The sequence below is a fragment of the Bartonella acomydis genome (assembly GCF_039543025.1).
Lineage (GTDB): Bacteria > Pseudomonadota > Alphaproteobacteria > Rhizobiales > Rhizobiaceae > Bartonella > Bartonella acomydis.
Map to the genome: position 1 here is coordinate 1 of NZ_BAABIY010000039.1, position 115,343 is coordinate 115,343.

93 protein-coding genes, 3 tRNA genes and 1 pseudogene are annotated in these 115,343 nt (G+C 36.7%); 35 read left to right on the forward strand and 62 right to left on the reverse strand.

All coding sequences use genetic code 11. The annotated features are described in order from the left end of the window. Positions 1–356: 356 nt before the first annotated feature. A tRNA-Gln gene (locus tag ABD909_RS05730) sits at positions 357–431 on the reverse strand. Positions 432–1,367: 936 nt separating this feature from the next. On the opposite strand from ABD909_RS05730, the gene ABD909_RS05735 reads away from it, so the two are divergent. Continuing rightward, positions 1,368–1,970 (forward strand): superoxide dismutase, encoded by a 603-nt coding sequence (locus tag ABD909_RS05735; protein WP_345096998.1) that lies wholly within the window; start codon positions 1,368–1,370, stop codon positions 1,968–1,970. Positions 1,971–2,048: 78 nt separating this feature from the next. Here ABD909_RS05735 and ABD909_RS05740 read toward each other — a convergent pair whose 3' ends face one another. Next, the gene (locus ABD909_RS05740) at positions 2,049–4,142 is read right to left on the reverse strand and encodes a S9 family peptidase (protein WP_345096999.1); all 2,094 of its coding nucleotides are present in this window, start codon (positions 4,140–4,142) and stop codon (positions 2,049–2,051) included. 838 nt (positions 4,143–4,980) lie between these two features. Between ABD909_RS05740 and ABD909_RS05745 the strand changes: the two genes are divergently transcribed. Next, on the forward strand, positions 4,981–5,418 hold the full coding sequence (locus ABD909_RS05745) for a Ros/MucR family transcriptional regulator (RefSeq protein WP_345097000.1): 438 nt from the start codon (positions 4,981–4,983) through the stop codon (positions 5,416–5,418). Between the two features lie 104 nt (positions 5,419–5,522). Here the strand turns inward: ABD909_RS05745 and ABD909_RS05750 are convergent, their stop codons facing one another. Then, positions 5,523–5,933, reverse strand: a complete 411-nt coding sequence (locus ABD909_RS05750; RefSeq protein WP_345097001.1) for a SufE family protein — start codon at positions 5,931–5,933, stop codon at positions 5,523–5,525. A gap of 107 nt (positions 5,934–6,040) precedes the next feature. Next, positions 6,041–6,412, reverse strand: coding sequence for a DUF5330 domain-containing protein (locus ABD909_RS05755; protein WP_345097002.1), 372 nt, complete (start codon positions 6,410–6,412; stop codon positions 6,041–6,043). A 1,194-nt stretch (positions 6,413–7,606) separates the two neighbouring features. Here ABD909_RS05755 and ABD909_RS05760 point away from each other — a divergent pair. Beyond that, positions 7,607–8,443 (forward strand): peptidoglycan-binding domain-containing protein, encoded by an 837-nt coding sequence (locus ABD909_RS05760; RefSeq protein WP_345097003.1) that lies wholly within the window; start codon positions 7,607–7,609, stop codon positions 8,441–8,443. A 773-nt stretch (positions 8,444–9,216) separates the two neighbouring features. Here ABD909_RS05760 and ppdK read toward each other — a convergent pair. The 3 genes from ppdK to ABD909_RS05775 form a co-directional block, all read right to left on the reverse strand. Next, positions 9,217–11,883 carry a pyruvate, phosphate dikinase gene (gene ppdK, locus ABD909_RS05765; RefSeq protein WP_345097004.1) on the reverse strand — a complete coding sequence of 889 codons (2,667 nt, stop codon included), beginning with the start codon at positions 11,881–11,883 and terminating at the stop codon, positions 9,217–9,219. A gap of 171 nt (positions 11,884–12,054) precedes the next feature. Further along, on the reverse strand, positions 12,055–12,711 hold the full coding sequence (locus tag ABD909_RS05770; protein WP_345097005.1) for a DsbA family protein: 657 nt from the start codon (positions 12,709–12,711) through the stop codon (positions 12,055–12,057). An 83-nt stretch (positions 12,712–12,794) separates the two neighbouring features. Then, the gene (locus ABD909_RS05775; RefSeq protein ID WP_345097006.1) at positions 12,795–13,295 is read right to left on the reverse strand and encodes a DUF721 domain-containing protein; all 501 of its coding nucleotides are present in this window, start codon (positions 13,293–13,295) and stop codon (positions 12,795–12,797) included. 210 nt (positions 13,296–13,505) lie between these two features. Between ABD909_RS05775 and mutY the strand changes: the two genes are divergently transcribed. Beyond that, positions 13,506–14,564 (forward strand): A/G-specific adenine glycosylase, encoded by a 1,059-nt coding sequence (mutY, locus tag ABD909_RS05780; RefSeq protein WP_345097007.1) that lies wholly within the window; start codon positions 13,506–13,508, stop codon positions 14,562–14,564. A 296-nt stretch (positions 14,565–14,860) separates the two neighbouring features. On the opposite strand, the gene ABD909_RS05785 is transcribed toward mutY, so the two are convergent. After that, complete coding sequence (locus tag ABD909_RS05785; protein ID WP_425547951.1) at positions 14,861–15,949, reverse strand: site-specific DNA-methyltransferase; 1,089 nt, start codon at positions 15,947–15,949, stop codon at positions 14,861–14,863. A gap of 382 nt (positions 15,950–16,331) precedes the next feature. On the opposite strand from ABD909_RS05785, the gene ABD909_RS05790 reads away from it, so the two are divergent. From ABD909_RS05790 to ABD909_RS05820, 7 genes are all read left to right on the forward strand, one after another. Next, positions 16,332–17,027 carry an HAD family hydrolase gene (locus ABD909_RS05790; protein ID WP_345097009.1) on the forward strand — a complete coding sequence of 232 codons (696 nt, stop codon included), beginning with the start codon at positions 16,332–16,334 and terminating at the stop codon, positions 17,025–17,027. 1,000 nt (positions 17,028–18,027) lie between these two features. Next, positions 18,028–18,381 (forward strand): hypothetical protein, encoded by a 354-nt coding sequence (locus ABD909_RS05795; protein ID WP_345097010.1) that lies wholly within the window; start codon positions 18,028–18,030, stop codon positions 18,379–18,381. A gap of 175 nt (positions 18,382–18,556) precedes the next feature. Next, complete coding sequence (locus ABD909_RS05800; RefSeq protein ID WP_345097011.1) at positions 18,557–18,916, forward strand: hypothetical protein; 360 nt, start codon at positions 18,557–18,559, stop codon at positions 18,914–18,916. Positions 18,917–19,103: 187 nt separating this feature from the next. Next, complete coding sequence (locus ABD909_RS05805; RefSeq protein ID WP_345097012.1) at positions 19,104–19,472, forward strand: hypothetical protein; 369 nt, start codon at positions 19,104–19,106, stop codon at positions 19,470–19,472. 622 nt (positions 19,473–20,094) lie between these two features. After that, on the forward strand, positions 20,095–21,498 hold the full coding sequence (thrC, locus tag ABD909_RS05810; protein WP_345097013.1) for a threonine synthase: 1,404 nt from the start codon (positions 20,095–20,097) through the stop codon (positions 21,496–21,498). A 78-nt stretch (positions 21,499–21,576) separates the two neighbouring features. Then, positions 21,577–22,839 (forward strand): M16 family metallopeptidase, encoded by a 1,263-nt coding sequence (locus tag ABD909_RS05815; protein WP_345097014.1) that lies wholly within the window; start codon positions 21,577–21,579, stop codon positions 22,837–22,839. 444 nt (positions 22,840–23,283) lie between these two features. Continuing rightward, positions 23,284–26,175: an EAL domain-containing protein gene (locus tag ABD909_RS05820; RefSeq protein ID WP_345097015.1), complete on the forward strand. Its 2,892-nt coding sequence runs from the start codon at positions 23,284–23,286 to the stop codon at positions 26,173–26,175. Positions 26,176–26,213: 38 nt separating this feature from the next. On the opposite strand, the gene ABD909_RS05825 is transcribed toward ABD909_RS05820, so the two are convergent. Continuing rightward, positions 26,214–26,798, reverse strand: a complete 585-nt coding sequence (locus tag ABD909_RS05825) for a YqgE/AlgH family protein (RefSeq protein WP_345097016.1) — start codon at positions 26,796–26,798, stop codon at positions 26,214–26,216. 71 nt (positions 26,799–26,869) lie between these two features. Here ABD909_RS05825 and ABD909_RS05830 point away from each other — a divergent pair, with 71 nt between their 5' ends. Then, entirely contained in the window at positions 26,870–27,721 is an 852-nt protein-coding gene (locus ABD909_RS05830) for a protein-disulfide reductase DsbD domain-containing protein (RefSeq protein ID WP_345097017.1), read from the forward strand. A gap of 385 nt (positions 27,722–28,106) precedes the next feature. Here the strand turns inward: ABD909_RS05830 and rnhA are convergent, their stop codons facing one another. The 4 genes from rnhA to cyoE form a co-directional block, all read right to left on the reverse strand. Continuing rightward, on the reverse strand, positions 28,107–28,574 hold the full coding sequence (gene rnhA, locus ABD909_RS05835) for a ribonuclease HI (protein ID WP_345097018.1): 468 nt from the start codon (positions 28,572–28,574) through the stop codon (positions 28,107–28,109). Between the two features lie 5 nt (positions 28,575–28,579). Continuing rightward, positions 28,580–29,539, reverse strand: coding sequence for a homoserine kinase (locus tag ABD909_RS05840; RefSeq protein ID WP_345097019.1), 960 nt, complete (start codon positions 29,537–29,539; stop codon positions 28,580–28,582). After that, positions 29,539–30,594: a 4-hydroxy-3-methylbut-2-enyl diphosphate reductase gene (ispH, locus tag ABD909_RS05845; RefSeq protein ID WP_345097020.1), complete on the reverse strand. Its 1,056-nt coding sequence runs from the start codon at positions 30,592–30,594 to the stop codon at positions 29,539–29,541. The genes ABD909_RS05840 and ispH overlap by 1 nt, the downstream gene beginning before the upstream one ends. A gap of 159 nt (positions 30,595–30,753) precedes the next feature. Then, a complete protein-coding gene (gene cyoE, locus ABD909_RS05850; protein ID WP_345097021.1) occupies positions 30,754–31,689 on the reverse strand; it encodes a heme o synthase in 936 nt (311 codons plus the stop codon). A gap of 408 nt (positions 31,690–32,097) precedes the next feature. Between cyoE and ABD909_RS05855 the strand changes: the two genes are divergently transcribed. Then, entirely contained in the window at positions 32,098–32,637 is a 540-nt protein-coding gene (locus ABD909_RS05855; RefSeq protein ID WP_345097022.1) for an invasion associated locus B family protein, read from the forward strand. A 107-nt stretch (positions 32,638–32,744) separates the two neighbouring features. Continuing rightward, the gene (gene tldD, locus ABD909_RS05860) at positions 32,745–34,163 is read left to right on the forward strand and encodes a metalloprotease TldD (RefSeq protein ID WP_345097023.1); all 1,419 of its coding nucleotides are present in this window, start codon (positions 32,745–32,747) and stop codon (positions 34,161–34,163) included. Positions 34,164–34,227: 64 nt separating this feature from the next. Here tldD and ABD909_RS05865 read toward each other — a convergent pair whose 3' ends face one another. The 8 genes from ABD909_RS05865 to ABD909_RS05900 form a co-directional block, all read right to left on the reverse strand. Further along, positions 34,228–35,481, reverse strand: a complete 1,254-nt coding sequence (locus ABD909_RS05865; RefSeq protein ID WP_345097024.1) for a class I SAM-dependent RNA methyltransferase — start codon at positions 35,479–35,481, stop codon at positions 34,228–34,230. After that, positions 35,478–36,224: a TlyA family RNA methyltransferase gene (locus ABD909_RS05870; RefSeq protein WP_345097025.1), complete on the reverse strand. Its 747-nt coding sequence runs from the start codon at positions 36,222–36,224 to the stop codon at positions 35,478–35,480. The genes ABD909_RS05865 and ABD909_RS05870 overlap by 4 nt, the downstream gene beginning before the upstream one ends. Before the next feature lie 7 nt (positions 36,225–36,231). After that, positions 36,232–38,148 carry a 1-deoxy-D-xylulose-5-phosphate synthase gene (dxs, locus tag ABD909_RS05875; protein WP_345097026.1) on the reverse strand — a complete coding sequence of 639 codons (1,917 nt, stop codon included), beginning with the start codon at positions 38,146–38,148 and terminating at the stop codon, positions 36,232–36,234. Between the two features lie 235 nt (positions 38,149–38,383). Further along, entirely contained in the window at positions 38,384–38,644 is a 261-nt protein-coding gene (locus ABD909_RS05880) for an exodeoxyribonuclease VII small subunit (RefSeq protein ID WP_345097027.1), read from the reverse strand. Positions 38,645–38,651: 7 nt separating this feature from the next. Beyond that, complete coding sequence (ribB, locus tag ABD909_RS05885) at positions 38,652–39,758, reverse strand: 3,4-dihydroxy-2-butanone-4-phosphate synthase (RefSeq protein WP_345097028.1); 1,107 nt, start codon at positions 39,756–39,758, stop codon at positions 38,652–38,654. Between the two features lie 15 nt (positions 39,759–39,773). Beyond that, positions 39,774–40,862: a chorismate synthase gene (gene aroC, locus ABD909_RS05890; protein ID WP_345097029.1), complete on the reverse strand. Its 1,089-nt coding sequence runs from the start codon at positions 40,860–40,862 to the stop codon at positions 39,774–39,776. A 130-nt stretch (positions 40,863–40,992) separates the two neighbouring features. After that, positions 40,993–41,811, reverse strand: coding sequence for an enoyl-ACP reductase FabI (gene fabI / locus ABD909_RS05895; protein WP_345097030.1), 819 nt, complete (start codon positions 41,809–41,811; stop codon positions 40,993–40,995). 112 nt (positions 41,812–41,923) lie between these two features. Continuing rightward, positions 41,924–42,826 carry a DnaJ C-terminal domain-containing protein gene (locus ABD909_RS05900; protein WP_345097031.1) on the reverse strand — a complete coding sequence of 301 codons (903 nt, stop codon included), beginning with the start codon at positions 42,824–42,826 and terminating at the stop codon, positions 41,924–41,926. 319 nt (positions 42,827–43,145) lie between these two features. On the opposite strand from ABD909_RS05900, the gene pdxH reads away from it, so the two are divergent. Next, on the forward strand, positions 43,146–43,769 hold the full coding sequence (pdxH, locus tag ABD909_RS05905) for a pyridoxamine 5'-phosphate oxidase (RefSeq protein ID WP_345097032.1): 624 nt from the start codon (positions 43,146–43,148) through the stop codon (positions 43,767–43,769). A gap of 395 nt (positions 43,770–44,164) precedes the next feature. On the opposite strand, the gene ubiA is transcribed toward pdxH, so the two are convergent. Beyond that, positions 44,165–45,169 carry a 4-hydroxybenzoate octaprenyltransferase gene (ubiA, locus tag ABD909_RS05910; RefSeq protein ID WP_345097033.1) on the reverse strand — a complete coding sequence of 335 codons (1,005 nt, stop codon included), beginning with the start codon at positions 45,167–45,169 and terminating at the stop codon, positions 44,165–44,167. 88 nt (positions 45,170–45,257) lie between these two features. Here ubiA and purD point away from each other — a divergent pair, with 88 nt between their 5' ends. Continuing rightward, a complete protein-coding gene (purD, locus tag ABD909_RS05915; RefSeq protein ID WP_345097034.1) occupies positions 45,258–46,532 on the forward strand; it encodes a phosphoribosylamine--glycine ligase in 1,275 nt (424 codons plus the stop codon). 367 nt (positions 46,533–46,899) lie between these two features. Here the strand turns inward: purD and ABD909_RS05920 are convergent, their stop codons facing one another. The 7 genes from ABD909_RS05920 to ABD909_RS05950 all read right to left on the reverse strand — a co-directional run bounded on the left by ABD909_RS05920 (position 46,900) and on the right by ABD909_RS05950 (position 53,769). Continuing rightward, the gene (locus ABD909_RS05920; protein ID WP_345097035.1) at positions 46,900–47,427 is read right to left on the reverse strand and encodes a DUF6101 family protein; all 528 of its coding nucleotides are present in this window, start codon (positions 47,425–47,427) and stop codon (positions 46,900–46,902) included. 148 nt (positions 47,428–47,575) lie between these two features. After that, positions 47,576–48,985, reverse strand: a complete 1,410-nt coding sequence (locus tag ABD909_RS05925) for an FAD-binding oxidoreductase (protein WP_345097036.1) — start codon at positions 48,983–48,985, stop codon at positions 47,576–47,578. 2 nt (positions 48,986–48,987) lie between these two features. After that, positions 48,988–49,950: an L-threonylcarbamoyladenylate synthase gene (locus ABD909_RS05930; protein WP_345097037.1), complete on the reverse strand. Its 963-nt coding sequence runs from the start codon at positions 49,948–49,950 to the stop codon at positions 48,988–48,990. Then, positions 49,947–50,588: a ribonuclease HII gene (locus ABD909_RS05935; RefSeq protein ID WP_345097038.1), complete on the reverse strand. Its 642-nt coding sequence runs from the start codon at positions 50,586–50,588 to the stop codon at positions 49,947–49,949. The genes ABD909_RS05930 and ABD909_RS05935 overlap by 4 nt, the downstream gene beginning before the upstream one ends. Positions 50,589–50,769: 181 nt before the next feature. Continuing rightward, positions 50,770–51,678 carry a 4-(cytidine 5'-diphospho)-2-C-methyl-D-erythritol kinase gene (locus tag ABD909_RS05940; protein WP_345097039.1) on the reverse strand — a complete coding sequence of 303 codons (909 nt, stop codon included), beginning with the start codon at positions 51,676–51,678 and terminating at the stop codon, positions 50,770–50,772. Positions 51,679–51,932: 254 nt separating this feature from the next. Beyond that, positions 51,933–52,781 (reverse strand): S49 family peptidase, encoded by an 849-nt coding sequence (locus ABD909_RS05945; RefSeq protein ID WP_345097040.1) that lies wholly within the window; start codon positions 52,779–52,781, stop codon positions 51,933–51,935. A gap of 196 nt (positions 52,782–52,977) precedes the next feature. Then, the gene (locus tag ABD909_RS05950) at positions 52,978–53,769 is read right to left on the reverse strand and encodes a tRNA1(Val) (adenine(37)-N6)-methyltransferase (protein WP_345097041.1); all 792 of its coding nucleotides are present in this window, start codon (positions 53,767–53,769) and stop codon (positions 52,978–52,980) included. 261 nt (positions 53,770–54,030) lie between these two features. On the opposite strand from ABD909_RS05950, the gene ABD909_RS05955 reads away from it, so the two are divergent. From ABD909_RS05955 to glyS, 4 genes are all read left to right on the forward strand, one after another. Further along, a complete protein-coding gene (locus ABD909_RS05955; protein WP_345097043.1) occupies positions 54,031–55,047 on the forward strand; it encodes a polyprenyl synthetase family protein in 1,017 nt (338 codons plus the stop codon). Between the two features lie 97 nt (positions 55,048–55,144). Further along, the gene (locus ABD909_RS05960) at positions 55,145–56,839 is read left to right on the forward strand and encodes a tetratricopeptide repeat protein (RefSeq protein ID WP_345097108.1); all 1,695 of its coding nucleotides are present in this window, start codon (positions 55,145–55,147) and stop codon (positions 56,837–56,839) included. A 103-nt stretch (positions 56,840–56,942) separates the two neighbouring features. Further along, a complete protein-coding gene (locus tag ABD909_RS05965) occupies positions 56,943–57,884 on the forward strand; it encodes a glycine--tRNA ligase subunit alpha (RefSeq protein WP_345097044.1) in 942 nt (313 codons plus the stop codon). Continuing rightward, positions 57,884–60,106, forward strand: a complete 2,223-nt coding sequence (gene glyS / locus ABD909_RS05970) for a glycine--tRNA ligase subunit beta (protein WP_345097045.1) — start codon at positions 57,884–57,886, stop codon at positions 60,104–60,106. The genes ABD909_RS05965 and glyS overlap by 1 nt, the downstream gene beginning before the upstream one ends. Before the next feature lie 722 nt (positions 60,107–60,828). On the opposite strand, the gene ABD909_RS05975 is transcribed toward glyS, so the two are convergent. From ABD909_RS05975 to ABD909_RS06010, 8 genes are all read right to left on the reverse strand, one after another. Further along, on the reverse strand, positions 60,829–61,323 hold the full coding sequence (locus tag ABD909_RS05975; protein WP_345097046.1) for a F0F1 ATP synthase subunit B: 495 nt from the start codon (positions 61,321–61,323) through the stop codon (positions 60,829–60,831). Between the two features lie 11 nt (positions 61,324–61,334). Next, entirely contained in the window at positions 61,335–61,901 is a 567-nt protein-coding gene (locus ABD909_RS05980) for a F0F1 ATP synthase subunit B (RefSeq protein WP_345097047.1), read from the reverse strand. A 134-nt stretch (positions 61,902–62,035) separates the two neighbouring features. Then, positions 62,036–62,266 (reverse strand): F0F1 ATP synthase subunit C, encoded by a 231-nt coding sequence (locus ABD909_RS05985; protein ID WP_006589457.1) that lies wholly within the window; start codon positions 62,264–62,266, stop codon positions 62,036–62,038. A gap of 54 nt (positions 62,267–62,320) precedes the next feature. Beyond that, positions 62,321–63,079: a F0F1 ATP synthase subunit A gene (locus ABD909_RS05990; RefSeq protein WP_345097048.1), complete on the reverse strand. Its 759-nt coding sequence runs from the start codon at positions 63,077–63,079 to the stop codon at positions 62,321–62,323. Positions 63,080–63,086: 7 nt separating this feature from the next. Then, positions 63,087–63,515 carry an AtpZ/AtpI family protein gene (locus tag ABD909_RS05995; protein WP_345097049.1) on the reverse strand — a complete coding sequence of 143 codons (429 nt, stop codon included), beginning with the start codon at positions 63,513–63,515 and terminating at the stop codon, positions 63,087–63,089. Between the two features lie 387 nt (positions 63,516–63,902). Next, positions 63,903–65,330, reverse strand: coding sequence for a ribosome biogenesis GTPase Der (gene der, locus ABD909_RS06000; RefSeq protein ID WP_345097050.1), 1,428 nt, complete (start codon positions 65,328–65,330; stop codon positions 63,903–63,905). 4 nt (positions 65,331–65,334) lie between these two features. Then, a complete protein-coding gene (locus tag ABD909_RS06005) occupies positions 65,335–66,006 on the reverse strand; it encodes a DUF2659 family protein (RefSeq protein WP_345097051.1) in 672 nt (223 codons plus the stop codon). Positions 66,007–66,497: 491 nt separating this feature from the next. Continuing rightward, positions 66,498–68,270: an SLC13 family permease gene (locus tag ABD909_RS06010; protein ID WP_345097109.1), complete on the reverse strand. Its 1,773-nt coding sequence runs from the start codon at positions 68,268–68,270 to the stop codon at positions 66,498–66,500. 347 nt (positions 68,271–68,617) lie between these two features. Here ABD909_RS06010 and ABD909_RS06015 point away from each other — a divergent pair, with 347 nt between their 5' ends. Beyond that, a complete protein-coding gene (locus ABD909_RS06015; RefSeq protein ID WP_345097052.1) occupies positions 68,618–70,309 on the forward strand; it encodes a hypothetical protein in 1,692 nt (563 codons plus the stop codon). Positions 70,310–70,460: 151 nt separating this feature from the next. Continuing rightward, on the forward strand, positions 70,461–71,810 hold the full coding sequence (gene nhaA / locus ABD909_RS06020; RefSeq protein WP_345097053.1) for a Na+/H+ antiporter NhaA: 1,350 nt from the start codon (positions 70,461–70,463) through the stop codon (positions 71,808–71,810). An 891-nt stretch (positions 71,811–72,701) separates the two neighbouring features. Here the strand turns inward: nhaA and ABD909_RS06025 are convergent. After that, on the reverse strand, positions 72,702–72,854 hold the full coding sequence (locus ABD909_RS06025) for a hypothetical protein (protein WP_345097054.1): 153 nt from the start codon (positions 72,852–72,854) through the stop codon (positions 72,702–72,704). A 551-nt stretch (positions 72,855–73,405) separates the two neighbouring features. Next, on the reverse strand, positions 73,406–74,662 hold the full coding sequence (locus ABD909_RS06030) for an aspartate kinase (RefSeq protein WP_345097055.1): 1,257 nt from the start codon (positions 74,660–74,662) through the stop codon (positions 73,406–73,408). A gap of 196 nt (positions 74,663–74,858) precedes the next feature. Between ABD909_RS06030 and ubiG the strand changes: the two genes are divergently transcribed. Beyond that, on the forward strand, positions 74,859–75,605 hold the full coding sequence (ubiG, locus tag ABD909_RS06035; RefSeq protein WP_345097056.1) for a bifunctional 2-polyprenyl-6-hydroxyphenol methylase/3-demethylubiquinol 3-O-methyltransferase UbiG: 747 nt from the start codon (positions 74,859–74,861) through the stop codon (positions 75,603–75,605). A gap of 7 nt (positions 75,606–75,612) precedes the next feature. On the opposite strand, the gene grxC is transcribed toward ubiG, so the two are convergent. Then, positions 75,613–75,876, reverse strand: coding sequence for a glutaredoxin 3 (gene grxC / locus ABD909_RS06040; protein ID WP_345097057.1), 264 nt, complete (start codon positions 75,874–75,876; stop codon positions 75,613–75,615). Between the two features lie 48 nt (positions 75,877–75,924). Next, positions 75,925–76,710 carry a ComF family protein gene (locus ABD909_RS06045; RefSeq protein ID WP_345097059.1) on the reverse strand — a complete coding sequence of 262 codons (786 nt, stop codon included), beginning with the start codon at positions 76,708–76,710 and terminating at the stop codon, positions 75,925–75,927. Between the two features lie 185 nt (positions 76,711–76,895). Here ABD909_RS06045 and ABD909_RS06050 point away from each other — a divergent pair, with 185 nt between their 5' ends. Next, the gene (locus ABD909_RS06050) at positions 76,896–77,774 is read left to right on the forward strand and encodes a methyltransferase domain-containing protein (RefSeq protein ID WP_345097110.1); all 879 of its coding nucleotides are present in this window, start codon (positions 76,896–76,898) and stop codon (positions 77,772–77,774) included. 11 nt (positions 77,775–77,785) lie between these two features. Here the strand turns inward: ABD909_RS06050 and ABD909_RS06055 are convergent, their stop codons facing one another. The 3 genes from ABD909_RS06055 to ABD909_RS06065 all read right to left on the reverse strand — a co-directional run bounded on the left by ABD909_RS06055 (position 77,786) and on the right by ABD909_RS06065 (position 82,382). Further along, a complete protein-coding gene (locus tag ABD909_RS06055) occupies positions 77,786–79,138 on the reverse strand; it encodes an L-cystine transporter (RefSeq protein WP_345097060.1) in 1,353 nt (450 codons plus the stop codon). 1,058 nt (positions 79,139–80,196) lie between these two features. Continuing rightward, positions 80,197–81,570, reverse strand: coding sequence for a glutamate--cysteine ligase (locus ABD909_RS06060; RefSeq protein WP_345097061.1), 1,374 nt, complete (start codon positions 81,568–81,570; stop codon positions 80,197–80,199). Between the two features lie 68 nt (positions 81,571–81,638). Then, positions 81,639–82,382 (reverse strand): 16S rRNA (uracil(1498)-N(3))-methyltransferase, encoded by a 744-nt coding sequence (locus tag ABD909_RS06065; RefSeq protein ID WP_345097062.1) that lies wholly within the window; start codon positions 82,380–82,382, stop codon positions 81,639–81,641. 232 nt (positions 82,383–82,614) lie between these two features. Between ABD909_RS06065 and ABD909_RS06070 the strand changes: the two genes are divergently transcribed. Beyond that, positions 82,615–82,758 carry a hypothetical protein gene (locus tag ABD909_RS06070; RefSeq protein ID WP_345097063.1) on the forward strand — a complete coding sequence of 48 codons (144 nt, stop codon included), beginning with the start codon at positions 82,615–82,617 and terminating at the stop codon, positions 82,756–82,758. A 97-nt stretch (positions 82,759–82,855) separates the two neighbouring features. On the opposite strand, the gene ABD909_RS06075 is transcribed toward ABD909_RS06070, so the two are convergent. Further along, positions 82,856–84,736 (reverse strand): AsmA family protein, encoded by a 1,881-nt coding sequence (locus ABD909_RS06075; RefSeq protein ID WP_345097064.1) that lies wholly within the window; start codon positions 84,734–84,736, stop codon positions 82,856–82,858. A gap of 320 nt (positions 84,737–85,056) precedes the next feature. On the opposite strand from ABD909_RS06075, the gene folD reads away from it, so the two are divergent. Continuing rightward, the gene (gene folD, locus ABD909_RS06080; protein WP_345097065.1) at positions 85,057–85,956 is read left to right on the forward strand and encodes a bifunctional methylenetetrahydrofolate dehydrogenase/methenyltetrahydrofolate cyclohydrolase FolD; all 900 of its coding nucleotides are present in this window, start codon (positions 85,057–85,059) and stop codon (positions 85,954–85,956) included. Positions 85,957–86,012: 56 nt separating this feature from the next. Here folD and edd read toward each other — a convergent pair. The 9 genes and pseudogenes from edd to ABD909_RS06125 form a co-directional block, all read right to left on the reverse strand. Then, positions 86,013–87,836, reverse strand: a pseudogene (gene edd, locus ABD909_RS06085) (phosphogluconate dehydratase). Between the two features lie 46 nt (positions 87,837–87,882). After that, positions 87,883–88,641, reverse strand: coding sequence for a 6-phosphogluconolactonase (gene pgl, locus ABD909_RS06090; RefSeq protein WP_345097066.1), 759 nt, complete (start codon positions 88,639–88,641; stop codon positions 87,883–87,885). Positions 88,642–88,651: 10 nt separating this feature from the next. Then, entirely contained in the window at positions 88,652–90,127 is a 1,476-nt protein-coding gene (gene zwf, locus ABD909_RS06095; RefSeq protein WP_345097067.1) for a glucose-6-phosphate dehydrogenase, read from the reverse strand. 119 nt (positions 90,128–90,246) lie between these two features. Beyond that, entirely contained in the window at positions 90,247–91,530 is a 1,284-nt protein-coding gene (locus tag ABD909_RS06100; RefSeq protein WP_345097112.1) for an NAD(P)/FAD-dependent oxidoreductase, read from the reverse strand. 11 nt (positions 91,531–91,541) lie between these two features. Beyond that, positions 91,542–92,969 carry a glutamine synthetase family protein gene (locus tag ABD909_RS06105; protein ID WP_345097068.1) on the reverse strand — a complete coding sequence of 476 codons (1,428 nt, stop codon included), beginning with the start codon at positions 92,967–92,969 and terminating at the stop codon, positions 91,542–91,544. A 791-nt stretch (positions 92,970–93,760) separates the two neighbouring features. Next, positions 93,761–93,952, reverse strand: a complete 192-nt coding sequence (locus tag ABD909_RS06110) for a hypothetical protein (RefSeq protein WP_345097069.1) — start codon at positions 93,950–93,952, stop codon at positions 93,761–93,763. 444 nt (positions 93,953–94,396) lie between these two features. After that, positions 94,397–94,771 carry an MATE family efflux transporter gene (locus ABD909_RS06115; protein WP_345097070.1) on the reverse strand — a complete coding sequence of 125 codons (375 nt, stop codon included), beginning with the start codon at positions 94,769–94,771 and terminating at the stop codon, positions 94,397–94,399. 316 nt (positions 94,772–95,087) lie between these two features. Further along, positions 95,088–95,164 (reverse strand) — tRNA-His (locus ABD909_RS06120). A gap of 138 nt (positions 95,165–95,302) precedes the next feature. Continuing rightward, the gene (locus ABD909_RS06125) at positions 95,303–96,391 is read right to left on the reverse strand and encodes a quinone-dependent dihydroorotate dehydrogenase (RefSeq protein WP_345097071.1); all 1,089 of its coding nucleotides are present in this window, start codon (positions 96,389–96,391) and stop codon (positions 95,303–95,305) included. A 555-nt stretch (positions 96,392–96,946) separates the two neighbouring features. Between ABD909_RS06125 and mscL the strand changes: the two genes are divergently transcribed. Continuing rightward, positions 96,947–97,360 carry a large conductance mechanosensitive channel protein MscL gene (mscL, locus tag ABD909_RS06130; protein WP_345097072.1) on the forward strand — a complete coding sequence of 138 codons (414 nt, stop codon included), beginning with the start codon at positions 96,947–96,949 and terminating at the stop codon, positions 97,358–97,360. Positions 97,361–97,377: 17 nt separating this feature from the next. Here mscL and ABD909_RS06135 read toward each other — a convergent pair whose 3' ends face one another. After that, entirely contained in the window at positions 97,378–99,639 is a 2,262-nt protein-coding gene (locus ABD909_RS06135; RefSeq protein WP_345097073.1) for a PAS domain-containing sensor histidine kinase, read from the reverse strand. A gap of 222 nt (positions 99,640–99,861) precedes the next feature. After that, on the reverse strand, positions 99,862–102,363 hold the full coding sequence (locus ABD909_RS06140) for a DNA translocase FtsK (RefSeq protein WP_345097074.1): 2,502 nt from the start codon (positions 102,361–102,363) through the stop codon (positions 99,862–99,864). Positions 102,364–102,791: 428 nt separating this feature from the next. On the opposite strand from ABD909_RS06140, the gene ABD909_RS06145 reads away from it, so the two are divergent. From ABD909_RS06145 to rpoH, 3 genes are all read left to right on the forward strand, one after another. Next, positions 102,792–104,222: an aldehyde dehydrogenase family protein gene (locus tag ABD909_RS06145; protein WP_345097075.1), complete on the forward strand. Its 1,431-nt coding sequence runs from the start codon at positions 102,792–102,794 to the stop codon at positions 104,220–104,222. Between the two features lie 32 nt (positions 104,223–104,254). Next, positions 104,255–105,259 (forward strand): RluA family pseudouridine synthase, encoded by a 1,005-nt coding sequence (locus ABD909_RS06150; protein WP_345097076.1) that lies wholly within the window; start codon positions 104,255–104,257, stop codon positions 105,257–105,259. 148 nt (positions 105,260–105,407) lie between these two features. Then, the gene (gene rpoH / locus ABD909_RS06155; protein ID WP_345097077.1) at positions 105,408–106,301 is read left to right on the forward strand and encodes an RNA polymerase sigma factor RpoH; all 894 of its coding nucleotides are present in this window, start codon (positions 105,408–105,410) and stop codon (positions 106,299–106,301) included. 132 nt (positions 106,302–106,433) lie between these two features. Here rpoH and ABD909_RS06160 read toward each other — a convergent pair whose 3' ends face one another. The 3 genes from ABD909_RS06160 to ABD909_RS06170 form a co-directional block, all read right to left on the reverse strand. Next, on the reverse strand, positions 106,434–107,846 hold the full coding sequence (locus ABD909_RS06160) for a hypothetical protein (protein ID WP_345097078.1): 1,413 nt from the start codon (positions 107,844–107,846) through the stop codon (positions 106,434–106,436). Between the two features lie 243 nt (positions 107,847–108,089). Next, positions 108,090–109,379, reverse strand: coding sequence for an adenylosuccinate synthase (locus tag ABD909_RS06165; protein WP_345097079.1), 1,290 nt, complete (start codon positions 109,377–109,379; stop codon positions 108,090–108,092). 381 nt (positions 109,380–109,760) lie between these two features. Further along, positions 109,761–110,924 (reverse strand): phosphoserine transaminase, encoded by a 1,164-nt coding sequence (locus tag ABD909_RS06170; RefSeq protein WP_345097080.1) that lies wholly within the window; start codon positions 110,922–110,924, stop codon positions 109,761–109,763. 400 nt (positions 110,925–111,324) lie between these two features. On the opposite strand from ABD909_RS06170, the gene ABD909_RS06175 reads away from it, so the two are divergent. Next, positions 111,325–111,400, forward strand: a tRNA-Phe gene (locus ABD909_RS06175). A 131-nt stretch (positions 111,401–111,531) separates the two neighbouring features. Here the strand turns inward: ABD909_RS06175 and ABD909_RS06180 are convergent. Then, complete coding sequence (locus tag ABD909_RS06180) at positions 111,532–111,843, reverse strand: helix-turn-helix domain-containing transcriptional regulator (protein WP_345097081.1); 312 nt, start codon at positions 111,841–111,843, stop codon at positions 111,532–111,534. A gap of 12 nt (positions 111,844–111,855) precedes the next feature. Further along, positions 111,856–112,179: a type II toxin-antitoxin system RelE/ParE family toxin gene (locus ABD909_RS06185; protein ID WP_345097082.1), complete on the reverse strand. Its 324-nt coding sequence runs from the start codon at positions 112,177–112,179 to the stop codon at positions 111,856–111,858. 106 nt (positions 112,180–112,285) lie between these two features. Here ABD909_RS06185 and ABD909_RS06190 point away from each other — a divergent pair, with 106 nt between their 5' ends. From ABD909_RS06190 to ABD909_RS06205, 4 genes are read left to right on the forward strand one after another with little or no spacing between them, the layout of a single operon-like run. Beyond that, entirely contained in the window at positions 112,286–112,948 is a 663-nt protein-coding gene (locus tag ABD909_RS06190) for a lysozyme (RefSeq protein ID WP_345097083.1), read from the forward strand. Continuing rightward, positions 112,948–113,175, forward strand: coding sequence for a hypothetical protein (locus ABD909_RS06195; RefSeq protein ID WP_345097114.1), 228 nt, complete (start codon positions 112,948–112,950; stop codon positions 113,173–113,175). The genes ABD909_RS06190 and ABD909_RS06195 overlap by 1 nt, the downstream gene beginning before the upstream one ends. After that, entirely contained in the window at positions 113,108–113,311 is a 204-nt protein-coding gene (locus ABD909_RS06200; protein ID WP_345097084.1) for a hypothetical protein, read from the forward strand. The genes ABD909_RS06195 and ABD909_RS06200 overlap by 68 nt, the downstream gene beginning before the upstream one ends. Continuing rightward, complete coding sequence (locus tag ABD909_RS06205) at positions 113,304–113,516, forward strand: hypothetical protein (RefSeq protein ID WP_139413584.1); 213 nt, start codon at positions 113,304–113,306, stop codon at positions 113,514–113,516. The genes ABD909_RS06200 and ABD909_RS06205 overlap by 8 nt, the downstream gene beginning before the upstream one ends. Before the next feature lie 271 nt (positions 113,517–113,787). On the opposite strand, the gene ABD909_RS06210 is transcribed toward ABD909_RS06205, so the two are convergent. Further along, on the reverse strand, positions 113,788–114,939 hold the full coding sequence (locus ABD909_RS06210; protein ID WP_345097085.1) for a tyrosine-type recombinase/integrase: 1,152 nt from the start codon (positions 114,937–114,939) through the stop codon (positions 113,788–113,790). Positions 114,940–115,343 lie beyond the last annotated feature (404 nt).

A 115,343-nucleotide genomic window follows, 5' to 3' on the forward strand; every position in this document is an offset into this window, starting at 1 on the left:
GCGACATGCAGCAACATGTATTCCCCGACCAGCATCACTGTTATGCTGTCCGACGCAACACAGATGGCGGAATGAGAAAAATCACCCGCAAATCTTGCTATAGAACACAAGCCCCATCCGAATAGTTCCATAAAGCAAGTGCGCATAAGTCATTTTAAACCCTATGCTTATGAAAAAAACTTTTAAAAAGACTATTTGAACAATAGCAATTGTAAAAGAAAAACTCACCACATTGAGAACAACGCCCTACAGATGGATATTTCTCAATTTACCGACTGGTACTAACAGTAATAAATTATTAAGAGGTTTAATTCACTCTCAAGCAAAACTGTGTCTTGACTGATTTCATTAAAGTATGGCTGGGGTACCTGGATTCGAACCAGGGAATGCCGGTACCAAAAACCGGTGCCTTACCGCTTGGCTATACCCCAAAAGAAAAACACACTCACAATATTTTTGCACCTTATAGCGATTCCTGTGAATGTGCGCAATATCTGAAAATCAAAGCTTTTACTTTTTTAGCATAAAATTTTAAAATCATATCCCTTTTGCATTGATGCAAAATTCATCACAGAAACCTAATTATTGGCTTTTATTTTAATACAAGAAACAGCTATAATCCATCAGTTATTTTGTATTTTTATAATTTTCTTATTCATTTTATGGCAGAAAAAAATACAAATTTTGTACTTGACTGATGTATTTATGATTATCTTAGACTCTTTTCTTAATGTACTCAAACCCAAGCTCTTTGAAATAAAGCAGGAAAACAGAGAAGCTCTGTTTGTTAATCATTTTTTGTCGTTTTAATTATGTTTTAATCGTATTTTCGATTTTTTGTTGTGCAATCGTACAATAACGCATCTTTCTCCACTTAAACATTGAGTATAATACGTGACAAATAGTTAGTTGATCATAGACAAGCGCATTTGAGATTAATATCAATTATCAAATGCTATCGAACTTATAAAAGTTTCTAAATTCTATAGTAGCTGCCCCAAATAAATGCTAAGATTTCGTTCGCAAAATACTGTAATAAAGGCAATTCTATAAGCATATGAGTAGGATAGAAAATATTTTATGTGGTGTTTAGATATTTTCAAGAAAAACAATAAGCATGGCATACTATGATTTAAAATGATCATTGATTTTTGTTAGTCCAAAAATGGAAAATTTTTCAAAAGCAGTCTTTATAAATTAATGATATTTTTCTTGTTCAAGCGTGTATGCTAAGAAACACTTTTATGAAGAGATCGTCATCAAAATTTTAACTTAAGTAGCTATTCAACATTTGCTTTTAGATGCTGTAAATGGCAAATTAAATTTGTGGAGTGAGCTTAAGTAATTAGAATCAAGGAGATTTTTAAATGGCTTTTGAATTGGCCCCATTGCCGTATGATTATGATGCCCTTTCGCCTTATATGTCACGCGAAACGCTTGAATATCATCATGATAAACATCACCTCGCTTATCTTACCAATACCAATAATTTTATGAAAGATTTAGGCTTAGAAAATGAAAGTCTGGAAGATATCGTAAAAAAAAGTTTTGGAAAAAATATTGGATTGTTTAATAATGCAGCGCAATATTACAACCATAACCATTTTTGGCTTTGGATGAAAAAAGGTGGAGGTGGACAGAAACTTCCTGAAAAGTTAGCAAAAGCTATTGAAGCAGATCTAGGTGGATATGACAAATTCCGCGCTGATTTTATTGCAGCTGGCATTTCCCAATTTGCTTCTGGATGGGCATGGGTTGCTTTTAAAAATGGTAAGCTTGAAATTATGAAAACACCTAATGGTGAAAATCCTTTAGTTCATGGTGCCTGGCCTATTTTGGGTGTTGATGTATGGGAGCATTCTTATTATATTGACTACCGCAATGCGCGTCCGAAATATCTTGAGGCTTTTGTAGATCATCTCATTAATTGGGACTATGTTTTGAAACTTTATGAAGATTGTGAATTTTAAACTTTAATGTTCAATGCTTTATGAAAGGCTTCATAAACTCAAAATTATAAAGTCTTTCATAAAGATAAAAATGCTTGATTAACAATGGTTTTTTCCCGCTATTTTTAGAATATATGCGTAAATATATGCGATTTCTTCTAGCTTTGAAAAACGTCCCGCCGCTCCTGCATGGCCTGAATCCATATTAATACGTAATAAAATCGCATTATCGTCCGTTTTTAAATCTCTTAATTTTGCCACCCATTTCGCAGGTTCCCAGTAGGTTACACGAGGATCAGTTAATCCTGCAATTGCAAGTATAGGAGGATATTTTTGCGCTTTAACATTATCATAAGGTGAATAGGAAGCAATAAGCTTATAATCCTCTTCTGATTCAAGAGGATTTCCCCATTCTGGCCACTCAGGGGGAGTTAATGGCAGCGAAGCGTCTAACATAGTTGTTAAAACATCAACAAAAGGTACATTCGCTACAATTCCAGCAAAATCCTGTGGAGCTATATTAGCAATAGCCCCCATCAACATCCCCCCTGCCGAACCACCATGAGCAATAAGCCGGTCGTGAGAAGTGAAGTTATTATTTACAAGATAACGTCCACAAGCAATAAAATCTGTAAATGTATTATGTTTAAAAGAGTGTTTTCCTTTCTCATACCATTCAACTCCCTTTTCTTTTCCTCCACGAATATGGGCAATAGCATAAATAAAACCTCTATTCACCAAAGAAAGTACATTGCTATTAAAACTAGCTGGGATGGAAATACCATAAGCACCATAACCATAAAGCAAACAAGGTGCACTACCATTAAGAGCTGTTGTTTTATGATAAACGAGAGAAATAGGAACTTCTTCCCCATCATCTGCTATCGCTTTAATGCGTCGTGTTATATACTCATCTTGATTATGCCCAGAGGGAATGATTTGCGTTTTCAAAAGCATTCGTTTGCGATTTTTCATCTCATAGTCAAACACTTGATCAGGTGTTGTCATAGACGAGTAGGAAAAGCGAATGGTTTGACTGTTATATTCTGCCGCTCCTTGTAAACTTAACGCATAAGCCTCTTCAGTAAAAGCAATGGAGTGAATTTGTTTCGTAGTACGCTCCATAATTTTTATCCGAGGAAGCCCTTCAAAACGTTCAAGCCAGATAAGAAAATCTTGATAAGCATCATGAGATAATATCAGACATCCAAGTTGATGTGGTATAAGTTCAGACCAATTTTCTGATTGCGGAGATGTCGTTGGTGCTACCATAATCTTAAAATCTTTTGCTTTATCTAAATTGGTCAAAATATAAAAGACATCACCACCTTCTGTAAGGTAATATTCAATACCTTTTTGTCTTTTCCGTATACATTGAGGAACAGAAAGAGGTTCTTTAGCGGAAATCAACCAAATCTCTGAGGTTTCATGATCATGAATATTAATATAAATAACGTCGTTAAGCTTAGAACCACTTACATGTAAGAAAAATCCTGGATTATCTTCACAGAAAATAAGCTTATCTTCCGATTGGTTTGTGTTCAATTGGTGATAATAAAGCTCTGAAGGTCGGTGGTTTTCATCCATCTTCGTATAAAAAAAACCTTCAGATTTAGCATCCCAAACAATCTGTCCGGATGTATCAGTAACCACGTCTATATGGTCAGACAATGTTTCTAAATTACGAATTCTAGCCGTGTAAAATTCTGATCCTTTATCATCATAGGTCCAAACAACATGTGTATGGTCAGGAGATTCTTGAACTGAGCCAAAATTAAAATATTCTTTACCTTCAGCTAAAGCATCTCCATTAAGATAGACGCTTTTCTCTCCACCATTCCTTGGTGTACGAAAATAATGTGGTTGCTGACCTCCAGTAATATAAGAGAATCCGTAAGCAAAAGGCCCATTTTTTATAGGAACGGAACTATCATTCTCTTGAATACGGCTTTTCATTTCAGCGAAAAGTAAATCTTGTAATGATTTTGTATCAGCCATCTGAGCTGCCTGATAAGCATTTTCCTTTTCGAGGTGATGTCTAATATTTGCGTCAAGACAGCTAGTTTTTTTTAAAACATCTTGCCAATTAGATGCACGTAACCAATGATAAGAATCATCACGATAAATACCATGATGCATTTCTTGATAAACAATTTTTGAAGCTTTAGGAGGAAGTACAAAAGAGCAGGTCATACACAATCCTACATATAAAGATATTAAGAATTTCATTGATATGTTAGAATCACAACATATATGCAAGTATGTCTTTGCATAATTTCTACTTAACAACAAAGAGAGAAGAGCTGTAATAGTTTTTACAATTATACACTATATTTCTGTTATTATATCACAGAGACCATTTTTATAGAAGCGATACGCTAAAAAATAAGGCTATTTGATAGCAAAATTGAATTTTTTTTAAATAGTAAAACTGACTTTTTGATATATATAAGTTAAGTTCTGTTTTGGAATTGTATACAAATATTAGAAAAAGAAAAGACCTTTTTATGCTATGTGACTAGTAATTTATTATTTTGTGATATTTTTATTTTTTTATATAGTGAAATCATTGCAATATTTTATTTTCTTCATCATATTTTTGAATATTAAAAATCAATTAATCTTTTTTTTAGTCTTAAAAAAGAGATTTTATAAGAAATATTTAACTTTGAAAATAAAATATTAATTCTTTAGAAGATAAATTAATATTTTATTTCTAAATTTTCTATATAACAAATAAATTTGTTATATATATTTAAAAAATCTATGAGAGAATTTGTTTTATACGTGAATTTTATAGAATAAAACTATATTTTAATATCCAATAAGTTGGTTCTTCTTACCGGATATTATGACTAAAAAGAGGTATTTATTTGATTTTTTTGTGTTTTGGCAATTTTATAGAATAATTGAATTGACAAAAAAGATTTTTGTACAATATGAAACTCATGTGCATGAGATCTCTGTATCGTGAGTATATGTGCTGTATCTCGATTTTAAATTACTCGATTCTAAATTAAAGGAAACAAGAATGGAACATCGTCCAGTCTTAGAGACTGAAAGCAATTTAGTTATTACATTGGTTGCTGATATTGTTGCTGCCTACGTAAGTAATAATTCTATCCGACCGACTGAAGTACCAAGTTTGATTGCTGATGTCCATGCCGCTTTTCGTAAAGCGGGGAATGTAGAATTAACAGAAAGCGAAGTTGAAAAGCAAAGGCCTGCTGTTAACCCAAAACGTTCGATTTTTCCGGATTATCTCATTTGCCTTGAAGATGGAAAAAAGTTTAAGTCTTTAAAACGTCATCTCATGACACATTATGGAATGTTGCCAGAAGAATATCGTGAAAAGTGGCAGTTAGACAGTTCTTATCCTATGGTTGCGCCTAATTATGCAAAGGCACGTTCAGCTTTAGCAAAAGAAATGGGACTTGGGCGCAAAAGCAAACGGAAGAAAAATAAATAATTGTATTTTTAAAACAAGTGGGTATTTAAGGTTTGTAAAAATATCTTTTTGTAGATGTGTTTTTTGTGAAGTTTTTGCATATTTTTTGTTATGGAACGTTAATTCTATAGATAACTTTCTTTACGAATTCGTTCAATCATCGATTTAAGACCATTTGAGCGTTGTGGTGTAAGGTTGTCATTTAAACCAAGTGTTTTAAAGAGTTTCTCAGCATCAGCGTTGCGGATTTCAGAGGCTTTTTTTCCAGAATAAAAGGCAAGAAGAATATAGATAAGCCCACGCACAATGTGTGCATCAGAATCCCCTTGAAATGTTATTGTTGGATTTTCTGCATGATTACGTGAAGATAAAAGCCATACTTGGCTAACACAACCAGGCACTTTATGTGCTTCATTTCGAGCACTTTCAGGGAAAGGTGGCAATTCATGTCCAAGTTCAATCACGTAACGATAACGATCTTCCCAATTATCTAAAAGAGAAAAATTTTCTATAATCTCATCAATCGTTTCTGCCATAATATTAATCCTGCCCTATTTTGCTAATTATATTGAATGTAATTATTTTACAGATAAAACTTATTCTTCTTAGCTTAGCACCAATGATGAATGCTAAAAATCTTATTTCAAGGTAATGCTTTATGTTTCTGTGTGGATTGTTGTGTGCCTGTCTTGGGAATGACATTTGAGGGAGCTGCCATCTTCTTGTCATCCAATATACGCCCAAAATACTCATAAGCTGCTCGTGCACCATCATATGCACGCTCGCCAAGTGAGCTTAAAAATGACTTGCTAACTTTGCAGGCTTCTATATTACGGTCACAGAATTTTCCTAAATCATTTAAAGCTTGCCTAAAAGCCATAATCAGTTCACTCGTTGTTGCCTCATTATTTCTTTGAGAAGAGGTTTCATTATTACTTGGTTTTGCTACAAAAAATGAAATGATGACAAAAACAAAAAATAAAAGAAATAATAATTTGATTAAAAAACGTATCATAAGAAGCCAATGTACCGAAATTATAAATGAAGCAAAAACAACAATCTATACCTTTCTTCTTTATAAAAAATTTATAAAATTACCATTTTATAAAATTGAGCATTTGTTTAGCAAATTTATATCATTGATGATGGAGCTTGTGCAAAATGAGCGGCATTCTTTATTTATTTATTTAAAAGTGAACATCAAAATTGTACAGATAAAAAAAGAGCTTTTAAAATCTGCAAGCTTATACTTTCATTATATAATTATAGCTAAATGTATAGCAACAAAAAACAATGCGTTATAACTATGATATATGAGAATTATAATACAATATAATATTTTGATTTATAATAATAATTTATTATTCCGTATATTGAATGTAAGCCTCTAACACGGTCATATCCTCTTATTTTAAAACCTCCTGTATTAAAGCAATCTTTTTCTTTTCTGATGCGCAAAGATGACGAACATATGGATCATAACGCTTTAAGAAATAAAATGCCTCTTATGAATACTCTCAAATGTAAAGGATATCACAACACTGCAAGCTAACAAAGAATACGATGGTGCTCTCTTGTCACACATTACAATTTTCTGTTTTATAAAAAAGCACCATTATAAAACTATCAAAGTGAAAAAGGAACCTATAGATATTTTTAACGCTACACGTGTTAATATCTATAAAATTTATCGAATATACGTAAGGAGTATTTATGCTAAAATATGTATGGTATTAGAGGAAAATTATGTTCATGACACCATTCTATAAGGATATAACCTCTATACGCATGAGGTATTTGAAAGAGATATATACTGTTATCAGTTCCGTAATGTGATAGGCAAGTTATTTTAACTTAATCTCAAATACTGCCAGATATATTGCATAAAAAATGAGAAAATAACATGGCACTTTATTAATTTGATGACGATATGTGACGAAACAATTTATTAAGTGTAAAAAATGCTATCGCAAAATTTGAAATTCTTTTTACACCTATTAACAATGCTATAAAATATAAAATTAAAAAATTTGATGAGGAGTATTGTTTATTTATCAGCTTATAAATTTATATGACACACTCATTCATTTTTTTAATTTATAAGGAAAGAGTAGGGATAAATATGCATCTCCTTCTCGTTGGGCATGAAAATAATTCATATTCGCTTCTATGTAAGAAACAATCATAATTGGAATAAAAAATAAAAATAATGACAAAAAGAAGAAAGACGTGTAGAATAAAAAACGTGAAAAAGCGTAAATACTATAGCAGTATTGTTATAAGCTTTTTTCTTATGAACATTCGTTTTCTTTTTTGGGTAGCAAAAAAACTTTATTTTTATACACGTAAAAATACTCTTTTTTTCGTTGGATTCTTTCTCTTTGCCATTAGTTTTGTATTTGTTTCATTTAATGCTTTATTTTCGCAAATGACAATGCAACAGGGTAGCTTTACTAAAATGAAATTTACATTTGTTCCAGAAATAGAGAAAAATTCGACTTTATCTGAAAAAAAAGCAAAACTTCGCGCAGTTTATCATATGCCTTCTATGCCTTCTTCAAACCAACTTCATAAAAACTCATCATCGCATTCTCTGTCAGAAAATACACTGAAAATGCAAAATAAATTGGCAAAACTAGGACTTTATGATGGTCCTTTAGATGGAATAGAGGGTCCTAAAACACGTCGCGCCATAACACTCTGGAGACAACAAACTGCACAAGAGATGCAAAATAGTATTTCACCCAGTACTATAACAGATGAAATTGCAATATTAATTCAACAAAGTGAAATGGAAAACGCAAATGAAACAAAAGATATACCACACTCAACAAAACCTGTTTTAAATTCTCCTGCGGCAGATATTATACAAGTACAAAAAGCTTTACGCATTTTTGGTAATCAGGAAGTTATCGTCACAGGTGTAGAAGATAAAAAGACAAGAGAAGCTTTAAAACAATTTCAAAAAATGTTTGATCTTCCTATAACAGGTAAGATTGATCGTATGGTTTTGGTGAAAATGCGTGAAGTTGGTTTGTTGAATTGAAGACAAACATATGTTTTCTCAAGCAAACACTCACAACAGAGCGATAATGTACTCTTCTTCTCTTCCGTATAGTTTTTTTATAAATATATCAAAGGCACTCTTCTTTTTCCCATACATAAACTCATAACGCATCCTAGACTTTTTTACCTTTTAGAAAAGAAAATAAAGAATATGTACAATTTATTCTGTATATTTAGGTTAGTATATTGATTTAATAATTATTCTTTTTGCAATTTGCATAAGAACCCCTACATACAGAAACATTCTTTTATTTTAAAGCCTTCAGTTCAGCATTAAAAAACATTTAAGAAAAGCATAAAATACCTTATGAAACAGTCTAGTATAAAAGCAATAGCAACCTTAAAAGTTGGCAAATAGAGTAACAATTTAAATTTATACCTTCATAAGCGTAAATATGGCAGTACACAAAGAATTTTATGTACACTACCCATTAGATAATATAATGAGAAGAGTATTAAATCCAGTTGAAATATTACTATAAATTTATGATTTAGCTATGCAACGAGCAAGCTGTTCTTTGTAAAAGTGTGCCTTTTTTTTAACATTACTAAAAAAGCACACACTAGAAGCGTGTCTATAATGATTATTCACCTTTTATTGCTATAGACTTATCAAAAATATACTTTCCTTTCATGACATACCACTTATAGCGTATCTTAGAAATAGCTTTTCTCCTTCATACAAAAATAAAGAAGCTGTAATAATTTATTTCGGCGTATGACAGTCACTATACAATTAAAAATATTAATCCATTATATTCTTTTAGCTATTGTAGCCTGTGCTGCTGCTAAACGTGCAATTGGTACTCGAAAAGGAGAACACGAAACATAATCGAGAGCATTTTCTTCACACAAAGCAATAGAAGCAGGATCGCCACCATGTTCACCGCAAATTCCCAATTTTATTTTTGCACGCCGTGAACGACCACGCTGTGCCGAAAGTGCAATAAGTTCCCCTACTCCATCACGATCAATGGATACAAAAGGGTCTTGTTCTAAAAGCCCTTTTTGAAAATAGGTTTCCAAAAAAGGTGCGGCATCATCACGAGAAATACCAAAAGTGGTTTGTGTCAAATCATTTGTTCCAAATGAAAAAAATTCTGCAGTCTCTGCAATTTCATCTGCTCGAAGTGCTGCTCTTGGAAGTTCAATCATCGTCCCAACCATGTAGTGGATATTGCTTCCCTTTTCCTTCATCACCTCAACAGCCACATGATCAATACGAGCTTTTACAAAATCAAGTTCAGATTTAAGTGCAACAAGTGGTACCATAATTTCAAGCATAACAGGAGAGCCTGATTTTTGAGCAGCTTCTGCTGCTGCTTCAAAAATTGCTCGTGCTTGCATTTCTGCAATTTCTGGATAAGTAATAGCCAAACGGCATCCGCGTAATCCAAGCATAGGATTAAACTCGTGCAATTGTTGTGCACGTTCAGCAAGCACTTCAGGAGAAACTCTCATAGCTGTTGCAACTTCAAGAATTTCTGCATCGGTTTTTGGTAAAAATTCATGTAGTGGTGGATCTAGTAAGCGAATAGTAACAGGCAAACCATACATAATTTCAAACAATTCGACAAAATCTGATCGCTGCATTGGCAAAAGTTTATCCAATGCTTTACGACGACCACTTTCATCATTGCTTAAAATCATTTCACGCATAGCAACGATACGTTCACCAGAAAAAAACATATGTTCCGTACGGCAAAGTCCAATACCCTCAGCTCCAAAGGAACGCCCCATACGTGCATCAGAGGGCGTTTCAGCATTAGCGCGAACTCTTATCCGCCGCATTTCATCAGCCCATTCCATTAACTTTGCAAAATCTCCACAAAGCTCTGGTTGTAACATGGCAACCTTCCCTTTTAAAACTTCTCCGCTTCCACCATCAATCGTGATGATATCACCCTTTTTAAAACTTTGCCCTGAAACAAACATTGTATCTGTATTATAATCAATCCTTATACTACCAGCCCCAGAAATACACGGCTTTCCCATACCACGCGCCACAACAGCGGCATGGCTCGTCATACCACCACGCGTAGTTAAAATTCCTTCTGCAGCATGCATCCCATGAATATCTTCCGGGCTTGTTTCTACACGAACCAAAATAACTTTGCGGCCTTCTGCTGACACATTTTCTGCCTCTTCCGAAGTAAAAACAATTTCTCCCGTTGCCGCTCCTGGAGAAGCAGGTAAACCACGTGCAACAACAAAACGTTCTGCTTTAGGATCAAGGGTGGGATGAAGAAGTTGGTCAAGCGATTTTGCATCAATGCGCATCACCGCCTCTTCAGGGCTTATCAAACCCTCTTCAACCATTTCAGTCGCCATCTTTAGTGCCGCACGAGCCGTACGTTTTCCTGAACGCGTTTGCAACATCCATAATTTACCTTTTTCAATGGTAAATTCAAGGTCTTGCATATCCTTATAATGCTGTTCAAGCTTCTGTGCGATCTGACATAGCTTTAAAAAAGCTTCCGGCATAACTTTTTCCAAAGATGGCTTATTTGAACCAGCAATAATACGCGCATCTTCTGTGATATTTTGAGGAGTTCGAATGCCCGCTACAACATCTTCACCCTGTGCATCTAATAGAAATTCACCATAAAGCTCTTTTTTCCCTGTTGATGGATTGCGTGTAAAAGCAACACCTGTTGCTGAATCATCCCCCATATTGCCAAAAACCATCGCTTGCACATTAACTGCTGTTCCCCAACTTTCCGGAATATTATGTAAACGGCGGTAAGTCACGGCACGTGCTGTCATCCAACTGGAAAAAACTGCTCCAATTGCCCCCCACAATTGTTGTTCAGGATCTTGCGGAAAAGGCTTCCCTAATTTTTCTTCTACATATGTCTTATAAGAAACAATAATAGCTTTCCAATCATCTGCCGTCATTTCTGTATCAATACTATAACCATTGCGCGCTTTCGATTCGTCAAGAATCTCTTCAAAATACGAATGGTCCAATCCTAAAACAACATTAGAATACATTTGAATAAAACGACGGTAACTATCATAAGCAAAACGTTCATTACTGGTTTGTAAGGCAATTGCTTTTACAGTCGCATCATTCATACCAAGATTGAGCACTGTATCCATCATTCCTGGCATAGAAGCCCTAGCACCTGAGCGAACAGAAAGTAAAAGAGGCCTTTTTTCATTGCCAAATTCACGTCCTGTTTGTTCACCAATACGTTTTAGTGCTTGCTTGACAACTTCTTGTAATTCTTCTGGATATGATTTTTTATGTGTATAATAAAAATTACAAACTTCCGTTGTAAGAGTGAAACCAGGAGGTACAGGCAAACCAAGATTACTCATTTCCGCCAAATTCGCCCCTTTGCCACCGAGAAGATTGCGCTTGCTTGCACTTCCTTCCGCACGGCCATCCCCAAAACTATAAACCCATTTTGCCATCGCACAATTCCTCTTATATAAACATCAAAATATCATGTGATCCCACTTAACCACCAAAAACAATGATTCGATCAACAGTAATCCAAAAAATATTGCTTTAATAAATACCCCCCACCCTTTCAAAAGGGCAATGACTACAACTATCAAACCCCATTTTCATGTAGAAAAAACTTAATTTTTAAGAAAACCGTCAATTACCGAAGAGAAATTTTCTACTGACATGACACCTTCATACTTATTACCATTAATAAAGAAAGTAGGTGTTGCTGTAACACCAAGCTCTTTACCACGCTCAAAAGAAGCGTTCACTTCATCCAAAAGGGTCTGATTTTTTAGACAAGAAGTAAAACTCTCCTCTGTAAAACCTGCCATTAAGCCAATTTTCTTTAACGGTGTCAGAGCATCTCTTCCCCAAACCCACTCAGACTGTTTTTGAAATAAAACTTCTATCAAAGGAAAATAGCGATCTTCAGGTGCACAGCGTGCCAACATAAAACCTGCTGTTGCTCGAGGATCAAACGCATATTCTCGAAAAATAAACCTTACTTTTCCCGTTTTTATATATTTTTTACGAATTTGAGGAAGTACATCATTATAAAAACTCGCACAATGAATACAAGTTAGCGAAGCATACTCAACAATTGTTACTGGCGCATCCTCCTCTCCTTCAAACCGATCCTTCACTTTTCCTGACTGAAGAACCCCTACCATATCAACAGTTGAAACCAGTTTAGCATTACTAGCAAAAACAGAAGTTACACTGATTTGCGCAGTTGCCATTAAGAAAAAAATTACCCCGAAAGACAAAAAAGAACGATACTTTAGCATAAATAATACTTTTCTGTTGTTATTAAACGAATAAGAATCCCACTTTCTTTCATATAATAAAGGAGAATATATAAAATATCTTGTTATTTATTATTTTTTTCTGCGAAAATGCAACAGCCAAGTTTATAAAGTGATTGGCGTAGATTGTTATTTTTAACTTCCTTAAGCATTTTTTCTATGTGTTTTTTGTCTTTTTCACTGGGTTCTTGCCTCATCAGCAAATGATTTGTGGGAATAGAGACAGATCCTTGCTCAATCTTGATACGATCAATCGCCACATAACCAAAAAAAACATTAATTCTATGGAGTAATTCCTCTGTTTCATGCATTAATTTTAAGGCAGCAAATCCTTCACATGCCACAACAAGTGTTGCAGGTTGAAAAATTTCATCTTGTATAGCACTATATTTCCAAATAATTTTAAGCGGCATTGTATGTTCACTAATATCATAGCCTACAATTTGTGGCCAATGCTCTATAAGTGCTACATTAAGCCCTGTCCGTTTACGTAAAACTGGATCAAGCATTTTAGACACCGTCTCAGAAAGAGAATAAAAATGACGCTTTTTAAATTGTTTGTTCATTTTCCTCAATCATTCTTCAGCCATGTATTCAATTATAATAGTTTTTTTCATCTAAACGCCACTTCTCAAAATACCTCATCAAAGATCAATAAAGCTCAATTATTGTCTAGCCAAAATCTTTAATAATAAAGTGACAAAAATAAACCATGGATTGCAAAACAAATGCTTTTTTCTTTTGCATTTTATATCTCCCTGTGATGGAAAACAATCATGCATGAAATTTCTTCGCGCCTCCTCTCTTGGTACGATCAAAAACATCGACATTTACCATGGCGTATTACCCCTGAAGAACAAGCACGAGGTATCCGTCCTGATCCTTATCGCGTTTGGCTTTCTGAAATCATGCTTCAACAAACAACTGTTGAAGCTGTAAAACCTTATTTTCAAAAATTTATGAAACTGTGGCCTGATCTTTCTTCTTTAGCAACAGCCTCACAAGATGATATCATGAAAGCATGGGCTGGTCTTGGTTATTACTCACGTGCACGCAATCTTAGAAAATGTGCGAGGCAGCTTGTTGAAAACTATGCAGGACAATTTCCGCAATCTGTAAAAGCATTGCGCGCCCTATCTGGTATTGGAGATTACACTGCCGCAGCCATTGCTGCAATTGCTTTTAACCAGCCTATCGCTGTTGTTGATAGTAATGTCGAACGTGTAGTCACCCGCCTTTTTGCTATCGCTTCAATACTGCCAAAAGCAAAAGCTGAAATCAAAGAAAAAACACAAGAAATTACTGCTTTAAATCGTCCTGGCGATTTTGCTCAAGCAATGATGGATCTGGGAGCAGCCATTTGTACACCACGTAAACCATCTTGTTACATTTGTCCTCTTCAAACTTTGTGCCAAGCAGAAAAGATGCAAAAAACTGAATCTTTTCCAGTTAAAGCACCTAAAAAAGAACGTCCTACAAAAACTGGTGTTGCTTTTGTTGTACTGAATAAAAATCGACAAATATATCTGGAAAAACGACAAGGCAAAAAGCTTCTCGGTGGAATGACCCAAATTCCTAACAATATAGGAATAAATAACGAAAACGGGCTCCAAAATGCTCCTTTCTCTGCCAACTGGCAATTTAAAGGACAAATTATACATGTTTTTACCCACTTTTCTCTGAAACTCGACGTTTACTATACCACGACTGTTCACGGTATGAATCAGAAAAATGGCTGGTGGTGTGACATTCAGCACCTTGGCGAAGAAGCACTTCCTACTGTTATAAAAAAAGCCATTGCTATAGCAGTTCCCGATTCCTTTGAACTAAAATAATTCTTAACCACTTTGAAAATGAAGTTTTGGGTTCAATATGTCATGTCATTTTATAAGAAGCATCGATTTATAAATAATAATCCATGATTGTGTAACTTAAAGAAAAGCTGCACTGTAAACTTTTCTCATTTAAAATCCGCCCATGATATATCAGAAAAAATTCTCTGCTTGCAGATTACAAACAGAATTAAGCTATATACAAAAAGTGTTTTACAAAAAAAGCAAATACGCCTCTTTTATAAGTCATATCAATATAAATTAAGAGCTAAAAATATAAATGATACTGTCCGTTTAGTTCACACAATGCCTGTTTTTAACATCTGTGAACGTATGATCATTCTTAAATTATCTATAGGCTTCAACCTCCCATTTTCCTGATAATACCAAAAGGTCCAACCATTACAGCTTTGCGAATCTTGCGCTTTTCGCCCCATTGCATGAATAGAACCAGCCTCACCGCCATGCATGATCGTACCATCAGCCCTTACAATAGCAGATACTTGCTTTTTGCGATCATAAAGAACTTCTCCAGGGTAGAGTAAACCCGCTTCAAGCAAATTGTTAAATGCTACACGTGGTTCTGCTTTTTTTCTATCCAAAATCGCCAATTCTGGTTTATCTAAAGGTTTAACCGCTGCAATCCTTTCACATGCCGCATCAATATAATCTTGTTCGCGTTCAATTCCTACAAAATCACGTCCCAAAAGTTTAGCAACAGCGCCTGTCGTCCCCGAACCAAAGAATGGATCAAGAATGACATCTCCAGGCTTACTAGACGCCATAATAATACGGGCTAATAAAGCTTGTGGCTTTTGTGTTGGATGCAATTTACGCCCTGCTTCATCTTTTAAACGTTCAGTACCAGTACAAAGAGGAAAAAGCCAATCTGAACGCATTTGTAAATCTTCATTGGCAGCTTTTAAAGCATCATAATTAAACGTATATTTTTTATCCTTTTGATCTCGGACAGCCCAAATAAGTGTCTCATGAGCATTTTGAAAGCGACGCCCTCGAAAATTAGGCATGGGGTTATTTTTACGCCAAATAATATCATTAAGTACCCAAAAACCTAAATCTTGTAATGCCGTACCAACACGAAAAATATTATGGTAAGATCCTATAACCCAAAGCGTCCCATTGGGTTTTAATACACGACGACACGCAAGCAACCATGCACGCGTAAAAGCATCATAAGCAGCAAAACTCTCAAACTGATCCCATGCATCATCAACTGCATCAACAAGTGAATGATCTGGACGGTAGAGTGCCCCATCCAATTGCAAATTATAAGGAGGATCCGCAAAAATCACATCAACAGAATGTTTTGGAAGTTTTTCCAGTACTGCAACACAATCTCCTTTGAAAATTTTATTGCGCCATGGCATCTGTGAGGAAGTACGAATGAAATCTTTTTGAAGATGAATAACTGTCATGAAAAACCCAACAAAATGAACTAAATTTGCCCTATAATCAACCAAAATGGTTTATAGGCCCGCATTATTCGTTCATATTTACAAAATAGAGTAAACGTATCGTTAAACTTTTGCAAAATTGATATTTATTTTTACTCTTTCAAGAAAAGTAACGGAATTTCATACTGACAAATCGCTATTTTTCTTTCCTTCAATGTACTATTCTCATATTTTGCATTTTATCGAATGAATAAGAATCACTTTCAACGCACCTTTTTATGAAATAAGGTCCTCTCAATGGCATTTTTATAAAAGTTTTCAAGCTTTAAAATAATAATATGTAAAGGAATATCTCATGCCTCAAATAGATCTCATCATTTTTGATTGTGATGGCGTTCTGGTAGATTCTGAATATCTTGCAGCAAAAATTGGATCTCAATTACTGAAACAAACAGGATATGAAATAGCACCTGAAGAATTAAGTAAGCGTTATGCGGGACTTATCTTTCGTGATATTCTTAAACAAGTTGAACAGGAAACAGAAAAACCAATTTCTGCTCAGCTCATAGAGCAAATGTCAGATCTTTTTCGTTCACAAATAAAAACTGAATTACGTGCCATTGATGGCGTAAGAAAAGCAGTGGAAATCATTCAAACTCGCTATCCTTATTGTATCTGCTCTAACGCAAGAAGCATAAATATAAAAGAGATGCTCACTGCTGTTAATCTTTACGACCTTTTTAATGGTAAAATATTTTCTGCTCCTGAAGTTGGAACGAAAAAAACGAAACCAGCTCCTGATGTTTTTCTTTTTGCCGCACAACAATTACATGCAAAACCAGAAAACACTATCGTTATAGAAGATTCACTACATGGTGTACATGCTGCAATAGCAGCCGGTATGCGTGTCATCGGCTTTACTGGAGGATCACACAGTTATCTTGGTCACTCTAATGCACTTGCTGAAGCTGGTGCTGAAACAGTTATCGCCAAACATGTTGATTTAGGAGAAGTCTTAGAGGCAATGGCAGTCTGGCAAGATTTATCATAAAAGATCTCCTGAATGCACCTTAATTCATAAATTCTCTTAGTACATTTTTATCAATATGATTTTATTTTGATTAAAACGTATCTATATAAGGACTAGGATGGAACTACATAGATTTAGTATGATAAATAACCCATGTGTATCATTGTAATAACTCATAAAATCTTTATCTCTAACCAATTTACATTCTGCTTATTGTGAATAATAATTCTACATCTTTCTTCATCTCTAAACAATCTACAACATTGATACTATTGAGAATGAAGCATGCTTATTTAAACAATAATGAAAAATAAATAAGTAAAGCAATCAGATAAAATCTAAATATAGTCTTTAAATTAGATAACCTACAAAAACCAGTCATTATAAATAAAGCTTTCCTAACAAAACCAATGCTTTATTCAAGAATCTATCTGGATTTTAATAACCCATTTTAAAATTAGACCTTTACAGTTCTTAAATTCATTTCTTACAATATGTTAGATAATAAAAATACTCTAGCAATTTTTTCTAAATTATTTTTAAATAAACTTACATCATCATCTATAAAAGATGATAATTAAAATTATTAATCATATAATATTATTATAATCTTAATAGTAAAATATGCTCATGCAATTCAGGCTGTTCTTAATTTTTAGCCAAAAAAAATATTTAAAAATACAAATTATAAGAACAAATTTATTACTCCTTATAAACTTATATAGCTATTTTTTTAAATTAGTCTTTTTGTTAAATTATAATAATTTTAATATATATAATTTATTCAATAAAATTCATATCATACTTATAAAAAATAAAATAAAATTTATAATTTTGTATATAATTTAAACTAAAAATACACAATACATATTTTTTATTGTTGACTATAAATTCATAATGTAGTATATAACAATAGATAAAGAGATCTGTAAGAACGCTTTGTGTTTTATTGCGGTATGATAAACAAGCATCTTCAGGTATACTTATCTATTAAAATAAAAAAAATATTTGAGGTAAAATTATGATTAGAATATTTAGAAAATACACATGCAATACTTTTATAGCAGCTGCTTTTTTTCTTTCACAAATTGTAAATGTTCATGCAAATCACTTAACAGACATTTCTCAAAAGGAAGTTACTGATTACGTAATGGAATATGTGAAAGACACAACATCTAAAATAGCTGGTACAAGCGCTTCATATATTCCAGCTGTAAGTTATAGAACAATCAATGAAACTGCTCTTGAGGGAAAAGTTGAAAAAGTTCTTGAACCAATGACGATAGGAATTGGATTCTTAGCTGCAGGATATGTAGCAAGCTTTATCACCTCAATCATAGGGTGGATAAAAGATCTTGTAATAATCTTTAAGTAAAAACTTACTCCAAAAATCCAAAAAATAGCTTCACTATGTATTTATTATCCATAAGGAATGATCATAATGAAGCAAACTTAAATAAGTAATAAACTATTCTACCCTACACATTCTTCATAGATAACACTGACAAATTTATCTGTTGTTAAGGGTAGAAAGTATTTGAGGTAAAATTATGACAAAAATGTTTAAAAATTACATATTAAATATTTTCATAGTGATGGTGTTTTTTCTTTCACAAGTTGTGAATGCTAACGCAAATAACTTAAGAAACTCTCCTCAAAAAGAGGAAATTATTGATTGCATAGTAGACAGAAATAAAGCAGTCAATATAGTTTCTTTTCATATTCCAAACTTAAATCTGGGAACAGAAAATAACGCTCTTGCTAAAGGAAAAATCGAAAAAGTACTTGAACCCGTTACAATAGGAACTTTTGGAATTGGAATGGCAGTTGGATATGCATCATCTGCCGTAAGCATGCTCTTAGGATGGTTAATAAGTAAAATAGTAATTATTATCAAATCATCTCATTGAATTAAAGTTTCATAACAATAAACCGTTTTAGTAAAGAATAAAAATTTATATTTATTAAATATCCATTATAAAAAGCAAATTACTTTACAATAATAAATATATTTGCATTTAAAATATAATGTTAATTGTTATATTTAAATGGTATATTTGTTTTATTTTAATAATATAATTTATTTTAGGAAATATTATGATAAAAATATTAAAAAATAATTCATTAAATATTTTAATAGCAGCAGTTTTCTTTTTTTCACAAGTTATAAATGTTCATGCAAATTATTTGAAAAATCACTCTCAAAGAGAGAGTATTGCTGCTTCTGTCATGGAACAAGGAAAAAAGAAAGTTGCCAATATAACTTCTCTCTTTGCTGTACCAAATTTTACTTCTGAAGCAAAAAATGAATCTATTCTTGAAGGAAAAATTGAAAACGTATTTGAGCCTATTACGCTGGGATTTTTTTCTACAGTGGGAGCTTTAGGTTTTGGATTTATCACCGGAACCATTATGGCTATTTTCACTGGGATAATTGGATGGGCAATAGGTAAAGTTAAAAAATAGACTATTCAAAAGTTCTTTCTTTACTTATTTCTATTTTAAAATTAGTATCTTACAGTCTGTCTCTTTGAGAGGCAGGCTATTTTTTGTGCTTTCTATGATAAACTTTACTCATGATAAATAATACTTTAGAGTATTAATATATCCCTATTAATATAAAAACCGCTAACTTAGAAATAAAGATTACTCTATATATAGACTTACACACAAAACACCATGAAATCACCTTATGAATCTTTCAATATACATTCAAACTATATCATCTAAGCATTATATAGAATTCAATTGTTATTAAAGGATAAGAGTGCAATAATTGAGGTTTTGCGCGAAAGGCCTTTAGAAAATATCGTTCTGTATATTGATCTCATCATTTAGGAAATTGCATAAATGAATACAGCTTATAAAATTACCTAAACGAATAACAAAAAAACATTTCTTCAATGTGATTGAAATTTCTGTGAGAATTTAATGTTTATATTTCAAAAAGGAAAAGTTATGATTATTTCTTTTTATTACAGAGTTAAGAAGAGGCAAACAAATTTTCCTTCACTTAATATTTAAATATTATTAAAAACATGAAATAAATAACCATACCAACTTGCAAAATAAACGAAGGAAAAATTGTATGAAATATATTAGCACGAGAGGTGAGGCTCCTGCTTTAGGTTTTACAGAAACTATCATGACTGGGCTGGCTAATGATGGAGGATTGTATCTTCCAGAAAAATTTCCTCAATTATCATTTGATGCATTACGAGCACTTCGTGGTCAATCCTATATAACAATTGCTAAAACACTTCTTTGGCCCTTCGTGAATAATGAAATTGAATACACGGCTTTTGAAAATATGATTGCTGAATCTTACGCTACCTTTCATCATCCAGCGATCTGTCCGTTACTGCAAACTGGAACAAATGAATTTATTCTTGAGCTTTTTCACGGTCCTACTTTAGCATTTAAAGATATAGCAATGCAGCTTCTTTCTCGACTGATGAATTATGTTCTGACTAAAAAACAGAAACGCGCAACGATTATTGCTGCCACATCAGGTGATACAGGTGGTGCTGCAATACAAGCCTTTGCTGGAAGAGAATATTCTGACATCTTTATTTTATTTCCTAAAGGACGCATATCGCCGATTCAACAGAGACAAATGACAACCGATCAAAATAAAAATACTCATGCCATCGCCATTGAAGGAAATTTTGATGATTGCCAAGCACTTGTTAAAGCAATGTTCAATGATCATACTTTCCGTCAAAAAAAAGCACTTTCAGGAGTTAATTCGATAAATTGGGCGCGTATCATGGCGCAAATTGTTTATTATTTTTCATCTGCACTTTCTCTAGGAGCTCCTGATAGAGCTGTCTCATTTACTGTTCCTACTGGAAACTTCGGTGATATTTTTGCAGGTTATGTCGCTGCACAGATGGGATTACCTATCGCCAAACTCGTCATTGCAACAAATGATAATGACATTCTCGTACGCACATTGGAAAACGGCATTTATGAGACAAAACCTATAACCTACACAACATCACCTTCTATGGATATTCAAATCTCTTCTAATTTTGAACGCTTACTGTTTGAAAGTAGTAATCGTGATCCATTATGGATTCGCAACGCAATGGAAAGTCTAAAAAAATCAGGATATTTTAATCTTAATGAAAAACAGCTCAAAAATATATCTTCTCTCTTTTCTGCTGGGAAAAGTAACATAGCTGAGACAGCAAAAACAATTGACAGCGTTTATAAAGAAAACGGCTATCTCGTTGATCCACATACCGCTGTTGCACTTAAAGTCGCGCGGGAAAACAAGCAGCCACACATTCCCATGATTGTCCTTGCTACTGCTCATCCTGCTAAATTTCCTGAAGCCATTAAAAATGCCTGTGGACTTCATGCTTTATGGCCTTCTCGTCTCAACAATTTAATGGAACGTGAAGAACATTTTATAAGTCTTGATAATGATGAAAAAATAGTCAAAGATTATATTTTTTTAAAATCGCGTGCATCTTATTGTAGATAGTTGCATTAATTGAAATCAGCAATATTCCAATGCCCTTTTAAATAGGGGATTGGCCCTATTTAATGGAGTCGTGAACACATGGGTGTAGATATCAGTCGCCTTCGTAATGGTTTGACTATCGCCACACACACAATGCAACATATTGATAGTGTAGTACTTGGAATATGGATTAGAGTTGGCTCACGTAATGAAACTCTCACACAACATGGTATTGCACATCTTCTTGAACATATGGCTTTCAAAGGAACAGAAAATCGTACAGCTTTTCAAATTGCAACAGATATTGAAGATGTCGGTGGAGAAATCAACGCCACTACCAGTACTGAAACAACAGCCTATTTTGCTCGCGTACTCAAAGGCGATATTCCACTTGCTATTGATATTTTGGCCGATATTTTGATGTACTCAAAATTTGATGAAGAAGAATTAGAACGAGAAAAAAAAGTTATTCTTCAAGAAATTGGTGCTGCTCATGATGTTCCCGATGACATTGTCTTTGATCACTTTACTGAAACTGCCTTTCGTCATCAATCACTTGGTCGCTCTATTTTAGGAACACCTAAAACAATTCAATCCTTTACATCTGCTGATCTTCATAATTTTATGAATAAACAATACAGTGCAGACCGTATGATCATCGTAGCAGCAGGAGCTGTAGAGCATGAAAATTTCTTACGAGAAGTAGAAAGTCGTTTTAGTACTTTTCGCCCTCATTCAACAGCATCTCTCATTAATCTTGCAAATTATGTTGGAGGCGATTTTCGTGAACATCGCGATTTAATGGATACACAAATTGTTCTAGGTTTTGAAGGACGTGCTTATCATGCACGTGACTTTTATGCTGCCCAAATTCTTTCCATTATTCTTGGCGGTGGTATGTCATCACGTCTTTTCCAAGAAGCAAGAGAAAAACGTGGATTATGCTATTCTGTTTATGCTTTTCATTGGAGTTTTTCAGATATCGGACTTTTTGGCATTCATGCCGCCACTGGACAAAAAGGACAAAAAGAACTTCTCTCGGTTATTCTTGATGAACTCTCTCAGATAAGCAAAAATATTCATCCCAATGAACTTCAACGCGCACAAACGCAATATCGTGCTAACCTTACAATATCGCAGGAAAGTCCATGTAATCAAGCACATCTCATTGCTCGTCAAATGCTCCTTTATGGTCGACCTATTCCTATATCAGAAGTAATTGAACGTTTAGATCTCATTACTCCTGCAAGATTAACTGATTTAGCGCATCGTCTTTTTATCAATTCTACTCCAACATTAGCTGCCGTTGGTCCTGTTGGTCTCCTCATGAATTTTGACGATTTAACATCAATTCTTTCATAAAAAAATAAAGTAAGCTTAAACAAAATTTTCCCAACTGCCTTTGTAAAGATTAAATCTCTAAAACAAGCAGCAACATCATAACATGCAAAGAGTTTATGATAAAATTTACCCCAAAAGTTCTTATTACTAAATAAGTTTGGGAAATATTGATAAAATAGCACTACAAAACTACCCAACTCCTCCTTCATGTGATAGAGTTTCTGATAAGCAAGCTATATCTATGAAATCTGTAAACTCATAGTTTAATTTTGCCCTACAAAAAGGTAAATTTCCATTAGCTTTAAGCTTTATTGGAGTACTTTGGAAAGAATTCGTTTTTGTATAAAATAGTATAACTTTTCAAAAGAAAATAATAACTGCTTGTGGTCTAGCAGAAATTATAAAGGTAAGCGTTTTTCTCGAAAATTAAAATTAAATATCCTCAAATGCTGAGAGTGGGACATAGTGAAAAGTTTGCGTAAAATCATTGAAATTATTTTTATTGTAATCATCAGTTCTTTTGTCCAACTTACGTCCGCACAGGCAATTGAGCCCGTTAAAATTTCTTCTCAAGATGCAGCTCTTGATCTTTCAAAAGCAATCGAAATTTACCATACAAACAGCTCTATCTTTCAAACAAGTACAGCCCCAGGACCAGATGGTATTGTATGGCGCATTGAAGTGCAGGCAAAAAGTGAAAACTTTTCTGGAAATTGGGCTGTATTTTCTCTTGCAAACCCGACAGATGAACAAATTGACCGTCTTATCGTTGCTCCACATTATCGCATGGCCCATTCAGGCCTTCTTTGGCCAGATCTTGGAGCAGCGCGAATTCAATCCATCACTCCAAGCGAAGGTTTTTCTCTCGATCGTCAGCCTAATGCAAACTCTGATATCTTTCGTATTACATTGAATCCTGGTGCTGTTGTTACATTTGTTGTCGAACTTAACGCTGCAAATCTACCACAAATCTATTTATGGCAGCCTGAAGCCTATAAAGATTCCATTAATTCCTATACGCTTTATCATGGGATTCTTCTTGGTATATCAGGTCTTTTAGCACTCTTGTTAACTGTTCTTTTTGTTGTTCGTGGAACAGGTCTCTTTCCTGCAACTGCTGCTGTCGCTTGGGCAGTGCTCTTTTATATTGGCATCGATTTTAACTTTTTAAATAAATTCTTTGCTGTAACACTTACAACACAACCAATCTGGCGTGCTGGTACAGAAGTCGCACTTACTGCTACACTCTTTATTTTTCTTTTTACCTATCTATGCCTTAACCGCTGGCATTATCATTTTAGTTATGGAGCTATTTTATGGACCATTGCTTTTTGTGGTCTGGGAGCACTTGCTATTTATGATCCCACTAGAGCTGCTGGTATCGCCCGTCTGTCATTTGGCCTCACTGCTATACTTGGTATCATTTTAATCAGCTACTTTTCATTGCGAAGTTATGACCGCGCTATCATGCTTATCCCAACATGGTTGCTCATTAGTTTCTGGTGTGTTGGAGCTTATGCCTGCATAGCAGGCTATTTAAACAATGACATTATCCAGCCAGCATTAGCTGGGGGATTAGTACTTATTGTCCTTCTCATTAGTTTTACTGTCATGCAACAAACTTTTTCTCATGACGCTTTCCATGAAGGAATATTTTCTGATCTTGAACAACAAGTGCTTGCTGCAAAGGGAGCTGGAAATATTATTTGGGATTGGGATGTTGAACGTGATCGCATTGTTGTACATCCAAATATGGCAACCCTTTTTGGCACTGAATCCCATAAGCTTAATGGTTCTATAAGCAACTGGATTTCAGCATTGCACCATGATGATCGTGAACGTTTTCAAGCCGTATTGGATATCATTCTCAAAAATAAAAAAGGACGTATTGATCAAATTTTTCGACTATCTTCTGGTGGTGGCTATTATCATTGGTTTTCTCTTCGAGCACGTCCTGCTATGCAAAAAGATGGAAAAATTACACGTGTCATTGGAACTATTGTCAATATTACCAATCATAAAAAATCCGAAGAACGCTTATTGCACGATGCCATCCACGACAGCTTAACGGGCCTGCCCAACCAACAAATTTTTTTCGACAGACTACAAAACTATACCTCTTTGGCCAAAGCAAATATCAAAATTAGACCCACTGTATTTATGATTGACTTCGATAATTTCCGTCAAATTAATCGCAAATTAGGCATAGCTGTTGGTGACACGGTACTGCTCATCATAGCACGTCGTTTAAGCCGTCTTATTCATTTTCAAGATACATTATCGCGTCTTTCTGCGGACCGTTTTGCAATTATTTTACTCAGTGAAACAGAACCGCAGAAAATTGCTGCATTTGCCGATCATCTGCATAAAACAATCTCAGCACCTATTTCACTTACAGAACAACAAATAACACTTTCAACATCAATCGGATTGGTTACATGGAGCGAAAATAGATCGACTGCTAAAGATATTCTCAATGATAGTGAACTGGCAATGATCCGTGCAAAACAAATGGGTGGCAACCATATTGAACCGTTTCGCCCTAATTTTCGTACCTTAGGTATTGAACATAATACAATGGCAAAAGATATTCATTATGCTATCAAACGTAATGAAATAAAAATTCTCTATCATCCCATTCTTAATTTATCAGATGGACACATTATTGGTTTTGAAACAATTGTAGAATGGCATCATCCCAATTATGGAAATCTCAATGTCTCTGATTTTATCAAGATCATAGAAAATGAACAAATCGTTATGGATTTAGCACAATTTATCATTGATAATGCTGTTATTGATCTTACAAATGTACAAGAAAAATTTTCTCAAAAATCTTTCTTTATTTCCATCAATTTACCAAGCTCAGAAATGGTTCATCCTCGCTTCATCAGTCAATTGCGTTCTGCTTTACTTCGCTACCCACTTAAAAAAGGGAGTTTGACGATAGAAATATCGGAGTTTGTTTTAAGAAAAAATCCTGAACAATCAGCATATTTTCTTGAACAAATTAAAGCTCTTGGAATGAATCTTGCACTCGATAATTTTGGAACAGGTTATTCATCACTTGCTTATCTCGTGCGCTATCCATTCGATATAGTTAAATTAGATCGTTCACTTATCTCAATCAACTCACCTAAGAAAAAGCTTGTTCTCAAATCTATTATTAACATGGCAACAGATCTTAATTTACAAATCATTGCAGAAGGTGTTGAAAATGAAAAAGAAGCACTCTTTCTCCGCCAAGAAGGCTGTAAATATGTTCAAAGCACACTTGTTACGAAGCCAATTGCTATTGAAGAATTAATCACTCTCGTTCAAACGCATTTTCCTTATACAATTCAACATAAGGGATAGGATATTATACTCAATAAAAATCTAGAAAATAAGAAGGCCTACCCGTGCCCCATTTCAGAAGCAAGATAGGCTGGATTAATTCCCATACGAACCAAGCTTTCATCGTATTTGCGGCTTAAATCACTTTCAAAAAGAAAACTAGGAGATGTAGGACTAATGAGCCAACCATTTGTAGAGATTTCTTCCTCGAGCTGCCCAGCTTTCCAGCCAGCATAACCTAAAGCTATGAGAGCATGTTGAGGGCCTTTCTCACAACTGATTGCTTTTAATATATCAATCGTTGCAGTAAAGCAGATCTTATCTGCAATAGAAACTGTTTCTTCACAGGTATAATCATCAGAATGCAGAACAAAACCACGTGAAGGATCAACTGGACCACCATAACGTACGGGAAACTTTTTTATTGGTTCAGCAAGACATTTTTTTTGACCACTGTTTATGACTCCAAGATGAAGTAAAAGTTCTGGAAAATCAATATGGTGCAATTGATTAAGAATAATTCCCATAGCTCCAGCATCAGAATGCGCACAAACATAAATAACAGAACGAATAAAGCGTTTGTCATTCATCCCTGGCATTGCTATGAGTAATTGCCCACCTAAAAAGCTATTACACTGCTTCATCAATCTGTTATTCTCCATAATTTATATGATAAAATTCACTTTAGTTAGTACAACAGGGAAATAAAGCTCCTATGAGAAAAATTCAAATATTTACAAGTTTAAAAAATATCGTAATTTGCCTTTATAAAAAAAAAATCATTACTTTAATCTTAACATCCATAATTTTAGAATTACTTAATATTCCTGTCAGTGCCCAAATAAAACAAGAAGTACATCTTTTTGCAACTTCTTGGTATGAATCAGAGGGTGGCCGTGTCAGACTAGCTATTACCACCCCCTCTCCTTCTGGAATAAGAGAGGGTATTATTGAAATCGTTTTGAAATCAGGATGGAAAACATACTGGCGTAATCCAGGTAATTCAGGCATAGTACCATTTTTTAATTTCAATCAAAAAGTTGCTTATGAAATCTTCTATCCTACACCACAACTCTATGAAACAGAAAATGACTGGTCATTTGGCTATAAAGATAAAGTGGTGTTGCCCTTCACTCTTTCTGGCTTAAATAAAAATTTAAGTGGTACTTTAACTCTTGGATTATGTCATAAAATTTGTCTTCCGTTCACCATTAACTTTGATTTTTCTCCATCTGTTCAAAACAACAAACTTCTCCCTCTATCCTTGTTAAAAAAGGCTCAAGATGCCTTACCACGCACAACACATTATGGATTTAAAATAAGCGCTGAAAAAGAAACAAATACCCTTTTCATCAAAATACAAAATAACAACAAGAGCAGTCCTTCTTCTCTTTTTTTAGATGGAGGAAAAATGCAAATTGGACCAGCAAAAAAGATAAGTGAAAATACAGAATATACACTTTTTAGTGCTCCACTTTATTTCATACCAGATGAAGAAAAAAACACTATTTTTTATACAATTTCTTTTAAAGAGCTTGCTTTCAGTGGGAAATTTATACTTTTATGACAACATATTGAATTTACAATAATAATTTATCGTTTTTAATTTGAATTAACCCTAAATATGGTAAATTTTTTTTTCATTTTAACCCTTCTTATATTGAAGCCATCAAAATTATTTGCTTGCATGTCCCCAACAAGGTTGGCATTTAGACAAAAATGATTAAAGAAAAATGTCTTTTATGAACCATCTCAAGTGCCAAAGGTTACCGCAGAATTTTGAAATGGCAAATACTATGATGATGGTTTATGTGTTCATCAGCATAAAAGTAGTGGTAAACAATAGGTTTCACATTATACCATTCGCAGCAGCAGCATAAATGAGTAATATTTCTTATAAACACCAAACTTTTTTCTCTCACCATGATAAAAGAGCAAAACTTGTAAAAAAACTATTTTGAAAAGTATCCATTTTCACGATATTGTGCAATTGCTTGCCGAGCCAGTGCATCTGCACGCTCATTATCTGGATGTCCTGCGTGTCCTTTCATCCAATGCCATCTGACTATATGACGAGAACAAATCTCTTCAAGAGCTTGCCACAACTCCATATTTTTTACAGGATTTTTGGATACAGTACGCCAATTATTTTTTTTCCAACCTTCAAGCCACGTAGAGATACCGTTGCGGACATAAACTGAGTCCGTATAAAGATCGACAGAACAGGATTCCTTTAGCGCCTTCAATGCACAAATTGCTGCCATCAATTCCATTTGATTGTTTGTGGTGTGCGCTTGTCCACCATAAAGCTCACGTTCATGACCTTTCCAGCGTAAAATTGCCCCCCATCCGCCAACTCCAGGATTACCCGAACAGGCACCATCTGTATAAATTTCAACGATTTTTTGTTGATTTAACATACAATTCAAAAACCCAATTCACTCAACGAATCTATCTTACTGAAAAAACAAAGCTTGTGCCAATATTCCCATGGATCTTTCTTAATGACAAAACTCTCTGGTGGTGTATTAAACCAATCATAAAGACGCGTGAGAAAAAAACGTAAAGATGCACCACGTGCCAATAAAATCATTGCATTCAATTCTAAAAGAAGCAATGGTCTTATTTTTTGATAATTTTCCAAAAGTCTACGTGCTTTGATAAGGCTATAGGAATGGTCCGGTTCAAAACACCAAGCATTCAAGCAGATCGCTAAATCATAAGCCCAAAAATCATTACAAGCAAAATAAAAGTCTATAATACCAGAAAGATGATGATTCAAAAAAAACACATTATCATTAAATAAATCAGCATGAATAATGCCTGTTGGTAAATTTGACGGCCAATTTTTCTGTAAAAAAGCCAATTCCATATCAATTTTTTGCCCAAACTCTCTTAACAATGCATTTTTGCTCATTTGGCAATGTTGCCACAATAACCTCCAGTCCATAACAGAAAGAGTATTTTTACGACTGAGCGTAAAATCCTGTCCCGCTAAATGCAATTGCGCTAAACCCGTTCCCACTTCACCACAATGATATATATTAGGCTGGCGAATCCACATTCCTTCCAAAAAAGTAATAATAGCAGCAGGACGTCCTGCCAATTCACCGATTGTTATCCCATCATTTTGTGTGATTGGTTGAGGACAAGGAATTCCACGCTGGTTTAAATGCTGCATAAGGCTGCAAAAAAAAGGCAAATCATCTTTTGCAATACGTTTTTCATAAAGCGTTAGAACAAATCTCCCCTCTGTTGTATGGAGTATAAAATTAGAATTCTCTATCCCTTCCTCTATGCCCTGATAGGACACAAGTGAACCTATCGAATAACGTGTCAAAAATATCTTCAAATCATTTGATTGAATATCTGTATATACTGCCATTATTTTGCTTTCATTACAGGCATAATTGTACTCTGATCTTCATTTTTTAGTGTCTCAGCTCCACCATTCACAAAAAACATATCTTGAGGTGTTAGAGTGATATCACGTAATTCGCGACTCACCAAAAACCTTTCTGTTTCCACTATTGTTTCTGCCAATTCTATTGTAACATCATAACGCTTACGAAAAGCTGAAATAATTTCATCAATAATAATTTCAGGGGCAGAAGCACCCGCTGAAAGACTTATAATGGAAAGATCTCCCAGATGATCAAAATCTACTTCAGCAGCACATTGAACTAAAACTGCTCGCTGTGCACCAAATCTTTCAGCAACCTCTACCAAACGTTGCGAATTAGAAGAATTTTGTGCTCCCACAATCAAAAATAAATCACTTCCCTTTGCTGCTGCCTTAACAGCATCTTGTCGATTCGTGGTCGCATAACAAATTGATTCAGCAGCTGGAGCCTCTAATGTAGGAAAACGTTGATGTAATACATCAAGAATTTCTGCTGTATCTTCAACAGAAAGTGTTGTTTGTGTTACAAATCCTAATTTTTCTGGATTATTTGGCTGATAATGTAAAGCATCTTCCATCGTTTCAATTAATGTCATACTCCCTTTTTCAAGCTGTCCCATTGTTCCTATCACCTCAGGATGACCAGAATGACCAATCAAGATAACATGACGGCCGTGACGTTGATGCCGTATCACTTGTTTATGAACTTTAGAAACCAACGGACAGGTTGCATCAAGATAAAACAAATTATAATGACGTGCTTCTTCTAGTACAGATTTCGGCACACCATGGGCAGAAAATATCACGGGTTGACCACGGTGTTTTTCTGGAATCTCATCAAGTTCTTCAATAAAAACAGCGCCGCGTTGTTGTAATCCTTCAACCACATAGCGGTTGTGCACAATTTCATGACGAACATACACTGGAGCGCCATATTTTTTTAAAGCAAGAAGAACAATCTGAATAGCACGATCAACCCCTGCACAAAATCCACGTGGACCACAAAGACGCATTGTTAAAGGAGGAAGCATAGACATAAATCATCCTTAATATCTCTAACTTTAACCATATGTTCAAAAAAAATTATTTTTATGTACTACATAAACAGTGTCAAGAAACAATTGGCAATACCATACACGCCTCATTATATATTCCTATAGCATTTTCTTCAGGAACAGCTCTTTCATCTAACACTCTTAAATAGTGATAAAAGACCAAACAAGAGCTTCAATCAAGAGAACTCCAAAGAGAACAGCTAAATAAAATAACGAAAAGAAAAACAATTTTTTTGCCATCACAATAGTTTCATCTTGCGTATCAGCTTTCCATAAGTGGTAGGCAAAATAAACAAAAATAATGCTCAAAATTGTTGAAAAAATACTATAGAAAACGCCTGCAAAACCAGTAATGGAAAGCCCAGCAGCACATATCCCCATCAAAACAGTATAAAATAAGATCTGTTTTTTTGTTGTATGTTCACCTTGTACATTAGGCATCATAGGAATTCCCGCTGCTTCATAATCAAGAGATGAAAAGAGAGAAAGAGACCAAAAATGTGGTGGTGTCCACATAAAAATGATTAAAAATAATAAAAAGCTTTCAATACTCACTGATCCCGTCGTCGCCGCCCAGCCAATCATTGGTGGAAAAGCTCCAGATGCACCGCCAATAACAATATTCTGCGGTGTTACACGCTTGAGCCAAATTGTATAAATAACGACATAAAAGAAGATCGTGAATGCAAGAAAAAATGCTGCAAACCAATTAATGAAGAGCCCCATAATCAATACCGAAAGCATAGATAAAACCATACCAAAAATAAGAGCCCTCTTAGGACTAATTTTTCCCATCGGGATGGGACGATTTTTGGTGCGCTCCATCACTGCATCAATGTCAGCATCATACCACATATTAAGAGCTCCAGCTCCACCACCACCTACAGCAATACAAAAAATTGCTAAAAAACCATAAAATGGATGAATCGAAACAGGCGATACAACCAATCCAACTAGAGCCGTAAAAACAACAAGTGACATAACCCTTGGTTTTAATAACGTGATATAATCGCCAATACTGGATTTTGGTGGAATTGATTTACCACTTGCAACCGATAATTCTCCTGAAACAGACATGCCACTCAAAAACCTTTTTCATTTTTGTCATCCACGAACAAATACTGTCTGGCATATGGGAATGACCAATTAATATTTTAGCACTTCTGAGAACATATAGGATACCTCTCTTTTATACATTCCCTAAAAACAGATAGAAACATTTGCAACAAAAATATGTTTGTTCGGTATATTATTTTTTACATTACACAAAGTACCATAAAAAATACATTCTACCAAACATCACAGAGAAACCCTAAAAAAACTTATCGGATACGGGGTAGGTTTATTTTTTTTATTGCATACAGAGAAATTAATATGTTTGGGTAAAGAACGGTTTTGTGTTATAGTTTCGTGGTTTCTGTTTGAGCATTTATTTTTATGTAGTGCTATACATTAAGTATAGTAGTGGGGTAGTTAGGGTTTTCTGTGGTACTTTATAAATTGCTAAAAAAAAATTTCTTTGTTAGTGCTGTTATTTACACACTCTGTAATATTTTTCTCAATCATGCCACTGCACAAACATCTCATGTGCCAAATGTCTCTGCCCCACAAACCTATGGTGCATGGACAAAAGTTTGTTCTCTGCCACCAGGTACACCTAATATGCAATGTGAAATTGTACAAAACGTACATACACAAAATCGCCATGATATTACTCTGCGCGTTACATTTTATAAACTTCCTAAAAATCAAGGAGCTCTGATGCGTGTTTTTGTTCCGATCCGTGTTGAATTGCGTCCTGGTGTTGGACTTAAAATTGATGATAAAAATATGGGAAGATTAGAATATCGTCGCTGTCTTGGTGATAATTGTGTTGCTGAAGCTATCCTTAAAGAAGATATCCTACAGCGTTTCTTGAAAGGTAAGACGGCGACCTACTTTATTTTCACAACACCAGAGCAAGCAATTGGGGGACTTGTTGATCTCAATGGTCTCAAGGATGCTTATGCAACCCTACCAATATAATAGAATCTTTATAGATTCAATAACTGAGACTTTGTAGCGCACTTCACAGTTTCTTTAAACAAAGCCAAGAAAAATCTTTTCAGCCCCCATAAAATAGGATAATGACTATGAAATCGCTTATTGATCATTTTGATATTGCTTCATCTCAAGTACAATCACTTGTACAAGAAGCACTTCATCATGCTGATGATGGAGAACTTTATCTGGAATATAAAGAAAGCGAAGCTCTTTTATTTGATAATGGACAACTTAAAAATGGCTCATTTCATCAAGATATGGGATTTGGTCTGCGTGTGGTAGCTGGAGAAGCTACAGGATATGCGCATTCTAGCGAATTATCAGCAGTGGCACTCAAACGTGCCAGTGCAGCAGCAAAAGCTGTGACTTATCATAATCATGCTGGGCCTTATAGCGTAGCACCTCAAAAAACAAACAAAAGGCTCTATCAACCACATAATCCGCTTGATACCCCATCCTTTGAAGAAAAAAGTAAACTTTTACAAAAAATTGATGCCTATTTACGGGCTAAAAATGATAAATTGCATCAAGTTACTGTTGCTCTTTCTGGTTCATTACAGCATATTGAAATTTTACGGGCAGACGGGCATCTGGTTCGTGATGTGCGTCCTCTTGTACGTCTTTCTATATCTGTTGTTGCTGCTGAAGGTAATCGACGTGAAAATGGCTTTTATGGATGTGGTGGACGACAAGCATTTAGCCAATTCATTAATGAAGAAAACTGGAAACACGCTGCTGATAAAGCTTTGCGTATGGCTCTTATAAACTTAGAAGCAGAAGCAGCACCAGCGGGAATATTTGATGTTGTCTTAGCGAATGGATGGCCAGGTGTTATGCTTCATGAAGCCGTAGGTCATGGTTTAGAAGGTGATTTTAACCGTAAAAAAACTTCAGCTTTTTCTGAACTTTTGGGACAACAGGTTGCCGCAAAAGGTGTTACAGTTGTTGATGATGGGACAATTCCCCAGTGCCGTGGTTCACTGACCATTGATGATGAAGGAACCCCATCAGGATATAACGTGCTTATTGAAGATGGAAAACTTATTGGTTTTATGCAAGACAGGCTTAATGCTCGACTTATGGGAATGGAGCCTACAGGAAATGGACGACGTGAATCCTATGCACATGCTCCAATGCCAAGGATGACAAATACCATTATGCTAGGAGGTGACAAAACACCTGAAGAAATTCTATCCTCACTCAAAAACGGTATTTATGCTGTTTCATTTGGCGGAGGACAAGTTGATATTACTTCTGGAAAGTTTGTCTTTGAGTGCACTGAAGCATACCGAGTAGAGAATGGTAAAATTGGTGCACCTATAAAAGGTGCAACCCTTATTGGAAATGGTCCAGACGCTATGAAACGTATCACAATGATTGGCAATGATAGCAAACTTGATAATGGTATCGGTATGTGTGGAAAAGCTGGACAAAATGTCCCTGTAGGCGTTGGTCAACCTCATTTGCGAATGAATAATATGACAATTGGTGGAACAGCACTGTCATGAGATATTCCAAATTCATTTCGTTAAAGGATTCTTAACGGAATTTAAAAAAGCTTTTTCATTAAGGTTAAAGCTTCCAGCCTGATTTTGCTTTTCGCTTGCTTAAAAGGGCAACAACTTCAACATGTGGTGACCATAAAAATTGATCAATCGGTATAACTTTTTCTACTGTATAGCCACCGGCAATAAGCAGAGATAAATCACGAGCAAATGTCATAGGATTACATGAAATTGCCACTATACGAGGTATTCTTGCCTTAGCCAACTCACGTACTTGTTCTTCTGCACCAGCGCGTGGAGGATCAAAAACAACAGATTCAAAATATTCAAGTTCCCTCACAGAGAGTGGACGACGAAAAAGATCTCGTTTTTCACAAGTTACAGTTTTTAAACCAGTCGCAAAACGTGCTGCTAAGCTTAAGTTTTTTAACGCTTTCTCATCACTCTCTACCGCATGCACATTCATCTTTTTAGCCATACGCAAAGAAAATGTACCAACCCCTGAAAATAAATCAAGAGCATTTTTTGCTTTCTTTAAATGAGTCAAAATAAGATTGCCCATGATATTTTCTGCTTCAGATGTTGCTTGGAGAAATCCGCCTGCAGGAAATTCAACACAGACATCTCCAAAGTAAATGAATGGTTTTTCTCGCTCAACCAAAACTTCACCTTCAACAGATAAACGTGTCATTCCACATGCAAGAGCTGTATGAATCATTTTCTGACGAAGTGACTCATGGCGTATCACACAACCGCCTAAAGCAACATCTAAACCATTTGCAACATATGTTATCGTCATGTGAAAGCGTTTGGCATGATTGTTTAAATGAGCACAGAGCTCCCTGATAGCTCCGAGTTTAGATATAATTTGTGGACAGCTTACTGGACATTCCTCAAGAGAAACAATTTCATGAGAAAGATGACGATTAAAACCGACTCTCTGACCTTGTGGTGTCATGGAAGCCGTGAGAGTGATTCGCCGGCGACTATAAAGAGCACATTCTATTAAAGGTGAAACAGCAAGATCAAGTTTATATTCTTTCAGAGCATCAAGCACCAGTTGTCTCTTCCATTTGTGATAAGAATCGATATGCCAATGTTGAAGTGTACATCCGCCACATTCTCCAAAATGCTGGCAGAGAGTATCAATGCGTTCTGGTGATTTTTTCTTTAATGCTACAAGTGTGGCATATTTTTCATAAACGGTGATTTCAGCACATTCCCCTGGTAAAGTAAAAGGAACATAAACAAAGTCACGCAATGTTTTGGTAACACCATGACCGTTTACTCCAATATGGTCGATTATGACACTGTCATTCACTGTTGTTTTTCTCCGAATAACAAATATTCCAAATTGCCATAACCACCTAAAATAGGTGAAGGAAGCAAAGCTTTTGCTCTCCATTCTCTTTGTGTATTGAGCCAATAAAAAAGCTTTTCAGCAATTTCTCTAGCCATTGACGGATTTTTTAATACCCCTCTCTTACCGAGATATTTACGGCCAACCTCAAATTGAGGCTTCACTAATAAAACAGCTTGTGCGCCCTTCTTGGCTAAAGACAAAACAGAAGGTAACGCAAGTTTGAGAGAAATAAAACTGACATCTGAGACAATGAGATCTATTTCCCGTCCGTCTAAATGTTCTTGTTTTAAATCCCTAGCATTTAAGCCTTCTAATAAAGTTATCGCACCGTTGTTCAATAAACATTCATCTAATTGATGATGACCAACATCGACAGCAATAACATGTGCCGCTCCACGTTCTAAAAGAACTTGCGTAAAACCACCTGTCGATGCACCAATATCAAGAGCAGTCACTTTATCCGTTATAATTGGAAATGTATCAAGTGCACTGATCAATTTTAATGCCGCACGTGAAACATAATTCTGTGCCGGATCGCAAACGTTAATCTCTGCATTATCAGAAACAATTTGCCCAGCTTTTAAAATGATTTCACCATTAACTTTAACAGTTTGACGTAGAATCGCGTCACGTGCTCGAGAACGTGTTTTAAAAAAGTTCTTTTCAACTAAAAGAATATCGAGCCTTTTTCCGGCCATCATCTTACACTCAAATTTTCTGTATTGTTTGAAGCTTACGTCCCAAAGCAGTACAAACCGTGTTGACAATACCAACTACATCAAGTCCTATACGTGAAAGAACTTTTTCCGGTAAGCCATGATTCAAATATTCATCAGGGAGTTTTAAAGTACGAATCTTTAATCCCTGTTCTAAGAGCCCTTCTTGCGCCAAAAATTGTAATAAATGGGCTCCAAATCCACCTACTGCACCTTCTTCAATTGTCACCAATACTTCATGCTCACGCGCCAAACGGCGCATCAAATCCTTATCTAAAGGCTTTGCAAACCGCGCATCTGCTACCGTTGTAGATAATCCCTCTGCTATCAGCACATCAGCAGCTCCCAATACTTCTGACATCCGTGTTCCAAAACAAACCAAAGCGACCCTGTTTCCCTCACGCAAAATGCGCCCTTTTCCAATCTCTAATAACGTACCGCGCTGCGGTAAATCCATACCAACACCCTCACCACGCGGATAACGAAAAGAAATTGGTCCCTGATCATAAGCTGCAGCAGTACGCACCATATGCATCAGTTCGACTTCATCAGAAGGTGCCATCACAACAAATTCAGGCAGAGTGGCTAAAAAAACAATATCAAAACTGCCAGCGTGTGTCGCACCATCTGCTCCCACAAATCCTGCGCGATCAATAGCAAAACGCACAGGCAATTTTTGAATCGATACATCATGAATAATTTGATCATAAGCGCGTTGTAAAAAAGTAGAATAAATTGCAACAAAAGGCTTATAGCCTTCACATGCAATACCAGCAGCAAAAGTGACGGCATGCTGTTCAGCAATACCCACATCAAACATTCTTTCAGGAAATTTTTCTGCGAAAGCATCAAGGCCTGTTCCTGTTGGCATCGCTGCGGTTATACTGACAATCTTGTTATCATGTGTGGCTTCTTCTATTAAAGCCTTAGAAAATACCTTCGTATAAGACAGAGCATGACTTGGTGTTTTAACCTGTTTCCCTGTTGTAATATCAAAACGGTTAACACCATGATATTTATCCGATGATGCTTCAGCAGGTGCATATCCTTTGCCCTTATGTGTCACAATATGCACCAAAACAGGACCATGAGGATATTCGCGAACATTTTTTAAAACAGGTAATAAATGTCTGAAGTTGTGACCATCTATTGGTCCAACATAGTAAAAGCCAAGCTCTTCAAATAAGGTTCCTCCAACCAAAAGACCACGTGCAAACTCCTCTGAAAGACGTGCCTTATCTAAAAAGAACTTAGGCAATTTTTCGCCCAATACTTTTACCCGTTCGCGTAAACTACGGTAAGCGGGACGAGAAACTAACCTGGCTAGATGTGCACTCATAGCACCCGTAGGAGGCGCAATAGACATATCGTTATCATTAAGAATAACAATCAAACGTGCATTTAAAGCACCTGCATTATTCATCGCTTCGTAAGCCATACCAGCAGACATAGCACCATCACCAATGACAGCAATGACATTGCGTCTTGTCTCTGCTTTCAAGGCACTCGCGACTGCCATGCCAAGACCCGCCGAAATAGAAGTAGAAGAATGCCCCGCACCAAAAGGATCATACACACTTTCAGAACGCTTCGTAAAACCTGATAATCCACCTTCTTGACGCAATGTGCGTATTCTCTCTCTACGCCCTGTTAAAATTTTATGCGGATAGGCTTGATGACCAACATCCCAAATAATTCTATCCTCAGGTGTATTAAAAACATAATGCAATGCAATTGTAAGCTCAACGACACCAAGACCCGCACCAAGATGACCACCTGTTACGGAAACCGCATCAATTATTTCCATCCGCAACTCATCGGCTAACCTTACCAAATCAGACTCAGGCAATGCACGCAAATCATGCGGTAAACAAATACGATCAAGTAATGGCATCAATCTTCGAGACAAAAAAGACTCCTTAAATATTATCTTATCGATTAAGTGAAATGATAAGAGCATGCTTCTCTCTCTTTTCTGTTGAGAGTTTTGCATATTTTTACTGAAACACATTCTTTATTGGCAACGTTTTATGCTCTTTCTTTTTATACGCATTTATTTCATAATAAAGAAATCAATAAAATTGTGTTTCCTAAAACTCAATTATTGTATCTCCTGTCTTGCTCAATAAATATTCATAAGTGATTCAATGTTCTTCAGAATCAAGAGGCTCTGCACCTTCTGGAAAACCGTCCCGTGAAAGCTGAATTTTTTCAACTTTAGCTTCAGCTACTTTCAAGAGTTTCTCACAATGTTTTTTAAGAGATTCGCCTCGTTCATAAATATCAATGGACTGTTCTAAAGGAACATCCCCGCGTTCTAAATTCTCTACAATGACTTCAAGTTGCTTAAGCGCTTCTTCAAAACTTAATGCCGTAATATCCCCCTTATTTGTCCCTTGTTTCATGTAATCCTCATAAAATCTCTGTTCTAGATATATGAACTCCAAAATCTTCTAAACCTATATAATGATGCTCTTTAGAAGCATAAACAATAACAGAACGAATTCCTAAATATTTCAAAATTTGTGATGCTAAACCAATTTGGCGCCATTCTTTTTCACGTACAATTGCCTGCACATGGTTTTCTAAACTGTTCTTTAATATCTCCTGACTGCCAGCAACTGGTTGTATACTTATAGATTCTTCACGCAAATAAACAAACACACCACATTTTTGTTTTTTCACCATATTCTGCATAAGAGCTATAATAGGTGAGGATTGTCCCCAAATATTGTTCAAAATATTTTCACGATGCAAACATACAGGAATATTCTCACCTTCACTGATATCACCAAAAACAATTGCAATATGTTGCATATCTACCCAAGGAAGTTGATAACTTCGAACAATAGCTGGACCTATTGATGTTTCAATCAGCATTTCTCCAATCTGCTTGATTAAAATTTCTTTACATTGGCGATAAGCAATCAAATCTGCAACCGATATGATATGCAATCGATTCTCTCGTGCAAATTTTGTAATCTCATTTCCATGTTTAACGCTGCCATCATCATTGACCAATTCACCGATAACACCAACGGGAGGCAAACCCACTAATTTACATAAATCAACAGCTGCTTCCGTATGACCTGAACGCATAAGAACCCCTCCTTCATGCGCAATCAAAGGAAAAATATGTCCAGGACGAACAAAATCGTTTGGACCAGCATTCGAATTTGCAAGATTACGCACCGCTAATGTACGATCGTGCGCTGAAATTCCCGTTGTTATTCCATATTTAAAATCAACAGTCACAGTAAACTGGGTACGATGAGCAGAATCATTATCTGGCACCATAGGAGCAAGATGAAATCGTTGCGCTTCTTCTTTTGGCATAGGCGCACAAACAATACCGGTTGTATGACGAATGATAAAAGCCATCTTTTCTTCTGTACAATGGGCAGCAGCAAGCGTTAAATCACCTTCATTTTCACGGTCATCATCATCGGTAACCACAATAATTTCACCACGTTCAAAAGCTTGAAGTGCTGAAACAATTTTTTTTTCATCATACGCCATTATTTACCTTTCAAATCATCCAACCTGACCGCGATGTCTTAGATAATGGTCAGCAATAGCACAAGCCACCATTGCTTCACCAACAGGAACAGCACGAATCCCAACGCAAGGATCATGACGCCCTTTCGTTACAGCGTCTATTTCATTACCATAAACATCAATCGAACGACGTGGTGTTAAAATTGATGAAGTAGGCTTTACTGCAAAACGTGCAACAATCGGCTGTCCACTCGATATCCCGCCTAAAATACCACCAGCGTGATTGGATAAAAAGAGTGGTTTTCCATCACTCCCCATGCGCATTTCATCTGCATTTTCTTCTCCTCTCAGGCGAGCTGCTGTAAAACCATCACCTATTTCCACCCCCTTCACCGCATTAATCGACATAAGGAATGACGCGATGTCTTGATCAAGTTTTGCGTAAATCGGTGCTCCTAAACCTGGTGGAACATTTTCTGCAACAATTTCAACAACAGCACCAACCGACGAACCATCTTTGCGCACTTTATCGATATAATCACTAAAAACCTGTACTATCTCGGCATCAGGCGTAAAAAAAGAGTTGTTCCCAACCTCTGACCAATTCCAACGATCACGATTAATCGTATGGGTTCCAATCGCTATCACTGCCCCCCGTACAATCAAATTAGGAACAACTTTACGCGCAATAGCGCCTGCTGCAACACGTGCTGCCGTTTCACGCGCTGAAGCGCGTCCACCACCTCGAAAATCACGGATGCCATATTTAACATCATATGTATAATCTGCATGACTAGGGCGATACTGATGAGCAATAGAGCTATAGTCTTGAGAGCGTTGATTCGTATTTCGAATCAGTAAAGAAATTGGCGTCCCCGTTGTCACCAAAGTTGTTCTTTCATCCTGAGAAACAACGCCTGAAAGTACCTCTACTTGATCTAATTCTTGACGCTGCGTTGTATATTTGGATTGTCCTGGCCTGCGTTTATCAAGATAAGCTTGAATGTCTGAAAGCGTAAAAGTAATGCCGGGTGGACAACCATCAATGACACAACCAAGAGCAGCTCCATGGCTTTCACCCCATGTTGTAACGCGAAACAAATGACCAAATGTATTATGCGACATGAAAAATGATCCGTTTCTTCGTCAAATACACACAACTAAAGCCTATGTTGTGCCGTATAAAAACAGTTTCTATTCCAAAATACCATTGGCCGTTTTAAATTCGATTAAATCAATTTTGTCGAATTAAGCCTTATTCTTTAACGACAGAAATATCTGGCGCATCCACAGCTTTCATACCTATGATATTATAACCTGAATCCACATGGTGTATCTCACCAGTAACAGAACGAGACAAATCTGAAAGAAAGTAAAGAGCAGAATCACCCACTTCTTCAATTGTTACCGTTCGACGTAAGGGAGCGTTATATTCATTCCATTTTAAAATATAACGGAAATCACCAATACCAGAAGCTGCTAAGGTCTTTATTGGTCCAGCAGATAGAGCATTGACACGGATATTTTGAGGACCTAAATCTACTGCAAGATATTTCACGCTCGCTTCAAGAGCTGCTTTGGCAATGCCCATCACATTATAATTGGGAACAACTTTTTCTGCACCATAATAGCTCAGAGTTAAAATTGAACCACCATCCGGCATCAATTTTTCTGCACGCTTTGCTAATGCTGTTAAAGAATAAACAGAAATATTCATGGTCATCATAAAATTTGATTCGCTAATATCAATATAACGACCACTTAATTCGTCTTTATCAGAAAAACCAATAGCATGAACTAAAAAATCAAGTTTACCCCACGTCTTCTCTATTTCTCTAAAAACCATATCAATAGATGCACTATCAGAAACATCACAATGACCGCAAACTAACCCCTGTACTTCCGCAGCCAAAGGCTCAACACGCTTTTTCATCGCATCACCCTGATAAGTAAAAGCAAGCTCCGCTCCCGCAGCATTCGCCGCTTTAGCTATCCCCCAAGCGATAGAACGATTATTGGCTAATCCCAAAATTAAACCACGCTTGCCGTACAATAAACCATTACCCTTAGCCATCAGCACTGCCCCATTGTTACTTAAAATTAAGATTATTCATCTGCCTATGGCATAGGTCAACTTTTTCTTCAAGTAATTGCTTTAAAAACTCTGCTTTTATATCACTCACATGTTAATCTTTTTGCATTTGCAAAAATTGTTCTAAAGCAGCATCCCCATCTTTCGGCAACATTATACGAACATGTACATAAAGATCGTCTCTCGTACCATTTTTTAAACGAAGCCCTTTTCCTTTCAACCGTAAAACACGATCAGAGCTTGACCAAGCAGGAATCGTTAAAACCACACGACCTTCTAAAGTCTCAACTTCTGTTTTTGCTCCCAGAACAGCATTTTTAAGGGAAACTGGTAAATCAAGATGGAGAGCTCTTCCTTCAACACGCAAACGAGGATGCTTTTGGATTTGAATCGTTATCAACGCATCTCCTGCCTGCCCATAAGCCACTTCTTCTCCTTGACCTTTTAAACGAATGGTTTGGCCATCTTCAACATAGTCTGGAAGTTTAATTTTTAACCTTTTTCCATTAGGAAAGACGGCTTCTACCTTTTCCGCACCCACCATCTGTTCCAACGTTATTGCAAGATTCGCACGAATATGCGCCCCTTGTTGAGGCCGATTATATCGTGCTGAATTTGAAAAACTCCCACCCCTGCCAAATAGATCACGAAAAATATCACTCGCATCAAAACCTGCACCGTCTGAAGAAGAAAAATCAAAACCTTTTCTCCCTCTTGAAAAAGGATTGTGACTATTGCTAAAATTTTCACCAGCACCATAGGTTTGATAGAGTGGTTTTCCTTCCATATCAATTTCACCACGATCAAATTGTGCCCTTTTGTCCTTATCACCTATAATTTCATAAGCTTGATTAATTTCAGAAAACTTTTCTTTAGCTTTTGCATCATTCACATTGTGGTCTGGATGATATTTCTTTGCTAATTTTCTGAAAGCTGATTTAATCTCTTGCGGTTTTGCGGTACGTGCCACACCCAAAATCGTGTAGGGATCACGCATATTGCCCTCTTTTCAATTTTTTCGTTTTTTAAATATCAACTGATATGTTGTTCAATATCTCTTGTAATTTTACCACTCTCTTTTCAAGAATGATTTTTCTTCTCATTATATGTCTATCAAGAAATTAAAATACCAGATAAAATAGACATTTTATTTCATTTATCTCACTATATCCTATACTAAAGACAAAAATGATAAGGATACTATAATAGTATATGATGTGATTGTTTTTACAGTAAGAAAAAATAGTGCTTTATTTCTTAATGACAAAACAAATTAACGAGCTTTTCACTCATACCCACGGACATTTGGAGATATTATGGACAATAAAGTACAAACAGATGATGATTTTATGGAAATGCAAAAACCTTTTATCCTTTTCGCAAAGTGGCTTGAAGAAGCAAAAATGCATGAGATAAATGATCCTAACGCCATGGCGTTAGCAACCGTTGACGAAACAGGATTGCCTAATGTTCGTATGGTGCTTCTCAAAGATTATAATCCCCAAGGTTTTGTTTTTTATACCAATTATGAAAGCCAAAAGGGGCAAGAAATTTTAAAATCAATGAAAGCCTCCTTAGGTTTTCACTGGAAATCGTTGCGCCGTCAGGTTAGAATTCGAGGAATTGTTGAAAAAGTCAGTGTGCAAGAAGCTGATGCATATTTTCAATCACGTCCACGTGGAAGTCAAATTGGTGCGTGGGCTTCTAAACAATCTCGACCATTAGAAAATCCTTTTGTCCTCAAAAAAGCAATTGCTCAATATACAACACGTTATGCATTAGGGAATATCCCACGCCCACCTTATTGGTCTGGATTTCGCGTTAAACCCCTTTCTATCGAATTCTGGCGTGATCGCCCATTTCGTTTACATGACCGTCTTCTCTTTACACGCGATTGTGTTGAACAAAATGATTGGCAAAGACAAAAACTTTATCCCTAATTCTCCAAAATTTCATTGTTATTAAAGAACTTATTCTCATAACAATGAAACAATTCTTTGCAAAGTAAAGATTGGACATTGATACAGTGAGAGAGCATTTTTTCTCTTTCTATAAGAAACTTGGTTGATAAAAATCTTTTTCTTATTCTAGAGCTTGAAAAAAGATTAAAGTTGTAAAGATTAAAACTAAACTTATCTAGCCTTTAGTAAGATAATCAGGAATGTTTAAATAGAGCTTAAAAATAAAATTTATCTGTCAAATGCAGATAGACTCTGAAAAGAATCGGGGATAATAAATTTCAAAGTCAATAAACTCGGGCTTTTATTTTCAATATCCTATGATAAATATCCATTTCAACATGACGTAATACATAATGTTATTTTTAAATTTGTTGTTAAACCGCAGAAGAAAACATCATCCATATACCACCGCATACTAAACCAGCAAAAATTACAAAACCAATAAATGAATTCGATTTGAAAAGCTTTAGACATTGTGAACTGTCATTGATATCAATCACTTTAATTTGAATAAACATATGAATACTTGCTAAAAAAATCCCTAAAAAACTAATAAAAGGAACTTTTGCTAAATAGAATGCTAAACTGATGAGCACTACAAAACCGCTATATAAAAATACCAAAGCGCGCTTGGTACCTTCACCAAAGAGAAGGGCTGTGGAACGTACGCCAACCGTTGCATCATCCTCTTTATCTTGATGCGCATAAATTGTATCATAACCTATCGTCCATAAAATGGATCCCATATAAAGTAAAATTGGTGACCAACTCAAACTTCCCCATACAACTGCCCACCCCATTAATGCTCCCCAATTAAATGCAATACCTAAAAAAAACTGTGGCCAATATGTTATGCGTTTCATAAAAGGATAAAACGCAACTGCTACCAATGACGAAATCCCTAAAAAAAAACTGTACCTATTAAACTGTGATAAAATAGCTAAACCAACCACACATTGTATCAATATAAAAAGCTTTGCTTGAAACCGACTTACATGACCTGTTGGCAATGGACGAGAACGTGTTCTCTCTACCTGTGCATCAATTTGATGATCGACAAGATCGTTCCAGGTACAGCCTGCCCCCCGCATCGCTATGGAGCCTAATATGAACAGCAACAAATACCAAAACCAATGCAATAACACTGATAAAAGAGGTAATGGATACATTTCATAAGAGAGAAAAGCCATCGTTGTGGACCAAAAACAAGGCCACATCAATAATTGCCAACCGATAGGCCTATCCCAACGTGCTAATTGAGCATAAAACCATACAGAAGGAGGCAGAAAACGATAAACCCACTGTTTGGAAGATGCATCCATCACTCGTCCCTGATTCTCACAGGATTGAATATGTGCAATATTTTTACTTTTTTTCATCAAATAATTTTACCTTTAGTCTTGCGATAGAGGCATTTCATTCTTATGACAGGAATCATTTAATCATCTTCTATGATAGGAGCAAACAATGAACATCCTTCTTATCGGCTCAGGCGGACGAGAACATGCTTTAGCATGGAAAATAGCAGCATCACCACTGCTAACAAAATTATATTGTTCTCCTGGAAATCCTGCAACAGGAGAACATGGTGAAAATGTTGATTTAAACATTGATGACCATTCTCTTATTGTTGACTTTTGTAAAATACATTCTATTGATCTTGTAGTTGTTGGACCAGAAGCACCACTTGTTGCTGGCATAACAGACTCCCTTAATAAGGCTAATATCTGTGTATTTGGACCGACTCAAAAAGCTGCTCAGCTAGAAGGCTCAAAAGCTTTTACAAAAGATCTATGCCGTAAAAATAATATACCTACAGCATCTTATCAATGCTTTGATGATTCTGCAAAAGCCAAAGCTTATATTTATCAACAAGGCGTTCCTATTGTTATTAAGGCTGATGGCTTAGCTGCTGGTAAAGGTGTTGTTGTTGCAACAACCATAGAAGAAGCATTTCATGCTGTTGATGCCTGTTTCAAAAATCCCTCCTGCGATGTGGGAAAAAAAATTGTTGTAGAATCTTTCCTTGAAGGTGAGGAAGCAAGCTTCTTCTGTCTTTGTGATGGTCAAGTTGTTCTGCCCTTTGGTTCTGCACAAGATCATAAACGGGTGGGGGATGGTGATACTGGAGCAAATACCGGTGGCATGGGCGCTTATTCACCAGCGCCTATCATGACTGAAGAAATGATTAATCGTGCTCTTAAAGAAATTGTTGAACCAGCTCTATGCAGCATGAATACACTGGGAACTCCCTTTAAAGGCGTTCTTTTCGTTGGATTGATGATAACACAAAAAGGGCCTGAACTTATTGAGTTTAACGTGCGATTCGGTGATCCTGAATGTCAGGTTTTAATGATGCGTCTTAAAGATGATATCCTCCCCATACTTCTTGCAGCTGCGCAAGGAAATCTTGAACGAAAAAAATTTCAATGGTCTGAAAAAACTGCTTTGACTGTTGTTATGGCCGCCAAAGGTTACCCAGATTCTCCACAAAAAGGTACTGTTATCCGTAATCTTGAGAAAGTAAACGCAATGTCTGATGTGAAAGTTTTTCAAGCTAGTACTCTATTGCGCAATGGAGAACTCATTGCCAATGGTGGACGTGTTTTAAATATAACAGCAACGGGAGAAACTGTTATGCATGCACAAAAACGCGCCTATGAAGCTGTCGATTGTATTGATTGGCCCGAAGGCTTTGTTCGCCGCGATATTGGATGGAGAGCCATGGCACAAAAAGTTTAAATCCTTTGAGCATTTCTTTTTTATGATTTCATCATCTTATTTAAGATAATATGCAGCAATCAATCTGCTAAGCGTTCCGTAATTTTCGTCACTGTGAAAAACGATAAATTTTCTTGTACTCACATCTATCACAAAATAGATAAAACAAAAATTATGTTCTGTTATTGCCTTTGCATCAAGAAAGTGTTCCCATATCATTAAAACCAATAACTTAACTACCTCGGAAAAAAGTATTGCTGCTACTACAATAGAAAAAACATATCATGTAAATGATTGCTAAATAATATATTTGCCAAACAAAACTCTCAAAAATGCAGAATAGCTTCATATAGCGGTATAATAGAAAAAAATGAATACACCGCAATATTTATCGTAGCGCAATCCGATTCGCAATCACCAAACGCAAACCTAACGGATTGCTATAACGAAGTGAGAAATGCTTTTGCTTAGAATGCGACGTGGTACAAAAAAAACGACGTAAATCAGAACGATCTTTTACAACTATGACACGATTATCTTCATTGATCATAAGCATAGGAAGATCATAAGTATCTGCCCACAACCGCCAATCTAGAAGAACATTATTCAAATCTCTAGATACTAAAAGTGGAATGCACGCTTCCTCATCCTTATGCAGAAGTTCTAATGCAACTGCTCTCTCTCCTGAATGCATTTTTACAGTGCGTGCCGCAATGCCTTTGAAATGATAAGAGGGCATTAAATGGGATAAACTTGAGGGTGTATCCATTGTAAAAAAAACACCGCGATCACTTAACGAACAAATTATTTTGTTGCCCGTTTTTGATGAAAAATATGTCGTTGTTTGTGGCAAATGGCACGGATCTAACCGAAATTCAAGCACCGCTTTTGCCTGATTAAAGCATTGATTAGCCATATACAGTGTCCCAATTTATCTTAATAATATACTCCCTTTAACAGCTTTTCCTCATTGGATTATTAAAATATTGAATAAAAAACAACTGGTTTCTTTTTTGGTTATCAAAGTCTAAACAGAAACACATAACCTATTCATATTTCTTAAATTATAAAACTTTTCCAGGGTTCATAATCCCTAAAGGATCGAGCACTTGTTTAATTCCTTGCATAATTTCTACTGCAACAGGTGATTTGAAAGTACGAAGTTCCCCACGTTTCAGTTGACCAATTCCATGCTCAGCAGAAAAAGCACCTTGATAGTGCATCACTAAACTATGAATGCCCTGGTTCATTTGTGACCATAAACGCAAAAAGGCTTTAGGATCAGCGCCAATAGGCTGCGTAATATTATAGTGTAAATTTCCATCGCCCATATGTCCAAAACAAACTATCCGCGCACCTGGAGAAATTTCTTCAACAACATGTGCTGCCTCAGAAATAAAATCAGGAATGGAAGCAAGTGGAACGGCAATATCATGCTTAATGGATCCTCCCGCTAACTTCTGTGCTGGTGATATGGCTTCACGCAATTGCCAAAAAAAATCTTGTTGCTTTAAAGATTGCGCAACAACTGCATCCTCTATGACAGTATTCTGTAAGGACTCTTCCAAAATAATACTGAGCACCGATAATGCCTCATCCTCACTTTGTAATGAAGAAAGATGAATCAATACATACCATTCATGCTCACGCTCAAGAGGAGATCTCTCACACAACTTATAATCTAAAGCCATCTTCAAGCTGAGTTTTCCCATCAACTCAAAACCCGTCAACATCCCTCCTCCATAACATTGTGCGAGAGATAAAAACTCAAGAGCCGTCTCTGGGCTACATAGCCCCACCAAAGCTACGGCTTGCCCTTTAGGTTTTGGAAAAAGCTTTAAAACCGCTGCTGTTATAACTCCTAGTGTTCCTTCTGCACCAATGAAAAGATTTTTCAAATCATACCCGCTATTGTCTTTCTTGACAAAACGCAAATCATCTAAAAGGCGTCCATCAGGCAAAACAACTTCCAAACCAAGACAAAGTTCACGCATATTGCCATAAGCCAAAACAGCCGTCCCTCCAGCGTTAGATGAAAGATTTCCCCCTATCTGGCAGGACGCTTCTGAAGCCAAAGAAAGAGGAAAAAAACGATCTAATTCATCTGCTTTTTTCTGTAAGTCTTGTAAAATCACTCCAGCTTCCACTACAGCAAAATTACCCTCAAGATTTATACATCGCACCTTATTCAATCGTTCCATGGATAAAAGAATACTGTTTCCACTCTCATCTGGTTGTTGACCACCGACAAGACCTGTATTCCCCCCCTGAGGTACAATTGATGTGCGCGTTTGGCTCGCAAGCTGCATAATCGACGATATTTCTACAGTAGAAGATGGACGTAAAAGTAAGGGGGTTTTTCCATGAAAAAGTCCACGTTCTTCAAATAAATAGGGTGTAATTAACGCTTGATCTGTTATAGCGTGTCCAATACCAACAATTTTTGTAAATTTCTCAATTAATTCCTGCTCCATCTTCATTTCTCCTTTGGAGCCGCAGCACGTATAAGACGATCATTAATAGCCTCACCTAAACCGTATAATGGGATAGGTTCTACTGCAATAGATCTCACCTTCAATGAATCCAATTCACTCATATATTGAAAGAGATGGAAGGCTGCCTCTTCTAATTGTCCACTCTCACTAAGATTTAAAACAGAAACGGCATTTTCAACCCCCATAACGCGCTTCCTCCCAAATGCTAAAAGTGCTTCACCACTTTCCACCTTGTTTACATTCAAACGCATCATAGCATTTGGTGCATAATGCGACTTTAACATACCTGGTGCCTCAATCTCAGTCTGCTGATCTATTCGTTTTAATGATTTCCTAGCAACTTCTTCAATATTTTGCGCCGCAAGCCCTCCAGGGCGCAAAAGATAAATATTTTCACCACAAACCTTAATAATTGTCGATTCAATTCCTATTTTGCAAACTCCTCCATCAAGTATCAAAGGAACAGATCTCCCTAAAGATGCAAAAACAGCTTCAGCAGACGTGGGACTAAGACGCCCTGATTGATTTGCACTTGGAGCAGCTAGAGGTCGACCAAAACATTCTACAACTTCTGCAAAAGGACCATTTGGAAAACGAACAGCCAACGTATTCAAACCAGCAGTGGTTAAAGGGTGTATATTATGCTGTGCTTTTAAAGGGAGAACCAATGTCAAAGGTCCTGGCCAAAATACCTCCATTAATAAACGCGAAAGAAAATCAATTTCAACATATCTCTCTGCCATGTCGATACTGCTGACATGCGCAATAAGAGGATTGAATTGTGGGCGCCTCTTTATGGAAAAAATAGATGATACGCTCCTCCCATTGGTTGCATCTCCCGCCAATCCGTAAACAGTTTCTGTTGGCAGAGCCACTAATCTTCCCTGTTCAAGAAATGTAACGGCCTCCTTTATCGAAGCACTCTTGAGAGGAAGAATTGTCATAAAACACCATTCTTACAGCGCCCTTTAAGTGGTGCAAAACTATAACGATGTAATCTCACAATTGGCCCATATTTATCAAGAGCAGCACGATGCACTTTCGTCGCATAACCTACATGCTTCTCTAAACCATAACCTTGATAAATTTGCCCTACATATTCCATCATTCGATCCCGCGTTACTTTGGCAATAATAGATGCTGCTGCGATTGAAACCGAACGCTGATCACCCTTAATCAAAGAAGTGGCTGGACACGGTAGTCCAGAAGGAATATCTCGTCCATCAATAAGTGCATAATGAGCTGGAACTGCTAATCCTGTAATACAGCAGCGCATTGCTTCTAAAGTTGCTTGTCTAATATTGGACTGATCAATCGTATGAGCACAAAGACTAGAAATTGAAATCGCTAAAGCATTTTGTAAAATTTCACTGTATAATTTTTTACGTTGTAAAAGAGACAATTTTTTTGAATCATTGAGCCCGTGAGGAATATGCTCTTTATCCAAAATAACTGCTGCTGTTACTACCGGCCCGGCAAGAGGACCACGTCCTACTTCATCAACACCGGCTATATGAAAAAAACCTTGGTTTTGCAAATCCAATTCACATGAAAAATTTGGCTGAAGCGGTAAATTAGACATGTTTGATAAACCACAAATACAAAGAACTCAATGATGGAGGCTTATGCACAATACCAAACTCCTCTTCTAAAAAACTATTTTAGCACGTATATATTTAATCGGAAAAACAAAAAACACACATTCTATTACTCCCCATCACATATAACAGCCAAACAAAACCTCTTACCTTCATACTTATTTCTTAAATTTTTCCTGAAGTCATGATAGCTTTCACAAACCAATCTGGATGTATCGATTTGATAAAAAGCGCTGCCTGTTGGGCGGTTTGTTGATCTTTAAAAATACCAAAGCAAGTTGCCCCCGACCCAGACATACGAGAAAAAAGAGAACCACATTCATCTAATGTAGATAATACTTGTGTTAATTGAGGAGCAATTTTTAAAGCAGGGGCAAAAAGATCATTACGCGTTTCTTTTAAAGCTTCAACCAATGTGTCAACTGTTTTCAAAGCTTCTGAATCAATTTTCAGAGAAGAGTTATTGTGCCTTTGCAAAACTTCAAAAACAGCTCTTGTTGCAACCTGTTGTCCATGATTCACTAATACCATAGCAAGAGAACAAGCCTCCTTTATTGGGGTAATATCTTGGCCAATGCCTTTCACAAAAAGCGGCTGCTGATATTCTAATGCAAAAAGGCACATTGGCACATCAGCACCAAGAATTAAGCTCATTTCTGCTAATTTTTCACAAGAACAGTTAAGTTTCCAATGTGTACGCAACATGCTTAAAACACCAGCAGCATCACCTGAACCACCACCAATGCCTGAAGCAACAGGAAGTGTTTTAACAAGTTGAAAAAAAGCCGGCTTAGCACTTTCAGGAAATGTCGTGTGCATAAAATCACGTGCACGAATAACCAAATTGTTTGCATCAAACACAAGGTCCTTTGCAAACGGACCGGTTAAAACAAAGTTATCATGTTCACAAGGTGCATAAGCTAAATGATCACCACACAGGCTAAAATAGACCAAACTTTCTAATAAATGATAACCATTAGTATGCTGGCCAACAACATGTAAAGCTAAATTCAACTTAATAGGTGTTACTATATAAGAATAACCTTTGAATGAAGCTTGTACATCCAATATCATCTGACGTAATATTCACCTGTGCTGGAATCCTTTACCAATGTCCCCCGTTGTTTTGTGTTGCTCTTAGATTCTTTCCTCCCTTCTCTCTGTAATATCTTCTGTAACCGTTTCCTAAAAGAACAATAAGCATGAAGAGTTATTATACACAATAAACTGAATGCAATCATCCGTATCATTCAAGTATATTCCTTTTCAGAACCACTTTTAGAAAAAATTACTTACCCCGTTGAACATCTATCAAATTGCATTTTCTGTCATAAATCATAACGTTGCCAAAGCGCACGCTCTTCTAATGCCGTCAATGCACTGTCAGCTACTGTATAAGCGGCATGAGAAGTAATTCCCGAAGGAATTTTAAGTCCTAAAAGGCTTTTTGGAGGCGTAATTAATCGAAGCTTTGTGTCATCTCCAAACCGCTCTTTAATAACAGAGCGTATATCGTTTAGTCCATCGACAAGGCCAAGCTCGACTCCTTTCTTTCCACTCCAAAACATTCCTGTAAAAATATCTGGATCATTTGATAATTTTTCTGCACGACGCTCTTTAACCAAATCAATAAAAGTTTGATGAACTTCAAGTTGCAGAGACTTTAAATGCTCAATATCGGCTTTCTTTTCAGGCTGAAATGGATCGAGTGTAACCTTGTTCTTTCCTGCTGTATAAACGCGCCGCTCCACACCTATTTTCTTCAAAAGTTCAGGAAAACCAAAAGAAGAAGAAACAACCCCTATAGAACCAACAACCGAAGAAGGATCAGCAAAAATCTCATCCCCCGCACAAGCAATCATATAACCACCTGATGCAGCTACATCTTCAATAAAGACAAGAACCCGTTTCTTTTTTTCCTCTGCTAAATCACGAATACGCTTGAAAATAAAACGCGATTGCACCGGCGAACCGCCAGGAGAATTTATAACAATTGCAACCGCCGGTGCTTTTTTGTATGCAAAAGCCTTGTCTAAAAGATTCGCACATTTCCCCAAAGAAAGTGTACGTGCTATTGATGTCGTAGAATCCATAATCGCCCCATGAAGGCGCACCACAGGAATTACAAGTTGACTAGAAAAAAAACGGGACGGAATAAGACTTTTGATAACGTCCATCAAAACAAAATCTCCTTATAAATTAAGTAAATCATATATGCAAGGACAACAGAAAGGAAGAACGCTATAACATCCAAAAGCACCAATCAACCCCCACATTACAACTAGAAATAAAATTTCATATAAAATTACAGTCCTCCTTAAAGAAATAAAGCATTATTCTAAATTTAAGCAATAAACTGGAAAACACAAGATATCATTTAAAAAGTTCCCACAAACTTATACATCCATTATTGATTGCATCAATCCGCGGTGAAAAAGCATGTCCCTCACCTTCATGTATAACCACTGCCGGTAAAATGGATAAAGCCGCTCTGCTTCCCCGTTTTGCATAACATAAAATACGAATTGCCGATGTTGTTGCACGTGCATGAATGGGAATGATACAGATACCACCAAAGCGACCTTCTAAAGCATGTAAAATATCATTTAGTGATTGCGGACGTGCGATTACTCCTAAATAACCACTTGGCTTAACAATTGCTGCTGCACTTCGAAACCAATGATCAAACATTGCTTCAGGCATAACATGTGCCTCAGACTTTTGTTGATCAGGTGTTTTGCGATCTGTAGGATTGTTAAAAGGTGGATTCATAATGGCAAAATCAAAAGAATAATCCATCAATCCTGCTTTTAAACGATTTTTTCCTTTCAAAGTAACATCTGCCTTTAACAAACAAACCCGCCCAGCAAATTTTTCATTTTGTTTTAGCATAAGTGTTTTTTGTGCATAAGTGACCATAAAAGGTGAGCGTTCAACCAATGTAACATGAGCTTGCGGACAACGCGAAATAACAGCCAACCCTGCCGCACCAGCCCCTGCTCCCAAATCAACAACCTTGCCCTTTAAATGAGTGGGGACCAAACTGGCTAATAACATAGCGTCCATCCCAGAGCGATGGCCATATCTACGTGGTTGAACCAAATAAAACCTCCCACGATGAAAACTGTCTATTGTTTCATCATGCTGATTCGCCATTTTATCCATTTGAAAGCCTAATATTCCATTATAAACTGAGCTTTTTTTCTCAATGACTATTTAAACAAAGCTGTTGCAAATTCTTTCTTTAAACCTCATAGAAATAACATTATACAAGCTTTTAAAATATACCCTTGTACATATTATCAAAAGTTTGCGCTTTAAAGCAGTATCAAAGACTTGAGTCAAAACAAAACCCACTTTATGCTAATCTTCTATAAAAAATAGAATTCATAGATGTCCATTTTAATACTCTTAGGAGTCAACATATTGAGCGTAGCTACAAAACTAGATCAAACACAAGATAATCAAGTGTCCCTACAATCCCTCATTAATCTTACCCAAAATGATATGGAGCGTGTAAATCAATTTATCCTCTCTATGGCAAAATCAGAAGTTGAAATGATTCCTGAAATTTCCAATCATCTTATTTCATCAGGTGGAAAACGGTTACGCCCAATGATCACATTAGCTTCTGCTCATATGTTCGATTACAAAGATGAGGGACATATAAGACTTGCCACAGCCGTTGAATTTATGCACACAGCAACTTTATTACATGATGATGTGATTGATGAAAGTGATTTACGACGTGGAAAATCTACCGCACGAATGATTTGGGGAAATCAAGCAAGCGTACTTGTGGGTGATTTTTTGTTGGGACAAGCTTTTAAGATGATGGTTGATGTTGGTTCTATAGAAGCACTCTCTGTCCTTGCAAACGCTGCTGTAATTATTGCTGAGGGAGAAGTGATGCAACTTTCTGCCGCAAGAAATATTGAAACCAGTGCTTCAGATTATCTTAAAGTTATCAACGCAAAAACAGCAGCACTTTTTTCAGCTGCCGCTGAAGTTGGACCAATTATTGCTGGCTATGGTGAAAAAGAGCGTTCTGCGCTACGTGAATATGGAACATTTTTAGGACTCGCTTTCCAATTGATTGATGATGCGCTTGACTATGGTGGTTCTGCTAAACATTTGGGAAAAAATATTGGAGATGATTTTAGAGAGGGAAAAATCACAATGCCTGTTATCCTCGCATATGCACGCAGTAATACAGTGGAAAAAACATTCTGGAAACAAGCTCTTGAAAACGGCAATAACGATAATGAAGCCTTCGTACATGCACAACACTTAATAAAAAAATATGACAGCCTCACAGATACAATAAAACAAGCCCATCTTTATGGAATGCGTGCAATAGATGTGCTTGCTCCCATGAAGAAAAGTCCTGCTCACAATGCTCTTGTTGAGGCTATTGATTTTTGTATTGCACGTGTCAACTGATTCTTTGCAAGAATCATGATATTGTTCAACAAAATAATTGGAAATGATTTATAAACCATACAATCGATTGATTGTCTTGAAAAGGATTGGCTCTATTATGTGCAATGCAACAGTATTCCGCCTTTTGGTGTGCTTTATTGCGGGTATCATGCTGATGCCATCAGCCACTTACAGCAAAATAAACGCTCCGGTAAATACAACCTCATTTACAGGTGCCTATTTAGCTGGAAGAGTTGCAAAACATGAAAATAGAACAGATCTTGCTATCAATTATTTTAAACAAGCTCTCGCCTACAAACCTGGTAATATTGAAACTCAAAAAGAACTCCTGGAAGCCATGCTTTCACTTGGAAATTTTAAAGAAGCTGTTCAGCAAGCACAAAAACTTAAAGAGCAAGGTGTTATAACTCCCTTTGTGTCCTTGACGTTATCGGTAGAAAGTCTCATAAAAAAAGACTATAAAAATGCCCAACTTTTTTTACAATTAAAAGAACCTCCTGCTCTTAATAATCCAATACCTAAACTCATCGGTGCATGGATTACATTTGGATCTGGACAAAAGTCTCAAGCAATTGCTAATCTTGAAAAGGTTAAAGGGCCTATCTGGTATAATCTTTTTATACATTATCATCTCGCGCTTATGAATGACCTTGCAGAACACGCAGAAGATGCTAAAAAATATTTTATACAAGCTCTCAATAACAAACAGGGAAACCTTATAGCCCCTAACACCTATGAGCGTATTGTGATAGCTTACGCCTCATTCCAATTGCGTCATAACATGCGTAATCAGGCTCTTCAAACAATTCAGCATGCTGAACAAATGTTGTCAGGCCGAGAAGTCCTTAAAAATATCCGAGAAAAAATTGAAAAAGGTGCTTCCTTAGAAAGGTTGGTTAAAACTCCCCAACAGGGAGCAGGTGAAGTGTTGTATAACTTTGGTACAGCTCTCAACTACAGAAACTCCGGACAAATCGCACGTATTTTCAAACAATTATCTTTCACCTTATACCCTCAAAATGATGCAACACTATTCCAACTCGCGCATATTTCTGCCCAATTAGATAATCCTTATCAAGCAATTAAACTTTATCGCGCTTTGTCACCTAAATCTCCTTATTATAGAGATGGGCAGCTTCAACTTGCATTTCTGCTTGCAAAAAATAATAATTACAAAGAAGCTATCAAATTACTCACCTCGTTAAGAAAAAAATTCCCCAATGATCGCTCCATTTTGATAACGTTAACTGCTTTTTATATACAAGATAATAAATTTTTAGAAGCTACCAAAACGCTGGATCATGCTATTGCACAGATAAAAAATTTTCAACGAGATGATTGGAAGCTTTTTTATCAACGTGGAATTGCTTTTGAACATTTGGATCAATGGAAAAAAGCCGAGATTGATCTGCGAAAAGCACTTGAATTTTTCCCCAATCAACCGCAAGTTCTTAATTATCTAGGCTATTCACTCGTTGATCGTGGTCAGAAACTTGAGGAATCGCTCCACATGTTGCAAAAAGCCTCTACATTACAATCGAAAAATAGTTATATCTTGGACTCTCTAGGATGGGCTTACTACAAGCTTAAACAATATAACAAAGCCGTTCAAATTTTAGAAAATGCTGTCAAATTACAACCGGAAGATCCTACATTAAATGATCATTTAGGTGATGCCTATTGGCAAATTGGACGCAAGCGTGAAGCAATTTTTCAGTGGAATCATGCAATTGATGGAGAAGCAAAAGATTCTGTAAAAATCCGAAAAAAATTGAAATTTGGCTTACATTAAATATCGATGCTTGACCATAAACACATGAAACAATAAACAACCATAAAGACTGAATTTCCTTTGGTCGCTGTCTATGAATTAAATAATTAAAAGAGTATAAAGTGTGAAATTGCCTGAACATCTCAATCCCAAACGTTCTTTTCAGGGACTTATCTTAACTTTACAAAATTATTGGGCTCATTATGGATGCGCAATTTTGCAATCCTATGATATGGAAGTGGGAGCTGGAACTTTTCACCCATCCACAACACTGCGCTCTTTGGGACCACGCCCTTGGAAAGTCGCTTACGTCCAGCCTTCTCGACGTCCAACAGACGGGCGATATGGTAAAAATCCAAATCGTTTACAGCATTATTATCAATTCCAAGTCCTTCTCAAACCTTCGCCCCCCAATTTACAAGAACTTTATATCAAATCGCTGCAAACCATTGGTCTTGACACAAAACTTCATGATATTCGTTTTGTTGAAGATGATTGGGAAAGCCCAACATTAGGTGCTTGGGGGCTTGGGTGGGAATGCTGGTGTGATGGAATGGAAATTTCTCAATTCACTTATTTTCAACAGGTTTGTGGTATTGAATGCGCTCCAGTTTCAGGAGAAATCACCTATGGGCTTGAACGTCTAGCAATGTATATCCAAGGTGTTGATAACGTCTATGATCTAAACTTTAATGGTTTAGATGGACAAAACAAAATAAGTTATAGAGATATTTTTTTACAAACAGAACAAGAATATTCATACTATAATTTTGAATTTGCTGATACAAAACTTCTACAGCGACATTTTATCGATGCAGAACATGAATGTAGTGCACTTCTTGAAGCTGGGAAACCAAATCATGAAAATGATCGACATCTGTGTGTTTTCCCCGCTTATGACCAATGTATTAAAGCCAGCCATATCTTTAACCTTTTACAAGCGCGTGGTGTTATTTCTGTAACTGAGCGACAAAGTTATATACTTCGCGTTCGTAACCTTGCACGTCGCTGTGGTGAAGCCTTTTTACTTACAGAAGCAGGCCAATACACTAAAGGAGAAGCCTAATGTCTGATCTTCTTCTTGAGCTTTTTAGCGAAGAAATCCCAGCACGCATGCAACGAAAAGCTGCTGCTGATCTAAAAAAATGTGTAACGGATCAACTTGTTGATGCAGGTTTAACCTATAAAGCTGCCCGTGAATATTGGACACCCCGTCGGCTAACGTTAAATGTACGTGGTCTATCTCTACATTCAAAAGATATCCATGAAGAACGGAAAGGCCCAAGTACAAAATCACCACAATATGTGATTGATGGATTTCTACGCTCAACAGGACTCAATAATATTTCTGAAGCACATATTGCACATGATAGCAAAAAAGGTGATTTTTATATCGCTAAAATCATCAAAAAAGGACGGTGTGCAGAAGAAATTATTGCTGAGATTATACCAAATACTATTCGCAATTTTCCGTGGCCAAAATCTATGCGCTGGGGAAAAGATTCAGAAAAAAGTGGGGCTCTGAAATGGATTCGCTCTTTACAGAACATTCTCTGCATCTTCGGACCAGAAATTGGTGAAACACATGTGATTCCATTTACCATTGGTTCTCTTAAAAGCAATAATCTAACCTATGGCCATCGCTTCTTAAATGACGGAGAACCACTCGAAATCCGACGTTTTGAAGATTATAATAGCAAACTTGAAGCCCATAAAGTCATCATTGATGCAGAAAGGCGAAAGAATATTATTTTGGCAGATGCTCAAAATCTTTGTTTTGCAAATGGCTTAGAGTTGGTTCAAGATCATGCCCTCTTAGAAGAAATCGCGGGACTTGTTGAGTGGCCTGTTGTGCTTATGGGAAGTTTTGACAAATCGTTTCTTGATATTCCTCCAGAAATTATTCGTTTAACTATTCGGACCAATCAAAAATGTTTTGTAACGAGGAAGCAAGGTGAAAAAATTCAACTTTCTCCTTATTTTATTCTTGTTTCTAATATCCTTGCAAGCGATGAAGGTAAGGAAATTTCTAAGGGAAATAGTAAAGTCGTCTGTGCCCGTCTTTCCGATGCACTCTATTTTTGGCAAACAGATCAACATAATTTACCCGATATCAAAAACTTGGAATCTTCTGTAAGAAAATTTGATCTTGACTTAAAGAAACCTCTCGATCAAAGAATGGCACGACTTGATCATTTAAATGTCACTTTCCATGCCAAATTAGGTACACAAGGCGCAAGAGTAGAGCGCATTGCTGCACTCGCACAAAAAATTGCACCTTTTGTGAAAGCTGACCCTCTTTTAGCAAAACGTGCCGCAATTCTTGCAAAAGCTGATTTACAAACAGAAGTTGTAGGAGAGTTTCCTGAATTACAAGGGGTTATGGGGCGAAGATATGCCCTTCTGCAAGGAGAAGATCCTCGTATAGCTGAAGCAATTGAAGATCACTATAAACCCTTAGGACCCAAAGATCGTATTCCGCAAGAGCCTCTTGCTATAGCAGTTGCACTGGCTGACAAAATTGATACGATTGTCTGTTTTTGGCTCATCGATGAAAAACCAACCGGCTCTAAAGATCCTTATGCCTTAAGACGAGCAGCATTAGGAATCATTAGGCTTGTGCTTTCACGTGACTGGAAAATTAATCTTATGCCTTTGTTTCATTCGGCAGCGAACTTTTTCTTACAACAAAAAAGTAAATATAAGATATCTCAACAAGAAGATACGCAATCACCAAATTTCTTTCTGGAAAAAATAGAATATATTTTATCGGATCTGTTAGTTTTTTTTCATGAACGTTTAAAAATCTATCTCAAAGAGGAAGGTGCACGTTATGATGCCCTTGAAGCAGTCTTAAATAAAGATGCTGATGATTTTTTATTCGTTGCACGTCGTGTCGAGGCACTTATTGTTTTTATCAATACAAGTGAAGGAAACAACTTTTTAACCGCTGTAAAACGTACCGTAAATATTCTTGAAACTGAATTGCAAAAAGGTGCAATAATAATAAACGATATTAATCCTGAACTCTTTATTGAAACAGAAGAAAAACAACTCTATAGAGCAATGATTGAAGTAGAAAGCAAGATTGGTGATAACATCACTGTAACAAGTTTATCGCAAACACTCAATATACTTGCACCTCTTGGAAAATTTATTGATACATTTTTCGAGAAAGTATTGGTAAATGATAAGGATGCTTATATTCGCTCTAATCGTCTTGCTCTTCTTAGACGTATTCATACTATAACACAAACGGTGGCAGACTTCTCTAAACTTGTCGTTTAAAAACTTCCCCCCCCCTCTCTCAACGAAAAAATAAAAAATAGAACTCTTTTATTTTGGGAAATGCTGGCTCTTAAATACAAAAAACATTATGAGAAAATTTCAGCATAAAGTTTAAAACTACCTTAATTCGCCTTAGAACTTATAATGTAAATGACATGTTTGGTCTTTTTCTTGCACTAAGGGAGTAAAATTCCTACCAACATTGATATGTAAATAATCTGACTTCACTTGGGAGATTCCTGTTTGGCTGATTACTTGTAATTTATTAATAGATAACATGCCGATTTATAATGATCATTTATCATTTTATATATTTAAATGAAAACACAAAATAAGTCAGAAGTTTTTACTTTAAACTCTCTTCATGATAAACAAAGGTCTTCTTATACCTTACAAAAAAGTTGATATATGAATAAAAATTCTTGGGGAAAAGAGTAAATAGGTTTCTTATAAAATCTCTCAAGATAAGAGAAGTTAGTAATGTTTTGCCCTCATCAATAAAATAAAGAGAAAATCTTGTATCTTCATAAAGGTAAAAAGAGTAACTACCCTATTAATTTTACCTTATTACCTTGATAGATAAAAGAAAAACTTGAGAGTTCTTTCTTAATGAAGCCTATAAATTTACATCGCAAGATAAATTTAAAAAAAATAAAGCACTAGGTCCCGAAAAAAGAATTATGCTGCAAAAAGCTAAACTCCTTACACAACCTAAACTACGGCTAATTAAAGTACGTTTTCATTTTAGTCAAGGATTGTTCACAAAGCGACTCCTTAATAAGTTCATTTGCTTTGTTAGAATCTAATTCTTTGGCAATAAGTGTACGAGCAACAGAAACTGCTAAATCAATAGCAGATGAAGAAACCATGCGTATCGCATCTGCTTCTGCTTGAGCAATTTTTTGCTCTGCCAACTTATTGCGATTCTTTACATATTCTTCTGCTTTTGTACGAGCCTCAGCAATTACAGATGCAACTTCATGCTTGGCTGCTGCAATAATTTCTTGTGCATCCTTCTCCGCTTCTGCATGTTTGCGTTGATATTCTGCCAACAACTCCTGTGCCTCTTCACGAAGACGAAGAGCTTCATCAAGTTCATCTTTAATACGTTTTGCACGCGCATCAAGATGGCTCACAGCCATCTGCGGAATTTTAAAATAGACCAAAAGAGCCAAAAAAAGAACTAACCCAACAAACGCCCAAAAAGTATCAGTCATTTTTGTATCCTTTAGTAATCTGCAGCTTTCACAACAGAATGAACAGTCTCTTTGCTAACATCAACATCAATCAATTTTTTCACAATTTCAAGAGCTACTTCTTCGGCAATTACACCAACATTTTGCATAGCTTTATCACGTATTTTGGTGATATTTTTTTCAGCATCTGTTAGCTTTTTTTCTAAACTTGCTTCAATTTCTTTTCGTTCAAGTTCAGCTTTTTCTTTTATTTCTTCACTAGCAGCTTGTGCTATAACATAAGCTTGAGAACGTGCTTCTGCTAATTTTCGCTCGTAAGTTTCAACCACAGTATCTGCTTCCTGCTTCATACGCATTGCCTGATCCAAATCAGATGCGATTCGATCCCGACGTGTTTCAATAACACCACCAATCCGTGGTACAATCACACGAGAAATGAAAAGATAAAAAAGCCCAAAAGAAATCGCCAACCAAAAAAGATGTGAAGCAAAATGCACAAAATCAAACGGCGGAAATACACGATCTGCGTGCGCTGCCGCATTCTTTATATGCTCTATTGATCCTTCAGTGGTCTGTGCATAAGCGCTGGAAACAAACATTCTCTTTTATCCTTCAAACAACTTAATAAAAAGCTTTTTACACTGATGACAAGTGACTGACATTCCTTCTGCTAAAGCCAAAAGGATATGTCTACTTCTCAAAGAAAACCGACATACCCTTACTTAGAAGCTGCTTAAACCGCAAAAAGAAGCAACAAAGCAATGAGCAATGAAAAAATACCCAAAGCTTCTGTCACAGCAAAACCGAACACTAGACGACCAAATTGGCTATCAGCAGCTGATGGATTGCGTAATGCACCAGAAAGATAGCTACCAAAAATATTTCCAAGCCCTAAAGCTGTTCCCGCCATACCAAAGCAAGCAAGACCAGCACCAATATATTTTGCTGCAAGCACTAATTCCATATTATTCTCCTTTAAAGCGAAAGTGTACCATTCGACGGAAAACCGCCAGTTTTATTAATGTCCTGGATGAATTGCATCATTAAGATACATACAAGTTAAAACTGTAAAGACATAAGCTTGAAGAAATGCAACCAAAAATTCGAGAGCAGTAATTGCTACGGTCATAATAAGCGGTAAAACTGAACCGCCAATGCCTACGATTCCTACCCCAATCATTGAAACAACAAAACCAGAAAATACTTTGAGGGTAATATGACCAGCAAGCATATTAGCAAAAAGACGAAGTGAGAGACTGATAGGACGAGAGAGAAAAGAAATAACCTCAATCATCGTCACAAGAGGCAAAATCATAACAGGCACACCACTGGGAACAAACAGTTTTAAAAAACCAATTCCATGTTTATAAAAACCATAACCAATTACCGTTAAAATAACCAACATCGCCAGTGAAAAGGTGATCATAATCTGAGAAGTAATGGTATAAAAATAAGGGAAAAGACCTATAAAATTAGCAACCAAAATAAAACTAAATAAGGAAAAAACTAAGGGAAAAAATCGCATTCCCTGCACTCCAGATGATTCCCGTAAAGTTGAGGCTACAAATTCATACGCCATTTCTGAAAGAGACTGCATCCGCGTTGGAATTAATCCACGACTTGATGACGAAATGAAGAGAAAAACTGAAGTTATAACAACTGTAGCCAATATAAAAAAAGATACATTTGTAAATGAAAAATCCATATTCCCTATGGAAATCTTAATCAGTCTTGAAACTTCAAACTGATGAATAGGATCTGGAGCGTGCGACGTCACTTCAACCTCATTTATCGGACCTTTTCTTATTGGTCCCTTTATCTTGGCGCAATACGCCTTTTTGTCCTAATTGACTGGGAGGAATATACCCCACAGACCGAAGAATACTCAATATACCAGCAGCAAATCCAAGAAAAAGAAAAAATACCAACCCCCATGGTAATGAACCTGCTATCTTATCAAATCCCAACCCCAATATAACACCCACAATAATACTTGCCAAAAACTCACTGGAAAGCTTAACTGCGCGTGCAATTCCACTTTGTTGCTCCCCTCCCCTTTTCTTCTGCTCCCGCTTCTTTAATGCTTGTTTACGCATTAAAGCTAAATCTAACTTCTGACTACGACATTTCAAATCCTCTGAATGAGAACAAGCGCTTTGCTCCTCTCCCGCAGCCTCATCTCCTGGCACAATGGGCCCTTTACCCTTTGCCATCATCAGCTCCTTAGATAAAAAGCAGAGTGAATAATGTATTTTATAAAGCAAGCATCATATTGTTCGCAAATTTATTCGTCAAGACGCTAAAAGAAATCTATCACCAATTTATCGCAATAAATAATGTACCTTCCAATTTTATAAACCTCAACCCCTCTGCACCTTGCAAATAATTATCTCTTATTCTGCGAATAATGCGTTGCTACTTCCCTCTAACAAACGATACCTATCCTCATGGCATAACTCTAAACATGTTGAAAAAATATCTTTTAGAAATAACTTAAATATTGTATATTTTATCCATCATTCGTGAATAAAAAATAGTTTCAATAAAAAATCTTATTTTTCACGCGTTCTTCAATGGGAGTTTACTTACTCAAAAAAGAATTATTTCTTTTTGGAACTTGCTGTAAAAGGATTATCAGATGTGTGTAACGATATGCGAATAGGTACACCAAGCATATCAAATTTATCACGTAATCCATTGGACAGATAACGCAAATAGGATTGAGGCATTAACTTTGGTCGCGAACAAGAAAGCATAAATCCAGGAGGACGTGTTTTAACCTGTGTGATATATTTCACCTTAAGACGGCGTCCCGAAACTACAGGCGGTGGGTGATGTACTATGACAGTTTCAAGCCATTGATTCAATTTGGCCGTAGAAATACGGCGATTCCACACACGGTGCACCATCATGACATTTTCCATCAATTTATCAATCCCTTGACCGTATTGGCCCGATAAAGGAAGCGCTCTCAAACCACGAACTTGAGAAAGAAGGCGACTACATTTTTCATGCAAATCAAGCAATGTGACCTGACTATTTTCAATAAGATCCCATTTATTAAAAGCAATAAGTGGGACGCGCCCTTCACGAATCACAAGATCAGCAATTTGTAAATCCTGCTTTTCAAAAGGTGCAGTTGCATCAAAAACAATCACCACCACCTCTGCAAAACGAATAGCACGTAAAGTATCAGCAACAGAAAGTTTTTCTAATTTTTCTTGAATCTTTGATTTTCTACGCAAACCTGCAGTATCAAAAAGTTTAATATGACGACCACGCCATTCCCAATCTACAGAAATAGAATCACGTGTTAGTCCTGCTTCAGGTCCTGTTAACAATCGCTCTTGTTTTAACATACTATTGATGAGAGTAGATTTTCCTGTATTTGGACGCCCCGCAATTGCAATCCGAATAGGCGCATCTTCATCATAAATAAGCTCCTCTTCCCGCAGAACTCCCACATTATCACCAACAGATGCAGGCTGTACAGAAATATATTCTTCTTCGTTGTTACTTGCAAAGGCGTACCCTCTGCCAACTGCCTCTACAATTGCATCACGAAGATCGCTCAGCCCCAAACCATGTTCAGCAGATATTAGACAAGGCTCTCCTAAACCTAATGACCATGCTTCATACTCTCCCCTTTTGGCTGCTCTTGCCTCAATTTTATTAGCAACAAGTACAATTGGTTTGCCTGACTTGCGCACCAATGAAGCAAAATTTAAATCACTCGGTGTTATGCCGCTTTTTGCATCAAACATAAATAAAATAAGATCCGCTTCATCAATAGCCATTTTTGTCTGAGAACGCATACGACCTTCAAGTGTATGATCAGCCGCCTCTTCCAGCCCAGCTGTATCAATCACATCAAAACGCAAATCTTGAAGTTTGCCCGCATGAATACGCCGATCACGTGTAACGCCTGGCTTATCATCAACCAACGCCAATTTTTGCCCAACCAAACGATTAAAGAGTGTTGACTTCCCAACATTGGGGCGACCCACTATAGCAATGGTAAGGCTCATAAATTTATTCCTTATTTGCCTTGCCTTCAGCTTGCATAAGGCTAAGCATTATCCGTGCTCGATCTATAATTTTTGATCTCAGTATACCTTCTGCAGAAATTTTCTTAAAATAATCAACGGCCTCATCAATCTTTCCTGCTTTATAGGCAGCTAAACCTAAAGCTTCCCTCGCAGACATACGCATAGGATCAATATCATTTGCCATATCTTTGATACGCTTTTCGACATCAGCTAAGGTCCCTGTATCAACCAAAATATAAGCAGCACGAATTTTTGCAACTTTCCGTAAAATTGGGGGAGCTGCTTTATCAGCTGCAACAGAATCAAAAATCTCTACCGATTTTATAGTATTACCCTGTTCCATGAATAAAGAAGCCTCACGTAAACGAGCAAGAAAAGGGTATCCCCCAAAATGAGAGGCTTTAACAGTTTCTAATTGCTTTACTGCCTCATCAAAATGACGTGTATCTGCAAAATCAAGACTTTTTACAAATGCATCACCAATATAACCAGCTTTCTTTATTTGCTGATGATGGTAAATTTGATAAGCAATTATCATCAATATAAAAAGAACGACTGCTCCAATAATCGAAAAACCATAACGTCTCCAAAAAGCAACAGCCTTTTCCTGACGAAATTCCGCATTCACTTCAGCAATAAAACTATCATACGACATATATCATACCTTGAAAAAATTACTTTAATCTATGCTTTTACGCATAAATGAACAAAGATGGTAGCCCTAATTAACTAAAAAAAATTAAAATTTCTAAGTCCTTCGTCTCAAATCTAAAGTGCATCAGAATTGCTTGGAGTTTTACAAATGTTACAGCCCCAAACGATGTAACTGCCCTTTGGTTCATATTATAGTTTTTCCACCTCTTTAAATTTTGGGAAAATTATCATCGCCTTGATATTCAACAAGCCACGCTTAACGATAATATCAAGAGTTATTCACCACTCTCTCTTCATAGCTATAGGGATTACTTAAAAACTTAAAATAACAGTTGTTGCACTGGTTACAATTATTCATTGACAAATAACAATGAGAAGGCAATTCATTAAAAAAACAAGTCTTAAGCGAAGCTCTTTGCATAAACTCTATCTTTTCAACTTATTTTTTACGATTAACAAACTTTTGTAATCGATACAGTTTCTAAAAACATTTTATTGTAATGGCCAAATCCACATAAGCATTGGAACAGCAACAATGACTACCAATACCGCTAGTGGTGCACCAAATCGCGGGTAATCACTAAACCGATATCCCCCTGGGGCCATCACAAGCATATTACTTTGATGTCCAATAGGTGTGAGAAACTCACACCCCGCACCAATAGCAACAGCCATCAGAAAGGCTTCAGGTTTATAATGAAGAGAATGCGCAAAACTTGATGCGATTGGGGCTACCATCATCACTGTTGCCGCATTATTTAAAAACGGCGTTACCAACATGGCTGTCACCAACATAAGTGCTAATGCACCAGATGGTGGAAAAAATACTGCCAAATGGCTAAGCCACTGGCCTATGAGATCCGTACATCCTGTCTTCTCTAGCGCCGCACTTACTGGAATAAGAGTTGCTAATAAGACTAATATTTGGCCATCTAACGCTTGATATAAATCACGTGCTGGCAAAACGCGAAAGATAACCATTGCAGCGGCAGCAGAAAAAAAAGAAACAGCAACAGGAACAATATGAAAAGCCGTAAAAATGATCGCTATAAAGAGAATAGCTAAAGAGACCAAACCATGTCGTAAATTACCAAATACGATATTCCGTTTTGCTAAAGGCAAACATTTCAATTCTCGTAACAAATTGGGAATAATCATATCCTGCCCTTGCAAAACAATCACATCTCCAAGATGGAAAATAATATCACCAAGCCTTCCTCGAATTCTTTCATGCTGACGACTTAACGCAAGAAAATTTACATCATAGCGATCAAGGAGTGAAAACTCTTTCGCACTAATACCAATAAGAGGAGAATTATGTGTGATAACGGCCTCAATAATATCAATGTCACTGTCTTTATCACCCGCTGGAATAGTTCGACCAGTAGAAAATTCTAAACGAGCAGAGTTCATCACGCTATCTAACCCTGTATGTGAACCTTCCAGCAAAACAATATCGTTTTCAGATAAAACAAAATCTGGCAGTGGTGAAATAGATATATTGTTTCTGATGATTTGAATCACCATGACATCACCACTTGATGGCTTAACCAAATCAATAATCGTTTTTCCTATAACCGGTGAATTCATTGGAATATAGACTTCTGTAACATAGTTACGAATATCAATAGCATCATCAAACGATACACCTGAACGTATCCGCACAGGTAAAAGCCAAGAAAAAAATACCACATATAATACACCAGCAGTAGCAACAGCTGCCCCAACAGGTGTAAAATCAAACATGGTAAAAGGTACCCCCGCTAGACGCTCTTGCATCGCTGAAATAACGACATTGGGAGAAGTTCCTATCTGTGTCATAAGACCGCCTAACAAAGAACCAAACGCCATAGGCATCAAAAAGACAGACGGAGAAACCTGAGAACGACGAGCAAATTGAAAAGCAATCGGCAGCATGATAGCCAACGCGCCAATATTTTTCACAAACATTGACAAAAACACTACAGAAATAACCAAAAAAGCCAATTGAAGGCGTACTGATTTCACATCTGGCCATAGTCGTTGGATAATAAATTCCATGATACCAGAACGTGATACAGCCGTACTGACAACAAACACACTTCCAACAATAATAACAATATCATTACTAAAACCGCTAAAAGCCTCCTTCGGACTGACAAGACCAACAGCACAAGCAATCAATAATGTACAAATAGCAACAAGATCATAACGGAATCTATCCCAAATAAAAATAATCATCATGAGACCAATGATAGAAAACGCCATTATCTGATCTTCTGTCATGACACCCATCTCTCTCCATTAGATTACAATCACAAAAACACATCTTTTATTTTTTAACTGTTCCTATAAATAGCAGCAAGATAAAAGCTGACATGAAAACACTTTAAAAATAATTTAATGATCAACATCATCATAAACGATAGAGGCTGCCTCATTATAAAATGCTGAAATTAAAGAAAATTGGTGACAGAGAATAAAAGCGTATTGCCAAAAAGACGAGAATGGTTCTACATGTACAAAGCAGGTGAAATGGATAACTGTTTGGTGCATGCCATATCTAAACCTTTATCGTTGCTTAAAAGAACTTGTTTATATTCTCATATCAAGTGAAAGCGGAAGAAGAAAAAATGGTTAATATTAATGGTGCGCATCAGGGAAAACTAAAATACTGGTTAACATGCATTATTGGTTTTTTTGCTATTTTGCTCATCGTTTTTGTCGGTGGTTTTTATATGGCAAAACCCTACCTTAACAGTTTTGTAAAACGAGAAATAGCGCGCCGTTCTATAAAAGCAGAAACATCTGATATCAGCATTATAGGCAGGGTTAATTTGACAAATGTTACACTCCCCGTCCCTGCCGGTGTATCTCTTAAAATTGGTGCTCTTTCTGCGCGCCCCCCTATTTCTTTTATTCCTGGAACTTTTATATTTTATAACGTTGATTTACAGTATAAGAATATCCACGTGAAAGTTCCACAAATTGCTCTCAATAGCCTCTCTTTAAAGGAAAAAGATAGCACACTCACATCACGTCTTTTGCAATCAATTATGCGTATTGAACTTGGCTCTATTGTTGCTCCGGATATACAACTTTCTGTAAAAAATGTGAATGAACAAGTCAAAAAATTGGAAATAAAGAATTTTCAGCTTTTTGATTTTAAAAAGGGGTATATTCGTTCTATTAGTCTCAAAAACATGGGGATAACAGCAATTACTGGAAATGATACTAAACAAATGCACCTTACCGCTAAAAGTGATGCAATAGAAGCACATGATCTCGATATCAATTACGCATACTCTATCATTTTTGGAAAAAACAATTCTATCAATAAAGGGAAAACCGTTACCGGTCCCATTTCTCTTAATAATATCAGAGTCAATATTTTTGAGAATAAAGAAAAAAATGCCTCTTTTTCTCTCGGCCAGTTTAAAACATCTGGTCTAAAAATGAAACCGCTCGAGCAAACGCCTGAAAAATTGATCAAAACGTACCTTAACGCAAGGAAAGAAAATAATCAGGACGCTGAGAAAACAGCACGAAATGGTATTCTTCTAAACACACTGCTTGCTATTACTTCTGCTGATGCTAAGGTTGATCATGTTAGCGTTGATATACCGCAGTTCAAAGCGACACTTGAATCATTCCAATTTGAACCAAGCTTGTGGAAACAGCCTATACCAAAAAAACTGCTTCTTTTTCTAAAAAACTTTTCAATTTTACCTAAAAAACTAGAAGAAAAAGATCTCGATTTGCTCAAAAAAATAAATCTTGAGCGCTTTGATATTTCAGGAAAAGTGGATATTTCTTATGATGATAAAAAACGTATGCTTTTTCTTAATGCAATGTCTTTCAACATAAAAGATGTTGGTTCTGGAAAAATATCCGCCAAAGTGATTGATGTTGATGAAAAACTCTTCTCTGGTCAGAAAAATGTGATGATCGCTGCCTCTCAAAATCTTGGTATCAATGATATTGATATTCGCTATACAGATGCTGGTTTTATTGATAAGCTTTTTTCTTATCTTGCACAAAATCTCGACGATAAAAAACATGATCTCAAAGCAGAACTCTATAACTATTTTTACCTGATGATGACACAAAGCCCAAAACTGCTGTTAAAAAGCCATGACGAAGCAGAAAAAATTTCAAAATCTTTTGGTGACTTCGCTAAACATCCTCAAACATTAGCCATTAAAATTAAAGCGAAAGACAATAAAGGGCTTACGATCAATGATCTTCAGTCTGCCCTACAAAATGATTTGTCCACAGTTTTGAATAAAGTATATCTTGTGGTCAAAAATCAAGCATCGCCTTAAAAAATATATTCCGTTTTAAATTGATGATCTTGTCTATAAATTTAATGGCCTTATTCATCTTTTTTCTTTTGTATGATAGAAGAGAGCTTTCTGTAAAGTAATTTACACAAAGAATATCTATTCGTAAAATTGTCGATAGTTGGAGTTGTTCATGTCTGATTTATCTTCAAATCGCTTGCCTAACCGCGCTTCTCGTGTCACAAATCAAGCTCTTTCCGCTATCGAGCGTTTTCTCCATATTGAAGCTCTCAGTGGTATTGTTCTTTTACTCGCCGCTGCAGCTGCTCTCATTTTTGCCAATTCTCAATATGCTTCTGTTTATGAATCTTTCTGGCATACGCCTTTTGGTTTTAGCTTTGGTCATTTTTCCCTCTCATGGGATTTACATTTCTGGGTAAACGATGCTCTCATGACTGTCTTTTTTCTCGTCGCAGGAATGGAAATTCGACGTGAAATTCATGAAGGCGCTCTTGCCGACTTTAAACAAGCCATTTTGCCGATTGTTGCTGCCATAGGTGGGGTATGTCTTCCCGCAATTATTTATCTCAGCTTGAACTTGAATGGAGGACATACACATGGTTGGGCTGTGCCAACAGCTACAGATATTGCCTTTGCACTAGGTATTTTAGCTCTTCTTGGGAAAAAAGTTCCTTCTAATCTTCATATCATTCTTTTATCTTTAGCAATTATTGATGATATTATCGCTGTTCTCATTATTGCTTTCTTCTATTCCACAAACATTGATCCTAGTGGTCTTATGATTGCAGTAGCAGGGATTGGTTTGGTGCTCTTTTTTCAATGGATTGGACTCGCATCGGCATGGCTGTACATTCTACCTGGTGCAATCATATGGTGGGGATTAATGGCAACAGGTGTTCATCCATCACTTGCTGGCGTGATTTTAGGTATGATGACTCCTGTCTATCCTACCCGCACCCTTGTTGCACCTCTCACTATGCTAAGCAATGCAATGCAAGTTCTTCAAGAAAAAAATAGCAAAACAGATCTGCATCATATCTCAACTGCATTGAAAAAAATGCGTAAAGGGCAACGCGATATGATTGCGCCAGTAACGCGTGTTCAAAAGGCATTGCACCCATGGGTTGCATACGGTGTTATGCCAATTTTTGCTTTTGCAAATGCTGGTGTTAGTTTTGCAAATTTTGATCTTTCTTCTCATGAATCATTCTTGATTGTGCTCGGTGTTGTTATTGGTCTTTTTGTTGGAAAACCTTTTGGTATTATTGCTGCTAGTTATCTGGCAGTAAAATCAGGACTCTGTCGCTTGCCACCTCAGATGACATGGGCAGGTATTTTACTCATTGGTTTTTTAGCAGGGATTGGTTTTACAATGTCTATCTTTGTTTCAATGCTTGCTTTTAAAGATATTATCTTGCTTGACTCTGCAAAAATTGGTGTCCTTTGTGGTTCTGGTCTATCTGCTCTTGCCGGTCTTGGATATGGGGTTATTTACATCAAGCGCAATAAAAAGATTTTATAGTGCTCAATAAAACAAAAAATCATCTGTTCTGTCAGATTGATCTTTTAGCATAACCAAGATTTTACCTACGATCCTTGAAATGGGTGTATTTGCTTGCTCATATATTTTTATCTTATATTCTTGTCGGTTAAATGAACAATTTGAAGAGCTCTATAAAAACATTAAGCGCTATTTTTACTGTTGAGACAAAAGAATATTAAACCTCAAAAAAAAGACGCTGTTATTATTATCGCCTCTACCCTTAGTTTATTCTCTGCACACAAATATATTTCAGCCTGTCTCTACAGATCGTTCTTATATCGCCACGCTTCATATCTAAATTAGGTCATAAAGGAAAATAGATTACAGATAAATTTTTCAATAATAGTTTCATAAGTGGGTATAATTTATTTATCGTTAAAACAAGCATTGTTTATATAGTGTCGTATTTGATTTTGGATTAAAGAAACAGGAACAGTTCGATTAATCTTGACAAATCGTTCGTCTATTTCTGATAAAAGTTGATATACTTCACAAACTTTTTCAACAAATGAGAATTTTTCTTCATATTTTAAGGCCAAAACGCTCCTTTTTTGTAAACGTTTAATAATAGCAGCAAGCGGTAAATGAAGATAAAATGTGATATGATCTTGGAACAGATTGATTTAATTTTAATCAGACTTTCAAGAGAGAAACCTCGAGTATAGAAATAAGCAAGACTAGAATAAACATATCGATCACTGATTAATAAATTTTGTGATGAAGTTAAAGAGGGGTCGATAATTTCAAGTATATGCTTTCATCTATCTGTTGTGGCTCAAAGCGCTAAAAGCAATAAATCAATTGATTTTCCATTCTCTAAATAATCTCTCACCTCTTGATTATTTCTATAACAATAGCTGAGTGAAAAGTTTATATAATATGTTTTTCTTGTGCCCAATGGCGAGAAATCTCTTGTGCTTGCGTGGTTTTTCCACTCCCATCAAATCCACATAGAGCAACAAGAGAACCAGAATATTGCTGCAAAGACCACATGGAATTATAAATATCTTTATTAAGATACATTTTCTCTCTATCCATAATTTACGTCATTTTATACCTCAAATCTTCTTGTTTAAAGAGAAGGTATTTTATCTCCCTACATCAGTGGTATGATATCAAGAGCACTCTCCTCTTTAGTGTGAGAACTTAAAATTTTTATAAATTATTTACAGCCAAAATAACATTTTTAATTTTGAACCAACAAAAAAGAAAAATTTGTAAGCTCTATGATTTTGATTATGAAGTAAATCCCCTTTTCATAACATGCACATGGTGCATTCGTCTTATCCCCCAACACTTATTATAAACAATTTTTCTTTCCTTTTTCTTTATATCTAAACGATTTATAAGAAGCATTTTATGTTGTCTCTTAAATAATTTTTATTCCTGTGCCAATCTTGCTTTTAATACGCAAGAAAGTAGTTTTTTGCTTCATCATAAGAAAATTTTAAAAGAAAGAATTTCACTGTATGAATTCTTCTTATTTAAACTGAACGTATAAATTATGCTTATAAAACAAATCATTCATGCAAATGAAAACTTTACGTTTCTTGCAATTGAGAATTAAAAAATTTTTAACTCTTATCAAGTCCATAAACAGCATGTAATGTTCTCACCGCAAGTTCAGTATAAGCACTATCAATCAAAACAGAAATCTTAATTTCGGAAGTTGTAATTGCTTGAATATTAATACCTTTTTCAGCCAAAGCCTTAAAAGCTGTAGCTGCAACACCCGCATGGCTGCGCATTCCAATACCAATAACAGATATTTTAGCAAGATCACTTTCAAATTGGATAACATCAAATCCAATCTCTTTACGATTTTTCTCAAGAAGTGAAACGGCTTTATGAACATCTGCTGATGGAACAGTAAAAGTCATATCAGTTTTTGAGCCATCTTCAGAAGTATTTTGCACAATCATATCAACATTAATGCGCTCCTCAGCCAAAGGACCAAAGATTGCTGCAGAGATCCCAGGGCGATCTGCAAGCCGACGCAATGAAATTTGAGCTTCATCTTTAGCAAAAGCAATGCCAGTAACATTCTGTTGTTCCACGATTTCATCCTCATCACAAATAAGTGTTCCAGAAGAGTTCATTGGATCATCCATGTCTAATGCATCGGGATCTTCAAAACTTGAGCGCACAAAGGTGCGAACTTTATGAACCATAGCCAACTCAACAGAACGAACTTGTAAAACTTTTGCTCCAAGAGAAGCCATTTCCAGCATCTCTTCAAAAGCCACTTTTGATAAACGACGTGCCTTAGGTTCTATGCGTGGATCAGTTGTATAAACACCGTCTACATCTGTATAAATATCACAGCGATCAGCTTGTACAGCTGCTGCGATTGCAACAGCTGTTGTATCTGACCCACCACGCCCTAAGGTAGAAATCCGATTATCCGGAGCTATCCCCTGAAAGCCAGCAATAACTGCAACCTGACCTTCTTGAAAACGTTGTATTAAAAAAGATCCATCAATATTTGTAATACGTGCACGACTATGTGCATCATCCGTATGAATAGGAATCTGCCAACCAAGCCATGAACGTGCATTCACTCCCATGGCTTGAAGTGTAAGAGCTAACAATCCTGCCGTTACCTGTTCACCAGAAGCAACAATCACATCATATTCGTAAGCATCTTTATGCATTGGTGAAGCATCGCATGTCCACTGAACAAGCTCATTGGTTTTACCGGCCATCGCAGATACCACAACGGCAACTTCATGGCCTGCATCCACTTCTCTTTTAACATGCCGCGCAACATTGTGAATACATTCAATGTTTGCTACAGATGTTCCACCAAATTTCATGACAATGCGTGCCATCAACAATACTCTTAACTTTTATGTTTCTTATCTCAAATAACAATGAACATAAGATCCTACTACCATCTCAATAAATCACTTCTCCACATACAGAATATCTATCATTTGTGCAAGTTTAGTTATACTTATATTAATTCTTCTTGACTTTAAGATAAAATCCACTTGAGTTGATCATTTTAAATAAAAGGAAAGCGATATGATAAATGAAAAACATACCACTATTGATCAAAATGAAATTGATCATTTTTCACGTATCGCTGCGGAATGGTGGAACCCACAAGGAAAATTTCGTCCTCTTCATCAATTCAATCCTACACGTCTTGCTTATATCAGAGAAAAAATCTGTTTAGAATTTAATCGCGATCCTGTTTCACTTATGCCCTTTGAAAATTTGAGAATTCTTGATATTGGCTGTGGAGGTGGTTTGTTATGTGAACCAATGGCACGCCTTGGCGCTACGGTCGTGGGAGCTGATGCGGCACACACAAATATTGAAGTAGCAAAAATCCATGCAGCACAAAGTGGCCTTTCAATCGACTATCGCGTCACAACTGCAGAAGAACTTGCCAAGAACGGAGAGAAATTTGATATCATCCTTAATATGGAAGTTGTTGAACATGTCGCTGATGTTAATCTCTTTATAGAAGCCACAGCAAAAATGCTTAAACCACAAGGATTAATGTTTGTCTCGACCCTCAACCGCACATGGAAAGCATGGGGGCTCGCTATTATAGGTGCTGAATACATCCTCCGTTGGCTTCCCAAAGGAACTCATGATTATAAAAAGTTCCTAAAACCTCAGGAACTTAAAAATTTTTTATTCCAAAATTCTCTCACTGTCATTGATGAGATTGGTATTACTTACAATCCATTAAATGATAGCTGGAATCGTTCAAAAGATATGGATGTTAACTATCTGCTTCTGGCAAAAAACGCGCGATAAGTATGTTCTACAATTTCTGTACGTCTTGTAACAAAGAATTGAGCTTTCCCTCATCTTCTAAAGCATACAGATCATCACAGCCACCAACATGATAATCGCCTATAAAAATTTGTGGAAATGTATTACGCCCATTAGCGCGCTGCACCATTTCTTGGCGAAGAGAAGTTGATGCATCAATATCTGTATATTTGACCCCTTTTTTATCAAGTAAATCACGCGCTTTCGTGCAGTAGGGACAATGAGGACGTGTATAAAGTATGATCTCTTTCATTGTATTATTCTCCAATCTTTTCAAAATAGTTCCCACTTAAAGCTTCTCTTACGAATTAGGAAAGACAGAAGCCTCTTTTAATACACGAGAAAATGTTAGCACATCAACTTGGCGTGCCCCTGCACGTTTTAATGTTGCAGCAGCCGCTGTAACTGTCGCGCCGGTTGTGAAAACATCATCAATTAATAAAATAGAACGCCCCTTTAGATATTTTTTAATTTTACGTGGTACCTCAAAGGCATTCATGACATTCAGTTTTCTCTCCCTAGCAGATAAATTCACCTGCGGACGTGTATGTTGACAACGTACAAGCCAGCCAGGCTTAAAAATTTTCTTCTGCGTTTCTGCAATATAACGAGCAAGTTCCGCAGATTGATTGTAACGCCTCTTCAAAAAACGACGAAAATGCAAAGGAACAGAAATAATAATATCACAATCATCAATAATTTCGCGTCCAGCAGATATCATCCAATTTGCCATAAAAGATGCCAATTCTATATGATCACCATATTTCAACCGTGTTACAAGAACTTGTGCTACCCCTTTATGAACAATAGCTGAGCGAACACGCGAAAAAGGATAAGAACTTTTAAGAGCCTCACCACTGAGAAAGCCATCTCCCATATCACAAACGAAAGGGATGCCCATAACAGGACAATAAGGTTTTGTGATAAATTGCAGGCCTTTCCAGCACTCAGAACAAATCGTACCGCAAGCAGAAACTCTTTGCTTACATCCAGGGCAAATCGGCGGATATAAAATTGCAAGCATGCACTCAATGAGCTTATTTAATGTATTCCCGCCATTTAAAGCCACTTCTTGAAAGTATAACATCGTTAATTTCGGCTTTTATAACTTCCCTATACAAAAATCCTTTTTATATTGTTTAATTTTAATTCCTTTAAAAACCCTTACTTCTTATAAATTTGTTTTTCTTTCACATCATAAACTTGACAGAGCTCGCACAAAAATGAACCTTCTCAAAGTATATGCATTACAAATCGAAAGATCTTAACAATATGTCGCATCCTCTCATCTTTGATCACAACCGCATTGAACAATTCCGCAAACGTGCTTTCCAAAAAGCAAAAAAAGGATATGACTTTTTATTGTCTCACATGGCTGAAGATCTTTATAAGCGCCTCTGTACTGTTGATCGCCTTTTTACTTTAGCTCTGGATTTACACAGCCATACAGATCTTGCCACGCAAGCTCTCCTGAAATCTAGAAAAGTCCATTCCATAGAACGCGTCGAAACTGATATACTTTACCAAAGTCATGATAAAAAATTTCATTTACGTTCCCGAGAATTTCTTGATTTTCCTCAAAATTATTGTGATCTTATCGTCTCACTTCTTTCATTACAGTTGACCAATGATACCCCTGGTGTTCTCAGTCAAATAAAAAATATCCTTAAACCAGATGGCTTATTTCTAGCTGTTATGGCAGGGGCTGGTACACTCACAGAATTACGTGAATGCCTCCTACAAGCTGAAGTTGAAATTTATGGTGGGGCGAGTCCTAGGATCTACCCTTTTGCCGACATTCGCGATGCAGGGGCTCTTTTACAGCGTGTTGGTTTTGCCCTCCCTGTAGCAGATATTGAAGATATTACCATACGCTACAATACCATGTTCGATCTCATGCATGATCTTAAAGCTATGGGCATGCAAAACGCACTTATCAATCGCTCACGACGCCCTGTATCCAAACGATTTTTTCTTCGTGCCGCTGAAATCTATGCACAACGATTTAGCGATCCTGATGGCCGTATTCGCGCACATTTTTCTTTCATTTGGCTCTCTGGTTGGGCACCCCACCCAAATCAGCAAAAACCTATACAGCCAGGATCGGCACAAATATCCCTTGCAAATGTTCTACAATCCAAAAAAACATAGCCTGATAAAAATTATTTTTCAAAAACACTTTTATCCGTTGTCCGTAGCATCTGACTGGTTATGGTCCCAGCCAACATTGAATCACTTACATTCAGGGCTGTACGCCCCATATCAATGAGAGGTTCAATAGACATAAGTACTGCGACCAAAGAAACAGGAAGCCCCATAATAGGCAATACTATTAATGCCGCAAAAATAGCACCACCACCGACACCTGCAACACCAACAGAACTCAATGTTACAACGCCAACAAGAGTAGCAACCCAAGCAGGATCAAAAGGGTTAATTCCCACGGTTGGTGCTATCATAGCAGCAAGCATTGCTGGATACAGACCTGCACAACCATTTTGTCCAATTGTTGCTCCAAAAGAAGCTGAAAAACTCGCAATGGATTTTGGTACACCAATCCATTGCGTTTGTGCTTCAATATTCAAAGGAATACTTGCAGCACTTGAACGGCTACTAAAAGCAAATGTCAAAACTGGTAAAACCTTTTTGAAAAAACGAAAAGGATTAATTCCTGATATGGCAAGTAATATACCATGAATTCCAAACATAACGATAATACCAACATAGGAAGCGATAATAAAAACCAATAAATTTAAAATATCTGCAACGTGCGAAGATGCTCCCACCTTCGTCATGAGTGCCAAAATACCATAAGGCGTCAAAGCAATCACAATACGGACTAACCGCATAGTCCAAGCTTGTGCCACTTGAATAAATAAAAGAGCTTTTTCTCCTTTTTCTGGATCATCTTTCTTCAAAAGAAGAACTGCAGCCCCTAAAAATGATGCAAAAATAACAACACTGATAATTGATGTCCGCTTGACTCCACTTAACTCAGCAAAGGGATTCTTAGGAATTAAGGACAAAATCATCTTTGGAACACTCATTCCAAGTTGAGAAATACGATCTCCAAGAACAGCAGAAACATTTTGCCCTTCATGTACCAAACCAGTTGCTGTTAATCCAAAGGTATAAACAACCAAAATACCAACCAACGTTGAAAGAGCCGTGGTAAAGAGCAATATTGAAATAGTCATTATACTCATTTTGCCAACAGCATAAACAGAATGTAAATGAGCAACTGCTGAAACGATAGAAACAAAAACCAATGGCATAACAATCATTTGTAGTAATAAGATATAACCATTACCAACAATGTTAAACCATTCAATGGATTTTAATAAAGTTTCTTCACCTTCCCCATAAACAATTTGCAAGATACTCCCAAAAATCAAACCAATGATAAGCCCTAGCATCACACGTAGTGAAAGACTCCATTTCATTCTCTTACTTTGGGCAAGCCATAACAAAAAAATAACAAACAGAAATAAGTTGATGAAAAAATTAAATGCCATTGTTTATGCCCACTATTGTTATGATTGACATTGAAGAATATGCACAATTAAAAATCAGTGCGTGATATTTGAAAATGAAATATAAAGCTTACAACGCTTTTACGAAATCATTATTTTTTTAATTTATAGGCTAAAAGAGAAATTTTTATCTACTAATCACAGTTTAAAGAAGATAAAAAATTAAATGAAATGATTGCTCTTTTACCCATAAAAGATAATAGTTTTTATTGTAATTTAACCTAAGAAAAAATTTCAATATATCTTATTATATGAATAATGTTAGCATTTTCTTTTTTTATGTAAAACAATAATCCTTTTCTTAGCTATGCATAATTTTTTAGACAACTATATGATTTATTTTCTTAATATAATCTCGAATTATTATTGATAAAATTATGATAAATATTTTTAAACTATTTTATTATTACTTTTCTAAAATACATATTATTTTAAAATTACATATATTTAATTTAAAATATCTATTATCCATTTTTTGTTTTCATAAAATATTCTTTCTAGACGGTAAAATACAAATATAAGAATTCTGGTATTTATATAGCCTATTGAAACCGTAGAGAGAGTTATTATCTTGCACTTTTGCTTATTCTATACTTTGAATGAAGGCACGTTCTCACTAAAGATAAAACTGTGCAAAATAGACCATATTGTGTTGTGAATTCACATGCATATTTAAAAACAATACTTCTCAATACTGTAAAGGCCTATCTCATAACAGGACTTGAACAGTAAAAAGTAAAAATTTTTGCGCATATACACTATTATCTTTGCACTTAATGAAGATCAAGTCGGTACCATCATACTATTTACCTTTCAAAAGATCGCACACCCCTTGATAAATAACAATATTTACGAAATTGCTCATGCCTTTTATGAACGCTCTTAAGTAAGAGCAGATATATAAATTTTTGATTGAGTACAAATCATGATAAAACTGATTTGTACTTGCAAGATGGCAATATCCAATAAACTCGTATTATTCACATTCATGGATGATCAAGAAATGGGATTGAAAATAAAAGCAGTTTTGTGCTGTAAAATTAATAGGCACATTCTAAAAATATGGGCTCCACATTACCACTCCAAATGGAATGATAAAGTGATAAAAATCTATCCGCATCTGTTTGCCCCATTGCAATGACTTCTTCTAAGGGAACCAAAAAATTTGTTTCATCTAAACCATTAGCATCATATTGTCTGCGATTTTTTAAGCCCTTACGTGAAATAGCAACGACTTGACGGGCTATTTCTAAAATGATGGTCTGGCGAAAAGGCGTTCTTAATCCTTCTTTAGGAACACGTTCACGCATTTCTAAAACTTCTTCAAAACACCAATCTTTTGTCAAAGCTTCTGCTTCATTAAGCGCTTCACTATCATAAAGCAGTCCAACCCAAAAAGCTGACAAAGCACAAATACGCTTCCAAGAGCCACAATCAGCACCTCTCATTTCTAAAAATCTTTTTAAACGTACCTCAGGAAATAAGGTCGATAGATGATTAATCCAGTCTCCCATATTGGGAACTGAATTGGCTACCTGCCCTCTTAATGCGCCATTCATGAATTGACGAAATGTTATATGTGTACAATCATAATAATGATTATCACGCACGACAAAATACATTGGTACATCAAGTGCCCATTCAACGTAATCAGCAAAACCAAAATGCTCAGAAAAAACAAAGGGAAGAACTCCAGACCTCTGATTATCAGTATCGCACCAAATTTCAGAGCGCCAAGATAAAAAGCCATTTGGCCTCCCTTCCGTAAAAGGTGAACTGGCAAATAATGCTGTCGCAATAGACTGCAATTTCATGGATACTTGCATTTTTCGTCGCATATCAACTTCAGATGAAAAATCAAGATTAACCTGAACAGTCGATGTGCGATACATCATATCAAGACCACTATGACCAACTTTAGGCATATAATCAGCCATAATCTGATAACGTGATTTCGGCATTCGCGGAGTTTCCGCTAAAGTCCATTTTGGACTAGCACCCACTCCAAGAAAACCAATACCCAATGGTTTTGAAATTTTCTTGAGGAGCGCTAAATGCTCCATTACCTCATAATAAGTATGACTAATGGTTTTTAGTGGCGCACCAGATAATTCAAACTGCCCCCCAGGTTCCAAAGAAATGGCACCTTGACCAACTGCTCCTATAAGCCCAATAATATTTCCCTCATCTACAATAGGTTTCCACCCTAAAGCTTCTTGCATTCCCTCTAAAAGTGCACGAATTCCTTTTGAACCGTTATAAGGAACAGGGCGAAAACCATCTATATAGAATGGAAATTTTTCATGTTCTGTACCAATACGCCAATCATGTTCTGCTTTACACCCCCCTTGGAAATAGCTAACCAAGGAATCTAAGTTATAAATTTCACTTTCATCATTTATATCAAGCGCCATAACTTATTGTATCCTATCATCAGTTACATCATTTTAAATGAATCATTTAGAATAATTTTACGAGCTTCTCAATGAATTGACCAATCCTCCATGGTAACATTAAGAAGAGCCAAAGCAGCAACCGCTGCAGTGTCAGCACGTAAAATACGCGGTCCTAAAGATATCGGAATCACAAAAGGATGCTTTTTTAAAAAGTTCCGTTCTTCTTCACTAAACCCACCTTCTGGTCCAATGAGAACACCTGGCGCTATAATTTCGTACTTTTTCAAAAGAGGCAATGGATTACATAATTGATGTGCTTCATCACAAAAAAACAAAGGTTGTGTTATATTCCAACCTGCTAAAAGCTCCACTAAGGAAGTAGCTGCTACACATTTAGGAAGAGATAAAATACCACACTGTTCAGAAGCTTCAATAACATTAGCCTCCATACGCACCATATTAATACGCGTAACCTGTGTATGATGCGTTATAACAGGCTGCAAAATCGATACTCCCATTTCAACGGCCTTCTGCACCATATAATCTAAACGCGCATTTTTGAGTGGAGCAAAACAATAAACGAGATTCGAAGGTGTCGTTTGCAATCTTTCTTGATGAATAAGCCGGACCACAACAAATTTTTTCCCAACGGTGATGAGCTTCGCAAGCCATTCACCATCCTGTCCATTAAAAAGTAAAATTTCTGCTCCTTCTTGCATCCGCAAAACACGTACAAGATAAGAAGCTTGTGCTCCCTCTATCTTTATTTCTTCATTCAAAGCAAAAGACTGCCGAATAAATAATCTTTTAAGTTTATAATTTATGCGCATAACAAAATCATGCCAAAATTCATTATAATCATCAAGAAAATGAAAAAAAACATATAACAAAAAGAAAAAATTATATCTATAGAGCTTCCACATATCAAAGAATTATAGGTTTTTTTAAATTTTATGAGATAATAGTTGGAACCAATAGAATTTTAAGTGATTCTGCTTTCATAAAATTTGATGATAATTCACCATTGCATTCAGTTATTGATTGCATGATTGGAGGAGAAATATGTCTGCTAAAAAAGCTACAATTATTACTATCACAACTCTCTTGGCCTTTATTCTGATTACTGTAGGGATTGGCTCCGTTGGAGCAGATGGAAAGCACACAATCTCTACAGATGGCTATGGTATTTCTTCTAAAATTCAATAAGCACTAACCAATTTATTTTTAAAAATTCTATAATAACATCTTATGTTTTAGTAATTTTCTAAAACTCTCAACCAATGTTAAAAATGAAGAATGATGATTAATTTGCATCGATATCTTTTTTAACCCAAAAATGACCACGAGCCTGTCCTTTGGAGCTAAGAGAAAAAGTTAGAGGCCGTGTAAGGCTATTAGCAAGGCATTGGACATCTTTACATAGGATTTCTGAGCTGTATTTTTTTTGCAATTTTGCCTGTAATGTAATCTCATTTTGCCAATCTTGCATGACAGCAGATGCAATTATTCCCCATATGGATAAACGCCAATTTGCTGTATGCATCAATGATTCCTTTACCTTTATTGTACCTTCTGAAAAGCTTGTTTGAATATTCCAACTCTCAAAAGCTGTTGACAATGTATTATCACTCGTTAAAAAAAATTGTTCATTTTTTGCAAGTCTTTTCTGTAAATCATTCAAATCATATCCTAATAGGCAGCCAGAAGACATATTCAATGCTAATTCACCTCGCATTCTCGCAAAGATTTCTGACCAAGAACGAGCAAGTGTTTGTACTGTCATGGTGAAATTCGCTTTGCTTTGTACAAATGGAATAATCTTTAAAGCTTCCGAAACACTCTGTATATCAATAGCAGTCCCTGTAGCACGTCCTTCAAGTCGCACTTTCTGACCAGCTGGTGTAATTTCAATATTGCCTTGAAGAGATCCACCCAAAATATTGGCATGTCCAAGATCAAAAATACCATGCCCATCTCTTATTTGCATCGCAATAGCTAAGTTTGTAAGCGCAATATTGCTTAATTTGGCTTGTGGTGCAGAAAGGCGTACATCCACCCCAATACGATCAAAAATTGCCATATCAAAGAATGGATTTTTCTCTTTAACTGAAAAAAATACTGGTCCAAAGAGGCCAAAATCTAGATGATCAAATGCTAACGATCCTATTACAATTGGCACATAATCGTGAAAATCAAGTTCTAAAGCTCCACGCGCCTTTGCTGTACCCATCCTAAATGTAACATTATTCATTTGGATATGCATTGGCCGTGCTAAAAAATGAGACTCCCATACAATAGGCGCTTTTAATCTATGCCCCCAAAACTGATTGCCTCCAATCCAAGAGAGTGTCTGATTCCATCCTGGAGAACGCATCGACACTTTCCCATCAAAAATATAATATTCAGATAATCGTGCCTGACCTACAAAGGTTATACCACCACGCACTGAATTAAGACTTGCCTTAACTTGGCTTTTTCCTCCTGCTAAAAGCAGTAATGCTTGATCAGCATCAATGGATAATTTTGTCAACTCTCCACGCCAACGAGCATTTGCACGAAATTGGGCTTCTTTCGTTAGCTCTGGCCAATCTAAAGTAGCATTTAATCCTGTTATTTTTTCTGCTACACTAGAAATACTATCATGATAAACAACGACACCATCCTCAATCGTAATCCGTCCAAAAGGTTGATTCAAAAGACGCTCTATATCAGGATGCTCTGGGTTTTTCTTCAATATTTCACGAGCATTGCTTATCGCTAATCCTAATGCACCTTGTGAGCGTGAAAATCTATCAAAAAAATCCGCTACTGTTTTAACTGGTTTTTCCATAATAAATTGGGGACGGACAATCCGCGTCTCTGAAAAAACAACATGTCCCAAAAAAAGATCTATCAAAGAAAGATCAACTTCTATGGATTCAGCCTCCATAAACGGGATAGTATGATTTATTTTTGATGTTAAAGTAACACCAGAAAGATATGCTTTAGGATAAGGAAATAAATTCAATCGCGGAGGATCATGCAATTGTACATTATAGCCTGTCCACGCACTCAAATCATGTGCTAAGCGAATACGAATCGTATCCGTAGACACAAGATAATGTAAAATGACAATACCAACTCCAAGTAAAAAAATAATTGTAATAAAAATTCCGCTCAAAAATTTTATTATTCTGGCGTACACAACCTTCCTCTACACTTTCACCCCTGTAAAAGATTAAAAGATAACCTCAATGATCTAAAAAACTTTTTATAATTTAAAATTTTATTCTCTCTCATTTCATAACTTCATGATTTTTGTCTCTTATCTAAAATTTACTCAAACAGCAATGTTGCTGCTTTTTTACAAAGCAATTATTTTAAAAGCTTCTAAAAATTATAGAATACATAAACACTATCGAATTACTCTTACCGTTCTTATATGAATATCACTATAAAACTCTGTTGTATTGTCAGCAAATGCTTTACAAAAAAATAAACAGCCCTATCGAAAGGATCTCTCTCATGAATCATATTATTGACGGAAAAAAGCTCGCTGAAGAGATTATTGTCAAAGTTAAGGCTGAAACAACAAGACTTTACAATCACTATAATGTACGACCTGGTATTGCAGTTATCATTGTCGGAGATGATCCCGCAAGTCAGGTATATGTTACATCAAAGAGCAAAAAAGCTGAACAGTGTGGTTTTTTTTCAATCAAACATATGCTTTCAAAAGAAATACAAGAACAAGAACTCCTCCAACGCATTGCAACATTAAACTCTGATCCTAAAATTCATGGTATTTTGGTGCAGCTTCCCTTGCCCAATCACATAAATACAAACCGCATAACACAAGCTATTGCTTTCCAAAAAGATGTAGATGGTTTTCATTATATCAATGTAGGAAAACTAGCCGCCAATGCCTTTGAGGATGCCATCATTCCTTGCACACCAGCTGGTGCCATGATGATGATTGAACAACAATGTGGACAAGATTTGTCGGGTCTTGATGCTGTGGTTATTGGTCGCTCTAATATTGTGGGAAAACCTATGGCTGCCCTTTTAACAGCAGCCAATGCTACGGTAACGATAGCCCATAGTCGTACTCGTGACCTTGATGATGTATGTCGTAGTGCCGATATTTTAGTAGCAGCTATAGGACGCCCACAAATGATTAAAAAAGATTGGATTAAAAAGGGGGCTATTGTTATTGATGTAGGTATTAATCGCATTCCAGCTCTAGAAAAAGGTCCAGGGAAAACGCGTCTTGTTGGTGATGTTGATTTTGAAGAAATAAAAGAAAAAGCTGCTGCCATTACTCCTGTTCCAGGAGGGGTTGGACCTATGACGATTGCCATGCTTATGGTAAATACACTTAAAGCAGCTGCTCGAGCACATAATCTACCCGTACCAAAATTTTAAAAAATTTTATAAATCTTGATTGTGGGCAAATTACTTTCGTTTTTTGGACACTTTGCTCATAACATAAAAATAGATGCCCTCTGATCTGCACGTTTAACGCAAAGGCGAAAAACACGAAAGAGCTCACGCCCAACACCGTATTCATTCTTTGAAAGATCAAGATGGCTAATTATACGCGCACTAAATTTTGACAAATCTTCCAAAAGAGTTAATTTACCCACATACGCATCAAGACAAACAATATCATCATCTTGTAAACGCGCAAGAAGACCATTATTTAAAGCTTCTCGTATCACATGAATTGCAGCGGAAATTTTTCCTGAAGCGTCTGAAATACAACCATCGGTCACCAGTACGACCTTTTGTCCTTGATCTTGTAAAACACTTAAAATTGTCGTTAATTTATGGAGCTCTGGCATCCCATTGGCTTTTGATTCTTGATAACACATAACGGCAATAAAGTCTTTGTTATTCAATGCTCCAGATTTAAAAGTCTTGTGTAATTCTTCTTGATCATTAAAGACAAAAACTGGAGCCTCAATACGGCAGTGTTCAAATTTGACTGATGAAACTTTTATAATAGCTGTTCCCAAATCTCCCAACAAAACACGGATACCACCATCAGGTTGAAACGGTTTTCTCCATCCTGCTAATACCTTATGATTACCACTTTGCTTAACAGCAGGATCACGCACTATACGACCATCAGAATCAAACTTTACATCAATTACGTAAGCATTGAGATCTGTACCAAAAACTGTAAAGATGTCTTCATGCACTAAGCCTGCCTCAATAAGTTCGCGAATGACAAATCCTATACCATCGGCTGCATGAAAATGATTTATATCGGCCAAACTATTAGGATAAATTCGTACTAACAAAGGAACTCTTGATGAAATTTCTGCAATATCATGCCATGTTAATTGAATACCGCAGGCAGCTGCCATAGCAATCAAATGAATCGCATGATTGGTAGATCCGCCTGTTGCATTTAACCTTACAATAGCATTCACAAAAGAACGCTCATTAACTATCATACCAAGTGGCCTATAATGATCACCAATAGCTGTCATTTCAAGTACACGCTTCTCGTGGCTTCCCTTGTTAAAGCATCACGGAATGGTGTATTGGCATTAATGAAAGCGCTTCCTGGCATCTGTAACCCCATTATTTCTAGTATCATCTGATTTGAATTAGCAGTTCCATAAAATGTACATGTTCCTGGCCCGTGATATGAACGTGTTTCTGATTCCAACAAGGTTTGTCGATCTATCTTATTTTCCGCGTAAAGTTGGCGTATTTTTGCTTTTTCATCATTACCTAGACCACTGATCATGGGGCCTGCAGACACAAAATTCTTGGTAAGTGACCAAATGTTAATGCCCCAATCATTAAAGCAGGTATAATTTTATCACAAACTACAAGATATAGTACAGCATCAAACATATCGTGTGATAAGCTTATAGCCGTTGCCATTGCAATCATCTCACGTGAAAAAAGAGAAAGTTCCATCCCCGCATTCCCTTGTTTACACCATCACACATAGCGGAAACACAACCTGCTACTTGTGCTACACCACCAACTAAGCGCGCAGCTTCTTTAATTTAAGTGAGGGAAAGTTCAAAAGGTTGATGGGCTGAAAGTATATCGTTATGGGCAGTAATAATATCAACATTCCCAGCAATATTACCCTTCAAACGCTTTTTGTCTTTTGAACCATAAGTCGCTAAACTGTGGGGTTGATTGGCATATTTTAAAAAACTCCGCTTAGGACGATTTTCTTGCATCTTTGCAATACGATCTAAATAAACTTCTCGCATTGGTAGAGAGCGTTCATGAATTCTTCGTAACACAGTGGCAATTGTCTTTGAAAGTACCATGTTTATTCCCCCTTTCATTGAACAATTCCATCATAAGTTAGAGAGATTACATACCTACTCCACTTGTCATATGTTCTACTTCATTTATTTCATTTTCATTTGGAGACCAATAAACCTGAACAAGATGATGGGCATTGCGTAAAACCGCACGAATAGGCATTTCCATATCAGGTCCATCCTGACAAACCTTTTTAAAACAATCGCGTTTCTGAAAACCTTCAAAATGAAGAATAATACAACGAGATTGCATTATGACCGGCAGCGTTAGTGTGAGTCTTGGCTCAATAGCGCTTTTTACATGAAGTGGTAAAACCAGTGCCTGAGTTTGAAGATCAAGCGCTTGCTTCAAACGATCAGCATCAGGAAAAAAGGAAGCTGTATGACCATCAATCCCCATTCCTAAAATAATAACATCAAAGGGCTTAGGCAAAGTATTGATACGGCTGGCTGCAGAAAAAGCTGCAAGCTCAACAGTGAGTGCCTTATGATAAAGTCCTACAAAACGTGCTTTAGTGGCAAAATTTTGTAACAAATAACGCTGTACCATATATTCATTTGATCGCTCATGATGTGCAGGTACAAAGCGTTCATCAACTAAAGTGATGATAATATTTTGCCAGTCAATATCAGCCTTTGACAAATAATGAAAAAATAATTCTGGTGTTTTACCACCAGAAACCACTAAAACTGCGCGCTTGCGCTCCAGAACAGCTATACTAAGCTCTGCTGCTACACGATCAGCCAACGCTAAAGCAAGATTCTTAGGGGTTTCAAAATTTAAACGGTCAATATTCATTCCATGCATACTTATTGCTCTAAACTAAGTTATTCCATATACGCCTATCACGTTCCATCAAAACTGTCGAAGCAGATGGTCCCCATGAACCCGCACTATATTCATAAATAGGCTGCTTTATTGCTTGCCATCCCTCAAGAATAGGGTCAATCCAACGCCAAGCCGCTTCAACCTCATCACGACGCATAAAAAGTGTTTGATCTCCGCGAATAACATCCATCAATAAGCGTTCATAAGCATCAGGATTACGCTGAGAAAATGCAGATGCAAAACTCATATCCAAGGGGATATGACAAAATCGCATACCACCAGGGCCCGGATCCTTAATCATTAACCATTGTTTAACACCCTCATTAGGCTGGAGACGAATAACAAGCCGATTAGAAAAAATCTCATCCGAATCTGCATTAAAAATATTATGTGGAATGGATTTGAAAACAATCACAATTTCAGACATTCGCATGGGCATACGCTTACCAGTTCGTAAATAAAAAGGCGTATCTGCCCAGCGCCAATTATTAATCTTCACCTTCAATGCTACAAATGTTTCGCTTCTACTCGCTTTTTTTCCCAAATCATCAAGATAAGAACGTATAGAAACACCATTCAATGTACCAGCAATATACTGTCCACGCACAGTATGTTGCTCTACATTATGTATATCAAGAGGTGTTAAAGAATGCAAAACTTTCAGTTTTTCATCACGCACAGCATTTGCTTTATTCGTAAATGGTATTTCCATCGCCACCAAACAGAGTAATTGCAGCATATGGTTTTGCACCATATCGCGTAGCGCACCTGCATTCTCATAATATTCTGCACGCCCTTCCAAACCTAAAGATTCAGCAACTGTTATTTGAACATGATCAATATAGTTGGAATTCCATAACGGCTCATAAAGTGTATTAACAAACCGTAATGCCATCAAATTCTGAACTGTTTCCTTGCCAAGATAATGATCAATGCGAAAAATTTGATCTTCATGAAATACTTTTGCAAATATGTCATTGAGTTCAGCAGCTGTTTTTACATCATGACCAATAGGTTTTTCAATAATAATGCGTGTTTGCTGAGTGATAAAATCATTTTGCCCTAATCTCATCGCAATATCAGCAAAAAGTGGCGAACCAACTGCTAAATAAAAAGCGCGAATGTTAACTGAATCTTTTGACAGCACCAGAGCAAGATCTTGCCACCCTTGATGTGAAGTAATATCAACAGAAACGTAAGTTAGACGTGCAAGAAAACGATAAAGTTCAATTTGATTGAGATCTTCCTTATGAACATGTTTTTCTAAAGAAGCGCGAACAAAGTTTTGATACTCCTCATTACTCCATGCAGAACGTGCGACCCCAATAATACGCGTTGGCTCACTAAATTGCCCAACACACTGACAATGATAGAGAGCAGGTATAAGTTTGCGTGCTGTTAAATCGCCATTACCACCAAAAACAATACAATCAAAGGGAGAGACTGGAATAATTTTACTTACCATGAACTTATCTCTCTTCTCATTCACGTATAAAAACTAAAACAATTTATAGAAGTTGAAATTATTAAAACAGATAGATGTTAAACAAGCCATTAATTTTCTTCATTTCCAATGATGTTTTGTTAAAAATGATCCATCAAAGAAAACCAGTGCATTGCCAAAAATATAAGCGGATAACGCAAAACTTTTCCTCCTGGAAAAGATGAAATTTTTAAATCTTGAAAAAAAGTAAAACGCTCACGTTTTCCAGTCAACCATTCAGCATATAATTTTCCCAGAAAAGGAGCAAGCATAACTCCATGGCCTGAATAGCCACCACAATAAGTTACACCTGTAAAAAGTTGACGAACATAAGGCATACGTTCAACCGTAATAGCGACAGTTGCCCCCCAGTGATGGGTCAAATTAACAGAGCGTAAATGGGGATAAATTTCAATAATCTGCCGTCGTATCCGTTCTTCTAAATTTGTAGGATACTGGTTATCATAACTTTCTACTCCACCAAATAATAAGCGATTATCAATGCTTTTACGAAAATAGCGAACCATAAAACGAGAATCATCAACCGATTCACCATCTTGAAGAATCGAACACTCTTTTGATAACGGTTCCGTTGCTCCAATATAAGAGCGAATAGAAAAAATCTTTTTCTCAACAAATCCTTGAAGTCCAAGCTTATATGCATTAGTCGCAAGGAAAACATGCTCCGCCCTTATATTGCCCTTTTTTGTTGTCACACTCCAATTGCTACCATTGCGCTTTACTGCTGTGACTTGCGTCTTCTCATAAAGCTTAGAACCAGCATTTTTTGCTTTTTTTGCCAATCCAACAACGAGCTTTAAGGGATTGATATGACCAGTATGCGCATCATAAATACCACCATGATAAAAAGACGAGCCAAGTCGCCTTGCTGTTTCAGCCCTATCCATAAAAGTAAGACCGTGATAGCCATAACGCTGCATTGTCTCAACGTGGCGTTGATAAGATGCTAACGCACGTTTTTTATGGAACACAGAAAGCTGTCCTGCCATAAAGTCGCATTGAAAATCAGGCATCGCGCACCAAGATAAAATATCTCTTTTGGCTTCTTCAGCTAAATCAAACAATGCTTTGCTGCGCTCAAAACCATATTTTTTCTCTAATGTTTCTACCCATTGTCTCTGTCCGGTTCCTAGTTGCCCACCATTGCGCCCTGATGCACCATCACCAAAACGTGAAGCTTCACACAAAATGACATGCACTCCAGCTTTCGCTAAATGATAAGCTGCAGAAAGCCCTGTCAATCCACCCCCAATAATTACGACATCACACTGTAGCTGTTTGCTAAAAAATGGATAGGAGGGGCGTTCTTCTAAAGTATCCTCATACCAAGAGACTCCTGGAGAAATTGGATTAGAGCCAATCACCATGATAAACCTCAAACATTAAGCAAGAGATATTCTCGCTCCCATGGACTAATCACTTCCATAAAAGTTTCAAACTCTTGGCGTTTGATTGCAGCATAAGTACTAACAAATACATCTCCTAAAATAACACGTATTTCTGTATCTTGTTCAAATAAACTAACCGCTTCAATAAGACCACGCGGTAATTCGATGTTATCAGCATTCACATTATTTGTTGTTGGCTCATCTGGTTGAAGCTTCTTCTGTAAACCAATAAGGCCGCAAGCCAAAGAAGCTGCAAGAGCTAAATAAGGATTAGCATCTGATGAAGGAAGCCTATTTTCAACACGCCGTGCTTGAGGAGCAGAGCGAGGGACACGAAATGCTGTGGTACGATTGTCATATCCCCATCGCAAATTAACAGGTGCTGAAACATCCGGCATGAGACGTCGATAAGAATTTACATAAGGAGCAAGCATGACAAGTCCTCCCGCCATATGTCTTTGTAACCCTCCAATAAAATGGCGAAAACAGACACTTTCCTCTCCATTATCTTGCGTAAAAATATTCATACCTGTCTTCTTATCAATAACTGATTGGTGAATATGCATAGCAGAACCTGGCTGCCCTTGAATGGGCTTGGCCATAAAAGTTGCATACATATTATGTTTAAGTGCTGCTTCACGAATTGTGCGTTTGAACATAAAAACTTGATCCGCTAATTCAATCGGATCACCATGACGTAAATTGATTTCAAACTGGCCTGCCCCCTCCTCATGAATAAGCGTATCAATCTCCAATCCTTGCGCTTCCGAAAAATGATAAATATCATCAATAAATTCATCAAACTCATTCACACCAGCAATCGAATAACCTTGTCCTCCACCAATCGAACGTCCAGAACGACCAACTGGAGGGACTAAAGGGTAATCAGGATCAGGATTTTTTTCTACTAAATAAAACTCAATTTCTGGTGAAACAACCGGTTTTAGATCCATTTGCTTATAAAAATCAATTACTTTTCGCAAAACATTTCGTGGAGTATAATCCACAACCTGTCCATTTTGATATACAAGATCACAAATAACCTGTGCCGTAGGAGCATCTTCCCATGGCACAATGCTTAACGTAGACAAATCAGGTTCAAGACGTAGATCACCATCGCTTTTGGGATATTCAAAGCCATGACCGTCTTCGGGATAATCTCCTGAAATTGTTGCCATAAAAACCGCTGAAGGCAATGCTAAGGATGTTTCCGATGTAAATTTTTTAGAAAGCATCATCTTGCCACGCGGCACACCTGCTTGATCAGGCGTAATACACTCAATATCTTCTACATTACGAAAAGCCAGCCATTGTAAAACTTGCTGCCAGTTGCTAACACCACGTAAATTTTTAAGAAAACTAGAAACAGGCTTAGAACCCTCGTTTTTTATTTGTTTACCATTTTTTACAGCCATAACACACCAACTTTAAAAAATAATCAAGCCCCGTTATTATGGTATCATCCCATATATGAATGTCACAAAAAAATCTTAGTCAACTTAATTGTTAAAATATATAATTCCTATCAAGATAAAAGAAATCTTACGGCCATTATAAGCTACTTATTATATCAAACATAATGGAAAAGTGGTACTGCACACGATAGATTGGTGCTAACCTTCTCCTTCATATAAAACAGCGAAAAATACCCATAGTAAACGTAACTGAATCTCGATTCAAATAATCACATATAAGCAAACATTGGCAAGAATAATAAAGGTAAGATATTTAATTGCCTTTTGGCTTTAGCAATGCTTAATTAAAGCAAAAGGAACTTTTCTTTCAATATGAAGCAAGTTTTGTAACCTATCTTATCCTCTCCATAGAAAATAAACAGCCCGTATGGACGGTGGGCCGCTAGCCTTTTCACAGCTAGTGCTTATAGAGCTTTTATAACACTCATTCCTCTCCAAACAGAGGATTACGTTTATTAAATAACCCACAAGCATATAGTTAAAGATAGAAACGATTAAGCTTGCACCAATCATGCCAAGCCAGTAGCCAATAAAATCATATTCAAAAAAATGTGCCATGAGTGCCCCACTAAATAAGCCTACCCTCCAATAGCTTATTGTGACAACCATGATTGTCCAAAACGTATCACCCAAGCCCACAAGTATGCCATTGACATAGCTCCTAAAGTGCCAAAAGCAAAAGATAATGAAGCAACTCCCAAGAGAAAATAACAACGCGGACTGAAGAAATATCAAAGATGATTGAAAAATGAATTCATAAGGAAATAAACAACCCCTGATAAAAATAAAACATAAACAACAGCAAAAACTGTGATACTCATAGGCAATTGTTTTAGAGCCATATAATTTCCATCTGCTCTATACCATGCTGCTGTTGTCGTGGCTGCACTAGAAATCCCCAAAGCTACCACAGAAATAAGCATATCGAGACACATCTTAATCGTATGGTGGCAAAAGTTTTGACCCCATAAGCTGTAATCATGAAGGCAATGACAGAAGCAAAGCCCTTCACAATAAGAATACGTATACCAATGGAGAGTCCTACGAGCAGCAACTGTATAATTCGTGAAATTTCTAATTTTGATCTCAAATAATTAAAGTGAAAGGAACGAAAAGTAGAATTACGAGCCAGAATTATTGCCACTGCCATAACAATCAAAATACGGACCAAACTACTTGCAATTCAAGCACCAAAGACACCTAATCCGCTCACAGGACCTATACCAAAAATAAGCGGCCAAGAGATAAGAAAATTCATGGGGATATTCGCACAAGCATAACACAAGTTAAGGGCTTTGGATTACCAATTGCTGACAGTAATTCGTAGCTATTCACATAAGATACCCCCCTGCAGCGCCCCTGTTATATTATTGCGCTATAGTGGCAATTGCTCCATCTTGGCCAAAAAGACACAAAATCTTCCTTGTATTGAGTAAAATGATTACACTAATCATTCCAATTAAAAAGGAAAGCCATATTCCTTGATCAAACCATGCCTTCAATGCGTATTTATCTTGTCTGCGAAAGCTTTCCGCAAGTTTTGGTGCAACCGCGGTAATAATCTCTAGCCCCAAAAACACAACATAACTAAACATACTCAGAGCCAACATTGTACCACTCAAGGCTTGAACGCCTAAATACGCTACAAGAGCTGTATCTATGAAGAAAATCATCATCTGAGAAATGAACCCTACAGCCAGAGGCATACCAAGAGAGAGCAATTGTTTCATCACAACAAACATTGTGAAATATCCTTCCATATTGAAAGGTATATTAAGCCCAGATCTTTTACACAAAACGCATTGATTTTTTCCGTAAAGTCTTTCCATCGCAAATCTTGTGTAAAAAATGCATCAGGAGAATGTATTAAACTAAGAGGATATGCCCAGTTCTTAAAGAAGAAGCGCAAAGCGCTTTTATTGATTTTTTAACTTCATGTTATGCGTTTTTTGTACAACATTATGCCCCCAAGCAGCTAAAGTCGTTTATAAAATACCCTCAAAAAGCGCGTTTATTCGACTTGCATATCCATTTTCAATAAAATTTTTAAAGATTTCTTGGTACGGTTGGTGGGATTCGAACCTACGACCTCTGGTGCCACAAACCAGCGCTCTAACCAACTGAGCTACAACCGCATAAAAATTCAATGTACCATAACTGTTGACTTTTTCGTAAATAATTACCCTCTGTCTTTTTGACATAAGGAAGATCAGAAGAGTTTGCAAGCCCCTTTAAAAAAATCCCGCAATTTTTATCACGAAAAAACAATTTTATCACAAAGGAAGTGCACGTTTTGCCCAATATTCAACACTCTGATCACGATAAGCTTTTATATCATCAACCCCATCTTGCTGCATAAACTGCAAAATCTCTTCTAAAATAGTTGCAGCAAGGCCTGGTCCCTCATAAACCATTCCACTATATAATTGTATCAAATCTGCACCAGCCTTCACTTTTTCCAAAGCTGTTTTTGCGTCTCTTACACCACCAACGCCAATAATTGCAATTTTCTTACCTATTTTTTGACGCATTTTTGCCAACACAATCGTAGAAAGTTCAAAAAGTGGACGACCAGAAAGTCCCCCCTCCTCAGTACTCAAGAGGCTATTTCTAAGTTCTCTGCGTGAAAGAGTGGTATTGGAAACAATGAGTCCGTCAAAATCAGAAAGTTTCATTTCTTCAGCAATATCATCCAACTCCTTTTCTGACAAATCTGGAGCAATTTTTAAAAAAATAGGAATGGAAAATTCATGCTTTTTCTTTTGCTCATTGCGTGCTTGCGAAACCGCATTCATCAAAAGATGCAAACTATCACGTGCCTGTAAATCGCGTAAACCTGGGGTATTAGGCGAAGAAATATTAACTGTAAAATAATCAGCAACATCATAAAAGTAAGCAATACCAGCCGTATAATCGCCAATTTTATTGATCGTATCCTTATTGGCTCCGATATTGATTCCTACAATACCAGTCTTTTTATATGTGCTAAGCCTCTTGTAAACAATTTGATGTCCGTCATTATTAAAACCCATTCTGTTAATAATTGCTTCATCCTCTTCCAAGCGAAACAGCCGCGGTTTAGGATTTCCTGTTTGAGGTTTTGGTGTAACAGTTCCAATTTCCGTAAAACCAAATCCTAAATGAAAAATAGCATCAACAACCTCTGCGTTCTTATCAAATCCGGCAGCAAGTCCAATAAAATTTTCAAATTCAAGCCCCGCAACAGTCATACACAGACGTCTATCAACAACCCTTTTATAACCACTCAATCCACTTTTTAGCCCCACAATCGCTAAACGATGCGCATGTTCTGGGTCTAGCATAAATAAAGCAGAACGACCAATACAACGAAAGAAACTCATCAATCTTTCTCCAAACAAAAAACGGATCTCCCAAACTTGATGTAAATCTTTTAACATAAAAAAATCACCAATAAAGAGAGTATATTCCCTAAATAAGAACCTCTTCCTACAAGATAAGTTTATAATATCATTACCATTCACATGTCTGTTTACGCATACTGAAGAGAAAAAGTATCTTGTGATCTTTGAAAAAATGTTTTTGCCTGTTTGCAATTGTTGAGACATTAAAAATTGAAATTATTGGCAAATAAAAACTATAAATATCTCGTAAAATGGCTTTTTTACCATATATTGTCTAAAAAATTTTATAATGTTTTATAAAGTAGAAACAGTTTTCTGTTTTCATCAAAAAGCTTTTTGTTATTCTGAATTTTATGCTTATTTCAGTCAAACAGAAACCATAGTTAGATTTTTTAATATACCACAATGCTCTAGGAAAAAACTTGAATGTTTGCTATATAATGCTGACCGAGAAAATAAAAACCGCCCTTTCCTTTTTCATCAAAAGCGATAATTAAAATTATCGTGTATCTTTTATATAAAGGGGAAAATGCAATGCTTAAAGAATTCAAAGAATTTGCCCTAAAAGGTAATATGATTGATCTGGCTATCGGTGTGATTATAGGAGGCGCTTTTGGTGGCTTAGTCAATTCAATTGTCAATGATATTTTTATGCCAATCATTGGACTTATTACAGGTGGAATCGACTTTTCTAATATGTTTATTCAGCTTGCTGGTGAAAAACAAGCAACATTGAGTGCTGCTAAAGCAGCTGGAGCAACCATTAGCTATGGTAATTTTATAACTTTACTTATCAATTTTCTCATTATTGCTTGGGTTCTTTTTCTCTTTGTTAAAGCTATGAATAAACTCCGTCGAAAACAAGAAGAAGAGGAAAGTTCTCAAAAAATGTCTTTAGAAGAACAACTTTTATCAGAAATCAGAGATCTTTTGGCTAAGAAAAAATAAATTTACATGTATTTGCCTCATGGAACATGAGGAAAAAATATTTCCACCGTTGTTCCATGATTAGGCTTTGAAAATAACAAAAATTGGCCACCACTTTCTTCTACCATTGCTTTACACATCGGTAGTCCTAAACCTGTTCCAACAAAAACACTGTCGCCAGAGCGTCCATCTTTGCGTTTTACCTGACCATAGGGTTGTAGAGCCTGTATGAGTTCTTCATCACTCATCCCTACACCGTTATCGCTTACTGAAACCTTTAAAAATTCTTTTTTTTCACAAGAAACGTGAACAATAATCTGCCCACCAGCTGGGGTAAAACGAATGGCATTGGAAAGAAGATTCCATATAATTTGTCGAAATATTTGTTGTGATACTCCAATAAGTGGCACATGCGTTGGAGCAACTATACGCATGATAATGCCGTTATGATTGGCTTGTGTTTCAAGAAATGCCATACTCGCACGCAAACAAGCTACCACATCAAATGATTCAGCTATAGGAGCAACCTTAATATCATTATTTAAGCTAGAATAATTTGCTTTCGAACATTCTAGTAATTGATTAACCAGTGATAATATATGTTTTCCCGATGAGATAATATCGCGTAAATATCCACGATAACGCTCATTGTCTATCATACCAAAACGGCCATCTCTCATAATTTCTGCAAAACCAATAAGAGCATTCAAAGGTGTTCGCATTTCATGAACAACACTAACAATTTTATTCTCTTCTGCGCGTTTATCTACTGGTAGAATTGTTACTGTCATATCACGCAATATTACAGCATAATCATCTTGTCGTGCTAAAGGTACAATCGCCATAGAAACCATGATATTTTTACGACTTTTCGTTATTAAAACAACTGTCTCACTGCGATGAATAACCTGATTTCTTCCCTGTATACGGATCAACTCAAAATATTTTTCCACCAAAGATCGGCTTTGTAAAGTAAAGAGTGACAAAAATGGCTGTGCCAACAATTCATTTATTTCATAACCAGTTAATGCCAAAGCAGCACTACTGACCGATTGAATAACGCCCTGCCCATCCAACCAAACAACACCATTCGTTGCTGTATCCAACAATGATAAAACCACTGCTGGTTCTTTTATAAGAGTTTGTTCTGAAGCATTTGTTGGCAATATCTGTGCACTTGGAAGAAGAGCTGCTGTTTCATTAGCGGAATACGCGTATTTTACAGAGGAATACAATTCTCCACGCAATCGTTCTGCAATCTCACAAAAAGCTGAATGTTCACTCTCTGAAAGATTCGATGGTTTTGTATAGAGATTTTCATCTTTTTTCTCTTGCACTGTTTTTGGTATCTTCAAAATACCAAAGCCACGAAATTCCTTAAGCCGTTGTTTATCATCAAAAATTGGTACAGCAGACAATTCAACATCAAGCCACTCTAGACAATCATCAACAGGCCATTGAACCATTTGTTTACTCCACGGTAAAGCTGCTGTAATAAAGCCGCCAAGTGATTGATACCGCTCATCATTAAATTGATGCGCCAATTCATGAAAGCTCAATCCTAAAATCGAGGAAGAAATCGGTCCAACAATTGCAGATAACTCTTTTGAAACCTCATAAAACCGTCCATTTTTATCCATTTTCCAAGTAAAGCGTTGTGGCAAGAATTCAGGCGTAAAATGAAAAGATTCTTGGTTACTGTTTAACACATCCGATTGTAATGGCGCATATAAAACCAAAAAACGCATCGGTTTCACCTGCAAGCGAATAACGCCAACTTGTGTACGAATATCTGCTATGGATAAAATGGTTTTGGTGGGGATGTCATTTTCTATCGTCTGTAGTAGAATTCTGACCGTTTCATCAATAAACGAAAAATGAGAGGAAGCCTCCAACACTGTCCCATGTTCATCAATTATGGCAACAGACATTGTTGCCTCATCTAATCCAGCAATAAGAGATTTTTTTTCTTCCAGAAAAGATTCTAGTAAAAATGCCTTTCCTACACCCATAATATCAATAGAAACTACGGAAAATTCAATGGCGCGCTTTAAACCTTTTAAGACAATAGTACTTGCGCATTGCTCAGCCTTTGATATCTTGCGACGTTTTACTTGGTCAAAAAAAGACCATTCTTTTATCATCACCGAGACAGAAGAAAAGCCCCAAAAATACGCTGCTCCACCATTTGACCAAAGAACTTTTCTACAATCAGAGGAAAGAACAAAAGCCATCTTTCTTCGCATGAAGGCTTGTTTAATTTCTTTACATTCTAGATAATCTAAAAATGCTAAAGACATCTTTAACCCTTCTTTGTACTACTCTACAATACATACCAGAAGTCTTAATACAAAATATTACTTCTATTTTGTCATTCCTCATTTCATGTTTTTAATATTTCACAGTAAAAAACACATGCAGGACAGCACTTGCTCTTATAAAATAAAACAACTATTCACTTTTAAAATAACAATCATTTAGTATTTTAAAAATCATGCATTTTAAAACTGTCTTGTTTGTTATTATACTTCACTGAGTAAAATCTCACGTTTCCCCACATGATTAGCGGCTCCAACAATGCCTTTCTCTTCCATGCGCTCAACGAGTGAAGCTGCCTTGTTATAACCGATCGCAAGTCGACGCTGAATATAAGATATAGAACATTTTTTATCACGCATAACAATTTTCACAGCTTGCGTATAAAGTTCATCACCATCCTCATCAAGATTTCCTTCTGTAGAAGTTCCAATATTTGCATCCGCAGATTCTCTCTCTTTGTTATCATCTTCACTATCTGTGACTGTTGCTAAATAATTAGGCTTTCCTTGCATTTTAAGATGTGCCACAATAGATTCAACTTCTTCATCAGATACAAACGGTCCATGAACGCGTATAATGCGCCCTCCACCTACCATGTGAAGCATATCTCCCTGCCCCAAAAGTGTTTCAGCACCTTGTTCTCCCAAAATTGTACGACTGTCTATTTTCGATGTTACTTGAAAAGAAATACGGGTCGGAAAATTTGCTTTAATCGTACCCGTAATAACATCAACAGAAGGGCGCTGTGTGGCCATAATAAGATGAATACCCGCGGCACGTGCCATTTGTGCTAAACGCTGAATGGCATTTTCAATTTCTTTACCTGCAACCATCATGAGATCGGCCATCTCATCAACAATCACAACAATATAAGGAAGTTGGGTGAGATCCATCGCCTCTTCATGATAAAGTATTTCTCCACTTTCCTTATCAAATCCCGACTGTACAGTACACATGATCGTTTCACCTTTTTGTGCTGCAAGTGCAACACGTGCATTAAAACCATCAATATTACGTACACCTAACTTAGCCATTTTGCTGTAACGCTCTTCCATTTCACGAACCGCCCATTTTAAAGCTGTCACTGCTTTCTTAGGATCCGTCACAACAGGTGTTAAAAGATGTGGAATACCATCATAAACAGAAAGTTCGAGCATCTTAGGGTCAACCATGATCAAACGGCATTGCTGTGGTGTCATTCGATAAAGAATTGATAAAATCATTGTATTAATCGCAACCGATTTGCCTGACCCTGTTGTTCCTGCAACCAGTAAATGAGGCATTTTCGTTAATTCCGCAATGACAGGCTCACCATTAATGCCTTTCCCCAAAGCAAGTGCTAATTTAAATTGGCTTTCACGAAAACAACTTGTTTGAATTAATTCCTTTAAATAAACAGTTTCACGAACTGCGTTTGGCAACTCAATGCCAATAACATTACGTCCAGGAATCACAGCAACACGTGTAGAAATAGCAGACATAGAACGCGCAATATCATCAGAAAGATTGATAACTCGTGATGATTTTACTCCTGCTGCAGGTTCAAATTCATACATTGTTACCACTGGCCCTGGATGAACATGGATAATTTCACCCTTAATGCCAAAATCTTCCAAAACACTTTCCAAAAGCCCAGCACCTCGCTCTAAGATTTCTTGTGAAATGGTCGCGCCTTCATGAAAAGTGGGTTTTCGCAACAAATCAATGGGAGGAAATTCATAAGTACTATCATCAAAAGATTGAATGTTTGATGTAAAAGCAGAATTATAATTTCCTAACGATGTACAAGTAGACCGAAAGACTTTACTTTTTGATTTCATTATAGAAAAGTTTCCTGAATTCTTGGAAACACTTTCTGTCGCACTATCAGTAATATTTCTGATGTTTTGAGACTCGTTCATCGCTTCTTTAGTAAATCTACCATCAGAATGATTGGGTTGTGCTTCTTTAACAGTAGCATTCTTTGCATGTATTAACTTAGAAATTTGCTCAATTCCTCTCAACTTTTCCGCAAGAGATTCTGATGTAATAGAATCATAAAATTGTGGAAAGCGGTATTCAAGAACACGGTAAAGAGCAGTTATTGTTTCCTCAAAGTTAGAAGCAGCATCACGTGTAATTTCATTACCTGTGCCATCAATCGATGTGATATCCTTTCCTAAGGTTTTAGTATCAACCTGTTCCCACATAAAGAATCCGCACTCAAAAAATGCGTCATCAGAAAGATGCAAAACAGGTTTTGTTTTTTGAAGCACATTTTCTCTTTGTAATTTATTATGCTCCTTTCTTTTCTCCTCAAGAAGCTTACAAGCAGCTTGCTGTGATAATTGCTTCAAAACCGTTGCATAACAAATTAATGTCTTATCTTCTATCGATTGAGGATTAATGACCTTTTTTGTTGAAAGAGAATTTGTTGTGTTTTTATTATGATCTATAATGTCTGTAGACCTTATGCGCTCTTTTTTCGTCAAAACTTTAAACTGTCTTGCGAAAATTGGATCTGTTTCTATGCGACGACGCAAAATCTCAACTTCTGGCGTGCGTGTAAAACGCACGTTCTGTCCAAGAGCGAATGCCTTTTTCCATACTTCCGGATAAGAAAATACTTCAGTACTCTTGGCAGATGAGTTCTCTTCTGAGACACTTTGTGTACTCTCATCAGAAAAAGAACGCGTAAAAATAGATTTTGTTTTCGAATTATGCATGGGACTCCAAACAAACTTATGGCAATGAGAACAATTGCTTCTTCAAAAAGAATACATAAAAACTACAATATGAAGGTTAATAACCTTTTGCTAACTGCGTTTTTTAAACAAAAAATAATGCTGTTATTCTTCCTTATGATCGTCTCTTCACATTTATGGAATAAATTGCAATGTTCATAGCATCATGCGGAGAGATTCCATAAAACGTCCATTATTCTCTTTCCCTCTCAATTCCTATAGAAAAATCTTGTGCAAATAATACAAATAGTTAGCATAATGAGCATAAACAGTGCTCTTCTCACTCTTCGTGCTCATTGTCATAAAACAATCTCATTTCTTTTCTTTATAATAAGATTATCCTTGTTATCCTTGTTCAAAAAGGCTTAAATAAAATAAAATTTAAAAGAACAAAAATAAGGGAGGAAATCATGTTAAATAAGCGGAAATTTTATATCAATGGTCTATGGGATGATCCAAGAACCCCTCATGATTTTGATGTTATTGATCCATCAACAGAAGAAGCTTGTGCCGTGATTAGCCTTGGTAGCACAAAAGATGCAGATAAAGCTATTCACGCTGCTAAAGTAGCTTTCCAAACTTGGAAAACAACTCTACCTCATGAGCGTCTTGGATTTGTTGAAAGAATTTTAGAAATCTATGAAAAACGCTCTAAAGATATGGCAAAAACCATTTCAATGGAAATGGGAGCACCCATTGATATGGCACTCAATGCGCAGACTGCAACTGGTAGTTCTCATATTCGCAACTTTATCAAAGCTTATAAAGAGTTTTCATTCCAAGAAGTTTTAATAGAAGGAAATGAGCAAGCGATTCTTCACTATGACCCTATTGGTGTTGTTGGATTGATTACTCCATGGAATTGGCCCATGAACCAAGTGACTCTTAAAGTTATTCCTGCTCTGTTGGCTGGCTGTACTATGGTGTTAAAACCCTCTGAAATTGCTCCTCTTTCTGCTATGCTCTTTGCTGAAATTGTAGATGAAGCTGCTTTGCCTCCTGGCGTTTTTAATCTCATCAATGGTGATGGTGTACATGTTGGTGCTTATCTTTCAACCCATCCAGATCTGGAAATGATCAGTTTTACTGGGTCAACCAGAGCAGGAAAAGATATTTCTAAAAATGCCAGCAACACTTTAAAACGAGTCTGTCTAGAACTTGGTGGTAAAGGTGCTAATATTATCTTCGCAGATGCCGATAAAGACGCTATTCAACGTGGTGTACGACACTGCTTTTATAATAGTGGACAAAGTTGTAATGCTCCAACACGTATGCTTGTGGAACAAAGCATCTATGAGCTAGCCATCAAAACAGCCAAAGATATTGCTGAAAAAACAAAAGTAGGACCAAATTATCAAGCAGGAAATCATATTGGCCCTGTCGTTTCAAAACAACAATACGATAAAATTCAAGATCTTATCCAATCTGGAATTGATGAAGGTGCAACTCTTGTTGCAGGTGGAACGGGTTTACCAATGGGAATGGAGCGCGGTTACTATGTCCGTCCAACAGTCTTTGTTCATGTGAAACCTCATATGCGTATTTTTCGAGAAGAAATCTTTGGTCCAGTTCTCTCGATTCTTCCCTTTCATACAGAAGATGAAGCCATAATTTTAGCTAACGACACAAAATATGGTCTGACAAATTATATACAATCGCAAGATCGTGACAAATGTCGCCGCATCGCTGCGCAAGTACGCTCTGGTATGGTAGAAGTGAACGGATATGGGTTACCCAAAGGGAGTTATTTTGGAGGAGTCAAATTTTCTGGACGTGCCCGTGAAGGCGGACACTGGGGAATCAAAGAATTTCTTGATACAAAAGCAATTTCATACTGGTAGAGGGGTCTTATTAAAAACTTAATAGGAATCGTATGGTAAAACAGCAAATAACGGATGAAGGGGCTCTTGGACAAAGACTCGATCAGTGGCTTGCTAAGCAATATCACAATGCATTGTCACGTTCCCGTTTGCAAACCCTTATCCGTGAGGGCTATCTTAAAGTTGATGGTCAACTCATAAAGGAACCCAAAACAAAATTAAAACCAAACCAAATCATTGAATTGACAATACCTGCTTTGCGTGATGCAAAACCTAGCGGTGAAGCCATTGTATTAGATATTCTCTTTGAAGATGATGATGTTATTGTTATCAATAAACCAGCTGGTCTTGTTGTTCATCCTGGCAATGGCAATTGGACTGGAACATTAGTAAATGCTCTTATCCATCACTGTGGTAATAGTTTGTCTGGTATTGGCGGTGTTAAACGCCCTGGTATCGTTCATCGTCTCGATAAAAATACTAGTGGAGTCATGGTCGTTGCTAAAAATGACTTTGCTCATAAAAGCCTTAGCGCACAATTTTCTGATCATGGACGTACCAGCGCATTAGATCGACGTTATCACGCCTTGATTTGGGGGACACCTTACCGCAATATTTGGACAATTGATGCATCTCTTGGCCGTTCTCCCCATAACCGAACAAAGCAGGCGGTCATTCATAATAAACATCCTTACGCTCGCCATGCTGTTACACATTTTTCTCTCCTAGAAAAATATGGAACTTATGCAGATACAATATCTGTTGCTAGCCTTATAGAATGTCGTCTGGAAACTGGACGTACACATCAAATTCGTGTTCATATGGCGCATATCGGACACCCGCTTATAGGTGATACTGTTTATGGCAATGCTTTTAAAACAAAATCAAACATGCTTAATCCTATTATGAAGAATGCAATCGACCAATTTAATCGGCAAGCACTCCATGCTATTAGCCTAACTTTCGAACATCCAGTTACAAGTAAAATTATGTCTTTCTCTTCACCTCTCCCTCAAGACATGGCTGAACTCATCCAGTATTTAAAAAAAATAAATTGAAACTTTTCGTCTTTTCAAGATTTCACAATAAAATATCTCTTTTTGAACAAAATTGAAAATTATGCTAGAATGGAGCTAGAGAGATGTTTATAATGTCTTGAAATAGAATTTGCCTTTTTAGGGAATTCACATAAAAGGAGGGTGCTATATGGCCCATATGAATTTGCTATCAGTGACAACAGGCGACGGAGGATTGAATCGTTATCTAGAGGAAGTTCGTCGTTTTCCAATGCTTGAACCAAAAGAAGAATATATGTTGGCTCAGCGTTATCGTAAACATAATGATTTAAAAGCCGCGCATAGATTGGTAACCAGTCACTTGCGCCTCGTAGCTAAAATTGCAATGGGATATCGGGGCTATGGGCTGCCCATTGGAGAAGTTATCTCAGAAGGTAATATTGGACTTATGCAAGCTGTTAAGCGTTTCGAACCGGAACGGGGGTTTCGGCTTGCAACTTATGCTATATGGTGGATTAAAGCCTCGATACAAGAATATGTGTTGCGGTCTTGGAGTTTGGTGAAAATAGGAACAACGGCCAATCAAAAACGCTTATTTTTCAATCTTCGTAAGTTAAAAAGTAGGCTTCAAGCCCTTGACAGTGGTGATCTTAATGCAGAGCAAGTCAAAGAAATTGCAACTAAGTTAAATGTTACAGAAGATGAAGTCGTCTCCATGAACCGTAGACTTGGAGGAGACACTTCGCTCAATGCATCTCTTCGCACAAAAGCAGGTGAAAATAGCGAATGGCAGGATTGGTTGATAGATGAATCCCATAATCAAGAACAGATTTTGATTGAACAAAGTGAATTAGAAAATCGTCGTTCCATGCTTGCAAACGCTATTGATAACCTGAATGAACGTGAAAAGCGTATATTCAAAGCACGTCGTTTAAGCGATAGTCCACTAACACTAGAAGAGCTCTCAAACGAATTTAATATTAGTCGGGAGCGTGTAAGACAAATTGAAATGCGTGCTTTTGAAAAAGTACAAAGTTCTATTCAAGCATCCGCTTTATCTCAAAGTCAAGCGTACAGTCTTTAAATCCAGGATAGAGCCAATTGTTTATGCTTTCCTATAAAGGAGCAAAAGCGAGTATTTTGGCTCTATATTCTTTATCAATCTGCGAAGCATTTTGGTAGTAGAAGTTCTCTTCGTAGGTTTCTATTCAGCGTGTTATTTTTTTTGACCAAGAACTGTTAACTTATCTGGTTGCACAAGCCATTGTCCAATAACTTCATTAAAAATAGACTCACCTGTTGGCCCTTTTGCAAAAGTTAACTCATTTATACGTCCATTTTTATCTGTTAAAATCAAACGCATCCAATCCAGTTCTCGCATCAATTGTAAATTTCTGTCAAGAAATGGACGATTGCCACTTAATGCAATAAGAAAGAAATCATCATCAATCTTTGCTGAAACAGTTCTTGCTAAAGTCTGTCCAATGGAATGTTCACTTGCTTTAAAAGTTAATGCTTTAACATTGCTTATAGCTCGACCTGAAAATTTATCAGAAGGAATAAAAACAAGATCCAAAATATATGCAGCAGGAAAAGATATATCGGTATTACGACGTAAAATAAGTCGCAATGATAAGCCTTCATCGGGAATTGTTATATCACCTTGTATAGCCGATTCTTCTGGAGCCCCCTTCACACGAGACTCCTTTATAAGCGTCCAACGCGCACTTCCCATTGCTACTTTTTCTACATCATCATTTGTGCGCGCTTGATAAAAAATAGCTTCACCTGACTGTTCATTTGGCTGTAAATAACTGGTAACAACTCTTGAAGTTCCTTCTTCATCCGAAGAATCTGCCGTCTGATCTAAACCAACATCAATTTCGCTTCCATCCTCTAATAAGCGTTTTGTTAACTTTCTCGTGACAGAAATTGTTTTTGGAAATGCATGAGAAGCTTGAAATTTTTCTCCCGACAATTGCTGATCATTTGATGCGAATATACGTCTACCAACAAAACCAATACCAACGGTTAAGATGAGAAAACTAGCCACAACAGCAGTGCTTATTACAATACGTCTTTGCTTCGATGACTGATTAGCACGACGTACAGCTTGAGAAAAAATATGCGAAACGATGTGCAGATTATCCTTTTGCGAAGAAGCTGCTACAGGAGAAATTTTTAATATCCTTTCATCAACAGAATGAGAAACGCTATCAGCTTCCATATTAACAGGTTCTGCATCTGGTATTCCTGATCCATAAGGTTTACTAAATGCCTTGTTATCCTTTAAACTTATAAAACCCTGTCTTTTTTCTGAAAAAGCATTTTCTTGTGATAATATGGAATTTTTTATGCTCTTGTCGTCTTCAGCTGTCTCTATAGGCTTCCATCCAATCACTGAAGAAAATAGCTTCTTTTCAACTGCTAAATATTCTGCTTCAACAGTTGCAATAGCATTTTGCAAAATCTTCCTTTGCTCATCTACCATTGCTTGTGGTACTTTTGCTGTAACAAACTGATGCTCTAATGTTTCGATAGCTCGTTTATAAATCCGCTTACGCACTTGTGATGTAATATTACTTTGCGCGTTGATTGCCTTTTTTAAGATTCCAACGAAATCTACCATATCCTCTATAATCTTTCTCAAACTGAGGAAAGAAATCTCAGTCGTAAAGCTAAAAATACCTTTATTTTAGCTTTTTAAATTAATTGTTATTTCTATTGATACAACTACCGTGGTAGTTTAAAATGAATATGAAAAATAAACAATGTTATTTTGCACCTCTCTTTCATTCACTGTTAAATTCTCTCTTCATAGAAAAGTAAAAAAGATATAGTGAAAGCTTATACAAAACTCTCAAAACAATCATTAATTTGCAAAAGGATCAGTAATAAGGATAGTGTCCTCACGTTCAGGGCTCGTAGATAATAAAGCTACCTGCGTACCAATCAATTCTTCAATATAGTGTATATATTTGACAGCCTGCACTGGTAATTCTTCCCAACTCAACGCATGTGCTGTCGCTTTCTTCCAACCTTCTAATGTCTCATAAATAGGTTTCACACGGGCTTGTGCTCCCATAGAATAGGGTAAATAATCAATTTTTTTACCATCAAGCTCATAACCAATACAGATTTTAATTTCATCCAAACCATCTAAAACATCAAGCTTTGTCAGCGCTATACCTTGAACACCACAAATTGTTACCATCTGACGTACTAAGACGGCATCAAACCAACCACATCGACGTTTTCGACCAGTTACGACACCAAATTCTTTCCCACGTATCCCGAGAAATTCACCAACATCATTTATTTGCTCTGTCGGAAATGGTCCCTCCCCAACACGTGTTGTATAAGCTTTCGCAATACCCAAAACATAATGAATTGATCCAAGCCCCATACCTGAGCCAGTACATGCCTGCCCAGCAACTGTATTGGATGATGTCACATAAGGATAAGTCCCAAAATCATTATCTAATAAAGCACCTTGAGCACCTTCAAAAAGAACGTGCTTTCCTATCCGACTACTTTCATCTAAAAGACGCCACGTACAATCCATAAAAGGCAGAATTGCATCAGCCACTTGCATCAATTCATCATAAAGTGCTTGAGAATCAATTTCTGCAACGCTCATTCCACGACGCAAAGCATTATGATGTCGCAATAATCGTTCGATTTTAGCCATAAGTGTATCCACTTCCGCCAAATCCATCACACGGATAGCACGACGTCCCACCTTATCTTCATAAGCCGGACCAATACCACGCTTTGTCGTACCAATTTTCAAACCCGATAAACCGCTTTCACGAATTGCATCAAGATCACGATGCAAAGAAAGAATCAATGGAGCATTTTCAGCAATACGCAAAATTTCTGGTGTAATTTTCACACCCTGTTCACGTAGTTTTTTTAATTCTGCCACAAAATGATGAGGATCAACGACAACCCCATTACCAATAACGGATAACTTTCCACGAACTAAACCAGACGGTAAAAGTGATAATTTATAACTAACCCCATCAACAACCAATGTATGCCCTGCATTATGCCCCCCTTGATATCTTACCACGATATCTGCCCGCTCAGACAACCAATCTACAATTTTACCTTTACCCTCATCGCCCCATTGTGTACCAACAACTACTACATTGGCCATAACTTTCTCCGTCGTGTTTGGTCAAATAAAACCAGCATTCAAAAACAAACGCCCCTTTATAACGAAACCTTACAACAAGTGCGACTCTTCATTCCAGCTTTTTCCCAATCTTTAAATGATTAAATTTTAAAACTCATGAACATACAAGTTAAAAAGCACTAGGATATAAAACATATCCTTACCCTCAATTAGTCCTTTTGGCTATAAAAGTAGAAATATTGAAAGCTTTTGGTTGTCATTCTAACCAACACTTAATAAATTATTTATACTCCCTCGTGATTTTTTTGCATCCATAAAGCACTTGAAAACATAAGAATACGAAAACATTATAATCTTCCGTATTCTTTTTTAAAATGCATTACAAAAACGGCAAAAAGTCCTCTAAAGCTGAGCTTTTTCAACCTGAAATGCCCATTCAAGCCATTGTGTTAAAACTTCAAGATCAGAAGCCTCAATTGTTATACCTGTCCAAATGCGCAGCCCTGGAGGAGCATTTCGATACGAGCCAATATCATAAGCAACACCTTCCTCATCAAGACGATTCACGATAGCTTTTATAAAAGATTTTCGCTTTTCAATATCCAAAGCCGTAATCACTGGATCGACAATATCTAAACAAACAGATGTATTAGAACGTACTTTAGGATCTTTGGCCAAATATTCTAACCACGGTGTTTTACGGACAAAAGCATCAAATACAGTAAAGTTTTTCTCAACACGTGCCCTTAATGCTGGTGCACCACCCAAAGATTTTGCCCATTTCAATCCATCAAGAAAATCCTCTACACAGAGCATAGAAGGCGTATTGATTATCTTCCCTTTAAAAATATCTTCATTCAACTTTCCATTTTTCGTCATATAGAAAAGTTGAGGCATTGACCAAGTCGGAATATAACTCTCAAGACGTTCAACAGCACGAGGACTTAAAATCACCATACCATGTGCTGCCTCACCACCCAAAACTTTTTGCCACGAAAAAGTCACCACATCTAATTTTGAAAAATCAAGATATTGTCCAAAAGCTGCAGATGTAGCATCACAAATTGTTAAACCAGCTCGCTTCTCTGGAATAAAGTCTGCATTAGGAATACGTACACCTGAAGTTGTCCCATTCCATGTAAAAACAACATCACGATCAAAGTCAAGTTGTGTTAAATCTGGTAACTCGCCATAAGGTGCCTCAAAACGACGCACATCAGGAAGCTTTAATTGCTCAACAACATCTGTATTCCATCCAAAACCAAAGCTTTCCCATGCCGCCATATCTACGCCGCGCTCACCTAACAAAGACCATAAAGACGCCTCAACAGCACCAGTATCTGAACCAGGAATCATTCCTATACGATAATCAGAAGGAACTTCCAAAATCTCACGGGTTAAATCAATAACTTCAGCAAGTTTTAATTCTGCTTCTTTCGATCGATGCGATCGTCCAACTAACGCATTCTTAAGAACTTCAAAAGTCCAGCCAGGTCTTTTGCTACAAGGCCCTGAAGAAAAGTTAGGATTATTCGGACGACAACTTGGTTTTTTAAACATTATCATTATTTCTCCCCTTTTAGATGGCTTGTCTTTGCTTTTTAAAAAACAAATTATTGTAAAGACTAAAGCCGATAGTCCCTTTAGACAAAAATCAAAAATGTTTTCTCTTTATTCCGCAAGCTTAAAATACGTAGAAACCTTGTAAAAAGTCTTTTTAATTATGTTTTAGTATTGATTCTTTAAAAGATTTCCTCGCGTTATCACCACGATAAGACAGCATCTTGATAGTCATACAGTAACGTATCATAGTATAGCTATCAAGTTTATTTTACGGAAAGAATTGTTATAATTATCTAAAATGTGCAGATAAACTTAAAAAAAATTAATTATTTTTCTCTTGATGACTGGACAGAGGAAATTTTAATGTTATAACCGCACACGTTTCACGCGTTTTGTGAAACATGCCCAGATAGCTCAGTTGGTAGAGCAGCGGACTGAAAATCCGCGTGTCCGTGGTTCGAATCCGCGTCTGGGCACCACTTTTTGTTTTTAGTGCATTGAAATATATAGATTTTCTCTTTGATTCTCTGTTTTAAGACCACCTTTTAGTCCACCTATTACAGTTTATACAATTTTATCTAATTTGTTGTTNGGAAATAGCAAACTTAGATTAAACGTGTGGAACAGATCGTTCAAGAGGTTGTACAGCCAAGCGAAATCCCATAGTACGCAGTACAGCATTCAAGCTACGAAACTCTGGATTACCTTTTTCTGAAAGTGTCCGGTAAAGCTGTGTTGGATTCAGGTTGGCTGCTTTAGCGACAGCTTGAACACCACCATAAGCTTTTGCCATTTGACGAAGTGTTACAAGCAATTCCCCCTGGTCACCATCTGCTAAGATAGCATCAAGGGTAACTGCTGCCAACTCAGGATCATCATAGAATATTTCTGCCATCGCATCATCATGGTTACGGTCTTTCATTCTTACACTCCTTTAATCTTCACGGTTTTGCCAATCACGCCAGCAAGCACATGCGCGAGTGATATCAGTGTCTTGTGTTTTTTTAGTACCACCGCATAAGAGCAATAATACGGTCTTGCCAGACTGGGCATAATAAACGCGGTAACCAGGACCAATATTCATACGCAATTCATAGACACCATCACGAAGCGGTTTGAAATCGCCAAAGGTTCCTTGCTCTAAACGATTAAGACGGCGAATAATTGCAGCTTTAGCCTGCACATCACGCAGCTTTCGCAGCCAATCATTTATCAAGTCTTTGCCATCAGAGGTAAGGTAGTGACGTATTTCAAACATAATCTATATTCGTTTATAAACGAACATTTGTCAAGATAGAAAGAAATTTATTTTTAGATTTTCACTCAGCCTCACCTTGTGTGGGGCTTTTTTAATGGAGAACTTTATGCGGAAAATATCACAAGAAGGTCTTGCTCTCATAAAACAATGGGAAGGCTTACGCCTCAATGCTTATAAAGACGCCATTGGGGTATGGACAATCGGTTATGGGCATACAAACAGTGCTGGAAAACCCTTTGTACACAAAGGCATGACACTCACTGAACAACAAGCTGAAGATCTTCTTCGCCAAGATTTACGAAAATTTGAAAATGCCGTTGAACAAGCCGTTCAAGTTTCCTTAACGGATGAACAATTCGCAGCATTGGTCTCCTTTTGTTATAATATAGGGACAACAGCTTTTTGCAATTCCACCCTGTTAAAAAAACTCAATAATAGTGAATATGAAGCAATACCTGCCGAACTCCAGAAATGGACCAAAGCGGGTGGTAAGCGCTTGCAAGGTCTTGTCCACCGACGTGCAGCAGAAGCAGGGTTGTGGGCAAAAGGCGCTTATGTTTCCTCCAACTATCAAACCGTAGAAACAACAGATTCAACAGCGCTCTTTAAAGTAGAAGCATTGGCACCAGTCATTGGCTCTTTTTCAGGTCTTGGCGGCTTATTAGCGGGCAATGGTCCAGTACAATGGGCACTTGCTACCATCATGATTTTAGCAGCTGCTGCTGGTATTTTTCTTGTTGCCAAACGTTTTCAGGAACACCGCCTATGATCTTATTATGGATGAAAAAGAATTTGCTGTTAACAGGTGCGGCTCTTGCCGCTTTTTTTATGGCTTTAGCCAAAGCTTTCATGCTTGGCAAAAAGAGTGAACGGCAAAAGCAAATAGAAAAAACTTTAAAAGCAGCAAAAACACGTCTGGAGGTGGAAAATGAAGTTAATCAAAAAAATGACACTGATGTGCGCACTGCTCTTTCTCGTTGGCTGCGGGGCAAATAAGTATGTTTCTTGTGTTGGTTGGTTACCCATTTATTTAAACAAAAGAGATGTTAACGTCATCAGTTCAAGCTTAGCAAGAGATATCTTAAAACATAACACTCTAGGTGAACGTTTGTGTGGATGGAAACATGGCTAGAAGAAAAACAAGAGATGATATAGAGCTTACAGAAGCGGAAAAAGAAATCCTTCAAGAAATTATCATGACCTATAAAAGCGTGAAAGTAATGTCACGTTATACGAAATGGATTGTACTGATTATACTCTTATTAGCGCTTGATTTTTCACGGATCCTAGATGCCATAGAGAGTATTTTTACACAAAAACCAAATATCCGACTCTAAATATACTTCGAGATGTGCAAAATTTTTTAGCCAATAGATTTTTAATTTTGCACGTCTCATTAAAGCGATGAACAATGTTTTTACACATTTTACAGTGTTTTTTTTAAAAAATTGACACATCAAATTTCGCCTCAAAATAGCTAAAAAATACGCAAAAAGATTTGTTAAAACTTTAGATTATTTTTCACAACAGAACTTAGTAACATTCAAAAAATATTAGATAAAGTTAGTGAAAAAAAGAGGCGCTCTGTAGAGGCAATTGTAAAAAAATCTATTCTGTTATAAATGCAGCCCACTGTTCCAAGAGAGCATGTCGTTGTTCTAAAAAATCTGTTCGCATATAAGCTTTGGTCACTGAACTCCCAACGGAATGCGCAAGAACAGTTTCGGCAATCTCAAATGGTGTTGACGTTGTCTCTGCTATCCAGTCACGAAGACTAGATCTGAAACCATGGGGTCTATAATCAAAACCTTTGTCTTTCATGAATTTAGAAAGTGTTACATCAGATATAGGCTTTCCAGAACTCCCAGCAAATAAAAAACCTTTTTTCTCAAAAGGGAGAGATTTTTCAATCACTTTCAAAGCTTCACGACTTAATGGCACGCGAAAATCTGAAACTTTTCCCACAATACCCTTCATATTTTCTTTTGGTATTGTCCATATATTTTTATCTATTTGTTCAAGACGCAAATATCGCAATGGATGTGACCGTACTCCAGTCAAAATAAGGAGCTTCAGTGCTAAATTTGAAAGGATCTTATCATCCAAATTCTGATAAAAAGCCGGAACTTCTTGCCATGGCATAGCCGGAATATTTGTTGATGTAGCACGGGGCTTCCCTAAAAGGGCGCGCGCTTTCATACAAGCCTGTAGATCAACATCCAAACCAAGAGCCGCTGCATATTTCAAACAAATGTTAATACGGTTTAATGCTTTTCGTGCTGTATCTGCTTTTTCATGCCAAAGAGGTGAGAGAACATTGCGAATGATATTGGCGGTTAATTGTTCTATAGGCAAATTCCCTATGTGTGGAATAACATGTAACTCCAGTGGAGAAAACCAACGCCCATTTTTGCCTTCATTTTTTAACTCAGCTTTTTTACTTTCAAAAGCTGCCTGCGCAATTTCTTTAAACACATTGCTTTGCTGTTTTAAAATAGTTTGTTCTCGAAAGACAATAGGATCATTGCCTTCTTTAAGAATATCACTATAATATCTTGCAAGCTCTCGTGCTTCTTTTAAAGAAAGCCTTGTGACAGGACCAAGCCCCATTTCGCGGCGCTTATTGTGATGTGTATAGCGAAAAAACCAAGAACGTGTACTGTCTTTTCGAACATTCAACCACAGCCCTGCCCCATCACAATATTTACCTTGAGGAGATGCTTTTACGAACGCTGCTGATAACTTATGAATCGCCCTCACTTAATTTACCTTCTCGTCCACCTTTTGGGATTCACCTTTGCACACATTGTCCGTCCACCTTTTTTGGTCCACCTTTTAGACCACCTTAAATTTTTGATTTGAGATTTTTTCTTTAATTCTTAATTTTTTTATTGGAACATAAAAAACTATACATATCAATACGCTCTTACACATATTTATATAAGTTGAATCTTGTTGCTAAGCCCCTGCCTGCCGCGTCTGGGCACCGTTCTCTTTATATTAAGAATAACTTATTGTTTTTATTAATGTCTGTAAAAGTGCGGGATATCCAAATAAAAGTAAGGGAAGAGGATTTTGTGACGTGCTCTTAATTCTTTCGAATCAAAACTTTTTTCGAGGTTTTTTCTGCTGTTTAGAAAAGAGATTTTGTAGACTCTAACTTT

Excerpts from the sequence above, each read along its gene's own strand:
- ABD909_RS05735 (WP_345096998.1), top strand. The coding sequence starts at position 1,368 with ATGGCTTTTGAATTGGCCCCATTGCCGTATGATTATGATGCCCTTTCG.
- ABD909_RS05740 (WP_345096999.1), bottom strand. The coding sequence starts at position 4,142 with ATGACCTGCTCTTTTGTACTTCCTCCTAAAGCTTCAAAAATTGTTTAT.
- ABD909_RS05745 (WP_345097000.1), top strand. The coding sequence starts at position 4,981 with ATGGAACATCGTCCAGTCTTAGAGACTGAAAGCAATTTAGTTATTACA.
- ABD909_RS05750 (WP_345097001.1), bottom strand. The coding sequence starts at position 5,933 with ATGGCAGAAACGATTGATGAGATTATAGAAAATTTTTCTCTTTTAGAT.
- ABD909_RS05755 (WP_345097002.1), bottom strand. The coding sequence starts at position 6,412 with ATGATACGTTTTTTAATCAAATTATTATTTCTTTTATTTTTTGTTTTT.
- ABD909_RS05760 (WP_345097003.1), top strand. The coding sequence starts at position 7,607 with ATGACAAAAAGAAGAAAGACGTGTAGAATAAAAAACGTGAAAAAGCGT.
- ppdK (WP_345097004.1), bottom strand. The coding sequence starts at position 11,883 with ATGGCAAAATGGGTTTATAGTTTTGGGGATGGCCGTGCGGAAGGAAGT.
- ABD909_RS05770 (WP_345097005.1), bottom strand. The coding sequence starts at position 12,711 with ATGCTAAAGTATCGTTCTTTTTTGTCTTTCGGGGTAATTTTTTTCTTA.
- ABD909_RS05775 (WP_345097006.1), bottom strand. The coding sequence starts at position 13,295 with ATGAACAAACAATTTAAAAAGCGTCATTTTTATTCTCTTTCTGAGACG.
- mutY (WP_345097007.1), top strand. The coding sequence starts at position 13,506 with ATGCATGAAATTTCTTCGCGCCTCCTCTCTTGGTACGATCAAAAACAT.
- ABD909_RS05785 (WP_425547951.1), bottom strand. The coding sequence starts at position 15,949 with ATGCCATGGCGCAATAAAATTTTCAAAGGAGATTGTGTTGCAGTACTG.
- ABD909_RS05790 (WP_345097009.1), top strand. The coding sequence starts at position 16,332 with ATGCCTCAAATAGATCTCATCATTTTTGATTGTGATGGCGTTCTGGTA.
- ABD909_RS05795 (WP_345097010.1), top strand. The coding sequence starts at position 18,028 with ATGATTAGAATATTTAGAAAATACACATGCAATACTTTTATAGCAGCT.
- ABD909_RS05800 (WP_345097011.1), top strand. The coding sequence starts at position 18,557 with ATGACAAAAATGTTTAAAAATTACATATTAAATATTTTCATAGTGATG.
- ABD909_RS05805 (WP_345097012.1), top strand. The coding sequence starts at position 19,104 with ATGATAAAAATATTAAAAAATAATTCATTAAATATTTTAATAGCAGCA.
- thrC (WP_345097013.1), top strand. The coding sequence starts at position 20,095 with ATGAAATATATTAGCACGAGAGGTGAGGCTCCTGCTTTAGGTTTTACA.
- ABD909_RS05815 (WP_345097014.1), top strand. The coding sequence starts at position 21,577 with ATGGGTGTAGATATCAGTCGCCTTCGTAATGGTTTGACTATCGCCACA.
- ABD909_RS05825 (WP_345097016.1), bottom strand. The coding sequence starts at position 26,798 with ATGAAGCAGTGTAATAGCTTTTTAGGTGGGCAATTACTCATAGCAATG.
- ABD909_RS05830 (WP_345097017.1), top strand. The coding sequence starts at position 26,870 with ATGAGAAAAATTCAAATATTTACAAGTTTAAAAAATATCGTAATTTGC.
- rnhA (WP_345097018.1), bottom strand. The coding sequence starts at position 28,574 with ATGTTAAATCAACAAAAAATCGTTGAAATTTATACAGATGGTGCCTGT.
- ABD909_RS05840 (WP_345097019.1), bottom strand. The coding sequence starts at position 29,539 with ATGGCAGTATATACAGATATTCAATCAAATGATTTGAAGATATTTTTG.
- ispH (WP_345097020.1), bottom strand. The coding sequence starts at position 30,594 with ATGTCTATGCTTCCTCCTTTAACAATGCGTCTTTGTGGTCCACGTGGA.
- cyoE (WP_345097021.1), bottom strand. The coding sequence starts at position 31,689 with ATGTCTGTTTCAGGAGAATTATCGGTTGCAAGTGGTAAATCAATTCCA.
- tldD (WP_345097023.1), top strand. The coding sequence starts at position 32,745 with ATGAAATCGCTTATTGATCATTTTGATATTGCTTCATCTCAAGTACAA.
- ABD909_RS05870 (WP_345097025.1), bottom strand. The coding sequence starts at position 36,224 with ATGATGGCCGGAAAAAGGCTCGATATTCTTTTAGTTGAAAAGAACTTT.
- ABD909_RS05880 (WP_345097027.1), bottom strand. The coding sequence starts at position 38,644 with ATGAAACAAGGGACAAATAAGGGGGATATTACGGCATTAAGTTTTGAA.
- ribB (WP_345097028.1), bottom strand. The coding sequence starts at position 39,758 with ATGGCGTATGATGAAAAAAAAATTGTTTCAGCACTTCAAGCTTTTGAA.
- aroC (WP_345097029.1), bottom strand. The coding sequence starts at position 40,862 with ATGTCGCATAATACATTTGGTCATTTGTTTCGCGTTACAACATGGGGT.
- fabI (WP_345097030.1), bottom strand. The coding sequence starts at position 41,811 with ATGGCTAAGGGTAATGGTTTATTGTACGGCAAGCGTGGTTTAATTTTG.
- ABD909_RS05900 (WP_345097031.1), bottom strand. The coding sequence starts at position 42,826 with ATGCGTGATCCCTACACGATTTTGGGTGTGGCACGTACCGCAAAACCG.
- pdxH (WP_345097032.1), top strand. The coding sequence starts at position 43,146 with ATGGACAATAAAGTACAAACAGATGATGATTTTATGGAAATGCAAAAA.
- ubiA (WP_345097033.1), bottom strand. The coding sequence starts at position 45,169 with ATGAAAAAAAGTAAAAATATTGCACATATTCAATCCTGTGAGAATCAG.
- purD (WP_345097034.1), top strand. The coding sequence starts at position 45,258 with ATGAACATCCTTCTTATCGGCTCAGGCGGACGAGAACATGCTTTAGCA.
- ABD909_RS05920 (WP_345097035.1), bottom strand. The coding sequence starts at position 47,427 with ATGGCTAATCAATGCTTTAATCAGGCAAAAGCGGTGCTTGAATTTCGG.
- ABD909_RS05925 (WP_345097036.1), bottom strand. The coding sequence starts at position 48,985 with ATGGAGCAGGAATTAATTGAGAAATTTACAAAAATTGTTGGTATTGGA.
- ABD909_RS05930 (WP_345097037.1), bottom strand. The coding sequence starts at position 49,950 with ATGACAATTCTTCCTCTCAAGAGTGCTTCGATAAAGGAGGCCGTTACA.
- ABD909_RS05935 (WP_345097038.1), bottom strand. The coding sequence starts at position 50,588 with ATGTCTAATTTACCGCTTCAGCCAAATTTTTCATGTGAATTGGATTTG.
- ABD909_RS05940 (WP_345097039.1), bottom strand. The coding sequence starts at position 51,678 with ATGATATTGGATGTACAAGCTTCATTCAAAGGTTATTCTTATATAGTA.
- ABD909_RS05945 (WP_345097040.1), bottom strand. The coding sequence starts at position 52,781 with ATGGACGTTATCAAAAGTCTTATTCCGTCCCGTTTTTTTTCTAGTCAA.
- ABD909_RS05950 (WP_345097041.1), bottom strand. The coding sequence starts at position 53,769 with ATGGATAAAATGGCGAATCAGCATGATGAAACAATAGACAGTTTTCAT.
- ABD909_RS05960 (WP_345097108.1), top strand. The coding sequence starts at position 55,145 with ATGTGCAATGCAACAGTATTCCGCCTTTTGGTGTGCTTTATTGCGGGT.
- glyS (WP_345097045.1), top strand. The coding sequence starts at position 57,884 with ATGTCTGATCTTCTTCTTGAGCTTTTTAGCGAAGAAATCCCAGCACGC.
- ABD909_RS05975 (WP_345097046.1), bottom strand. The coding sequence starts at position 61,323 with ATGACTGATACTTTTTGGGCGTTTGTTGGGTTAGTTCTTTTTTTGGCT.
- ABD909_RS05980 (WP_345097047.1), bottom strand. The coding sequence starts at position 61,901 with ATGTTTGTTTCCAGCGCTTATGCACAGACCACTGAAGGATCAATAGAG.
- ABD909_RS05985 (WP_006589457.1), bottom strand. The coding sequence starts at position 62,266 with ATGGAATTAGTGCTTGCAGCAAAATATATTGGTGCTGGTCTTGCTTGC.
- ABD909_RS05995 (WP_345097049.1), bottom strand. The coding sequence starts at position 63,515 with ATGGCAAAGGGTAAAGGGCCCATTGTGCCAGGAGATGAGGCTGCGGGA.
- der (WP_345097050.1), bottom strand. The coding sequence starts at position 65,330 with ATGAGCCTTACCATTGCTATAGTGGGTCGCCCCAATGTTGGGAAGTCA.
- ABD909_RS06005 (WP_345097051.1), bottom strand. The coding sequence starts at position 66,006 with ATGTCGTATGATAGTTTTATTGCTGAAGTGAATGCGGAATTTCGTCAG.
- ABD909_RS06010 (WP_345097109.1), bottom strand. The coding sequence starts at position 68,270 with ATGACAGAAGATCAGATAATGGCGTTTTCTATCATTGGTCTCATGATG.
- ABD909_RS06015 (WP_345097052.1), top strand. The coding sequence starts at position 68,618 with ATGGTTAATATTAATGGTGCGCATCAGGGAAAACTAAAATACTGGTTA.
- nhaA (WP_345097053.1), top strand. The coding sequence starts at position 70,461 with ATGTCTGATTTATCTTCAAATCGCTTGCCTAACCGCGCTTCTCGTGTC.
- ABD909_RS06025 (WP_345097054.1), bottom strand. The coding sequence starts at position 72,854 with ATGTATCTTAATAAAGATATTTATAATTCCATGTGGTCTTTGCAGCAA.
- ABD909_RS06030 (WP_345097055.1), bottom strand. The coding sequence starts at position 74,662 with ATGGCACGCATTGTCATGAAATTTGGTGGAACATCTGTAGCAAACATT.
- ubiG (WP_345097056.1), top strand. The coding sequence starts at position 74,859 with ATGATAAATGAAAAACATACCACTATTGATCAAAATGAAATTGATCAT.
- grxC (WP_345097057.1), bottom strand. The coding sequence starts at position 75,876 with ATGAAAGAGATCATACTTTATACACGTCCTCATTGTCCCTACTGCACG.
- ABD909_RS06045 (WP_345097059.1), bottom strand. The coding sequence starts at position 76,710 with ATGTTATACTTTCAAGAAGTGGCTTTAAATGGCGGGAATACATTAAAT.
- ABD909_RS06050 (WP_345097110.1), top strand. The coding sequence starts at position 76,896 with ATGTCGCATCCTCTCATCTTTGATCACAACCGCATTGAACAATTCCGC.
- ABD909_RS06055 (WP_345097060.1), bottom strand. The coding sequence starts at position 79,138 with ATGGCATTTAATTTTTTCATCAACTTATTTCTGTTTGTTATTTTTTTG.
- ABD909_RS06060 (WP_345097061.1), bottom strand. The coding sequence starts at position 81,570 with ATGGCGCTTGATATAAATGATGAAAGTGAAATTTATAACTTAGATTCC.
- ABD909_RS06065 (WP_345097062.1), bottom strand. The coding sequence starts at position 82,382 with ATGCGCATAAATTATAAACTTAAAAGATTATTTATTCGGCAGTCTTTT.
- ABD909_RS06070 (WP_345097063.1), top strand. The coding sequence starts at position 82,615 with ATGTCTGCTAAAAAAGCTACAATTATTACTATCACAACTCTCTTGGCC.
- folD (WP_345097065.1), top strand. The coding sequence starts at position 85,057 with ATGAATCATATTATTGACGGAAAAAAGCTCGCTGAAGAGATTATTGTC.
- pgl (WP_345097066.1), bottom strand. The coding sequence starts at position 88,641 with ATGCATGGAATGAATATTGACCGTTTAAATTTTGAAACCCCTAAGAAT.
- zwf (WP_345097067.1), bottom strand. The coding sequence starts at position 90,127 with ATGGTAAGTAAAATTATTCCAGTCTCTCCCTTTGATTGTATTGTTTTT.
- ABD909_RS06105 (WP_345097068.1), bottom strand. The coding sequence starts at position 92,969 with ATGGCTGTAAAAAATGGTAAACAAATAAAAAACGAGGGTTCTAAGCCT.
- ABD909_RS06110 (WP_345097069.1), bottom strand. The coding sequence starts at position 93,952 with ATGCTTATTTCTGTGGTAGCTTTGGGGATTTCTAGTGCAGCCACGACA.
- ABD909_RS06115 (WP_345097070.1), bottom strand. The coding sequence starts at position 94,771 with ATGTTTGTTGTGATGAAACAATTGCTCTCTCTTGGTATGCCTCTGGCT.
- ABD909_RS06125 (WP_345097071.1), bottom strand. The coding sequence starts at position 96,391 with ATGAGTTTCTTTCGTTGTATTGGTCGTTCTGCTTTATTTATGCTAGAC.
- mscL (WP_345097072.1), top strand. The coding sequence starts at position 96,947 with ATGCTTAAAGAATTCAAAGAATTTGCCCTAAAAGGTAATATGATTGAT.
- ABD909_RS06135 (WP_345097073.1), bottom strand. The coding sequence starts at position 99,639 with ATGTCTTTAGCATTTTTAGATTATCTAGAATGTAAAGAAATTAAACAA.
- ABD909_RS06140 (WP_345097074.1), bottom strand. The coding sequence starts at position 102,363 with ATGCATAATTCGAAAACAAAATCTATTTTTACGCGTTCTTTTTCTGAT.
- ABD909_RS06145 (WP_345097075.1), top strand. The coding sequence starts at position 102,792 with ATGTTAAATAAGCGGAAATTTTATATCAATGGTCTATGGGATGATCCA.
- ABD909_RS06150 (WP_345097076.1), top strand. The coding sequence starts at position 104,255 with ATGGTAAAACAGCAAATAACGGATGAAGGGGCTCTTGGACAAAGACTC.
- rpoH (WP_345097077.1), top strand. The coding sequence starts at position 105,408 with ATGGCCCATATGAATTTGCTATCAGTGACAACAGGCGACGGAGGATTG.
- ABD909_RS06160 (WP_345097078.1), bottom strand. The coding sequence starts at position 107,846 with ATGGTAGATTTCGTTGGAATCTTAAAAAAGGCAATCAACGCGCAAAGT.
- ABD909_RS06165 (WP_345097079.1), bottom strand. The coding sequence starts at position 109,379 with ATGGCCAATGTAGTAGTTGTTGGTACACAATGGGGCGATGAGGGTAAA.
- ABD909_RS06170 (WP_345097080.1), bottom strand. The coding sequence starts at position 110,924 with ATGATAATGTTTAAAAAACCAAGTTGTCGTCCGAATAATCCTAACTTT.
- ABD909_RS06180 (WP_345097081.1), bottom strand. The coding sequence starts at position 111,843 with ATGAAAGACCGTAACCATGATGATGCGATGGCAGAAATATTCTATGAT.
- ABD909_RS06185 (WP_345097082.1), bottom strand. The coding sequence starts at position 112,179 with ATGTTTGAAATACGTCACTACCTTACCTCTGATGGCAAAGACTTGATA.
- ABD909_RS06190 (WP_345097083.1), top strand. The coding sequence starts at position 112,286 with ATGCGGAAAATATCACAAGAAGGTCTTGCTCTCATAAAACAATGGGAA.
- ABD909_RS06200 (WP_345097084.1), top strand. The coding sequence starts at position 113,108 with ATGAAGTTAATCAAAAAAATGACACTGATGTGCGCACTGCTCTTTCTC.
- ABD909_RS06205 (WP_139413584.1), top strand. The coding sequence starts at position 113,304 with ATGGCTAGAAGAAAAACAAGAGATGATATAGAGCTTACAGAAGCGGAA.